The sequence below is a fragment of the Halomarina salina genome, assembly GCF_023074835.1.
In the GTDB taxonomy this organism is placed as follows: Archaea; Halobacteriota; Halobacteria; order Halobacteriales; family Haloarculaceae; genus Halomarina; species Halomarina salina.
Map to the genome: position 1 here is coordinate 165,159 of NZ_JALLGW010000001.1, position 113,163 is coordinate 278,321.

Here is a 113,163-nt window from a genome sequence, read left to right on the forward strand (position 1 = left end):
GACCTGATACGCGAGTTCGCCGCGTCGGGACTCACCGGGGGCGATGTCCGAACCCTCTTCGTAGGCCTGGTCGAGCGAGGACGACCCCATGAGGTCGCCCGTGAACGAGAGGCCGGTGCCGGTCTTGACGCGCATCTGGAGCAGTGTCGAGACAGTGAGCGCCTCGTCCGTCCCGTTAGTGATTTCGATGTCCGGGATGACGTACTCGGAGCCCTCCTCTGCCTCCGCGTAGTCGCCGAGCGAGGACTCGCGGCGGACGCCGTGGAGTGTCACGGTCACGCCCTCGTACGTCGCCTCGGTGCCGGGGTCGTTCACCTCGACGCCGAGGTCCTGGGTTAGGTCCGCCGCGGAACTCGCTTCCGAGGCGAGGTCGATGGTGACGCGGTCGAAGCTGGTGAAGTCGAAGGCGCTGAAGTCGAACTGCATCGTGAGGTCACCGGTGCCCTCCGGAACCTCGAACACCATGTCGCCACGCGAGACTTCGCCCGGAGCGAGGACACTGCTGTCGATGGGGTGGTCCGTCGAGTTGAACGAGGCGTCGTAGACGTGGTTCTCGCCGTCTTTCAGCCGTGCTTGCCAGTAGCTCGAGAACTCGGCGAACGCGTCGCTCGTGTTCTTGACCGCCATGCGGACGACGACGAACTCGTTGCCCGACTCCGCCTCCGAGTACTCGCCGAGCGAGGTCGTCCGTTCGGTCGAACGAGCGACGAGCGAGAGGTTGTCCCCCTCCGCGACCTCGCCGAGCGTTACGTTCGCCTCGGCGGACCCGCCAGTGGTCGATTCTGCGTCGTCCGTCTCGGTAGCGGTCGCCTCCTCGCTGCCCTCGGTACTCTCTGACTCGTCGGTGTTCGACGTTGCATCGCCGCCGTCGCCACCGTTCGTCTCGTTATCCGCTCCGTCCTCGCTCGCACAACCGGCGAGGAGCGTCATTCCGGTGCCGACGCCAGCCAGCACTCGCCGTCGGTTAATGTCGTTCTCCATTAGCATGTTTTAGATACAATACAGATATTTGAAAATTCTTGAGGTGGAGTAACATCCTACAGTGTATCAGTTTGCGAGCAGCACTGTGCGTTCGAACCGTCGGATTCTGGCACCTGATGGCTACTCTGGCGGGGTCCTCGATGCGGGGGCGACCTGACTCGTCCAGACGGTGGGACGGCTCCTCATCGCTCCCGGTGTACACGCCCCTCCGAGTACCATCACTGAGAACCGAGAATCGAGAAGACTCGCCGGGAGTCCCGCGAGGGAGCGAAGCGACCGAGTGGGACTACGGCGAGTCCACTGACCGAAGTGAGCGAAGCGAACGAAGGGAAGTGGACTCGCCGGGATTTGAGACGCCGGGCTTCGCCCGCCGTGGCGATCTTCACCGTGAAGCTCGATTCTGCGGCGGATCACCGATCCCGCCGTGCTGGGTCCCAGGTCGCCGAGTCGTAGCGTCTGTTTCCGCGTTCGCCCAACAGCAGACTATGAACGCAACACCGCCCCACGACGCGAAGAACCGCTACCTAAAGGACAAATCGACTGAGGTGACGGATTCGACACTGGCCAACTACAAGACGACACTCAACATCTTCTGTGACTGGCTCGGTGACCGGGGAATCCTGTTCCTCAACACGCTCACCAGCGACGACATCCAGCAGTTCAAGGAATGGCGGGGGGAGGGCGTGAAGACGATCACGCTGAAAACGGACATGACCTGCATCAAGGGCTTCGTTCGCTTCTGTGAGCACATCAACGCTGTTCCAGATGGGCTCCACATGATGGTTCGCGTTCCGAAGCCAAATCACGAGGACGAGGTGGCGAGTAGCATCCTCTCACGGAACGAAGCCACTGCAATCCTGGCGTATCTCGACAAGCACGAGTATGCGTCGCTCCGGCACGTCATGTTCCTCCTGCTGTGGAAGACAGGGATGCGACGGAGCGCGCTGTATGCCCTTGATGTAGACGATTTCGACGGTGGGCCGAAACCGCACCTCCGATTGCGTCACCGACCTCACGAAGGAACTCCGCTCAAGAACAAGCATCGGGGGGAACGGGACGTGAGAATCAGCAGCGAAACCGCAGCGGTGATTTCGGACTTCCTCAAGTGGAATCACCCTGGGGCCGAAGATGAGTACGGACGGACCGCGCTCATCATGTCGTCTCAAGGGAACCGCTGTGAGCCCTCAACCATCCAGCGGAACATCTACACCGTTACTCGACCGTGCCACTACACCGGGGAGTGCCCACTGGGTCGTGATTTCAGCGAGTGTGAGGCGACTTCGTACAACACCGCGAGCAAGTGTCCCGCTTCAGTTGGCCCGCACGCCCTCCGACGGGGATACGTCACAGAGTCCCTGAACGCCGGGCAGCCGAAAGACGTGACCGCAGATCGGGTAGATATGAGCCTTGAAGTGCTGGACAAGCACTACGACCACGCGACGAAGAGTCAGAAGATGGAGCGTCGCGAGGATTATCTGATAGATATCTAACCCAGCCTACGCAGACTTGCTCTGAGTCAGCTCGATCATCTGAGTAAACATACGACCAATTGCCTTCGGAAGTGAAACTGCCCCCTCTGCCACAGAGGGGACGAATATTTCCTCGACAAATATCGAAAACGCCCGCTCATCGTATTTTTTGATTCCAACTGCCGACACGGTATTGAGCAAGATTCGTCCCTCTTCGACTGCCCCTTGATTCCAACCTCGCGCAGCCATTAACCACTCCACCGAATGTGGTTCGGGTGTTGAGGATATCGCCAGAGATTCAACTGCGGTGATTCGGAGTGATGCGGATAGAGCGATAACAAGGCTTGCCACGAAGGTAATCCAGGGTGACACGAAGAACCCACTGATACCGAAGAGAAGCGCGAGGACGAATTCACCGCTTGAGATAATAGAGCTGGCTCGCCTCCGAGATTCGTCAATTTCCTGTTGCAACTCCTCCGGCGACTCTTCAATCTCAGTCTCGCTCTCTTCCAAAATAGTCGCTGTACGGCTGATGAGTTCGTCCCTGATTTCGGTAGCGGTCTCCTCGCTCCCGATGGCCCAGTTGAAAATCCACCCGTGAAGCTTAGCGGCTGGCAAGCGTTTACCGAGAAATCGTGTGATGGCATTCGCAGTTGAAAACAGAATCAACACGGGAAACAACAACACCTGACGGCGCATTTCTAATCGTCTATATTCAGTAGATTCAGATTATAAAACCATTTCTTCGAGTTAGGCCGCTTCCCTTCACAAGAAGTTCGCACCGTCGATCTCGGGGTGCCGGGGGGAGGGGGCGGAATCGGCCGGAGTAGATGCAACTTCAGACTCTCTTGGTATACATAGGATGATTCCTGATAGGACTTTACAAGCGTTTACAGGCCTCTGTAAACCGGCCCCTGGCTAAGGGCCGACGAGTTCAAGTACCGATACAGCGTCTCTACTCATGATAAGTTATGAATGACCAAGAGTCAGGAGAGATATCTATTGAGTTAACAGATGAGCCGCGATGGGTCTCCTGGGTGAACTGGAGCGAGAATACCGACGAGACAAGTAGGGACCGAACCCATGTTCACACTCAACCTGTAGTTTGGGTCTCAAACGAACACGCAAATGCATCTGGGTCAAAGTCAGGGGCAGCGCCCATTATGTGGGAAGTTTGCCCGTTAGTGCCAAATCAGACGTATCTCAGCATGAAGTCTCATGAGATACGAGAGCGTAACATCCCGACCAGGTGTCTATCACCAGATATCCGGCGTAAAGATCCGGTTCACACGAACTATCGTCGGTTAGAGCTTGTTAATCGAGATCTCTGGAATTGGGAGTGGGAGAAAAAGGAAGTGGTTCATCCAATGGACTACTGGCGAATTGCTCATGCCATCATGAATCAATTAGAAATGACAGATTATCAGAAACAGCGGTTCCACTACCTATTCTGGAAGATCACTCCTCAAGAGAGGCAAAGATTCGGAGGGTCAGTGGAGAAGCTGATCTTCGGAGTATGTATGCTCGTCTGCTGGGAGGACGGTCGGAGAACGTCTCCCCGACAGAGACCATGGGATACCGAGTTCAAACGCCTTGCACTGGATCTGGGTATCCGCAAGCCCCTGTCAGTACTTGAGAAGACCAAACGGCTGATTGCTCCTTGGCTCAAAGATGAGCAGCAGCGCCGATTCCCTCCGAAACCACCTAAATCCCCTCTCCTTTCTGCCGATCTCAGAGACGACCCAAACAGTACGACTCCCGAGGTTGCAGCCTGAGAGTGGTATATAAACCCTCTACCATTAGTATGGGTGAGAACCCCGGTAGCCCGAACTGCACCGTTTTGATTCCCGGGGAATGTGGGGTGTCAGGCAGGTAGTCAGAGATACCTGGCATTCAACGCCGGGACTCGCAGGTATACGTGAGCCAAATTACGACTCGCGCGGTAGTTCCAGGGGGAGTTGAACGATTGTACCAACTGCGACGGCGACGCCAGCCCCCTCCCCCTGAAATAAGTTCGAAGAATTGTGGGGGAGATAATGGAGAGGAACAGACCAAGAGATTGCCCAGCAAACTTGCCATAGTGCCTTAACGAGCTTGGTGAGGGCTTTCCTAATAGAAGACCAAGATTTTGAAAAATTCTGTTAGAGGGACCATGAATCGAGAGAGTCGCTTTACAGTCATGTCACAACTGGATTCTTGCCAGTGCTTCTCCCTCATGTCCGAGGTATGAGCAGCACCCGTTGTCCCCTTCAGTTGGCCAGGGAGGTTAGGTTCTTCCGTAGACTATCCAGTCTGGCGGCCGTTTATTCGGTCATGAGGGGCTTCCACTACCTGTTTTCCAACGCTTCGAGCCGTCGATATGCCCGGAAAACTTCCTCAAAGTCAGTACCACTCCATCGAGAACTTCGCAATCACCCGACTGTATGACTTGCTTCAAGGAATGGCCACCCACCCTTACCCCGATGTTCGCATTCTCAATTAGGTTGCTTGCGATATTGTACCATAACACAGGAACGTTGACCGTATCCCGAAGGCCCGAGATCGGGAGATCTCCACGGGACGAGTCTGTGGCACTCGCTGAGAGAGATAATCGAACGGATCTGGCCAAATCTACCCAGACGACCCTCACGGTCGCCCGCGAGCGATTGTAGCCTTTTTCAGTGGGTGGGTGAGGAATTTTCCCCCAGGGGATAGGGCGCGCTGAGCGACGAATAACAACCACGGGACCACGAGTGATAGATTGCCGCTTTTGATAGACTCAGAGCGTGAGTCTAACGTATCTTCCCGAAAGTATATTCCAACACACAGCAATCACCAACATATGGTCTCGCTCGGTCTCTCACAGGTACAATTCCTCGTCGCCCACGTAGCTATTGCCGGGGTAGTCTACGTGAGCGTGCAGGATTATGGACGGAGTACGGCACTACTGGCCGCTCTCGCGGCGGTTGCACTGCCGTTCGCCCTCGCGTTCTTCGGTGTCGGGCTGGTGAACACATTGGTGATTGAACTGGTGGTGCTATCGGCCTATTTCATTCGCAACCAGTATCGAGACGGTCGCATATCCCACTCACTCAACCACTGACGGGGGCCATTCTACCATTGGCTCGTGATACACTCGCGGCACGTACCTAACAGCTGAGTCATCAAACGTTTCCATGGAATAAAGTTGAGGTAATAGTCGGATGCTCGTCCCCTAATCATCCCCTGAGTAAGTACTGGTGATAACCTAATTTGGCCCCCTTGGGAACAAGCCCGTTGATGAGCCGGGGGCGTTGATTCCGGTGAAACAACCGTGGGTTCTTCTTTCGTCCAGACTCGCGAATAGACCGGACAGGCGATAAATGGGGTTATGCCGAGAGGGTGGTATATAAACCCCCTACCATTAGTATGGGTGTAGAACTCCGGTAGCCCGAACTGCACCGTTCTGGTCCGGGGGGAAGGGAGGAAAGCGTCGGACGGGGCACGGGAAAACGAGTGGTCAATCTTGGCTAATCCCCAATCCACAGGACAATTCGCGAGCCACGCGGTGTTTCCCGGGTGGGGTGGGCGACTGCACCAACTGTGACGGCGACGCCCGCCCCCTCCCCCTGATACCAGTGCGTTTGATTACGGGGGAGAGTACGCATGCAGGAACCGAGGAATAATTAGGCTGATCGGTCAGGTGTCGGAACCAGCCGTTCAAGCGACCTAATAGAAGGTCTGGTGTCGAAAAATTCTGTCTGAGTGACCACGGGTCAAGGAAGTCGCTTTCCAGTCGTGTCACAACCCCCTGTGAATTAGCCAACTTGCTACTTCCAGAACACGATTTTCCGAAGGAGATGGAGCAATACGAGAACGAATTCCCCCGCTGAATCAAGTATACCCTCGATTGCCTTCAATCGATTCTGTTTGCGCTCGTAGCCTTGTTTCTCGATCCGGCCCTCCGCGCGAGCAAAGTTCATCCGTATCTTCGTTGCTTCTGTCTCTATTTTCCGCCGGAACCGCCGTAGTTCCTCGTGTGTCCATGGTTCCAACCCATAGATTTGCGCCAACGTTGGTGTAACGAGGCGGCCTCTGTTATATTCCGCCTTGGTACGGTCTACTTCATTCTCGTAGAGTAGAGCTTTGGAACGCAATTCGCTGGCCGTCAACTCTTCTAACGCTCCGACAGAGTACACCTCCTGCCAGGTGCTGAGTTTCTCTTCAAGTTCAGACGGGAATGCTGACTCACCCATTATCTACTGAAAGTACCCAAGTTATATAATTCAAATGTTTGAATAGTTTGGGGAGGCTGGACAAGCCTTGTATCAATTACCGGGCGGGCAGCTGCCGAAACCATCTACCGGCGACTCCCCTCGGAACGGGTGGACGAAGTGCGCAACAGTGGTCACTATGAGAAATCGTGTGACGGGCAAGCTGGGACTCGCAGGAATCACCAAGACGCAGGCGGCAATCCGCGCCGCATGGCTGTACCAACTCGTCGATTATAGGCAGGTAAAGGGTAAATAGAAGCCGCGCCTCAGTGCGATTACTGAACGCGCGCAGCGCGTATGGACTCGCCGGGATTTGAACCCGGGGCCTCTTCCTTGCGAAGGAAGCGATCTGCCACTGATCTACGAGCCCGCGTGTTTTCGTATCGCCGTCGCGTACTTGTAGCTTCTGTTTCGAAGAGGTGCGTCAGGCCGTGACGCCCCGGTAGCCGCTCGCCTCCGCGGTAGTGCGGCCGCTACCGACGTGATGAAAGAGAGAATCGGGAAGAGTCCGTCAGTCCTCGAGGACGATCTCGATGCTGACGTCGTTGGGCACCTGAACGCGCATCAGCTGGCGCAGCGCCCGCTCGTCCGCATCGATATCGATGAGCCGCTTGTGGACGCGCATCTCCCAGTGCTCCCACGTCGCCGTCCCCTCACCGTCGGGAGACTTGCGGGTGGGTACTTCGAGTCGCTTCGTGGGGAGTGGGACCGGACCCGACAGCGCGACACCCGTCTTGTCCGCGATGTCGCGGACGTCGCCACAGATGTCGTCGAGGTCGTCGGGGCTGGTACCAGCGAGTCGGACGCGTGCTTGCTGCATCTTATCGCTCGTCGACGCTCAGGACCTTGCCTGCGGCGATGGTCTGACCCATGTCGCGGATGGCGAAGCTCCCGAGTTCGGGGATCTCACCGGACGGCTCGATGCTGAGCGGCTTCTGCGGACGGATGGTGACGACGGCAGCGTCGCCCGACTGGATGAAGTCGGGGTTCTCCTCGGCGACCTCACCGGAGGCCGGGTCCAGCTTCTGGTCGATGGACTCGATGGTACACGCGACCTGCGCCGTGTGGGCGTGGAAGACCGGCGTGTAGCCAGCGGTGATGACGCTCGGGTGCTGCATGACGACGACCTGCGCCTGGAACGTCTCGGCGACCGTGGGCGGGTCCTCGGCCGGGCCACAGACGTCGCCGCGGCGGATGTCGTCCTTGCCGATGCCACGCACGTTGAACCCGACGTTGTCACCGGGCTCTGCGCGGGGCACCTCCTCGTGGTGCATCTCGACGGTCTTCACCTCGCCGCCGACGTCCGAGGGCTGGAACGAGACGTTGTTGCCCGTCTCCAGCACACCGGTCTCGACGCGGCCGACCGGGACCGTCCCGATGCCCGAGATGGTGTAGACGTCCTGAATCGGCAGGCGGAGCGGCGCGTCCGTCGGAATCTGGGGCTCCGGCAGGTCGTTGAGCGCTTCGAGGAGCGTCTGGCCGTCGTACCACGGCGTGTTGTCGCTCGCCTCGGAGACGTTGTCGCCCTCGAACGCCGAGGTGGGGACGAACGTCGCGTCGTCGGACGGGAAGCGGACCTGCTTGAGGAGCTGGATGACCTCCTCCTTGACCTCCTCGTAGGACTCCTCCTTGTAGTCGACGAGGTCCATCTTGTTGACCGCGATGATGAGCTCGTCGATGCCCAGCGTGCGGGCGAGGAAGACGTGCTCGCGGGTCTGGGGCGCGACGCCGTCGTCCGCGGCGACGACGAGGACGGCGTTGTCTGCCTGGGACGCGCCCGTGATCATGTTCTTCACGAAGTCGCGGTGACCCGGACAGTCGACGATCGTGAAGTAGTAGGAGTCGGTGTCGAACTCCTGGTGGGCGATGTCGATGGTGACACCACGCTCGCGCTCCTCGGCGAGGTTGTCCATGACGTAGGCGAACTCGAAGCCACCCTTGCCCTTCTCTTCGGCTTCCTCTCGGTGCTGCTCGATGACGTGCTCGGGTACGGACCCTGTCTCGAACAGGAGTCGCCCGACCATCGTACTCTTCCCGTGGTCGACGTGGCCGATGACGGCCAGGTTCTGGTGCGGTTTGTCTGCCATGTATTAGTCCACGCGCAGATGCGCTGTGGCGAAAGCTTTTGCCTGAACCGGATAAAACCATTTCGATAGACGCTGCAGGCCACCCCGCCGCCGTCCGGCGGTTTGGCACAGGCTACCACGATACGAAGGCCCTCGGTTTATATCCGGACCGAGGGGAGAGTCAGGAGTTCCGACCGGTCGGTCGGGACAGTCGGCCCACGTCCGCGAGCACCGCCGTCGCCGTCTCGGGACCGCCCGCACCGCGGCCCGAGATGTTCAGGCGACCCGCGTGGTCGGTCTCTATCTGGACGATGTTGCGCGTCCCGGCGACGGCGAGCGTGCCGTGTTCGGGGATGAGCCGCGGCCCGACCCGGATGTCGCCGTCCTCGACGCTCCCGATGAGGCGGACGGTCATCCCGTCCTCGCCCGCGAGCGAGAGCGCCTCGCTCGGCAGGCCGTCGATGCCCTCCACGTCGGCGTCGGCCAGCGAGTAGCCGCCGCCGTACAGCACGTTCGCGAGGATGACGCACTTCAGCGCCGCGTCGGTCCCCTCCACGTCGAACGAGGGGTCGGCCTCGGCGACGCCGAGGTCCTGCGCTTCCGCGAGGACGTGTTCGTAGTCCAGGCCTTCGGCGGCCATCCGCGTCAGGACGAAGTTCGCCGTCCCGTTGAGCACGCCCCGGACCGCCGTGACGTGGGACGGGCCGAGGTCGTCGATGGTCGTCACCGCGGGAATCGCGCCGCCGACCGTCGCCTCGAACAGCACGCGCCCCTCGCTCTCGCGTTCGGCCGCGCGCAGGTCGTCGTAGCGTTCGGCGACCGGCCCCTTGTTCGCCAGCACGACGTGGCGGTCCCGGTCGAGCGCCGTCTCGACGTGGCCGTAGCCCGGTTCGGCGTCGCCGAGCGTCGTCGGCGTCGCCTCGACGAGCACGTCGTAGTCGGCGTCCAGCGCCGCCTCGGGCGCGTCGTCGCCGACGGTGCCCGCCTCCTCCTTCCGCCCGAGCACCGAGTCGGGGTCGAGCGTCTCGCCCGACGGCGCGACGGCCGCGGACGAGGAGTCGGCGACGGCGACCACCTCGTGGTCGTACGACGCCGCGAGGTCGACGACCGCACGCCCGACCGCACCCGCACCGACGACGGCGAGTCTCACGGCGTCACCTCCACGAGCGGTTCGACGACGGTGAGTCCCTTCTCGTCGGCGACGTCCCGGAGAGCGTCGAGCACCGAACGCGCCGTCCCCGACTCGGCGTCGAGGCGGACGCGGGCGCTCGTCACGCCGTCGTCCACCTCGCCGCGCGCGAGGCGCAGCGAGAAGTCCACGACGGTGGCGCTCGTCGAGCGCTCCAGTTGCGAGAGGGTGTCCGAGAGGTCGGTGTCGACGAGGTGACCGACGAGGACGACGGTCAACTGCTCGCCGTAGCGGTCCGCACCGGCGCGGACGACGTTGACGCCGTTGTCGCGCAGGGCGGTGACGATGCGCTCGAACCGCTCGGGCGTCGCTTCGAGGTCCACCTCGACCGGGATGTGTCCGCGGGGCGTGACGTGGCCGCGCTCGTGGAACACCGAGAGGAGGTTGCCCCCGTTCTCGGCGATGGGGCGCAGCGCGTTCAGCAGTTCGCCCGGTTCGTCCACCAGTTCGAGGCGGACGGTGTACGCCCGCGGCGAGTCGCTCACGGGCCCCTCGGGCGCGCTCCCCGAGTCGTCGCTCATCGGTCGGCCCTCGCACGTCTGGTCATATCTCGTGGGGAGCGCTCCCCCGGAGAAAAGCGTTCAGGCGGTGCCACGTATTACCGGCACATCGGGCGCACGTCGAGCGCCCACCGAGCACCCGACGCGTCGGCGACGCTACTGCCCGCTCCGTGCCGTCGCCTCGGCGAGCCAGTCCGGCTCCGCCACGGTGGTCGAGCCGAGGTCACCGACGACGCGCTCCAGTTCCGCGTCGTAGGTCACCCCGTCCTGCTCGAACGTGAAGCTGAACGACTGGGAGCGGATGACGCCCTCGCCGTCGACGAGGACCGCGGCGGCGGCACTGGAGAACGACGCGTCGGACCCGTCGTCGAGACCCGCGTTGACGATGTCGGTCACCGCCGGACCGCTGGCCTCGTAGCGGGTCACCTGGACGCCGTCGTACGTCTCGGTCCCGACGCGGGTGAACTGGACCTGCCCGAACTCCTCGCTCGACTCGTTGGCTCCGTCGTCGGGACTCCCGACGAGCGATTCGAGGCTCACGGGCTGGATGGTGCCCGCACCGGTGACGGACACGTCGTACTGCGTCTGCGAGAAGTCACCCATGGAGACCACCTCGCGCTGGTAGGTCGTCGCCCCGTCGGTGTAGCGCTCGGACGCCGAGGAGACGCTTCCGAACTCGTCGGACGCGCCGGCCACCTCGCTCGTCGTCTCGGCGAACCCTCGGTCACCCGCGACGTCGACCCGCGACACCGTCTCGAAGGTCGCCTCGGCGAACGACGCGCCCGTGTCGTCCGTCCGTAGCGTCATCCGCTCGGTCGCGGTGAAACTCCCAGCGGACTCCAGGGCGGTGACGAACCGCGTGTACGTCGCCCCGTCGAGCGACTCGCCGCTCTGTCCGCCCGTTCCGGACTGGGTCGTCTCCCCACCGGTCGTCGCCGTGGCCGACCCGCCGTCGGTTCCGGTCGTGTCGGCCACCTCCGTCCCGGCACCCGCGCCGCTCCCGTCGGTGGTCGCGGCACCACTCGACCCGTCGTTCGACGGCCCCGCACCGCAGCCAGCGAGGACGGTCAGTACACAGAGCACCAGTGTGAGAACAGTACGGTTCATCGGCGAGAGAAAGGCGGTCGGTGGAGATAGCCGTCGCGTCGACTCCGGCGACGGCGCTGAACGAAAGAACGTTCCGAAGACGAGAGAATCCGGGAGACGGGAGAATCCGGTGAGCAGCGTCGGGCGCTCGACGGCGAACCGCCTCAGTCGAGGTTGATGTCCGCGGAGGAGTCCGCGCGGAGGAAGGTGACTTCGAGGATGCCGTTGTTGAACGTCGCCGTCGCGGAGTGCTCGTCGACGCGGGTCGGCAGTCGAAGGCGCTCCTCGTACTGGCGGCGGTCGGTCGCGGCCGCGATGGTGAGCGTCCGCCCGTCGCACTTGATGTCGATGCCGTCCTTCTCGACGCCGGGGAGGTCGGCGACGACGTAGACGTGTTCGTCGTCCTCCTCGGTGGTGATGTGGACGTCGTCGCCGAACCCGGCGTCGGCGGCGCTGTGCACGTCGACGCCCATGTCCGCGCCGATCATGTCGTCCATCATCCGACTTAGTTCGCGAAAGATATCGTCGAAGGGGTCGCGGTCGTCCCTGTCACGAGGTCCCATGGTGACTAGCAAGACTCTCCGACACATGAACTTTCTGTGTACGCCCGTAGCGATGGACAGTCCACTCGCGAGCAGTGAATCGGTTTCGAGACGGTTCGAGCGCGCTGAATCTCGGCGTTGCGCGGCTCAGAACCCGAGGCCCATCGCCTCGTCGGTGCGGGCCATCGACTCCTCGCGGTCGGCCTCTCCGAGGACGGCGCGAATCGCGTCGACGTTCTCGGGGACGACGTCGGACTCCTGGTGAATGGCCTGGAACAGGTAGAGGTCGTCGTCCTCGACGGTGATGGACTCGTCCCAGATGCAGTTCTCCCAGATGTCCGCGCGCGGTCGGCCGTGGTCCATCGCGAACTCCTTCAGTTTCCCCGCGCCGTCGATGGCGTACTTCTCGGGGACGAGGAACAGCCGCGATTCCGCGCCGAGCAGGTCGCGGACCTCGTCGGCCGTCGGAACCTCCTCTAGCTGGACGTTGACGGAGTGAGTGTGCATCAGCGTCGCCGGCACCTTCATCCCGAGCGTGTCGATGTTCAGGTCCGGGAAGATGGTGTTCACGTCAGGGCCGTGGTGGCTCGGGAGCGTCACCGGGTTCGGCAGGATGTCGTTGATGGGACCGCGACCGGTCTGGCCGGGGTCGCCGCCGCGACGGACGAGCGTCACGCGCGCCTTCTGTACGCCGTACTCCTCCTGCAGCGGCGCGAGCAGGCGCGAGAGGCCGGTCGTGTTACAAGAGACGACGCGGACGTGGTCCGCGCCCTCCGCCTGCGCGTAGTTGCTCCGCGCGTTGAACGAGGTGTCCACGAGGTCCGCGTCCTCGCCGCCCTGGTAGAGGGCGGGCGTGTCGTACTCCTCGTAGATGGGCTTGTTCTCCGCGCCGATGCCCGACGGGCAGGCGTCGACGACGACGTCACTCGCCTCGACCAGGTCCTCGACGCCGCCGGCGACGTCGATATCCGCCTCGTCGAACAGGTGCCGACGGTCCTCGACGGCCGCGTACAGCGGGTAGCCCTTCGACACCGCGGTCTCGGCCTCGAAGTTCGGGCGCGTCTTGGCGACGCCGACCAGTTCCATGTCGTCCTGGGCGGCGACGGCGTCCGCGACGCGCTTCCCGATGGTACCGTAGCCGTTGATGCCCACGCGTATCATGTCCGCACCTCCCCCGTCGCGGGGCATAATTATTCCGTGGCTACCGTCCACAAACGGTCGGTATTGACTCGTCTTCGAGTGAATTCGTAGGCGCACGGGGACGGGCGACGGCCAGCCTCGGCACCCGATTCGACGCGGGGCGGTGCGCCCGAACCGGACGTCCCCCGTCACACGACGGTACCGAACGGAGCGATGTGGCAAGGGCTAACTCTGGGGGTCGGCAACGCCGAACCATGACGGACCTCTCGGCACCAGCCCTGACCGCCATCGAGCAGTGTCTCGCCCTCGACACGGACGAGTCGTGTCTCGTCGTCACCGACGAGAAGCGCGAACCAATCGGCGAGGCGCTGTACGACGCCGCCCGCGCGGTCACCGACGACGTGAGCATCGTCCGCTACCCGCCGGGCGACCAGCACGGCGAGGAGCCGCCTGCGCCCGTCGCCGCCGCGATGCGCGAGGCCGACGTGTTCCTCGCGCCGACGACGAAGAGCCTGAGTCACACTCGTGCGCGCTCGCAGGCGACCGCGGCCGGCGCACGCGGCGCGACGCTCCCCGGCATCACCGAGGAGGTGTTTACGACCGGCCTGGACACCGACTACGACGCCATCGAGCGTCACACCCGCGAGACGTACGAGCAGGTCGCCGGAGCCGACGAGGTCCGCGTCACCGCCCCGAACGGGACCGACATCACGTTCCGCCCCGGCGAACGCGAGTGGTTGCAGGACACCGGCATCGTCCACGAGGCAGGCGGGTTCTCGAACCTCCCGGCGGGAGAGACGTTCGTCAGCCCCGAGACCGCCGACGGCACGTACGTCGTCGACGGGACGATGATGCCCTACGGCCTGCTCGACGGGCAGGAGCTCCGGTTCGAGGTCGAGGACGGATACGTGACGGACATCTCCGACGACGAGGTGCGCGAGCAGGTCGAGACGGGTGCCGAGGAGGTCGGACAGGACGCGTACAACCTCGCCGAACTCGGCATCGGGACGAACGTCGCCGTCACGGACCTCGTCGGGTCCGTTCTGCTCGACGAGAAGGCCGCGGGCACGGTCCACATCGCCATCGGCGACGACGCCGGAATCGGCGGCGACACCGACGCACCGCTCCACCTCGACGGCATCATCCGGGAACCGACCGTGTATGCAGATGGGGAAGAGGTCAGCCTGCCGTCGCCGAACTGAGTTCGTCGTCTATCGACTGTCAGCGTCTCCCGCGAATCGTCGCGTGACCGCGTCCTTTTACGTCCCGACCGGGAACACGCGAGTATGAGCGAACCAGCACAGCAGGTCGCGGTCCCCTGCCCGGCCTGTTCGCCGGACCTCGAGACCGTCCACGAGGTGCTCGCGCCGGGGGACACGCTGACCGTCCGCTGTACGGAGTGCGACCACACGCACAAGACGTCCATCGAGGAAGAGGAGGAAGTCGAACGCCCGGTCATCGTCTCGCAGGACGGCGAGTCGTTCAAGACCCGCGTGAACGCGCCGCCCGACGAACTGGTCGCGGTCGGCGAGGAGTTCATCGTCGACGCCGAGGAGGCGCTGATGACCGTCCGCATCACGAGCCTCGAGGTCGGCGGCGAGCAGCGCGCCGAGTCCGCGCCAGTCGCCGACGTCGAGACGTTCTGGACCCGCGCCGTCGACAACGTCACCGTCCCCGTCACGCTGAACCCGAAGGACGGCAGCCACGACGGGACGCGGAGCGTCGACTTCCTGCTCCCCGGCGACCACGAGTTCGTCGTCGGCGAGACGGTCGAGCTCGGCGACGAGGAGTTCACCGTCAAGTCCATCCGCATCCGCGAGGACGCGGTCGGCCCCGGCACCGACATGACCCAGTTGCGCTACGACGGCGACGACGCCATCGCGAAGGACATCAAGCGCGTCTACGGCGACGACGAGACCAGCGACGCCTGGTCGGCGTGGTGACCCGACGACCGTGAGCGACGACACGGACGACGCGACCGGCGACGACGCGACCGGTGGCGACGGGACCGACGAGCGGTTCCGCGACGCGCGGAACCGCCTGCTCGACGCCCTGCGCGAGAGCGGCCGGGTCCAGCGCGAGTCGGTCCTCGAAGCGCTGGGCCGCGTCCCGCGTCACGAGTTCCTGCCAGCCGACCAGCGTGACGCCGCCTACGAGGACCGACCGCTCCCCATCGGACAGGGCCAGACGGTGAGCGCGCCGCACATGGTCGCCATCATGGCCGACCACCTCGCGCTCTCGCCGGGCGACCGCGTCCTCGAGGTCGGCACCGGCTGTGGCTACCACGCCGCCGTCACCGCCGAACTCGTCGGCGGCGAGCACGTCTACAGCGTCGAGTACCACGGCGACCTGGCCAACCGCGCCCGCGACACGCTCTCGCGACTCGGCTACGACGTCCACGTCCGCACCGGCGACGGACGAGAGGGCTGGGCCGAGCACGCCCCCTACGACGCGGTGTACGCGACGTGCGCTCCCGCCGACCTCCCCGATTCGCTGGTCGACCAGCTAGCACCCGGCGGAACGCTCGTCGCTCCGGTCGGCGACGACAGCCAGCGACTCGTCGTCGTCGAGAAGGACACCGACGAAGACGTCTCGCGGCGAGCCGAGGGACGCGTGCGGTTCGTCCCGATGCAGGGCTGAGGCGACGGAGACCGTTCGGGAGGACGCTGTGCGGTCACTGTTTTGGCGGTGGGCCGGGAACTCGACGACATGCCCACGCAGGACGCCGGGGACGACGACTACCGCGAACTGCTGCTCTGTCACACCGCGCGTCGAATCGGTGTCCTCGACGCACTGGCGACGACCACCGGGACCGCCGAAGGCGTCGCCGCGGAGACGGGTATCGACCCGCACGCCGCCGACCTGCTGGTCGAGGCGCTGGCCGACCGCGGCTTCCTCGAACTGGTCGGCGGGGAGTACCAGCCGACCAACCGGATGCTGGGGTTCCTGACGAAGACCGACGTCCGCTCTATCGGTCGGCTCTCCCACGACCTCGACCGACTCGACGCGTGGCTCGCCTTCCCCGAGACGGCGCGCGGTGAGGACCCGCCACGCTCGCCGGACTGGACCTCCAACGAACTCGGTGCGCGGGCGGCCCGCCCCGAGACACAGGTCCGAGCGGCCGTGACCGCCGCGCTACGTGAAGCGCCCGACGCAGAGCGCGTCACCGTCGTCGGCGACGCGCCCGGTCCGCACGCGGTGGAGTTCGCCGCCCGAGGGCGGGCGGTAACGCTCGTCGACACCAGCGACCGCGTCGACGCCTCGCGTGCCGGCCTCGAACACGAGTCGGTCACCCTCCTGGCTGGCGACCCGGCGAACCCCGACGACCCGTTCCCCGCGTCGGACCTCGTCGCGGGCGTCGGGGTGCTGCACCGACTCGAACCTGAGGGGGTCGACACGGTGCTCCGCAAGGCCCACGACGCAGCCCCCGCCTGCGTCTTCGTCGAGCCGGTCGCGGGTGTCGAGGGTGACGGTGGTCGCTCGACGCTGGCGGCGCTCGACGCCTACGCCTGCGAGGGGACGGCGAGCGTCCACGGCCGCGAGGAGTTCGTCTCGCGGGTCCGGGCCGCCGGGTTCGACGCGGCCGCCGTCGTGGAGATACCGGGGCTGTCCGACCGGGCCGTCGTCGGTCGATAGCCGCGCGATATTTACCGCTCGAACTCGGAGTTCGGCCATGGACCCGGCCGTCCTTCGGGAGGACATGGTCGACAGCCTCCAGTACGAGGCGAAGGGCGTCGTACGGAGCGACGAGGTCGGCCTCGCGATGCGCGACGTCCCCCGACACGAGTTCCTCGGCGACGACCGTTCCGCGTACGCCGACCGCGCGTTCGAGCGACACGGGACGACCGTCCTCGCGCCGAGCACCGCCGCCCGCCTCCTCGAAGCGCTCGCGCTCCGGGAGGACGACAACGTCCTCGTCGTCGGCGCGGGCATCGGCTACACCACGGGCGTCGCCGCGGAGATCGTCGGCGCGGCGAACGTCCACGCCATCGACATCACGCGACGGCTCGTCTACGAGGCCCGGCGCAACCTCTCGTCGGCGGGCTACGGTGAGGTGCTCGTCGACCGCCGGAACGGGATGGACGGCCTCCCGGAGTATGCACCCTACGACCGCATCCTCCTCGAAGCGGCGGCCATCGAGCCGCCACGGGCCCTGGTGACCCAGCTGGCCGACGACGGCCGGCTCGTGATGCCTCTCGGTGCGGGCAGTCAGTCGCTCGTCTCCGTCGGTCCGACGGGCAGCGTCGAGGAGCGTCACGGCCCGGTGCTGTTCAAGCCGATGCTCGTCGAGGGCGAACAGGCCGACACCGTCGAGCGCAACCGGACCGTCCGCGAGGACCGCGAACACGCCGAACGCGGGTCGTCCCGTCGCAACGGCTGGGAGCACGAGTGGCTCGACTGGGACGAGCGACTCCAGGGAACGCGGTAGGCTCACACGACAGAGGCTCCCGCTCGTTACTCCGACGGCGGGCGTCGGGGTCGACGTCGACGATTCTCGGTCAGTTCTCGGCGACCACCAGCAGCCTCGTGTTCGCCCGTCGGTCGACGAACTCGCCCCCTGCGGGCGGTTTCACGTCGAACGTGACGGTGCCGTCCGCCTGATTCGGTCCGAGCGTCGGAGCGAGGTCGAGCGTCGCCGTCCCGTCCGTGTCGGTCTCCGCGGTGACGACGCCGTCGAGTCGGGCCGTGTCGGCTTTGGCGACCACCGTCGCGCCGGCGACGGGACGACCCTCCGGCGTGACCACCCGGACCTCGACCTGCTGGTCGCCGGGGGTCACCACCTCGGGGGTCGGCTGCGTGTCGAGTTCGGTGACCGCGAGTCCCGAGACGCCCGAGAGCATCTGCATCATCACGCCGAGGCTGGCGACGCCGACGACCAGCGCGATGACGAGTCTGATGGGTAGTCCCTCGATAGCCCGTTCGTCCCCGCGGAGTCGCCGGAGGTCGTCGCGTGGATCGAACCGGGCGAGGCTGTCGAACCTGTCGAACATGGCCCGGCGTGGTCCCGTGCGCCTACTTAAACGCTCGGACGAGAGTTGAAACGCGACGGCGCGACCAGCCCCGCCATGCACGTCCTCGGCAGCACGGCCGAACTCGGTCCGGTCGCCCACCTCGGCGCCTACCGCGCCCGCGACGGGAGCCCCGGCGAGGAGGTCGGTCTCGACGTCGGCGGCCCGCACGCGGCGCTCGTCGTCGGCAAGCGCGGGTCCGGGAAGTCGTACACGCTCGGCGTCCTCGCCGAGGAACTGGCCCGAACCGACGGCGTCGCCCCGATCGTCGTCGACCCGATGGGTGCGTTCCGAACGCTCGCCGAGGCCCCCGACGACGTCCCGGCGAGGGTCGTCGAGCCTCGGGTACGCGCCGACGCACTCGAACCGAAGGCGTGGTGCGCGCTCCTCGGTCTGGACGCCACGGGCGCGGTCGGCGCGCTCGTCTGGCGCGCCGCGAGCGAGGCGACGACGCTCGACGCGATGCGCGCGTTCGTCGACGCGAGCGACGTGGCGCGAGAGGTCCGACTGGCCGCCGAGAACCACCTCGACCTCGCCGACTCGTGGGGGGTGTTCGACGGCGACCCCGCGGACCTCTCGGGCGGCGAGGCGACCGTCGTCGACTGCTCCGGACTGGACGACGCCCCGATGAACGCGGTCTGTCTCGCCGTCGCCAGCGACTGCTACCGGGGCCGACTCGACGGGTCGGTCGAGCGGCTGCCGTGGCTCCTCGTCGACGAGGCGCACGTCTTCTTCGAGGGCGTCGCCGCGAGCGCGCTCCGGCGGGTACTCACGCGGGGGCGTGCGCCCGGCGTCAGTCTCGTCTGTGCTACCCAGCGACCGAGCGCGCTCCCCGGCGTCGCCGTCTCGCAGTCGGACCTCGTGGTGATGCACCGACTGACCGGTCGCGCGGACCTCGCGGCGTTCCGCGACACCCGGCCGACGTACGTCGACGAGGGGTTCGAGCGCCGGATGCCGGAGCGTCCGGGCGACGCGCTGGTGGTCGACGACGCCACGGAGGGCGTCCACGCGATACGAGTGCGCGAACGGCTGACGCCACACGGCGGGTCGAGTCCGCGGGTCGAAACCGACGACGGCGATGCCGGGAGAGAGGGAGAGAACGAGAACGCCGACGGGAGGGGTGACGATTCCGGTGGAGAGGAGTGACGGGTCCGATGTGGAGGGGCGACGATCCCGATGCGGAGGGGGGACGGCCCCGACACGACTGGGTGCCGACCAGTCGAAAGGGTAGTACCGGCTCGTCCACTACTCGTCGCCGATGCAACGGGGTCGGGCGCTCGCGCTGGTCGCTGCGGGCGCGTTCGTGGGTGCGGTCTGTCGCTACCTCCTCGCGGTGTGGCTCCCCGACTCGACGGCCTGGCTGCCCGGGACGCTCCCGTGGGGTACCCTCGCCGCGAACGCGCTCGGAGCGTTCGCGCTCGGGGCGCTCACCGCCCGAGAGCGCGCTCCTGCCGTGTCGCTCGCCGCCGGCACCGGGTTCTGCTCGTCGTTCAGCACCTACAGCACGTTCGCCGTCGAGACGGTCGGCCTCGGCGGCACGGCCGCAGCGCTGTACGTCGTCGGGACGTACGGCGTCGGTCTCCTCGCAGTGGTCCTCGGTCGGTCCCTCGCCCGGTACGAACGCACGGCGACCGGAGGTGCCGGCCGCTGATTCCGCCCGCCGTCGCCGTCGGAGTCGGTGGCGTCGCCGGTGCGGTCGCTCGCCACCTCGTCTCCGAGCGAATCGAACGCGGACTGCTCGACACGTTCGCCGTCAACCTAGTCGGGAGCTTCCTGCTCGGCGTCCTCGTCGCGGCACCGGTCGACGGGACGGTCGTGCTCGTCGGGGGAACGGGGTTCTGCGGCGCGTTCACGACGTTCTCGACCACGGCCGTCGAGACGGTCGAACTCGCGGCAGAGGGGCGGTCGAGCGCCGTCGCTGTCGTCCTCGCGATGCTCAGCGGGGCGCTGGTGGCCGTCGTCGCCGGGAGTGCGGTCGGGGGGCTGTTCTGACTCTCGGCCGAGGCGGAGACTGGGGAACTTTACCGCAGCGCGGAGACTGCTCCAGTCGTGACTTCTGGACAGCCACTTCGAATCGCGTCCATCGGTGCTGGCGGCTGGGGCGTCCACGTCGCCAGTCAGGTGCTCGGCGACGACCGGGCGTCCCTCGTCGCGCTCGCTGACGTGAGCGAGGAGAGTCGAACCCGCGCCGGTGCGGAACTCGGCGTCCCCGCCGAGATGCGGTTCGAGGACCCCGGCGAACTGCTCGAGACGACCGACCTCGATGCCGTCATCGTCACCACACCGCACGCGCTCCACTACGACCACGTCAGTGCCGCGATGGACCGGGGGCTCCACGTCTACTGCGAGAAGCCGTTCACCACCGACGTCGACGACGCGCGCGACCTCGTCCGACGGGCGGAGGCCCGCTCCGAGGTGACGATGGTCGGCTTCCAGCGCCACCACGAACAGCCCTACCTCGCCGCGCGGGAGCGAACCCGCGACGCGGCGCCGAGCCTCATCACGGCCGAGATAACGCAGGACTGGATCGAGAACTTCCGGACGACCTGGCGGGCGAACCCCGACCTCAGCGGCGGCGGCCAGCTGTACGACACCGGGAGCCACCTGGTCGACGTCGTCCTCTGGCTGGCGGACGCGAGGCCGACGTCGGTCAGCGCCGAGATGGTGTTCGACGACGCCGAGCAGCGCGTGGACGTCCAGGCGCTCCTCAGTATCCGGTTCGACTCCGGCGCGGTCGCGAACGTCACCGTCTCGGGCGACTCGGCCACCGTCCGCGAGCACGTCCACGTCTGGACCGAGGAGGGCGCGACCTACGTCGACGGCCGCGGCTGGACCGAGCGCTCGCTGCGCGTGGTCGACCCCGAGAACACGACCAGCCAGCCGCTCGTCACGGAGGCCGAGACGCGCGGGAAGATGGAGGCGTTCGTCGACGCCATCGTCGGCGGCGAGTCGCCGCCGGTCACCGTCCGGCACGGCTTCTACGTCACCGCGGTCCTCGAAGCCGCCTACGAGTCGGCCCGCGACGAGGGCCGACGGGTCGCCATCGACCTCGACGCGTGACCGGGCGCCCGCCGACGGGTCGGTGACGAACCGGCCCGCCGGGGCGAGTCGATGGATTGATTCGGTCGGCACGGGCTATCTCGTGCGTGAATAGAGAGGGCTTCGTGGCGACCGCTGCCGGGTTCCTCCTCGCGGGGGCCGTGTTCGCGGTCATGTTCTGGCTGGTCGACGCTGAGGCCGTCGTCCGGGCGCTGAGTCGCGCGGACGCCGGACTGCTCGCCGTCGTCGCCCTGACCATCGTCTGCTGGAACGCCTCGTGGGGCGTCGCGCTCTGGAACGTCCTGCAGGCACAGGGCGTCACCGTGCAGTGGTACCAGGCACTGCTGGTCAACGCGGCTGGCGCGTTCGCCAACCACGTCACGCCGTTCGGACAGGCGGGCGGCGAACCCGTCACGGCGTGGCTGCTCTCCCGGACGGCGGACACGGACTACGAGGTGGGTCTCGCCTCGGTCGCCAGCCTCGACGCTATCAACGTCGTCCCGTCGCTGTCGTTCGCCGCCCTCGGTGCGACCTACTACGTCGGGGTCGTCGCCGTCGGCGACCGGCTCGGCTATCTGCCGGTCGCCGTCGTGGCACTGGCCCTCGTCGTCCCCGTCGTCGCCGTCCTCGTCTGGCGGCAGCGGCGAACGGTCGAGCGGTACGTCGGGGCGGCGCTCGCCCGCCTGTGGCGTGGCGTCGCCACCCTGGTGCCGCGACTCTCGCCGCCCCGTCCGGGGGCGCTCAGAGAACGGGTCGAGGCGTTCGTCGAGGCGGTCGAGCGCGTCGCCAGCGACCGACCGCGGCTGGCGGCCGCGCTGGCGTTCTCGGCGCTCGGCTGGCTGCTCCAGTCCGTCGGCCTCTGGGTGACGTTCGTCGCGCTCGACGCACCGATACCGGCGTACGTCGCCTTCTTCGTCGTCCCGATGGGAACGTTGGGGAGCGTCTTCCCCACGCCGGGCGGTCTCGGCGGCATCGAGGCCATCAACGTCACGCTCATCACCATCGTGACGGACGTCGCCCCGGCGACCGTGGCGGCCGCCGTCACCATCCACAGCGTCGGCGGCTACCTGCTGACGAACGGTATCGGTGCCCTCGCGACCGGCGCGCTCGGCGTCCGGCCGTGAGCGTCCGCGTGAACGTGGAACGAGCAGCCGAGAGCGTCCAGAGTCGACACTACAGGTAGCCGAGGTCCCGCAGTCGGTCGTCGACGTCGAGGCGTTCGGCCTCGTCGAGCGCCCCGTCGGTGGTCGGGAGGAGTCGCCGGAGTCGCGCGGCGCGGTCCGGGTCCGCCACGGGCGCGAGTTGCCGGGGGTCGGCCGCCAGGTCGTACAGTTCGGGCGACCAGTCGCGGTCCGGGTACTCGACGTAGCACAGCCCCTCCGCCCGAATCGCCCGTGCGTGGTTCTTCTGCCGGTGTAACGAGGTGCCGCAGGCGCGCATGTACGCCGGGCGGTCGTCGACGCCCGCTTCCGGCCTGATGGCGTCGCCGTCGACTTCGACGTCCGCCTCGACACCCAGCGCGTCCAGCAGCGTCGGGAAGACGTCGACTTGACGAACCTGTGCGTCGACCGTGGCTGGGCTGATTCCGGGGCCAGCGAGCACGAACGGGACGTTCGTCGTGAAGTCGTAGACGTTCTCGCCGTGGCCGTTCTCGATGAAGTGGTCCGCGATATCCGGTCCGCGGTCGTCGAGCGCCCTGTTGAGTCGGCCGACGACGTCCCGGGTGTCGACGCCGCCGTAGTAGCGCACCGCGTCGCGGACCGACTTCGCGAGCAGGCGGAGCGGGTTGTGGCGGTGGGTGACGCTCTCGCCGTGGTCGCCGACGACGGCGACGACGGTGTCCTCCGGGACGGCGTCGACCAGTCGGCGCAGGTGTCCGTCGAGCGCCGAGAGCGCCCGCCCGTACGGCGTCTCGCCGTACCGCGGCTCGTCGAACGCGGGCGGGACGTGGACGTCCTCGTGGAGTTCCCAGAGGTGAACGAACGCGAAGAAGGGGTCGGGGAGCGTGCGGAGGCGGCCGAGTGCTCGCTCGCGCCAGTCACCGAACAGCGACGCCGAGCGCTCACGGCAGTCGTACTCGTCGAACCCGCGGTCGAGACCGGTCTCCGGGAGGAGCGGCCCCGTGACGAGCGCCTCGGTGTGGTAGCCCCGGTCGCCGAGCACCTCGGCGAGCGAGCGGACGTCGGGCGACAGCGACCCGCGCTGGAGCGACTGGACGCCGTTGCGCTCGCCGTACGTGCCCGTCAGCAGGCTGGCGATGCAGGGCGTCGTCGTCGTCGCCGTGGCGTAGAGGTTCGGACACGACCGCCCGCGGGCCCGCAGGTCGTCCAGGAAGGGGGTCTCGGTACGGTCCGTCCGGAGGAAGTCCTCGCGGAGGCAGTCGACGCAGACGAGAAGCAGGTTCGGCCCACCGTCCGCGGGTGGGTCCGCTTCCCCAGTCACGGCCGGTAGCCGAGACTCCGCAGTCGGTCGTTGACCAGTTCCTCCTCGCTGGCCGTCGGTCCCTCCGACTCCTCTGGACCGCCGTCGGTTATCGCAGACTCCGCTCTCGTCGCCGTCGCGGACGCCGCGCCCGCCTCGGCGTCCATCAGGCGCGTCCCGCGGTCCGTCGCCGTCGTCTCGCACCACGGCACCTCCCGGAGACACGGGAGGTCGACGCCTGCGGGGTGGCCGTACAGGTACCGCTCGCCGAACGCGTTGCCGTGGTCGGCGGTGATGACCGCCCGGTCGGCGTCGACGTTCGAGCGCAGCGCCTGCACCTCCTCGAGGACGAGTTCGAGGTTCGTCCGGTAGCTCTCGCGGACCGACCCGACGTCGCGTCGGCCGATTCGGATGTCGTTCCAGATGGACATCGGCCGGTCGCCGAACTCCGCTAGCGTCACGCCCTCGTCGTCGGGGACGGTGAGCGAGGGGAAGTGCGGTTGCATGTAGTGGACGATCATTCGCTCGGGCGACCGGCGTCGCCCGACGCGAATCGCCCGGTCGGTGACGGCGCGGGGTGGGACCGTCCCGAGGTCGTCGTCCCAGCCGTCGTACCAGACCTCCTCCAGGTGACCGAAGCGGCTCTCGTCGAGCAGGTCGGCGGTGTAGGGGTTCCCGGTCACGTACGCGAGGGAGTCGAGCGCCTCGTCGTCGGCCTCGCCGAACACCGACGCGAGCCACTCATCGGAGGAACTACCCGGCGACCGCCGGACCTCGCCGACGTCGAGTCCCTCGTAGTCGCCCTCGCCGACGACCGTCTCGAACAGGTCCGCACGGCAGGCGTCGAGTACGATCAGGAGGTCCCAGTCGGCATCGAGCACGGGGTCGCCGTCGTCCGACGGGCGCATGGAGAGACACGTTCGCGACGCAACCTCTCGAACTGCGTCGAGGCCGGAGTGACGGAGAATCCGGCCAGCACTCAACAGGGGAGGCGTCATCTGATTGGCCAGTTCGTATCGAAGGTGGTAATGCATTCCTATCTACGATACGGTCCGGCTCGCCGGTGTTATCGGGGTCGGCACCAGTCAGCCACGCGTCAGACGACCCCGCCCAGTCGGCGATTTTTCCGTACCGGGAGAGCCGGGTCGGCGAGGCGATTCGGTCACCACGATCGTTCGTGACGCCTCGCGGGCGACTGTACGTTCCGAGGAGCGAGGCGGGGTTCGAACCTCGCTCGCACGGTCCCTCGCTTCGCTCGGGCTGCGTGCTCGCTGGTTCGGATTCCTTCGTCGCCGCACACTGATTTCCGTCCAATCGCGCAGAGGCTCGTCTCTGCGCGATTGGAGATCGAAGAAGCGCCCGAGGCGGGATTTGAACTCCAGTCGCTCGTTTCACTCGCTCCCCAGTTCGAATCCCTTCTGTGGTCGTTTCGTTGCTCACGAGAGCCGAGCACACGCTACGCGGTGTTCGGCGAGTAGTTCGCAACAGAAAGCGCCCGAGGCGGGATTTGAACCCGCGTCACGACCGTGACAGGGTCGTATGATGGGCCACTACACCACCCGGGCTCCCTGCACTCATCCGTACCCCGGAGATACATTTAAGCCTTTTCAAACGTTCGCTCCACCACCCGTGGTATCGTCCGACAGAGGGACAGATTGACGGTCCCCTACGGCGTAGGGAGAGTCGACCCCCTGACGGGGCGGGAGTAGCGCCGCTGCCCGCCGATAGTAAGCGTTTTGTCCTCCCAGTGAATAACCCGCTGTAGTATCTCGTGATAGCTTTCTCCACCGTCAGGAACACATGGTAGACGCAAGCCAACACAATCTCGTCCCAGAGCACTCCATCGTCGACGAGGAGGAACTCGAAGGGGTCCTGGACGAGTACAACATCGACCGTACAGACCTGCCGAAGATCAAGCGACGCGACCCGCCGCTCCGCGAGCTGGACGTGGAGGTCGGGGACGTCGTCCGCATCGACCGAGAGTCACGAACAGCAGACCGAGCAGTCATCTACCGACTGGTTATAGAATGAACAGGTCAGACCGACGCACGATCTCGCGAGAGTACTTCTCGCGCGACCGCCTCGCAGAACACCACTTCCGGTCGTTCAACGCGTTCCTCGAACGCGGCATGCAGGAGGTCGTCGACGAGAAGGAGACCATCGACACCGACATCGGCGACAAGGAGGGCCAGGAGCCCGTCTACGTCGAACTCGGTGACGTTCGAATCACCACCCCGCGCGTCCGCGAGGCCGACGGGAGCGAGGAACTGCTCTACCCACAGGAGGCACGCCTCCGGAACATCACGTACGCCGCGCCGGTGTTCATGGAGATGACCATCATCCGCGGTGGGAAGGAGGAGGAGGAGCACGTCGTCGACACGGCCGAGACGAAGGTCGGCCGGATGCCCATCATGGTCGGGTCGTCGAAGTGCAACATCCACGGCTTCTCCGACGAGGAACTCGTCGAGATCGGCGAGGACCCCGCCGACCCCGGCGGGTACTTCATCGTCAACGGCTCCGAGCGCGTGCTGATGACCTCGGAGGACCTGGCACCGAACAAGATCCTGGCCGAACACGACACGAAGTACGGCGACGACATCCAGGTCGCCAAGACGTTCAGCCAGCGCCGCGGCTACCGCGCGCTCGTGCTCTGTGAGCGCAACCGCGAGGGCCTGCTCGAAGTGTCGTTCCCCTCCGTCTCGGGGAGCATCAACTTCGTCACGCTCGTCCGGGCGCTCGGCGTCGAGTCCGACGAGGAGATCGTCCACCGCGTCAGCGACGACCCGGAGATTGTCAAGTTCATGCTGGAGAACCTCGAAGCGGCCGAGGTCCAGTCGACCCCGGAGGCCATCGAGACGCTCGGGAAACGCGTCGCCTCGGGTCAGGGGAAGAACTACCAGCTGAAACGCGCGAACTACGTCATCGACCGCTACCTCCTGCCTCACCTGCACGAGGACGGCATCGACGAGGAGGAGGTCCGACTCAACAAGGCGTTCTACCTCTGCCGGATGGCCGAGGCGTGTTTCGAACTCGCGCTCGGTCGACGCGACGCCGACGACAAGGACCACTACGCCAACAAGCGCCTGAAGGTCAGCGGCGACCTGATGCGCGACCTGTTCCGCACGGCACTGAACAAGCTGGCACGCGACGTGAAGTACCAGCTCGAACGCGCGAACATGCGCAACCGGAACCTCTCCGTCTCGACGGTGGTCCGTTCGGACGTGCTCACCGAGCGCCTCGAACACCCCATCGCGACGGGCAACTGGGTCGGCGGGCGCTCGGGCGTGAGTCAGCTCGTCGACCGGACGGACTTCATGGGGGTCCTCTCCCACCTGCGGCGGCTTCGCTCGCCGCTCTCGCGGTCGCAGCCACACTTCGAGGCGCGCGACCTGCACGCGACCCAGTGGGGTCGCATCTGTCCCTCCGAGACCCCCGAGGGACCGAACTGCGGTCTGGTGAAGAACTTCGCGCAGGCGATGGAGCTGAGCCAGGACGTGGCGGACGAGCGCGGTCTGAAACGGGAGCTGTCGGCGATGGGCGTCGAGGGCATCCCGGGTATCGAGACGTTCGACCAGCAGCCAGCGGACGACTAACATGAGTCAGGGACGAGAAGCCAAAGTCTACGTCAACGGAAGCCTGGTCGGGACGCACCCCGACCCGAACAAACTCGCGGGAGACATCCGACAGGCGCGCCGCCGCGGCGACGTCAGTCAGATGGTGAACGTCTCGGTGCGCGAACGCACCGGCGAGGTCATCGTCAACGCCGACGCGGGGCGCGCCCGACGGCCGCTCATCGTCGTCGAGGACGGCGAACCGCGTGTCGACGAGGAGGACATCGAAGCGCTCGAAGCCGGACAGCTCGACTTCGAGGACTTCGTCGACACCGGTGCCATCGAGTTCATCGACGCCGAGGAGGAGGAGGACATCTACGTCGCGGTCGACGAGGAGGAGGTCAGCGAGGACCACACCCACCTCGAGATCGACCCGCAGCTCATCTTCGGCATCGGTGCCGGGATGATTCCCTACCCCGAACACAACGCGTCGCCGCGTATCACGATGGGGTCGGGGATGGTCAAGCAGTCGCTCGGCCTGCCGAGCGCGAACTACCGCATCCGGCCGGACACGCGCCAGCACCTGCTGCACTACCCGCAGCTCTCGATGGTCAAGACCCAGACCACCGAGCAGATCGGGTACGACGACCGGCCCGCCGCACAGAACTTCACCGTCGCGGTGATGAGCTACGAGGGGTTCAACATCGAGGACGCGCTCGTCATGAACAAGGCGTCCGTCGAGCGCGCGCTCGCCCGGTCGCACTTCTTCCGCACCTACGAGGGCGAGGAGCGACGCTACCCCGGCGGTCAGGAGGACCGCTTCGAGATGCCCTCGGACGAGGTCCGCGGCGCTCGCGGCGAGGAGGCGTACACCCACCTCGACGACGACGGCCTCGTCAACCCCGAGACGACCGTCGACGAGAACGACGTGCTGCTCGGGAAGACCTCTCCCCCGAGATTCCTCGAAGAGCCGGACGACATGGGCGGACTGTCGCCCCAGAAACGCCGCGAGACGAGCGTCACGATGCGCTCGGGCGAGGACGGCGTCGTCGACACCGTGACGCTGATGGAGGGCGAGGACGGCTCGAAGCTCTCGAAGGTCTCGGTGCGCGACCAGCGCATCCCCGAACTCGGGGACAAGTTCGCGTCGCGCCACGGCCAGAAGGGGGTCGTGGGCCACCTCGCACCGCAGGAGGACATGCCGTTCACGCAGGAGGGCATGGTCCCGGACCTCATCCTCAACCCGCACGCGCTGCCGTCGCGGATGACGGTGGGGCACGTCCTGGAGATGCTCGGCGGGAAGGTCGGCGCGCTCGAAGGCCGACGCGTCGACGGCACCGCGTTCCAGGGCGAGGACGAGGAGGAACTCCGCGAGGCGCTGGAGGAGAAGGGCTTCGACTCGGCCGGCAAGGAGGTCATGTACTCCGGCATCACCGGCGAGCGAATCGAGGCCGAGATCTTCATCGGCGTCATCTTCTACCAGAAGCTGTACCACATGGTCTCGAACAAGATTCACGCGCGGTCGCGCGGGCCGGTTCAGGTGCTGACCCGCCAGCCCACCGAGGGGCGTGCGCGTGAAGGTGGCCTGCGCGTCGGGGAGATGGAACGCGACGTGCTCATCGGCCACGGGGCCGCGATGGCGCTCAAGGAACGACTGCTCGACGAGTCCGACCGCGAGTACATCGACATCTGTGGCAACTGCGGGATGACGGCCGTCGAGAACGTCGAGCAACGGCGCATCTACTGTCCGAACTGCGAGGAGGAGACGGACATCCACCGCGTCGAGATGAGCTACGCGTTCAAACTGCTGCTGGACGAGATGAAGGCGCTGGGTATCGCCCCGCGCATCGAACTGGAGGACGCAGTATGAGTGTCAACGCTTCACCCAAGGAGATCGGGTCTCTCAGCTTCGGGCTGATGAACCCCGAGGAGTACCGCGAGATGTCGGCGACGAAGGTCATCACGGCCGACACCTACGACGACGACGGGTTCCCCATCGACATGGGGCTGATGGACCCGCGACTGGGCGTCATCGACCCCGGACTGGAGTGCAAGACCTGCGGGAAGCACAGCGGGTCGTGTAACGGCCACTTCGGCCACATCGAACTGGCCGCACCGGTCATCCACGTCGGGTTCTCGAAGCTCATCCGCCGGCTGCTCCGGGGGACGTGTCGCGAGTGCTCGCGGCTCTGTCTCACCGAGGACGAACGCGACGAGTTCCGCGACAACCTCGAACGCACCCGGCAGCTGGGCGACGACCCCAACGACGTGACGAAGGCCGCCATCCGGCAGGCCAGGAAGAAGAACCGCTGTCCGTTCTGCGGCGAGAAGCAGTACGACATCAACCACGAGAAGCCCACCACGTACTACGAGGTGCAGGACGTGCTGGCGGCGGACTACACCGAGCGCATCGCCGCCGCGATGGAGGGCCGACCGGTGGGCGACGAGGAGGAGGGCGACGTCGACCGAGAGCCGCAGTCACCGGCCGACGTGGCCGACCAGACGGGCATCGACTCCTCGCGTATCGGCGAGATACTCTCCGGGGAGTTCCGGCCGCGACCGGACGACCGCAAGGCGCTCGAGAAGGCGCTGGACGTCGACCTCACCGAGGAGGACATGAACAAGCTGATGCCCTCGGACATCCGCGACTGGTTCGAGAACATCCCGGACGAGGACATCGGCGTGCTCGGCATCAGCGCCGAGAAGTCCCGCCCCGAGTGGATGATCCTGACCGTCCTGCCGGTGCCGCCGGTGACGGCCCGACCGTCCATCACGCTGGACAACGGCCAGCGCTCCGAGGACGACCTCACGCACAAGCTGGTCGACATCATCCGCATCAACCAGCGGTTCATGGAGAACCGCGAGGCGGGTGCTCCCCAGTTGATTATCGAGGACCTGTGGGAGCTGCTCCAGTACCACGTGACGACGTTCATGGACAACGAAATCTCGGGTACGCCGCCCGCCCGGCACCGCTCCGGCCGACCCCTCAAGACGCTCAGTCAGCGTCTGAAGGGGAAGGAGGGCCGGTTCCGTGGCTCGCTGTCCGGGAAGCGCGTCAACTTCTCGGCCCGGACCGTCATCTCGCCGGACCCGACGCTGTCGCTCAACGAGGTCGGCGTCCCCGACCGCGTGGCGAGCGAGATGACCCAGACGATGAACGTCACCGACCGCAACGTCCCCGAGGCACGGCGGTACGTCCAGAACGGACCGGACGCCCACCCCGGCGCGAACTACGTCAAGCGCCCGGACGGTCGCCGCCTGAAGGTGACCGAGAAGAACTGCGAGGAGCTGGCCGAGAAGGTCGAAGCCGGCTGGGAGGTCAACCGCCACCTCGTCGACGGCGACATCGTCATCTTCAATCGACAGCCGTCGCTCCACCGGATGTCCATCATGGCCCACGAGGTCGTGGTGATGCCGTACAAGACGTTCCGACTCAACACCGTCGTCTGTCCGCCGTACAACGCCGACTTCGACGGCGACGAGATGAACATGCACGCCCTCCAGAACGAGGAGGCCCGCGCCGAGGCGCGCGTCCTGATGCGCGTCCAAGAGCAGATCCTCTCGCCGAAGATGGGCGAGAACATCATCGGTGCCATCCAGGACCACATCAGCGGGACGTACCTGCTGAGCCACGAGAACCCGCAGTTCAACGAGACGCAGGCGCTCGACCTGCTCCGTGCGACGCGGGTCGACGAACTGCCCGACCCCGACGGGGAAGACGACGACGACCTGCCGTACTGGACGGGTCGGACCATCTTCTCCGAACTGCTCCCGCCGGGACTGGAACTGGAGTTCACCTCGTCGACCGGCGACACCGTCCTCGTCGAGGACGGCGTGCTGGTCGAGGGGACCATCGACGAGGACGCGGTCGGTGCGTTCGGCGGCGAGGTCGTCGACACCATCTGCAAGCAGTACTCGACGACGCGCGCCCGGATGTTCATCAACGAGGTGGCGACGCTCGCGATGCGCGCCATCATGCACTTCGGGTTCTCGGTCGGTATCGACGACGAGTCCGTCCCGCCGGAGGCCGAAGAGCAGATCGGCGAGGCCATCGACAACGCGTACGAACGCGTCGCCGAACTCATCGAGACCTACGAGAACGGCGACCTGGAGTCGCTGCCGGGCCGGACCGTCGACGAGACGCTGGAGATGAAGATCATGCAGACGCTCGGCAAGGCGCGTGACTCGGCCGGTGACATCGCCGACGAGTTCCTCGAGAGCGACAACCCGGCGGTCATCATGGCCCGGTCGGGGGCGCGTGGCTCGATGCTCAACCTCACGCAGATGGCTGGCTGTGTCGGCCAGCAGGCGGTGCGTGGCGAGCGCATCAACCGCGGCTACGAGGACCGCACGCTGAGCCACTACCCGCGCGACGACCTGTCGGCCGACGCCCACGGGTTCGTCGAGTCGTCGTACCGCTCGGGACTCAGCCCGCGGGAGTTCTTCTTCCACGCGATGGGTGGCCGCGAGGGCCTGGTCGACACGGCGGTCCGGACCTCGAAGTCCGGCTACCTGCAGCGTCGGCTCATCAACGCGCTCTCCGAACTGGAGACGCAGTACGACGGCACGGTGCGCGACACCAGCGACACCATCGTACAGTTCGAGTTCGGCGAAGACGGCACCTCCCCGGTGAAGGTGTCGTCGGACACCGAGAACGAGATCGACGTGGAGGGCATCGCCGACGCGGTCCTCGAATCCGAGTTCGGGGACGACGGCGAGGAGTTCCTCCGCGACACGCAGACCAACCTCTCCGAACAGATGGACAACTTCGTCACGGGTGACGACTGATGGCGGTGAGCAACGACGTCGAGACGGTCGTGGAGGGCTCCGACCTCCCGCGACGACTGAAAGACGAGGTGTACGAGGTCATCGAGGCCAAGGGCATCTCGGACACCGAGACCGCCGTCGAGGTCGCCGAGGCCGTCGAGGAGCGCTACCTCGACACGCGGGTCGACCCGCTCGACCCCGTCGGCACCGTCTCCGCGCAGTCCATCGGGGAGCCGGGGACGCAGATGACGATGAACACGTTCCACTACGCGGGCGTCGCCGAGATCGACGTGACGCAGGGGCTGCCGCGCCTCATCGAACTGGTGGACGCGCGGAAGACGCCGGACACCCCGACGATGAAGGTCCACGTCGACCCCGAGTTCGTCGCCGAGCGGATGGCCGAGGAGGGCGAGGAGTACACCGAACGTGACGCCGCCCACGAGGTCGTCTGGCAGATCGAGGCGACGCGCATCCTCGCGCTGGGCGACGTCTCGACGAACGTCGCGGACATGCTCGTCCGCATCGACCTCAACGAGGAGACGCTCCACGAGCGCTGGCCGACCGCGGAGTCGACGAGCGAGATCACCGCGGAGATAGCCGAGACCATCGAGTCGAAACTCGGCGTCGACACGGTCGACCCCGACGACGCGACCATCGAGTTCGGGCCCGACGAGCCGTCGTACCGCGGGCTGCTCCAGCTGGTCGAGGAGCTCCGCGAGATCGTGTTCAAGGGACTCGGCGACGTCACACGTGTCGTCATCCGCAAGGAGGAGACCGAGGCCGAGGACACCGACGACGAGGAGTTCGTCCTCTACACCGAGGGGTCGGCCTTCGGGAAGGTGCTCGACATCGAGGGCGTCGACGCCTCGCGGACGACGTGCAACAACATCCACGAGATCTACCGGCAACTCGGCGTCGAGGCCGCCCGCGAGACCATCATCAACGAGACGATGAACACGCTCGAAGAGCAGGGGCTTGGCAACGTCAACATCCGCCACCTGATGCTGGTCGCGGACATCATGACCAACCCCGGCACCATCGAGTCCATCGGTCGCCACGGCATCTCCGGCAACAAGGACTCGGTGCTCGCGCGGGCCGCGTTCGAGGTGACGGTCAACCACCTGCTGGACGCCGCCATCCACGGCGAGGTCGACGACCTCGACGGCGTCACGGAGAACGTCATCGTCGGCAAGCCCATCAAACTGGGAACCGGCGACGTGACGCTCCGGATGGGGTCGCGGACGGAGTCGGACCGCGAGAGCGCCGACTGAGATGCGGGTCACGCTGTCGGACGACGCGCTGCGCTACATCACGCTGTTCGAGGACGAGACCGAGGTGTCCGCCCGCGACTGCGTCGTCGAGGACGACCGCCTCGTGTTCGTCGTCCCGCCGGGCGAGATGGGGAAGGCCATCGGCCCGGACGGTCGCCACGTCAAGCGGGTCGAACGGCAGGTCGGTCGTCGCGTCGAACTCGTCGAGGACGCGGACACCCCCGAGGCGTTCGTCGCCAACGCGTTCGCACCGGCAGCGGTGTACCACGTGACCATCAGCGAGAACGACGACCGCGTGGCGTACGTCGAGGTCGCAGACGAGGACCGCGGCGTCGCCATCGGGAAGGAGGGCCGGACCATCGACCGCGCCCGGACGCTCGCCGAACGGCACTACGACGTCGACGACGTCGAACTGACCTGACGGGGGACTGCGAGACCGTTCGGTCGAGCGGGACGCGACGATTTTTCCGAGAAGCAGTGTGGCGAGCGACCGCGCCGTGACTCAGCGGCGGATACGGCGCACGAGGGCGGCCACCCCGACGACCACGCTCAGGAGGATGCCGATGAGGCCGAGGCTCAGGAAGATGGCGATGATGACGTTCATCATCTCGCTGTCGTCGACGACGCCGTTCGACGCGAGCCAGTCGATGAAGAACCCGATGACGAACATCAGGACGATGAAGCCGGCGGCGCGGAGGGCCAGCGACGACCCGAGCGACGACGAACTGTCCTCCTGTGCCAGTCGCTCGCGGTCGGAGGACCGCCGCTTGGACGTTGTGTCTGCCATGTTCCGTCGGTACTGTGTGGAGATACATGAGCGTTCGGAGACGACTCGGTCGTCGAACGCCCTGTCGGTTCGCTCACGCGGCGGACGACCGACCTCGACGAACCGACCCCGGCGGCCGGCGACGACGACGAGAACCGCCGTACGGGGGGCGTGACCGAGTCGCACGCGGTGTCGAAAAGGGAGCCTTAAGTAGCTCGGGTAGGTAGTTCGCTCCACTATGGCGAACGGCAAGTACGCCGCGCGGAAGCTTCAGAAGGACCGCCAGAACCGACGGTGGTCCGACTCGAAGTACGCGCGTCGCGCTCGCGGGCTGGGCAAGAAGTCCGACCCGCTCGAAGGGGCCCCACAGGGCCGCGGTATCGTACTGGAGAAGGTGGGCATCGAGGCGAAACAGCCCAACTCGGCCATCCGGAAGTGCGTCCGAGTGCAGCTCATCAAGAACGGGAAGCAGGTCACCGCGTTCTGTCCCGGCGACGGTGCCATCTCGTTCATCGACGAGCACGACGAGGTCACCATCGCCGGTATCGGCGGTGCGAAGGGTCGTGCGATGGGCGACCTCTCCGGTGTCAACTACAAGGTCGAGAAGGTCAACGGCGTCTCGATGATCGAACTCGTCCGCGGGAACGCGGAGAAGCCGGTGCGATAATGAGCGAGCAGGACGCCCCGGAACCCGACGCACCCGCAGGCACCGACGACGAGGAGTCCTCGGTCGACGCGCTGCTGTTCACGAAGTGGGAGGTCTCCGATATCGTCTACTCGGACCCCTCGACGGAGCGGTACATCACCGTCACCCCCATCGCGCACACGATGGGCCGTCACGCGAACAAGCAGTTCAAGAAGAGCGAGATCAGCGTCGTCGAGCGGCTCATCAACCGCCTGATGCAGACCGACGAGAACACCGGGAGCAAGCAGAAGACGACCCAGATCGTCCGCGACGCGCTCGAGATCGTCCACGAGCGCACGGACGAGAACCCGGTGCAGGTGCTCGTCGAGGCCGTCGAGAACTCCGGGCCGCGCGAGGAGACCGTCCGCCTCAAGTACGGCGGTATCTCGGTCCCGAAGGCCGTCGACGTCGCCCCGCAGCGTCGCGTCGACCAGGCCCTGAAGTTCATCGCACAGGGGACCCAGAGCGGGTCGTACAAGACGAAGACGTCGGCCGCCGAGGCGCTCGCCCGCACGCTCATCGGTGCCGCCGACTACGACGTGCAGGCGTACCCCATCAACCAGAAAGAGGAGAAAGAGCGCGTCGCCGCCGCCGCCCGATAACACGCGGACTCCGTTCTCTCCGTCTCTCTTTCGTTCTTCACCCCGCCAGCGGCTGCACCGGGGGGACCCTCACCGAATCCACCCGGAGGCGGCTGCGTAACTGGCCGCCTGCCGTACGTCTTTCAGTCGCGAACCCCTACCGTGCGGTATGGCCGACCTACGCCGCGAGGTCGTCGACGAGGCGGGAAGCCGGAGCAAGTACCTCACCGCGACGGAGTTCCTCACGCTCGTCGAGCGCGGTCATCCGACCGACGGACCCGGCGTCGAACGCGAGACGTTCGACGCCTACACCGAACGGCTGGGCGAGGAGTCGCCCGCCGTCGACGGCGAGTCCTTCCAGACGAGTCTCGACGACCGGGTGAGCGACAGCGAGGAGTGGGTCGACGACGAGACGGTGTACCGACTCGGCGACGGTCGCGTCAGCCTCTACCCGGCCTCGTGGCACGAGCAGCTGGGAGGCGTGTCCGACCCCAAAGCGTACCTCGAGACGTTCTCCGAGACGGGGGCGTTCGAGCGCGGCGTGCCCGAGTCGACGCTCCTGGAAGCGATGGCCGCCGTCGGCGGTGTCGACCGCGAGACGGCGAAGGGGAACCTGGAGGCGTTGCGTGAACGGGACGAGATAGTGGAGGACGCCGACCAGCACCCCGAGGCGAACGTCTACCTCGCCGAGGAGCGCCCTGACATCGACGAGGCGAAGGACGTGTAGGGGTCGGGAACGTAGACGCGCCGACAACCGACATATAAGTTACATAAACCACCTTCAGCCAGCGCTTTTCTCGGACGCCTCCGACGAGTAGACGATGGCCGACCGCCTCGTCGCCAACTACTACGTCTACCGGGCGACGCTGTCTGTCGGGTTCGTCACCCCGATATTCACGCTGTTCCTGCTGCGGACACTCTCGTTCACCGAGGTCGGTGCCCTCTCGGCGCTCTACTCCGTCGTCGCCGTCCTCGGCGAAGTGCCGACGGGGTACGTCGGCGACCGACTCGGTCGGCGAGCGAGTCTCCTGCTGTCGGTGGTGTTCTCGGTGGCCTCGCTCGCGGGGTTCGTCTTCGCCCAGGCGTTCGCGTGGTACGTCGTCCTCTACGTGCTGTGGGCGCTGGCGCTGACGTTCCGCTCGGGGAGCCTCGACGCGTGGCTCTACGACCTGCTCGACGAACGCCTCGACAGCGACGACTTCACGCGCGTCCGGGGCCGCGGCGACGCCGTCCAGCAGTGGACCAGCGCGGCGACGATGGTCGGCGGTGGACTGCTGTACGGCCTCGACCCGACGTATCCGTTCGTCGCCGCAGTCGCGTTCAACAGTTTCGGGATACTCGCACTCCTCCGCCTCCCGAAGAACGCCCGGTACGCCGCGGAGACGACGGAGCGACCGCCCATGCGCGAGACGCTCGGCGTCGTCCGCGAGCAGTTGACCCGACCGCCGCTCCGCTCGCTCGTCCTCTACGTCGGCCTGCTGTTCGCCGCCATCGGCGTCGCGCGGGGGTACGTCCAGCCGATGGCCGTCGAGACGCTCGGCCCGACCGCGGCCGGACTCGGCGTGGACCTGCCGGAGGGCGGTGCGGTCGCGGCCGCCCGGTCCGGCGAGGCTGGCGCGACGCTCGCGCTGGGGCTGGGCGTGCTCTACGCCGCGTTGTCGGTCGTCTCGTCGGTCGGCGGCTACTACGCCGGACCGCTCGCCGACCGTCTCGGCGTCCGGGGGACGCTGCTCGTCGTCCCGATGGTCGTCGGCGTCGCCGTCCTCGTCCCGGCGTGGCTCTCCCTCCTGGCGCTCCCCGCGTTCGTCGTGATGGGCGTCGGCGTCCCGCTGGTCCGGCCGGTGGCGAACGGCTACCTCAACGACCGCGTCGCGGGCGTCGGACGAGCGACGACGCTGTCCGCCGCGTCGATGTGCTACATGACGCTTCGGACGCCGCTGGCGCTCGGGGCGGGCGCACTCGCCGACGGGACGACGGCGACGACGGCCGTCGCCGCGATGGGCGGGGTCGTGCTGGTCGGTGGCGGAGCGGTGTGGCTGGTCGGACGCGTCGCCCCCGACGCGCGACTGGAACCCACGGGTGGAGGTGGGGAGGACGCCTCCGTCGACGGCTGAGAACTGTCGGGGGCGCTCCGTCAGTCGGCCGCCGTCCCCGACCCGGCACCCTGGCCCGCGTCGATGGCGTACGCGCGAGTCACGTCGACCAGCGCCTTCCGGTACTCGCTCTCGCCGGGGTCGGCGGTGAGCGACTGGAACCGGCGCTTGAACTGCTCGACGCTCACGCCGGGGGCGTCGCTGCCGGCGGCGGCCGCGAGGTCGTAGAGGCGGTGGTCGTCGTCGACGAGGTCGTGGCGCTCGACCAGCGCGAGGGCGAACGCGGCGTTGACCGCCGTGATGTCCGGGTCGGACGCGGGCGTGAGCCGTTGCCAGGCCTGCGGGGCCTGTGCGGGACGCTCCGCGAGCGCCGTGGCGAGGCTGGATTCGAGGAAGTCGACCAGTTTGTCCGCCGGGCCGACGTCGAGCGTGATGTCGTCGGCGTAGATGTCCTTCATGTGGTTCGCGATCTGATAGCAGTGGGTCAGCTTGCGCTGCTCGACGCTCCGGCCCGTCAGCGCGAGGAACAGCGCCTCCTCCGTCGACTGCACGTGTGAGGGGTGAGAGTGCTCGTAGCGGTGCATGTGGGCGTACTCGTGGAGTGCGAGTTCGCGGGCCATCGCGCTGGAGGCGGCCGACGCCGAGATGTTCAGCACGTGGTGGTCAGGGTAGTGACCGGTGTAGGTGCGTTCGTCGGGGTCGGTTCGAACGCGCACCTCGACCGGCAACGAGAGGTCGTACTCGGTCTCGAAGAGGTCGCGGGCGGAGAGAAACGGGTCGGGAGAGCAGCGGCCCAGCACTCGAACATCCATGCTTATTGGTATCACGGTCCGCTGGCGTATCACTCTTGTGCGCTCCTGCAGTGACGGCGGCCGGAAAGTCCGAGAACTGACAGGATGTGGGACGGACGGGACACTTACGTCCTCTGAGCGACGATATCGACCGTGAACAGGTCGTCGGTCGCAATCGCGCTGGCGGGATTCCTCGCGGCGTGTGCCCTGCTCTGTGCGCTCGCGGGGTTCTTCCAGCCCCTGTTCTGGCCCGCCGCCGCGGCCAGCGGTGCGACGAGCTACCTCCTCTGGAGCTACGGGCGTCGCCGCATCCTCGTCGCGGGCTACGGTGGGGCAGGCGTCCACGAGCGAGAGCACACCCGCGACGAGCGCCGACGCGTCACGGCCGAGGACTGGCACCGCGGCGGGTTCGAGTACCGGCCTGGAGACCCGTCACCGAGCGACGACGACTGGGACGACTGGCAGTGGCCCGGCGCGTTCTGGAACGACGAACCGAACGGGGCCAGAAGGGACCGAACTGCGACGGACCGTGCCGGAACCGACCGTACCGCGACCGACGGCGACGGCAGCGGCCGGAGCGCGACCGACGAGGCCACGACCACCGGAGGAGCGACGACCACCGATGGGACCACGGCCGACGACGGCGAACGCGTCGGCCGGGGTGACCGGTGGCGGGACGACGAGGCGTACAACTGGTGGGGCGGGTGGGACGACGAGACGGCGAGCGACCAGGGCCACGGCGGAGCGAACGGCGAACGAGGGCGACCGGGCGAGTCGGGTCGACGGAGCGACCGACGCTCGACTGGCGGAACGACCACTGGAGGCGCACAGGGTGACGAGGGCCGTTCCTCGGGCACTCGACAGCGTCACCTGACCCGGAGTCGGGAGGAGGCCGCCGCGGTTCTCGGCGTCGAACCCGACGCACCGCCGGAGGACATCCGGGCGGCGTACCGGGAGCGGGTCATGGAGACGCACCCCGACCACGGCGGCGACGAGGCGGCGTTCCGCCGGGTCTGTTGGGCGTACGACCGGTTGCGCGAGTGACGATCGGGGCACTCGTCGAGAACGACCGTCCCCACCGTATGCGGTGGATTCGCACGCTGTTCGAGTGCTGCGCCGGAGTTGGAAACACTACCCTTTTCACTACGCTATCGGTAGGACACGCTAATGGGCCGACGTAAGAAAATCGTACAGGAATGTGAGAAGCTGATGGGCAAACCGGACCAGATCCGGAACATCGCCATCGCTGCTCACGTCGACCACGGGAAAACGACGCTTTCGGACAACCTCCTCGCGGGGGCCGGGATGATCTCGGACGAGACCGCTGGCCAGCAGCTCGCGATGGACACCGAAGAGGACGAACAGGAACGCGGTATCACCATCGACGCGGCGAACGTCTCGATGACCCACGAGTACGAGGGGAAGAACCACCTCATCAACCTCATCGACACGCCGGGCCACGTCGACTTCGGTGGCGACGTGACGCGAGCGATGCGTGCCGTCGACGGTGCGCTCGTCGTCGTCGACGCCGTCGAGGGCGCGATGCCCCAGACCGAGACGGTGCTGCGCCAGGCGCTCCGCGAGGGCGTCAAGCCCGCGCTGTTCATCAACAAGGTCGACCGCCTCATCTCCGAACTCCAGGAGGGGCCCCAGGAGATGCAGGAGCGCCTCCTGAAGGTCATCCGCGACGTCAACGACCTCATCCGCGGCATGACCGACGACATGGACGACGTCGGCGACTGGACCGTCAGCGTCGAAGACGGCACCGTCGGCTTCGGCTCCGCGCTGTACAAGTGGGGCGTCTCCATGCCCTCGATGCAGCGCACCGGGCTGGACTTCGGCGACATCATCGACCTGGAGCAGGCCGACAAGCGTCAGGAGCTCCACGACCAGACGCCGCTGTCGAACGTCGTGCTCGACATGGTCTGTGAGCACTTCCCGGACCCGCTCGACGCGCAGCCCCGTCGTATCCCGCGCATCTGGCGCGGTGACGACGAGTCCGACGTCGCCGAGCAGATGCGTCTGGTCGACGACGAGGGCGAGGTCGTCCTGATGGTCACCGACATCGGCATCGACCCGCACGCTGGCGAGATCGCCGCCGGTCGTGTCTTCTCGGGCACCATCGAGAAGGGACAGGAGCTGTACGTCTCCGGGACCGCGGGCAAGAACCGCGTCCAGTCCGTCGGCATCTACATGGGCGGCGAGCGCGAGGAGGTCGAGCACGTCCCCGCCGGGAACATCGCGGCCGTCACCGGCCTGCGCGACGCCATCGCCGGCTCCACGGTCTCCTCTATCGAGATGACGCCGTTCGAGTCCATCGAGCACATCTCGGAGCCGGTCATCACGAAGAGCGTGGAGGCGAAGAACATGGACGACCTCCCGAAGCTCATCGAGACGCTCCGCCAGGTGTCGAAGGAGGACCCGACCATCCAGATCACCATCAACGAGGACACCGGCGAGCACCTCATCTCCGGGCAGGGTGAACTCCACCTGGAGGTCATCACCCAGCGCATCGAGCGCAACCAGGGCATCCCGGTCATCACCGGCGAACCCATCGTCGTCTTCCGCGAGCAGCCGACCGGTGCCTGCGAGACCGTCGAGGGTATCTCGCCGAACCGCCACAACCGGTTCTACATCACCATCGAGCCGCTCAGCGAGGACCTCGTCGAGACCATCCAGCTCGGCGAAGCGTCGATGGACATGCCCGAACTGGAGCGCCGCGAGGCGCTGCAGGAAGCGGGCATGGACAAGGACACGTCCCAGAACGTCGAGCACATCTACGGGACGAACATCCTCATCGACGACACGAAGGGGATTCAGCACCTCAACGAGACGATGGAGCTCGTCATCGAGGGCCTCGAGGAGGCCCTCGACGACGGCCCGCTCGCCGCCGAACCCGTTCAGGGCTGTCTCATTCGACTCCACGACGCTCGACTCCACGAGGACGCCATCCACCGCGGTCCGGCCCAGGTCATCCCTGCGGTCCGCAACGCGGTCCACCGCGGCCTCGTCGCCGCCCACGTGAAGCTCCTCGAACCCATCCAGAACGTCCGCATCGACGTGCCCAACGAGCACATGGGTGCGGCCTCGGGCGAGATCCAGGGTCGACGTGGCCGCGTCGACGACATGTACCAGGAAGGCGACCTGATGATCGTCGAGGGCATCGCGCCCGTCGACGAGATGATCGGGTTCTCCTCGGACATCCGCTCCGCGACCGAGGGTCGCGCCCAGTGGAACACCGAGAACGCTGGCTTCCAGGTCATGTCCGACAGCCTCCAGGGCGAGACCATCATGGAGATTCGCGAGCGCAAGGGTATGAAGACGGAACTGCCCGAAGGCATCGACTACTTCTAAACCCGACCTTCTTCTTCGTCGGGTGCGCTCACTCCGTTCGCGCACCACTCCTCGAAAAACGTCCCCGGAAATCGAAGATTTCCGGTGTGCGCGTCAGAGCGAAGCTCTGACGAACGTCGATGAATAATTCGTCTACTCGCTCGCCTTCGCCTCGCTCGTAGCCGGTGAATCGCGCCGCGGAGCGGCGCGAACGCTCACCTCTGCAGACTCTAGAATCCTCTCTGGTCCGCGAGTTCAAGTACGAGACCACGACCACCCCTCTCCATGCGCTGAGCAGTGCCACGGGACGTAGCGCGGGAGAGCGAAACCGCGTCTCGTGGTCGGGAATCGGTGACGCCTGTTCGCTATCGCATCGGCGAGCGCAGCGTCGAGATGCGGGCGTTCTCCTTCAGCGAGACGCCGGCGGCCGGCACGGTGAGCGGTATCTTCGGCACCTTGCTGACGAACAACGTCGGGTGGGTGACGCCGCGTTCGACCAGTTCGTCGCGTGGCTGGAGGACGAACAGCGACTGCGCCGCGTCCACCGACTCGTTGTACTCGACGAGATACGTCCCGGCGTCGAGGTCCCACCAGCCGTATTCGTCGCCCTCGTCGCGATGCTCCGGTTCGACGGTGGTCGTCTCGGCGTCGGCGAGTTCGTCGCCACCGAAGTCGACCGCGCCGGATTCGTCGACGCGCTCGACCGACGCGAGCGTCAGGTCCACGCTCCCGTCGCCGACCTGCGTCTCCTCGTGAACGAACCCGTCGACGAACGACGTCACGTCATCAGCCATGGACGAACTGTCGCGTGGGACCCCGAAAAGGGTAGGGCAGGCACCGTCAGAGCTTCGGCGGCGGTGTACCGCTGAACGAAGGTTACGGCAACCCGAACCACATCACCGCTCGCTAGCGTTCGCCGTTCGGAAGCACGAGATTCTCGCTACTCCTCGAACGCGTCTTCGCGGGTCGCTGACGCTCCCCGCTCCGATTCGAGGCCTCGTTTCACTGGGCCTCCCTACTCCTCGAACCAGAACGCTCCGTCCCGCTGGACGACCTCGCCGTCGACCTCGATGCGGGAGTCCTCGCTCACGTCGGTGAGCATGTCGACGTGGACGGCCGACTCGTTCGCCTCGTCCTCCCGTCCCTCGGGGAAGTTCGAGTCGTACGAGCGACCCAGCGCGAGGTGGACGGTGTCGCCCATCTTCTCGTCGAAGAGGATGTTATCGGTGAACCGGTCGATACCCCGGTTCATACCGATGCCGAGTTCTCCGAGGCGACGAGCACCGTCGTCGGTCTCCAGAATCTCGGTGAGGACCGACTCGTTCTGGGCGGCGCTGTAGTCGACGACCTCGCCGTCCTCGAACGTGAGGCGCACGTCGCGGACGGGCTTGCCCTGGAGCGTCATCGGTACGTCGAACAGCACCTCGCCCTCGGTCGCTTCCGGCGCGGTGAACACCTCGCCGGAGGGGAGGTTGTGCGAGTCGTAGGCGACGCTCGCCGCGGAGTTGACCGCCGTTCGGCCCTCGATGGACATCGTGAGGTCGGTGTCGCGTGTCACGAGACGGACCTCGCTCCCCTCGTCGAGGACCTCCTTCACCTTCGCCATCCGTCCGGCGAGGTCCTCCCAGTCGCGCAGGATGGCGTCGTAGGCGAACTCCTGGTACTCCTCCAGGGACATCCCGGCCTGCTGGGCGAGCGAGCGGTTCGGGTGAATCGTCGCCACCCAGTCGGTCGCCAGACGGGCGTCGCGGACAGCCTGGTCGGCGCGAGCGGCCCGCTGGCGGGTCTCGCTCGGCACGTCCGCGGTCGCGCTGGTGTTGCGTCCGCCGCGAAGCGAGAGCACGGCGTCGGCGTTCTCGTACAGTGCGCGTTCGTGCCCGGACTCCTCGAACTCGCCGTCGTGGTTCGTGAGGTACGCTCGTGTCAGCTCTCCAGACTGGTACGTGAACGTCGGGTTCGCACCTCTCTCGCCGAGTTGCTCGGCGACGGCCACCGCGAGGTCGTGGGCGTCCATGCCGACGACGACCACGACGTCGTCGCCCGCCTCGATGCGGGCGCTCCACTCGACGAGGACCCGTGCGTGTTCCCTGATGCGCTCGTCCATGACGACACCACGGGAGAACTAGGGTAAACTCCGGCGATTCCGAGTCACTGCGGGGCCGTCCCGACGGCCCGAACCGTCTCCAGCAGTTCCCGTGACACCGTGCTGACGACCCGGTCCAGGGTGACGACGCCGACGAGTCGGTGCGTGTCGTCGACCACGGTCGCCTGGCGGGACGTGGTCCGGTGCATCGCCCGGAGCGCGTCGACGATACCGTCGTCGGCGTGGACGGCCGCGACGTCCTCGTCCATCAGGTCGCCGGCGTCGAGTGCCGTGGCGTCGAACGCGTCGGTGAGCGACAGCGCCAGTTCGCGGTCGGTGACGACGCCGACCGGTCGCGACTGCTCGGTGACGACGACGCACCCGACGTTCTCCTCGAGCATTCGCTCGGCGATGGTCGGAACGGGCGTCGAGGGGTCGACGGAGACGACAGCGTCGCTCGTCAGTTCGCGAACCGGCATCGGTGTCCTCGACCTTGGCAGCCAGCCTTGTGAATGGCGGGGGCCGGTCGGTCCCCGAGTGCTGGCCGGCGAGGGGCTCAGCCCTGGTAGATGAGGACCGTCGTGCCGTCGAGTTCGAGCACGTCCACTTCCTCGCCGCTGGCGGCCTGCTGCTCTTCGAGAATCTCGAACGCGTCGGCGTCGAGGACGACGACCTCACCGCCGACGTCGAGTTCGACCTCGCCGCTCGTCTCCTGCTGGGCCTTCAGCGTGGCCGGGTCGGCCGATTCGAGCGCGCCGATGACCGCGCCCGCCTCGTCGCGGAACTCCGGCCCGATGCTGGCGTGGTCCGGGTCGACGCCGACCGGGACGAGTTCCACGTTCGGTCGCCCGGATTCGAGGTAGACCGGCGCGTTGACCGCACTGGAGAGGTCGTACGTGTCGAGTGCGGACTCGTCGCCGAGGTCCGAAAACACCTCGATGCGGTCGAGCTCCGCGTTGAGCGCCATCCCCTGGTCGGACTTCCACGAGCGGATCTCACCGGCGACGTCGGCGACGATGCTGCCGCGCTCGATGGCGTCCTCGTCGGGAGCCGGGAGGTCCGGCCAGTCGGCGGTGTGGACGCTCCCCTCGATGCCGGGGAGGGCGTCGTACGCCTCCTCTGCGAGGAACGGTGCGAACGGTGCGAGCATCCGGAGCGAGGCGGAGAGCGCGGTCAGCAGCGCGTGCCGTGCGGCGTTGCGCTCGCCGGGACGCCCCTCGTAGAGCCGGCCCTTGACCAGTTCGAGGTAGTCGTCGGCCAGGTCGTGCCAGACGAACTCCCGAATCTCGCGGAGCGCGGTGTCGTAGCGGTACTCCTGCATCGCCTCGTCGATACGGTCGGCGACCTGCGCCGCCCGACCGAGTATCCAGCGGTCGGCGTCTCGATACGCCGGGTCCTGGATGTCGACGGTGCGCTCGTCGAGGTGGCCCGCCGCGAACTTGGTGATGTTCCACACCTTCGTGTTGAACCGCGACGCGGAGGTGGCCTCCTTGGGCTGGAACTGCACGTCGGCACCGGGCTGTCCCCCGAGGGCGAGCGCCTGCCGGACGGCGTCAGCGCCGTACTCGTCGATGGCCTCTGTTGGCGTGACGACGTTGCCCCGCGACTTGGACATCTTGTTGCCGTCGGGACCGAACACCATCCCGTTGATGAGGACGGTGTCCCACGGTCGCTCGCCGGTGAGGTTGCCGGTCCGGAGCAGCGTGTAGAACGCCCACGTCCGGATGATGTCGTGGCCCTGTGGCCGGAGCGCGACCGGTTCGAACTCGTCGACGTCGAGGTCGTCGGGCCACCCCGAGATGTGCAGCGGCGTGATAGAGGAGTCCATCCACGTGTCCATGACGTCCGTCTCCCCCTGCCAGTGCTCGGCGTCGCACTCGGGACACGCACCGACGGCCGGGTCGGACTCGGTCGGGTCGACCGGCACCTCGTCGACGCTGGCGACGTGCCAGTGACCGCAGTCGAGACACTCCCACGCCGGGATGGGCGTGGCGAAGACGCGCTGTCGGGAGATGACCCAGTCCCAGCTCATCCCCTCGGCCCACTCTTCGAGGCGGGCGTACATGTGGTCGGGAATCCAGTCGACCTCTTTGGCCTTCTCGACGATGGCCTCCTGGTCGACGCGGACGAACCACTGCTCGGTCGAGAGGATCTCGATAGGCGTGTCACAGCGCCAGCAGACGCCGACGGCCTGCTCGGTGTGGTGGTGGTCGACGAGGTGGCCCGCGTCGTCCAGCGCCTCGGCGACGTTCTCCTTCGCCTCGTCGATGGTCTGGCCCTCGAACTCCCCGGCGAGGTCGTTGAGGCGGCCGTCCTCGGTGAGGACGGGCCGCAGGTCGAGGTCGTGGCGCGCCCACCAGTCGACGTCCTGCTTGTCCCCGAACGTACAGATCATCACCGCGCCGGTCCCGAACTCGCCGTCGACGTCCTCGTCGGCGATGAGTTCGACCTCCTGCCCGAACAGCGGAACCTCGAACGTGTCGCCCACGCGGTCCTCGTAGCGCTCGTCGTCCGGGTCGACCGCGATGGCGACGCAGGCCGGGAGCAGTTCGGGGCGGGTGGTCGCAATCTCGACGTCGTCGTTCCCGACGCCGTCGAACTGGACCTCGTAGAGCGTCCCGGTCCGGTCTTCCTTCTCGACCTCGGCGTCGGCGATGGCGGTCTCACAGCGCGGACACCAGTTGACCGGGTGTTCGTCGCGGTAGACGTCCTCCTCCATCTCGACGAACGAGCGCTGGGTCTTCGCCCAGTACGACTCGTCCATCGTGCGGAACTCCGCCGACCAGTCGATGGAGAAGCCGAGTTCGTCCATCGTCTCCTTCATCGAGTCGATCTGCTCCTCGGTGTGCTCGATGCACATCTCGCGGAACTCCTCGCGGGGGACGTCGGTCCGGTGGATGCCCTGGTTCTCCTCGACCTTCACCTCGGTCGGCAGGCCGTGGCAGTCCCAGCCCTGGGGGAACAGCACGTCGTCGCCCTTCAGTCGGTGGTAGCGGGCGGCGAAGTCGATGTACGACCACTGGAGACCGTGGCCGATGTGGAGGTTCCCCGTCGGGTACGGGGGCGGCGTGTCGATGATGTAGTCCGGGCGCTCCTCGTGGTCGGTGTACTCGTAGAGGTCGGAGTCGCGCCACTCGTCACGCCACTGCTGTTCGATACGGTCCGGGTCGTAATCGTCCGGTAGGTCTGTCATGGTTCGTCGGGGTCGGTCGCCGGGCTGTGCGTCGTGAGAAGAGGCTTACACACGTACTACGGACGACCGATACATACCAGTGAGAAGCGGAGTGAACGGGATAAATCTTCCCGTGTTGGGGGCGGGGAGGCAGTTCGAGGAGGGCCGACGAGGGGACCGGAGAGGACAGACGCGGTGAACGGCGGGAGCGAGACACGGGCCGCGCCAGCCGTCGGGACCGACCGGAAACGTGTCACCGTTCGTACCGAAAGAGACTCCAGTCGAAACGATTACAGAAATTTCGTCCAGATTACACTTATCGCGTGGGGCGCGTTCGGTCCACCTGTGAGACACCTGAGCCACACCGACCGGCCCGCTGCTCCCGCCGGGAGTCGGTTCGAATCGACCCCCGCCACCGACTGCTCGCTCGTCGTCACCGCGCTGTTCGCGCTGGCCGCACCGCTGGCCATCTGGGCGGTGAGTCACCCGGTGCTGGTCGTACTGCTCGTGACGAGTTTCGTCGGCGGAGTGCTCGCCGTCCGGGGTCACGGACGACTCGTCGAGGGTGGCGTTCGACCACTCGGGGTCACCGTGCGTCGCCCACACCGACGCTGATTGCTCTCCGACACTCCCGTCAGGTCTCTGCGACGCGTCGGCGAGTGCGAGGCGACTTCGACGGCGACCCGTAAGCGCACTGAACTTTCCCCTGCAACCCCCAGGCGTATCGGCGTTCCCGCGGGACTGTCCTCCATGCCCGACATCGGTAATCCCGCGGGGTTCGACATCGCGACTGTGTTGACCGGGTCCGGACTCACGCTGCTCCTCTCGGCCGCTATCATGCTGTACGGCGACCAGTTCCAGTTCTCCTCAGGGGAGCTGTACGCCATCAGCGGCGGCGTCCTCGTCGTGGTGGGCTTCCTCTTCGGTCTCTTCCTCGTCACGACGGGGAATCGGTAGCGGGCAGCCCTGGCACCCGTCGCGGCAGCGACGGGTCGAACCTCCCTCGTGCCGACCGCCTCGCGGAGACCCACTTCATTGAAGCCCTCCCGCCGTGTCCGTGCGAGCCATGGCAACGGAACAGACGCGCTACGACGAGTTCGTCGAGCGGGTCCAACGACTCAGCTACCTGCAGGGAGCCAGCGGTATCCTCTCGTGGGATCAGCAGGTGATGATGCCGGGCGGTGGCACGCCCGCCCGCTCGCGCCAGCTGTCGACGCTCTCGACGATGGGGCACGAACTGCTGACGAGCGACGAGATGGCCGACGACCTCGACGCGCTGGAGGCCGACGACGGCCTCGTCGCCCCGCAGGAGGCCGTCGTCCGTGAGGTTCGCCGAAAACACGACCGGGCGGCCCGCGTCCCCGGCGACCTCGTCGAGCGCACGTCGCGCGCGACGAGCGAGGCGCTGAACGTCTGGGAACAGGCCAAGGCCGAGGACGACTTCGACACGTTCGCACCGAAACTGGAGGAGCTCGTCCAGTTGAAGCGCGACTACGCCGAGTACATCGACCCCGACGCGGACCCGTACGCGGTGCTGTTCGCCGACTACGAACCGTACCTCGACCTCGAGACGGCCGAACGCGTGCTGACGCGACTCCGCGAGGAACTCGTCCCGCTCATCGACCGCATCCGCGAGAGCGACGTGGAACTCGCAGTGGACGCCTTCTCGGGCCAGTTCGACGCCGAGAAGCAGGAGGCGGCCTCCCGCGACGCACTCGACATCCTCGGCTACGACTGGGACCGCGGTCGCCTCGACACCTCCTCCCACCCGTTCACGTCGGGGAACCAGTTCGACGCCCGCGTGACGACCCGGTTCGACGAGTCCGACCCGCTCGGTGCGCTCACCGCCACCATCCACGAGTTCGGCCACGCCCAGTACATGCTCGGCCTCCCCGACGAACACTACGGGACGCCGCTGGGCGACGACCGCGACCTGACCGTCCACGAGTCCCAGTCCCGCCTCTGGGAGAACCACGTCGGTCGGACCGAGGCGTGGTGGGAGCTGTTCCTCCCGACGTTCAAGGACCACTTCCCGGCCGTCGAGGCGTCGCCGCGCGACGCCTACGAGGCCGCCAATCAGGTGTACGAGGACAACCTGATTCGCGTCGAGGCGGACGAACTCACCTACCACATGCACATCGTGCTCCGCTTCGAGATAGAGCGCGACCTCATCGCGGGCGACCTCGACGTGACCGAGGTGCCCCAGGTGTGGAACGACAGGATGGAGGAGTACCTCGGCGTCCGCCCCGAGACGGACGCGGAGGGCTGTCTGCAGGACATCCACTGGAGCCACGCCAACTTCGGCTACTTCCCGACGTACTCGCTGGGGAGCGTGCTCGCCGCGCAACTCGACCACGCCGTCCGGCAGGACCTCGACCTCGACACGCAGGTCCGTGCGGGCCAGTTCGACCCGCTCCGCGAGTGGCTCTACGAGAACGTCCACCAGCACGGCGCGCGCTACACGACGCCCGACCTGGTCCGGGAGGCCACCGGCGAGGACTACACCGCCGACTACTTCCTCGACTACGTCACCGAGAAGTACGAGCGTCTGTACGACTGCTGAAGCGGTCACCCGTCCCGACCCCTCGCACCGGCCGAATAGTTCCCCTCTTATGGACAGTTTCGACGACAAACCGGTCGGTAACGCGGACGGTCGCCGTTCGAGTGGTCGGGGGTGACAGGACTGCTATCGTCGCCAGACGACGGTACGAACAGTTTACTGAGCCAGGCACCGTCGAAACACGACGACGGAGCCGGGATACGGACCCCTATAGAGCCTAACGGATTCATAACAATCCGACCGGGGAGACACTGTGTCGACGATGGTAGTCGACCGCGCCCTCCGTCACCTTCGTCAGGGAGGAGTCGAGCAGCTCCTCTCGAAGACGCGCGACCAGTTACGGTTCACCGGCGAGTACGCGCTGTTCGGTCTCGAACGCGCCCTCCTGACCGACCGCCAGTGGTACGAGTACACCGTCTGGCGGAACCGACGCGGCGTGGACGCCGCCGCCGACCCGCGACAGCTCCGGTCCGTCGACCCCGCGCGCATCCAGCGGACGAGCCCGTTCGAGACGCTGTTCTGCTTCCGGAAGCTCGGGGCCGTCCGCGACGGGGACTGGGACCAGGACTGCGAGCGCCTGGACGACCGCTTCGACTACATCTGGGAGGCGCTGGCGACCCGGTACGAGGAGGGCCGGGCGTGGGAGGACGTCGAACTCGTTCAGGAGGTGCTCGCGGGCGAGCAGCGCTGGCGGTTCGCCACCGGCGAGGAGGTGTGGGACTGGGTCGAGCGCCTCGACGACGTGTACGAGAGCATCCGGTCCGAGGGGTACTACCCGGCCCGAACACTGCTCGACGCGACGTTCGAGGAGGCGAGCGAGCCGACGCACGACTCGCTCGCCGAGCGCTTCACGCCCGTCGCGAACGAGTCGATGCTGTTCGAGGAGTGCGACGACGTGGCGATATTCGACTGGCTCGCCGACATCCAGGTCGACATCGGCCGCGACGGCGAGGTGCTCCAGCACAACGGTCGTCACCGCCTCTGGATCGCCCAGCACCTCGGTCTCGACGAGATACCCGTCTGCGTCTTCGTCCGCCACGAGCAGTGGCAGGACCTGCGCGACGAGGTCGCCGCGGCGACCTCGGTCGACGAGCTGAGTGACCGCGCGCGTCGCCACCTCGACCACCCGGACATGGTCGACGTCCGCGGGTCGCTGGACCCGGCGCCGGACGCTCGCCCGACCGTCCAGCAGGCCCCGATGGCTCACGCGGACGACTGACCACCGAGGGCGGACCGCTCCCAGGGACGGACGCCGCAGGTCCGAATCGCCGGTCCCGCAGAGTTAACACACACCGCGACGCGTCTCGGCTATGGCCTCGCCAGAAGCGGACGTCGCGGACGACGCCCCGGACGCCTACGTCGACCTCCTCGACCACACGACGACGCTCACCTACCTGAACGACGGTGCCGGCATCGTCTACTGGGACCTGCAGGTGATGATGCCAGACGGCGGGATGCCCGCCCGCTCGAAACAGCTCTCGGCGCTCTCGTCGGTCGCCCACGACCTCCAGACCGACGCCGCCGTCGGCGAGGACCTCGACGAACTGACCGACGCCGACCTGACGGACGAACAGGCGGCCGTCGTCCGCGAGATCCGCCGGGGCTACGAACGCGCCGTCGACGTCCCCGGCGACCTCGTCGAGGAACTGTCGGAGACGCAGGCGAACGCCCAGCAGACCTGGCAGCGCGCGAAGGCCGACAGCGACTTCGACGCGTTCGCCCCGACGCTCGAACGACTGCGCGACCTCCACCGCGAGCGTGGCGAGCACGTCGACGGCGACCAGTCGCCGTACGTCACGATGTACGAGGACGGTGCGCCGTACCTCCCCCTCGACACCGTGGAGGACATCTTCGACACCCTGCGCGAGGAGCTCGTCCCCCTCATCGCGGAGATTCGCGAGCAGGGCGACGACCTGCCCGCCCCGTTCGACGGCGAGTACCCCGACGAGGACCAGATGGCACTGTGTCAGGCCGCGCTCGACTTCCTCGGGTACGACCGCTCGCGCGGGCGACTCGACACCGCACCCCACCCGTTCATGTCCGGGACGCAGTTCGACGCCCGCGTGACCACCCGGTTCGAGAACGACCCCATCGACGCGCTGATGTCGACGACCCACGAGTACGGCCACGCCTCCTACCAGCTCGGCCTGCGGCAGGACGAGTACGGCACGCCGCTCGGTCAGTCCCGCTCTTCGGGCGTCCACGAGTCACAGAGTCGCTTTTGGGAGAACCACGTCGGCCGTACGAAGCCGTTCTGGGAGGCGTTCGCGCCGACCGTCAACGAGCACCTCGGGACGGACGTCGACGCGGAGACGATGTACCAGGCGGCCAACCGCATCTACCCCGAGAACCTGATTCGGGTGGAGGCCGACGAACTCACCTACCACTTCCACATCATCCTCCGGTCGGAGATCGACCGCGCGTTCGTCGAGGGCGACGTCGGCGTCGAGGAGATTCCCGGTCTCTGGAACGAGAAGATGGACGAGTACCTCGGCGTCACGCCGCCCGACGACGCCCGTGGCTGTCTGCAGGATATCCACTGGTCCTCCGGGTTCGCGTCGTTCCAGAACTACACCGTCGGGTCGGTGCTGGCCGCACAGCTGAACGCCGCCATCCGCGAGGACCTCGACGTGGACGCGCTCGTGCGCGAGGGCGAGTTCGACCCCATCCGGGAGTGGATGGGCGAGCGGGTCCACGACCCCGGCTGTCGCTACGAGACGCCCGAGTTAATCGAACGCGCGACGGGCGAACCGCTGACGGCCGACTACTTCGTGGAGTACGCGAGGGAGAAGTTCGGGGAGCTGTACGGACTGTAGAGGTCCCCGTCTCTCGTCGTCGGTCGCGCTTCGCGTGGCGGTTCCGTCGTGAGCCCACCGCGAGTCGGCCGTCCGGGCACGGTCGGTGAACCGTGCCCACGGTGTTCGTTCGGGTAGCTAATGGGGCGCTCCCCTCGGCGGTCGGTCCCGAGTCCACGTGGAGACCGGGAGCGTGCGTCTCCTACCGCACCCACCCTTATTTAAAGACCATCGACCACAAAGGGTATCCTCGTTGCCAGTCAACACAGAGGCAACGGGACCACGAACTCGTACTGTGTGTCGTGTCCCTCCGAGAGGGGCAGATGGATGCCGGTCGTCGTGTCACCGTGACATGGTTCATTCGCGTGGCCGCCACGCGGGATGCAACACGGCGTTTCACGCGTCCCACGAGCGGCACCCACGAGACCCATGACCTTCGACAACCTCGTCGCACCCACAGGCGACCCGACCGGTTCGACCGACTCGACCGCCCCGACCGACCCGACCGACGCGGACGACGCCCCCGACGTCGAGGAGGAGGAGACGAGCCTCGTCATCGAGTTCACCGTCGCCGCCGAGGATTTCGTCCTCGCCGAGACGCTCGACGCCGTCCCGGAGAAGACGCTGGAGTTCGAGCAGTTCGTTCCGACCAGCGAGGAACTGCTCCCGTACCTCTGGGCGACCGACAGCGGTATGCGCGAGTTCGAGGTGGCGGCGACGAACGACCCGACCGTCGAGTCGCTTCGTCGCGTCGGGCACTTCGGCGACGGCGCGCTCTACCACGTCACGTGGAGCGACAGTGCCGACCACCTCCTCACGTGGTTGCGGGGCAACGACGCGGTGGTGCTCCAGACGGAGACCACGAACGACGGCTGGCTGGTCAAACTCCGCGTCGGTTCGCGGACGGCACTCGGCGACCTCCAGTCGTTCTGCCGGGACCGCGACATCTCGTTCGAGGTGATTCGGCTCTACGAGTTGACCCAGCCGAAGATGGGTCAGTTCAACGTCTCGGAGAAACAGCGCGACTGTCTGCTCGTCGCGCTGGAGATGGGGTTCTTCGACATCCCTCGCGGAGCGACGCTCGGAGACGTCGCCGACCGCCTCGACATCTCCACGCGGTCGGCGTCCGAACGACTGCGCCGGGGGCAGACGAACCTCCTCAACAACACCCTCACCATCGGCGAGCCGACGGGGGTCGGCGTCGGCGAAGATATATGAAGTAACGAGCTCACCGACCAGAATATTGATATAAAAGGTTCCGCTCACGAGGCCAGAGAGGTATCACCCGCACTCTCCCAGTCCCTGCTATGGCACTTGGTGAGACGATGCAACGCGGGAAGTCGGAGGAGGCCAACCGGAGCGAGGACGTCCTCGTACAGGCACGAGTCACGTGCGAGGACTTCGCCCTGTCGGAGGCGCTCTCACAGCTGCCCGAAGCGGTAGTCAGTAGTGGGGCCATCGCCGGGGCGGGAGCCGGGGTGCTGCCGCTGCTGTGGATACACGCCCCGGACCACGACCGGGTCGAGCGGACACTCCGCGACGACCCGACGACGACGGACGTGACTCGACTCACGGCCCACGGCGAGGAGTGCCTGTATCGTCTCTCGTGGGGGCCGACCGTCGGCTTCGTCGTCAAGCTGCTCACGTCGAGGCAGGCGACGATACTCGACGTCTCGGCGAACCACGACGGCTGGCGACTGCGGACGTTGTACTCGTCCCACCGTGTCCTCAGCGACGCGGTAGAGTGCTGTACGCGCCACGACATCGACGTCGATGTCCTGTCCATTCAGCCGATGACCGGCGATTCGTCCGGACAGTACGGCCTCACGGAACCCCAGTACCAGTCGCTGAAGCTGGCTCACGAACGGGGGTACTTCGAGATTCCCCGTGATACGGACCTCGGGGAGCTCGCGGAGCTACAGGGAATCTCGCATCAGGCGCTCTCCGAGCGCCTGCGACGTGGGACGGAGAAGCTCATGTCACAGGCGCTGTTCTGTAGCAACAAGGGGGCACAGAACCGTCTCTGACCAGCAACGACCACCATGCCCGAACAACTCACCGTCAAATGCGCGCAGTGTGGCACCGTCTACAGCGCTCGAAAGGAGAACGGTCAGTTCGTCCTCACGACAGGAGCCACCAGCTGCTCCTGTGGCAGTCGGTCGTTCGTCGAGTATCCGCGCGGGAAGCGGACGGTCGTCCCGTAACGCCGGTCCCCCGACACTCGTTCCCCGACCGAGAGGTCGCAGGGAGGCTCGTGACGGAGAGACGACGAGAGAGCGCCACAGTGCAACCGGAACGACGATACGTCACGGCGGCAGCAACCGGACCGGAGTTCGTGACGACGCCGACTCGAAGCGCCGTCGCGCAACTCGGCCGGAAGCGCGTGACTCAGTTCACTCGAGGTCGAAGCGGTCGAGGGTCATCACCTTGTGCCAGGCGTCGACGAAGTCCTCGACGAACTTCTCCTCGGCGTCGTCCGCGCCGTACACCTCGCCGATGGCTCGGAGTTCGGAGTTCGACCCGAACACGAGGTCGAAGCGGGTCGCCTCGTAGACGACCTCGCCGGTGTCGCGACTCTTGCCCTCGAAGACCTGGTCGTCGTCGTCGACCGATTCCCACTCCGTGTCCATGTCGTACAGGTTCACGAAGAAGTCGTTGGTCAGCGTCCCCGGTCGGTCGGTGAAGACGCCGCGGTCCGACCCGTCGTAGTTCGCGTCGAGCGCACGCATCCCGCCGACGAGGACCGTCATCTCGGGGGCCGTCAGCGTCAGCAGCTCCGAGCGGTCGATGAGGATCTCCTCGAGCGGTCGGTCGTGTTCGTCGCCCAGGTAGTTGCGGAACCCGTCGGCCTCCGGTTCCAGCGCCTCGAACGAGTCCACGTCGGTCTGCTCCTGCGAGGCGTCGGTCCGGCCCGGTTCGAACGGGACGTCGACGTCGTAGCCCGCGTCCGCCGCCGCCTGCTCGACGGCCACGTTGCCGCCGAGGACGACGAGGTCGGCGAGCGAGACGCGCACGTCGTCGGACCGGGAGTCGTTGAACTCCGATTTGATGCCTTCGAGCGTGTCGAGGACGCTCGATAGCTCCTCGGGGTTGTTCACCTCCCAGTCGCGCTGCGGGCGGAGTCGGAGCCGGCCGCCGTTCGGCCCGCCGCGCTTGTCGCTGTGGCGGAACGTCGACGCTGCCGCCCAGGCGGTCCTGACCAGCTGGGAGACCGAGAGCTCGGAGTCGAGGAGCGCCGTTTCGAGTTCGGCGACCTCCTCCTCGCCGACGAGCTCGTAGTCGGCGTCGGGGATGGGGTCCTGCCAGAGCATCTCCTCGTCGGGCACCTCGGGACCGAGGAACCGGGTCGGCGGGCCCATGTCGCGGTGGATGAGCTTGTACCACGCCTTCGCGAACGCCTGCTGGAACGCCTGTGGGTCGTCCTGGAAGCGCTCGATGACCTCGCGGTAGTCCTCGTCGTGCTTCAGCGCGACGTCGGTCGTGAGCATCATCGGCGACTGCATCTTCGTGCTGTCGTGGGCGTCCGGGACGGTGTCCGTGAGTTCGTCGTCGACCGGCCGCCACTGCCACGCACCGCCGGGGCCCTTGTGGGGCTCCCACTCGTGGTCGAGCAGGTTGTCGAGGTAGCCCATGTCCCACTGGATGGGGGCGTCGGTCCACGGCCCCTCGATGCCGCTGGTGATGGTGTCGGCCCCGCGGCCGGACTCGTGGTCGCTCTCCCAGCCGAAGCCCTGCGCCTGCATGGGAGCTGCCTCCGGCTCGAAGCCGACGTGTGCGTCGGGGTCGTCCGCACCGTGGACCTTCCCGAAGGTGTGGCCGCCGGCGATGAGCGCGACCGTCTCCTCGTCGTTCATCGCCATGTTGCTGAACGTCTCGCGGATGTTGTGCGCCGACCCTTCGAGGTCGGGTTCGCCGTTGGGCCCCTCGGGGTTGACGTAGATGAGCCCCATGACGGAGTTCCCCAGCGGCGCCTTGAGGTTCCCTTCCTCGTCGAACCGCTCGGGAGAGGTCGTCTCCATCTCGTCTTCGGGCCCCCAGAAGGGCGCGTCGTCGGGTTCGTAGGTGTCCTCGCGACCGCCGCCGAAGCCGAACGTCTCGAAGCCCATCGACTCCAGGGCGACGTTACCGCTCAGCACCAGCAGGTCGGCCCACGAGAGGCTGTGACCGTACTTCTTCTTGACCGGCCAGAGCAGCCGGCGGGCCTTGTCCAGGTTCGCGTTGTCCGGCCAGCTGTTGAGCGGGGAGAAGCGCTGGCCGCCACGGGACGCGCCACCGCGGCCGTCGCTGACCCGGTACGTCCCGGCGCTGTGCCACGCCATCCGAATCATCAGCGGCCCGTAGTGGCCGTAGTCGGCCGGCCACCACTCCTGCGACGTCGTCATCACGTCCTCGATGTCCGCCTTCACCTCGTCGAGGTCGAGGGACTCGAACGCCTCGGCGTAGTCGAACTCCTCGTCCATCGGGTTGTTCGCCTCGACGTTCTGCTGCAGGAGGTCGACGTTCAGCTGCTCGGGCCACCAGTCGGGTTCTGACCTGTTCATCACTAGGTCGTTATCGCGTTCGGAAGTTAAAATTGTCTACTTCACGAACGAACCTTCGCTACCAGCCAACTAATTTACCGAGTGCGAAAACAATTCTCAGCGATGCACGCGCGTCGGCTCCGGCGGGTGGTTTCCCGGAGTCGGGCGAGCAGCGCCGAGCAGTCGAGGACCGTGACGTCACGAACCCTCCCCGCCGACCACCGCCTCGACCTCTATCTCGACGCGCATCGCGGGGTCGACGAGCCGCGACACCTCCACCATCGTCGCCGCCGGTCGGACCTCGCCGAAGGCCTCCGCATGGGCCTGTCCGACGGCCTCCCAATCACCCTCGAAGTCCGTGACGAACAGGCGCGTGCGGACGACGTCGTCGAGACCCGCACCCGCCTCGGTCAGCGCGCGGTCGACGTTCCGAATCGCCCGCGTGGTCTGGGCGGCGGCGTCGCCGTCGATCACCCCCGCCTCGTCCGTCGCGGTCGTCCCGGAGACGAGAACCCGGTCACCGACCCGGACCGCCCGCGAGTAGCCGACGCGCTCCTCCCACTCGGTGCCGCTCTGGACTCGCTGTCGTCGCATACGAGGTATTCGACGGTAGCGGACAAGAACGCGCGTACCGGCGGTGGTACCGTGGCGCTCGAACCCGTTCGCACGACCGTTCGTTCGTCCCGAGCGACAGTAATCGTTCCGGATAGCAAGCCCAAGAAACTAGGCCGCCCTCCCCTGATTTCGACCATGGCGTTTCCCACCTCGTGGACCGACCCGCGCTACCTCGTCGCGGTGAGCGGCGTCCTCGCGGTCGGTGCCCTCGCGGTCGTCCTCCGTTCGTCCGGGGAGTTCACGCCGCTCCTGTTCGGTGCGGGTGTCCTCGGCGTGACGGTCATCGCGGCCGCCGCGATGGTCCTCTGGCCACGAATCGACTGACTCGGTTCGGGGGTCGCGGTCGACGACGCGGTTCAGACGACGCGGTTGACCGGCGACTCCTCCCGGTCGAGTCGCCGCGCGTTCGCGACGACCAGGTCGCCGACCGCCTCGTGGTAGTCGTTCGTCATCGCCGCGCAGTGCGGCGTGACGAGCACCTCCGGGAACCCCCACAGCGGCGAGTCTTCCGGCAACGGTTCGGGGTCGAGCGCGTCGAGCGCCGCGCCAGCGACGGTCCCTTCTTCCAGCGCCGCCACGAGCGCGTCCTGGTCGACCACCTCGCCGCGGGCGACGTTGACGAGGTAGGCGTCCTCGCGCATCGCGGCGAGCACCTCGGCGTCGACCAGGCCGGTCGTCGCCTCGGTCAGCGGGACGGTGAGGACGACGAACCGGGCGTCGGTGACGGCCTCGTGGAGCGCGTCCGGAGTGAACACCTCCTCGACGCCGACGACCCCGGCGGGCGTCTGCCGAACGCCGACGATGGTCATCCCGAGGGCGTCGAGTCGGGCGGCGACGCCCCGCCCGAGCGTCCCGAGGCCGACGACGCAGGCGCGCTCGCCGTCGAGCGTGAACGCGGCGTCGTACGGGTCGCGCTCCCACCGGCGGTCGTGCTGGCGGTCCCGGTAGCGGTGGAGTCGCCGCGCGAAGGTGAGGCAGTGCCCCGCGACGCTCTCGCCGACGCTCGTCCCGTGGATGCCCGTCGAGTTCGTGAACGCGACGCCCGCCTCGCGGTAGCGCTCGGCCGGGTAATTGTCGTAGCCCGCGGTGATGGCGTGGACCCACGGCGCGTCGAGCAGTGCGTCGTCGTGGTCGAACGCGACGCACCCGTCACAGGCAGCGGGCGGCCGGTCGGTCGTCGCGTCGAGGCCCTCGCTCCGCAGGTAGTCGACGAGCAGGTCCGGGTCGAACACCGGAGTGACCGAGTCGTGGACGAGGATGCGCATACGCCACGCTCGCGGTGCGAGCACTAAAGCGCGTAGTTCGGTGCGGTCCGGTGAGCGAGAGGTGGCTCAGGTGTATGCCGTCGTCACAAGGGGCTCGGAGGGGGTAACCGTCATCATCGCCACCTGCGAGCGCTTCGTCGCTGTCGCCCAAGAACCCCGCGTTTCCGACCGCAGGTGGTGGCAGGAGTCGACTACCACCCCACGACCCGCCGAGACGGTGACTCGGTCGTCAGCAGCGAACTGTAGATAGCCAACTTTCCGACCGGCAAAACCGACTGTCTGTTCGACTAACCCTCAGCCGAATTAGGTGTATAATGTCTTAACGCATCCCCAGAAGATGCCATACGTCGGTACCAGTCCACGTATAATTTGAACGTGTATATGGAGTAGCCTTATCTACTGATGTCCGGGACGCGCTCGCATGGAACAGAGACACACGGGAACCGACACCGCCAGCGACTGGACGGTCGGTGACTGACGATGCCCCACAAGAAAGAGGCGTGGAAGACGGAGGCGTACGGCGACGAGGTCCGCGAGAAACTGCTGGAGTTCGCCGAGCGCGGCTGGCACTCCATCCCCGAGGACGAGCGAGACGAGTGGTTCTCGCGGTTCAAGTTCTGGGGCGTGTTCCACCAGCGGTCGGGCCAGGAGAGCTACTTCATGCTCCGCCTGACGAACTGCGGCGGCGTGCTGGAGCCGGGGCAACTGCGCGCCATCGGCGAGGTGGCGCGCGAGTACGCGAGCGGTCCCATCGAGAACCCGGAGTTCGGCGACGCCTGGGTCGACTTCACCACCCGGCAGTCGATTCAGCTCCACTGGTTGAAACTGGAGGATATCCCGGAGGTGTGGGAGAAACTCGAGGCGGTCGGCGTCTCCTCGCGGTCGGCGGGCGGGGACACCATGCGCAACATCTCGGGCTGTCCGGTCGCCGGGAAGGACGCCGAGGAGTACGTCGAGACGCGGCCGCTGCTCGACGAACTCCAGGCGGACCTGCGCGGTGACGACGCGCTGGCGAACATGCCCCGGAAGTTCAACATCTCCGTCACGGGCTGTCGGCAGGGCTGTGCGCAGGACTCCATCAACGACGTGGCGCTGGAACCGGCTCGCAAGCTCGTCGCGGGTGAGCGCGTCCGGGGGTTCAACCTCCGGGCCGGCGGGGGACTCGGCGGCCGCGAGCCGCGTCGCGCCCGCTCGCTCGACGTGTTCGTGACGCCCGAGAACGCCTACGAAGTGGTCCGGGCGTTCGTCGAACTGTACCACGAGACCGGCGACCGCGAGAACCGCAACAAGAACCGCGGCCGGTTCTTCGTCGACGAACACGGGACAGAGACCATCCGCGAAGAGCTCGCCGAGCGCGTCGACTTCACGCTCCGTCACTCGGGGACCGACCTCCGCGGCGAGTACACGTACAACGCGGGCCGACCGAGCGAGGACGGCCGCCACGACCACGTCGGCGTCCACGAGCAGGGCGGTGGCCTGCACTACGTCGGGCTGAGCGTCCCCGTGGGGCGCATGGGCGCGGAGGAGACCGTCGAACTGGCGGCCCTGGCCGACGAGTACGGCAGCGGCGAGGTGCGCCTGACCCGGCGACAGAACCCGCTGATAATGGACGTCCCGGAGGACGCCCTCGACGCGCTGCTCGCCGAACCGTTGCTGGAGACGCACTCGCCGGAGCCGTCGACGTTCACCCGCGGCACGATGGCGTGTACCGGCACCGAGTTCTGCTCGCTGGCGCTGACGGAGACGAAGGCGCGGACCGCCGTGATGCTGCGCTGGCTCCGGGCGAACGTCGACCTGCCGGACGACGTGGACCAGTTGAAGATACACTTCTCGGGCTGCACCGCCGACTGCGGGCAGGCGCTGACCGCCGACATCGGCCTGCAGGGGATGCGCGCCCGGAAGGACGGCGAGATGGTCGAGGCGATGGACGTCGGCGTCGGCGGCGGCATCGGCGCGGAGCCGTCGTTCATCGAGTGGGTCCACCAGCGCGTCCCAGCCGACGAGGTGCCGGGGATGCTGCGCAACCTCCTCCACGCGTTCGCCGCGTTGCGCGACGAGGGCCAGACGTTCCGGGAGTGGGTCGACGCCACTGGTCACGAGACCATCGTCGAACTGGCCGACCCGGAGGAGACCGACTACGAGGACCCGTGTCTGTACGACGCCAAACAGTCGTGGTACCCGTTCGCCGACGGGGAGAGCCCCGCGCCGACCGCACCCGACGGTACTCCGCTCGCCAATGACTGAGGGCGTCACCGTCGCGGCCACGGCCGTGGAGGACTGCCCGTGACCGACCCCGTCCCGACGACCTGCATGCGCTGTGCGGTCGGCTGCGGGCACCTCCAGCACACGGCCGACGTCGGGCAGGCCATCGACGTCGTGAGCGGCGACGTGAGCCACCCGGTGAGCCGAGGGCTGGCCTGCCAGCGCGGTATCGACGAGAGCGCCAACCCGAAGGGCGAGTGGCTGTCGCGCCCGCTCGTGCGCGAGGACGGCGAACTCCTCCCGACGACCTGGGATCTGGCGATGAGCCGCGTCGTCGAGCGGTTCTCGGAGGCGCTCGCACGCGACCACGACGCCGTCGCCGTCCTCGGCAGCGGCCAGCAGACCAACGAGGCGGCGTACGCGCTCGGCAAACTCGCCCGCGGCGGCTTCGGCACGCGGTTCTACGACGCCAACACGACGCTCTGCATGGCCAGCGCGGTGACGGCCTACTACGACGCGTTCGGCAGCGACGCGCCGCCGCCGACGTACGACGACATCCCCGACGCGGAGACGCACCTCGTCTGGGGAGCCAACCCCGCGGTCGCCCACCCGGTCATGTTCCGCTGGATCACGGAGAGCGCGGAGGACGGTGCCCTCGTCGTCGTCGACCCGGTCGAGACGCGGACCGCCGAGGTGGCGGACCGCCACGTCGCGCTCGAACCGGGGACGGACCTCGCGCTCGCACGGGCAATCCTCGCCCGCATCGTCGAACGCGACGAGGTCGACGAGGCGTTCGTCGAGCGAGCGACGGTCGGCTTCGACGACCTCCGGGCGACGCTACCCGACGCCGCGAGCGCCGCCGCCACCGCGGGCGTCGACGAGGAGACGCTGGACGCGCTGGCGACCGCGTTCACCCGGAAGACGCTCTGCTACTGGGGAATGGGCGTCAACCAGAGTACGCAGGGGACGGCGACGGCGGGTGCGCTGGTCGACCTGTGTCTCGCCACGGGGAACCTCCGGCCGGGGAGCGGCCCGTTCTCGCTCACCGGCCAGGCGAACTCGATGGGCACCCGCGTCTGCTCCTCGAAGGGCTCCTGGCCCGGCCAGCGTTCGTTCACGGACCCGGACGAGCGCCGGACCGTTGCCGAGGCGTGGGGCGTCCCGGTCGACCGACTCCCGGACGACCCCGGTCCGGGGCCAGTAGAACTCGTCGAGGCCGTCGACGACGGGCCGGTCGAAGCCGTCTGGACCGTGGCGACGAACCCCGTCGCGGGGCTGCCGGACGCGAGCCGCGCCCGCGAGCGACTCGACGACGCGTTCCTCGTCGTGCAGGACGCCTTCCGGACGGAGACGGTCGAACTCGCCGACGTGGTCCTCCCGGCCGCGACGTGGGGCGAGTCCGAGGGGACGACGACGAACATGGAACGTCGCGTCTCGCGCGTGCGGGCCGCCATCGACCCGCCCTCTGGCGTCCGAACCGACCTCGACATCGTCCAGCGCATCGGCGACGCGCTGGTTCCGGGCCTGTTCGGCGACCACGACCCGGAGGCCGTCTTCGAGGAACTGGCGGCGCTCACCGCGGGCACGCCCGCAGACCTCTCGGGGATGAGCTACCCCCGCCTCGACGCGGAGGGCGCGGTCCGGTGGCCGGCACCGGACGCCCGGTCGGCGGGCGGCTACCGGTACTACGAGGGTGAAGCGAGCAGCGAGGACGCAGCGGACGACGCACAGGGTGGCACGGAGCGCTGGTCGTTCGCCACTCCGTCCGGTCGAGCGCGCTTCTCGACCGGCGGTCACGGCGGCCTCGCGGAACCGACCGACGAGTCGTACCCGCTGACGCTGACGACGGGCCGCGAACCGGACGGCTACAACACGGGGGTCCGCTCGCGCGGAGCCGACGCGCCGGAGCGACCGACCGCGCGCGTCCACCCGGCGACGCTGGCGTCGGTCGGTGGCGGCAGTGGTGACGGCGGTGACGCTGGCGACGACGGACTCGCCGTCGAGTCGCGGCGCGCGAGCATCACCGTCGACGTGGACGCCGACGAGGCCGTCCCGGAGGGCCTCGTCTGGCTCCCCATCCACCACCCGAGGACGAACGAACTGACCCTCCCGGCGACCGACCCGCGCTCCGACGAACCGAACTACAAGCAGTGTGCGGTCAGGCTGGTACCGGTCGACGACCCGGTCGCCGCGACCCACCCACAGCGAGCGAGCGGCGACGACTGACGACGAGGGCGGCACGGCCAGCGCACCGACCGACCTGGTCGGCGACGGAGGACGCTCGCGGGGCGAGCGGTGGCCCGAGGAGCGACCGCTAAACACTCGCTAGAGGGCCTGAAATCGCAGATATCCCTAGAATACCTTCAACCGGTACCGACGCATGACCCAGTCTCCGAGGGCCACCCAAGAGTGAATGTTCGCTTCAGGGGAGCGCTTATTACGGAAATACCGCACGGAACCATCGAGGAACGACACATGAGACAGAGCAATCTGACGATACAGGTGACGAAACGTACACTACCGGAGGGTCGGTGAGATGGGACTCGTTCGGATGACCAAGTGGCGGACGCTCGTGCTGGCGACCGTCGGGTTCAACTTCTCCTTCCTCATCTGGTTCTCGTTCGCACCGTTCACGGGGCCGATGGCCGAGGAGTTCGGCCTCTCGCTGGCCGAGATCGGTATCCTGGCGAGCGCGGCCATCTGGCTCGCGCCGTTCGGGCGCATCCTGACGGGGTGGCTCTCCGACAAGTACGGCGCGCCGACGGTGTTCGCCATCGTGCTGGGCTACGTCGGCGTGTTCTCCATCGCGTCGGCGTTCGCACAGTCCTACACCGTGTTCTTCGTCGAGCGGCTCATCGTGGCGACGGCGGGCATCACGTTCGTCATCGGCATCCAGCACGTCTCGGAGTGGTTCGAGGAGGAGGAACTCGGGACCGCGGAGGGCATCTACGCGGGCATCGGGAACGCCGGGGCAGCGGGTGGGGCGCTCATCCTGCCGCGGGTGTTCCCGAGCGACTGGAGCGGACCGCTGTTCTCGACGAACTGGCGGGCCGCGTTCTTCTACACCGGTATCGTCTCCATCCTGCTGGGGGTCGCCTACCTGCTGCTCGGCGAGGCGGCCAAGAGCGAGACGAAGCGCCAGGCGACGAAGGAGAAGGCGAGTTTCGACGAGTGGTTCTACACCGCGACCCGGTACGGGACCGTCGTCCTCGCGCTGGCGTACGTGATGACGTTCGGCCTCGAACTGTCGATGAACGGCTGGCTCGCGACGTACTACCGCGAGGGGTTCGACACGAACGACCTCGTGCTGGCGAGCACGTTCGCCGCGACGTTCTCCGTCGCCGCCGGACTGCTCCGGCCCGTCGGCGGCTACGTCAGCGACCGCCTCGCCCGCGCCGAACGCGACATCCTGCCGGTGTTCCACGGTCGCTACCGCGAGCAGTGGACGTTCGTCTCGCTGTGTTTCGTCGTCCTGACGATGTTCGTCATGACGCTCGCGGGACTCAGCGGGCAGGTGCTGCTGGCCGTCGCCGCGGGCTTCCTCGTCGGGATGGGCTGTGCGTTCGCCGAGGGGGCCATCTTCGCACAGGTGCCCGCGATGTTCCCGGACAGTTCGGGGGCCGTTGCGGGCGTCGTCGGCGGTATCGGCACCGTCGGCGGCATCGTCTACCCGCTGGTGTACGCCGCGCCGATGCTGCCGAACCTCCACACCGGCTACGCCGTCGTCGGGGTGTCGATGGTGCCCATCCTGCTCCTCGCGGCGTGGGTGTTCCGGCCCACGGTCGCCGAGCAGGCCACCACCGCCGGATTCGTCGGGAGCGACGACTGAAGCGGCGCAGCTCCCGCTCACTCCAACGGACTCACTCGTCTGCGTCGATTCGTTCGTCCCATCGTCCCCGTTCTCGCGCTTCCCGAGCGACCGCTCTCACCTCGTCGGGAGCGAGGACGCCGTCCTCCGTCACGAGCGTCGCCACCCCCGCGGGCGTCACGTCGAACGTCGGCGCGAGCACGTCCAGCGAGGCGTCGCCCCCGTACACGTCTTCCGGGTCCTGCGGTTCGAGGTCGGTCTCGTCGTGCGGACTCACCTTGTCTCGGGCGGCGACGACCACCGCAGGAACGCTCTCGCGGTCGGCCAGCAGGAGTGCGGCCCGCGTACCGACCTTGTTGACGACGCGCCCGCCGGGGAGGACCGTGTCCGCGCCGACGAGGACGGCGTCGACGCTCTCGTCGTCTTCGACGTGGTCACCCGACAGCGCGTGAGCGACCGCGCTGTCGGGCAGGAGCGTCACGTCGCACTCCTCGGCCAGCGTCTCCGCGACGCCGACGCCCTCGCCGCCGGGTCGGGACTCGGCGACGGAGACGCGCTCGGGGTCGAGTTCGGCCAGCGTCTCGCGGACGGTCCCCGACCGCGAGAGCGTCAGGACGTGGCTCGCGCCGTCGAGTGCCGCGGCGGCGTGTTCGGCGGCCGCCGAGTCGGCACGCAGCGCGTCGGCGAGGACGGCGCTCGCGCTGTCGGCGACGGTCGCCGGGACTGCAGCGTCGCTCGCGCCGGCCAGCACCCGGTTCACGCGGTTCTCGACGACGACCATGCTCGGTCGGGCGTCGCGCAGGTCGCGGGCGAGTGCGGTCAGTTCGTCCCGGTCGTCGGGCGGTTCGCGGTCGTCACGGTCGTCGCGGTCGACGCCGTGGGCGAGTTCCGCCGCCCGGTCGCGCAGTACCTCGCAGGCACGCACCGAGAGTGACGCCGACCCGTGCTCGCGGTCTTCGCTGATCGACTCGACGCTCGGCGCGACCCGTCGGTAGGAGGTCCAGAGGTCGGGCACCGTCTCGCGGTCGAGGACGGCCGTCGGCGGTACCCACTCGTACTCGGCCGTCTCCTCGTTCGTGATCGCGTCCCGCGAGTCGCAGTCGAACAGGTACGGGTGGACGACCCACTCGCCGTGGTCCGGGTCGTGGACCGAGAACGGGTCGCTCGCCCGGACGAGCGTGCAGGCGTCGAGCAGGCCCGTCTCCTCCCGTATCTCCTCGCGGGCGAGCGCGTCGGGGTCGCCCTCGGCGTGGCCCGCGACGCCGCCCCACCGACCCGCGTACGACCCGACCGCATCGCTCCGGCGGCACAGCAGGACGTCGGTCCCGTTCCGGAGGAAGCAGGTGACGACGTGGGTCGCGTCGTCGTCCCCGTCCATCGATTCGTCGTCGGACACGACCGGTTTCAGGGGGGCCCGACGCAAGAGTCCGTCCCCGACGCTCGCGACCTGTCGAGACGCGTGGGTACACCGGATGCCGACAGGTCGGGACGGGGAGGGCTGTAGCGATTTATGTTCCCTCGTAAACAACAGTTCGGTATGAGCACGCAGTCGCACTCGGGTCCGGACTGGCTTCCGCAGTCTCCACGGCGGGCGTTCTGGTGGGCGGTCGCCGCCCTCGTCGGCCTGCTGTTGCTGTGGGTCGGCTACCGCTACGTCGGGACGTTCGCGCTGGGGCTGTTCGTCTACTACGCGACCCGACCGGTCAACAAGCGCATCGAAGAGCGACTCGGCGGGGCCGGACGGTCGGCGATGGTCTCGCTGTTCGCGGTCGTCCTCCCGTTCATCGTCATCCTGGGACTCGTCCTCGCCACGGTCGTCAGCGCCGTCGTCGGACTCCGCAGCACCATCACCGGACAGTTCGGTGCCTTCGTCGACCCGTACCTGGACAGTCTGGCCGGGATTCAGACGCCCCAGCAGGCCGTCGACTACGTCCAGACGCTGCTGGCTGACGCGACGGTCCAGAGCGGGCTCGACGCGATACTGGGGACCGTCGGGGCACTCGGCGGCGTCGTCTACCAGACGTTCCTCATCGCCGCGTTCGTCTACTTCCTGCTCCGGGACGACAGCCGACTGGTGGCGTGGTTCGAACGCGAGGTGGCCGAGGCGGACAGCCCCGCCAACCGGTACCTCCGCGCGGTCGACCTCGACCTGGGGAGCGTCTACTACGGGCAACTGCTCACCATCTTCGCCGTCATCGTCATCTCCATCGTGCTCTACGTCGGGTTGAACCTCGTCGCCCCGCCCGGCATGGACATCCCCCAGCCGGTGCTGTTCGCCGCGCTGACCGGCGTCGCCACGTTCATCCCGCTCATCGGGCGCGGAATCGTCTACTCCATCATCGCCGCGTACCTCTCGTTCGTCGCGGTCACGACCGACCCGGTGTTGCTGTGGTACCCGCTGGTGTTCCTCTTCCTGACGTTCTGGGGCCTCGACAACGTCGTCCGCTACGTCGTCCGGCCGCGACTCGCCGGCCGGGACGTGCCCGCGTCGCTCCTCCTGTTCACGTACCTGCTCGGCGGCGGCCTGTGGGGCTGGTACGGCATCTTCCTCGCGCCGCTGCTGTTCGTCCTCACGTGGGAGTTCCTCCGGGTCGTCTTCCCGCGACTGGTCCGCGGGGAACCGCTCGACGCCGGGACGCCGCCGACGGCCATGCCGTCGACGCAGGCGACGCTCGACGACGCCGACACCGACGACGTCGGCCCGTCGCCGAAGGGCACCTGAGCGAGCCGGGGCGAACCGGAGCGAGCAGACCAGAGCGAGCGAATCGGCCGAATTCGCCGCGAATCGGGGTCTGGACTTATACGGCCGCCCGACGACCCACCCGCCATGCGCATCGCCGTCTGTTCCGACACGCACGTCCCGTCTCGCGCCGACGCCATCCCGGACTGGGTCCGGGAGGAACTCACCGAGGCGGACCACGTCATCCACGCCGGCGACTTCGACTCGCCGGCGGCGTACGACGACGTCGCCGACCTCGCGGCGGAACTCACCGCCGTCCGGGGGAACATGGACCGCGACGTCACCGACGACGACCTGCCCGAGACGGCCACCGTCGAACTCGACGGCGTACTGTTCGTCGTCACCCACGGGACGGGGAGCGTCGAGGACTACGACGAACGCGTCGCCGCCACCGTCGAGGAGGCGGCCGGCGAGACCGAACTCCCCGTCGTCGGCGTCTCCGGGCACACCCACCAGGTGCGCGACGAGACGGTGCCCGCGACCGGCCCCGACACCGACCGGCAGACGCCGTTCGCCGACGGCATCCGGATGCTCAACCCCGGCAGCGCGACGGGCGCGGACCCGGCGACGCGGACGACGATGATGGTCCTCCACGTCGACGACGGCGAGGTGGAGGTCCACCTCGCGGAACACTGACCTGCCGAGAAGAACCTGCTCACTGCCGTAGACTCCGCGACTCTGCGTCCCGACCTCGCTCCTCAGACCCGGTACTGGCTCGTCGCCGAGCGCTCGCTGGCGGGCGTCGACGGTTCGAGGACGTGGAGTCGCCCGGCCACCAGGCCCACCAGGAGCCCCGCGAAGTGCGCGTAGAGCGCGACGCCCGGCCCACCGGTCAGTACCGTGACGACGACGGCGAGGACGGCGAAGACGACGACCTGCACGCCCCGAGTCAGGCGGAGGCGGGAGAGCGCCACCTCCGAGATGGGGTTGGCGGTGACGATGTACCCGATGAGCGCGAAGATGGCTCCGCTCGCGCCGAGGACGCCGCCACCGCCGTTGAGGACCACCTGCGAGAGACCGGCGAGTATCCCAGTCGCGAGAAAGAACGTGTGGTAGCGGACCGTCGTCGTCGAGCGTTCGAGCAGGAGCCCGGCGAACGCGAGCGTGATGGCGTTCGCGACGAGGTGTCCGACACCGGCGTGCGCGTAGACGCTCGTCACGAGCGTCCACGGCGCCGAGGGGAACCACGGCCCGAGGACGAACAGCGACGCCCCGGTGACGACGGGGAGGAATCCGGCGAGCGTCCGCACGCCCCAGTAGAGGAGACTCACGACGAGCATGAGGGCGAGCGTCTGCACCGTCGGACTACCGGAGAGCCGACCCATACCGTAATTGGTCGCTCCTATTACAAAAGTCCACGCACGCTACCGACGGTACGGTCGGACCGTGTTCGGCCCACGAGACGTTCGCGTTCGACGGAGAGCGCGATTCTGTACGCCGTTCGTACTGTCTAACTATAGGTGCAGTCACCGAGCGTGCCGCTATGGACCCCAACAGCCGCCTCGCGGTCCTCGGCATGGGTGCCGGCATCGTCGCGTTCGGCCTCGTCGTGCTCGTGGGCTACGCCCTCGACAGCAGCGGGACGCTCTCGCTGTCCATCGGGACCCTCGTCCAGGCGGGTGCCATCGCCGACGGTCTCGTGTTCGTTGCCGTCTTCTTCGGCGGACGCGCACGCCTCGACCTCGACGCGGCACAGTGACGCGAAGCCTCTCCGGTACCGCGCCCGTTTAAGCCGCGCGCTCCCGACGCACGGCCATGGAACTGTTCGCGCTCGCCGACGTGCCGGAGATACGCGAGGGCGGCGACCTCGCGGCCGTCGTCGAGGAACGCGTCGACCTGCGGGCCGACGACGTACTCTGCGTGGCGAGCACCGTCGTCTCGAAGGCCGAGGGACGCACCGTCGACCTCGACGACGTGACGGCGAGCGACCGCGCCCGCGCCATCGCCCAGCGACTCGAAGACGTCACGGGCGAGGCGAAGGACCCCCGGTTCGCGCAGGTCGTCCTCGACGAATCGACCGACCTCGTGACGGAGGCACCCTTCCTGCTGACCGAGACGCACTTCGGGCACGTCACGGTCAACGCGGGCATCGACCGCTCGAACGTCCCCGAGGCCGACCTGCTCCTCCTCCCGGAAGACCCGTCGGGGAGCGCCGCGCGACTCCACGAGGAACTGGGCGTCCCCGTCGTCGTCACCGACACCTGCGGGCGGCCGTTCCGCCACGGCCAGCGTGGCGTCACCATCGGGTGGGCCGGGATGTCCGCCTCGCGTGACTGGCGCGGCGAGACCGACCGCGACGGCCGGGAACTCGGCGTCACCGTCGAGTCCGTCGTCGACGAACTCGCCGCAGCGTCGAACCTCCTCACCGGCGAGGGCGACGGCGGGACACCGCTGGTCGTCGTCCGGGGGTTCGAGTTCGGCGACCACGACGGCTCGGACAACCTGTTCCGGGAGTACGACGACGACCTGATTCGACAGGCCCTGCAGGCCTGGGAGTTCCCCGGATGAACGGTATCGAACTCACGCCCGAACACGACGTCGACCGGGTGGCGGGCCTCGCCGCGAGCGCGGAGGACGCGGGCTTCGACACGGTGTTCGCGACGTGCCACTACAACAACCGGGACCCGTTCGCCGCGCTGACGCGAATCGCCGACGCGACGGCGTCGGTCCGTCTGGGACCGGGCGTCGCCAACCCGTTCGAGACCCACCCCGTCCGCCTCGCCGGGCAGGTGGCGACCCTCGACGAGCTGTCGGGCGGGCGCGCCGTGTTCGGCGTCGGGCCGGGCGACCCCTCGACGCTCCGCAACCTCGGCGTCGGCGACGAGCGAGGACTGCGACCGGTGCTGGAGGCGTTCGAGGCCGCCCGCGACCTGTGGGCGGGCGAGCGAATCGACCACGAGGGGAGCTTCGAGGCGTCGTCCGCGGGACTGAACTTCGAACCGCCACAGGGCGCGTCGATACCGGTCTACGTCGGTGGCGAGGGGCCGCAGATGTGCCGGATGGCGGGCAAGTGCGCCGACGGCCTGCTGTTCAACGGCTCGCACCCCGACGACCTCGCGTGGGCACGAGAGCGCGTGGACGAAGGCCTCGACCAGCGCGACGAAGCGCCGAGCGACGGCGACGACGGAGCCGACCGGTTCGACCTCGCCGCGTTCGCCAGCGTCTCGGTGGGCGAGGACGCGGAGGCGGCCCGCGAGGCGGCGCGGCCCCCCGTCGCGTTCATCACGGCGGGCGCGGCACCGCCGGTGCTCGACCGCCACGGTATCGACGCCGACGCCGCAGAGCGCATCGGCGAGCACATCTCGTCGGGCGAGTTCGGCGAGGCGTTCGAGCGGGTGACGCCGGCGATGCTGGACGCGTTCGCGGTCGCTGGCGACCCCGAGACCGTGACCGAGCGCTTCGCCGCCATCCTCGACCACGCCGACAGCGTCGTCGTCGGGTCGCCGCTGGGACCGGACCTCGACCGCGCTATCGAACTGGCCGGGCAGGCGCTGGTCGACGCATCGGGTCGAGACGACTGAGAGGAGAGACCGCGACGGTTCAGTTCCGGTGGCGGTGGACCTGCTCGCGGTACTCCTGGTCGCGCCGGTCGCGGTGGCCGCGGTTCGGCGTCGGGAGGTTACCGAGCGGTCGGACGAGCGCCCCGAACGCGAGGTAGCCGAAGAAGACGACGGCGATGCCGACGAACAGCGCCCCGGACAGCAACAGGGCGAACTGGAACGGGTCGAACCCGCCCGCGCCGAAGGCAACCTCTCCGAACTGTCGGATCATCTCGGGGATGCTCTCGAGCAGTTTGACGACTGCGTTCTGCATACCCCGCGTTCGGAGCGTTACTACTTGGGTGTGTCCGTCCACCACGGCTATCACGCTGGGGGAGCGACTCCCGGTATGGACCGGTCGCTGGACGAGTTCGTCGGTGGGAGCGCCGAATCGGCCGAGAGTGGGGGCGAGACGGACGACGTGGACGACACCCCCGAGCACGCCACGGAGACCGGCGAGAACGGCACCGACTCGAAGCCGTCGCTCACCGTCAACCCCGCCGAGTCGACGATGGACTGGACGCCCGGCGGAGCCGCCTGCGGCGCGTGCGAGTCGACCGTCGAGCGCCGCTGGCGGGACGACGGCCGCCTCGTCTGCATCGACTGTAAGAACTGGTGACCACGGCGACAACGATTGATGAGTATGATTATCACATAGCTCACGAATCCAGCAGAGTTACGGTACTTCGGCACGTTCCAGGCGTGTAAGACATCCTCCCCCACGCTATGAGCCACACAAGAGCTTTACTCCCGTTGCGAACACGTCACACACAATGAGTGATAACCTCGCTGCCGATTCCGGCGGCGCGACGGACGTGGAGACGGCCGGAGCCCTCGCCCGGCGCGTCACGGCGAACGTCGAGGAGGTCATCGTCGGCCACCACGACGTCGTCGAACACCTCGTCACGACGCTGCTGGCCCGTGGACACGTCCTCCTCGAAGACGTCCCCGGCGTCGGGAAGACGATGCTCGCGCGAGCGGTCGCCCGCTCGGTCGACTGCTCGTTCAAGCGCGTCCAGTTCACGCCCGACCTCCTCCCGACGGACGTGACCGGCGTGAACGTGTTCAACGAGAAGGACCGCGAGTTCGAGTTCCACCCCGGCCCCGTGTTCGGCAACGTCGTCCTCGGCGACGAGATAAACCGCGCGCCGCCGAAGACGCAGTCGGCCCTCCTCGAAGCGATGGAGGAGAACCAGGTCACCGTCGACGGGACCACGCGGAGCGTCCCGGACCCCTTCATCGTCATCGCGACGCAGAACTCCGTCGAACGCGACCGGACCTACGAACTCCCCGCCGCCGAACTCGACCGCTTCATGAAGAAACTGCAGATGGGGTACCCCGATAAGAGCGACGAGTCCGAGGTGCTCGCGCGCGTCGTCGGCGAGCACCCCATCGAGACGCTCGGCCCGGTCGCGACCGTCGACGAGGTCGTCGCGGCCCGTCGAACGGTGGCGAACGTCACCGTCGAGGACGCCATCCGGGAGTACGTCACCGGACTCGCCCGGTTCACCCGCGAGCACGCGACGCTCGGCGTCAGTCCCCGCGGTTCCATCGCGCTCCTCCGCGCCGCACAGGCCCGCGCGGTCCTCAACGACCGCGACTACGTCATCCCCGACGACGTCCAGCGGGAGGCGGTCGTCACGTTCGGCCACCGGATTCGACCGGCACCGGACGGCGACCACACGGGTCGAGAGCTCGTCCAGGAGGCCCTGGAGCGCGTCGACGTATGAGACCGACGCGGCGAGGTGTCGTCGTCGGCCTGGCGACCGTCGGCGCGTTCGTCGTCGGCGCGATGTTCGGTGCCCGTGCGCTCAACGCAGTCGCCGCGCCGTCCCTGATAGCCGTCGGCTACGCCCTCGTCGTCGTCTGGCGGGCCGACCGACCGACGGTCGAGCGACTCGTCCCGCCGCCCGGCACCCCCGGCGAGACCCGGTCGATGCGGTTCAACGTCGACGCCAGCGGGACCGTCGACCTCGAAGACCGACTCTCGAACGGACTGCGACCCGACCGGTACACGACCGCGCTGACCGGCGACGGCCACGTCGAGTACGAGGTCGAGTACGCCAGTCGCGGCGCCCACGGCGTCGGGCCGCTCACGATGCGGGTGATGGACCCGCTCGGCCTCGTCGTCCGGACGTTCCGCTACGAGAGCGACAAGGAGGTGCTCGTCTACCCGACGGTCCGGCCCATCACGGACGGGGCACCGCTCGCGGGCCTCCTCGACCGGGCCGGGATGCCCGACCGACAGGCGTTCGACCGCCTGCGCGAGTACGCGCCGGGCGACTCCCTGCGCGACGTGAACTGGAAGACGACCGCGAAGTACGGCGACATCGTCGTCACCGAGTTCGCCGCCGAGGACCAGGGCGCGGTCAGCGTCGTCGGCGAAGCGACCGCCGACGGGTCGGGCAGGAACGCCGACGAGATGGCGAGCGCCGTCGCCAGCATCGTCTCGTTCCTGCTCGACATGGGCATCGAGGTGGAACTGGTCGTCCCGCGCGGCGAACTGGAGGCGGGAATCGGCGACCACCACCGACAGACCGCCCTCGACCTGCTGGCGCGGACGCCGCCGGGTCGGGTCGGTGGTGACGCCGTCGCCGACGCCGACGTCCACGTGTTCGCCGACGGCGAGACGACCGTCGAGGTCCGCGGTGCCGACGTCAGCTACTCCGACCTCGTCGGGAGTGGGGAGGTGGTCGCGTGAGTGAGCGTCAGCGAGCGAGCGCAAGTACACCAGAGCGAAGCTCTGGGGGTGGTCGCGTGAGTCGTATCCTCGACCGGTTCGGTCCGCGCGCCGTCGCGATGGGCGCGATGGTGGTCCTCACGGCGACGTACCTGTCCGTCCTCTACGAGGCGGTGAACGTCGCGGGCGACGTCGAGTTGTTCGCGCTCGTCGTCGCGGGCGCGTTCGCCAGCGGTCTCGTCCTCGGGCGGTTCCTCCCGGACGCGCTCGCCGTCCCGCTGGGCATCGCCATCGCCCTCGGCGGCGCGTTGCTCTACGTCCCGACGATCCCGAACGGCGGGATGCTCCTGTCGCGTATCGACCTCGTGTTCGACGACATCGTGGCGCTCCTGACGGGGCTGAGCATCCTGAAGATCATCAACGCCGGGGTGTGGGCGACCGCGTTCGCCCCGGTCCCGGTGTTCCTCTCGTGGTTCTTCGTCGGCCGTCGCCGGTACTCACTGGCCGCGTTCGTCGGCCTCAGCGCGCTCGTCTTCTTCATCCTGACGACCAACGCGGGCGTGATTCTCGCGCTGTTCGGCGTGCTCGCGGCCGCCACCGCGGTCGGCGTCGGCGACGTCGACCTGCGCGGCGGCCACCTCGCGGACGCCGACGGGGTGGCGATGGTCGTCGCCGCGATGGTGGTGCTGACCGTCTCCGTCTCGCTCGTCCCCGGCGGTGCGAGCCAGCCGCTGCTACGGAGCGGCGTGGGCGGCGCGGACACCATCGAGTCGAGCCTGACGCAGACCAACGGCGAGGTGACCATCCAGGGCTCCATCAGTCTCAGCCCCGAGGTCAGGTTCCGCGTCGACGCCGACGAGAGCCGCTACTGGAAGGTCGCCTCCTACGACCGGTACACGGGCGACGGCTGGGTCCGGACCGCCGCCGTCGGCGAGTTCGACGGCTCCCAGTCGTGGCCACCGGGGCCGACGAACCGACTGGTCCAGACGGTGACCGCCGAGACGGAGCTGTCCGTGCTCCCGGCGGCGTGGAAGCCGGCCACCCTGAACGGCGAGGAGTCGCAGGTGACGGCGTTCGGCGGGTTGCAGACGAACGACCCGCTCGCCAGCGGCGACCGCTACGAGGTCGTCAGTCGCGTCTCGACGGCCACGCCCGACCAGTTGCGCGAGGCGGACACCGACTACGAGGACGTCGACGTCGAGCAGTACACGCGACTGCCGGAGAGCACGCCGCAGGCGCTGACCGAGTACACCACGACCCTCACCTCGAACGCGAACAACAGCTACGACACGGCCCGCGTCGTCGAGAATCACCTCGAAGAGAAGTCCTACTCGCTGGACGTGGAGCGACCGAACGGCGACGTCGCGAGTTCGTTCCTCTTCGACATGGAGTCGGGGTACTGTACGTACTACGCGACGACGATGGTCGCCATGCTGCGCTCACAGGGTATCCCCGCCAGATTCGTCACGGGCTACACGCCGGGGCAGGACGTCGACGGCGAGTACGTCGTCCGGGGACTGAACGCCCACGCGTGGGTCGAGGTGTACTTCCCCGGCTACGGCTGGCAACAGTTCGACCCGACACCGTCCGGCCCGCGCACGGCCGTCGAACGCGACAGCCTGGACCAGGCGCGCTCCAACGGCACCGGTGGGGTCGACGTGCCGGGGTCGACGCCAACACCGACGCCCACGGCGACGCCCACACCCGACACGACGGCGGCCCCCTCGGGCAACGACACCAACGACTCGCAGGGCGGAGTCCCGGACGGCGTGGCCCGGACGGAGACGCCACCCGGCGGGCTCGGGGGTATCGACGGGAGCTTCGGCGGCGGCGGTGCCGTCACGACCAACAACAGTTCGACCGGGGACGGCGGCTTCTCGCTGCCGTCGCCGACCCGCGAGGAGACGGCGCTCGGCGCGGTCGTCCTCCTCGGCGTCGCGGCCGCCGTCCGCCGGAGCGGGGCCGCCGACCGCGCCTACCGCGTCGTCTGGCTCCGTCACCAGCCACGGACGGACGACCCGGTCCACGACATCGAACGCGCCCACGAGCGGATGGAGTACCTCCTGTCCAGGGAGCGTCGACCGCGACACACCGGCGAGACGTCGCGGCGGTACCTCCGGTCGCTCGGCGACCGCGACGCGATGCGCGTCGGTGAGATATACGAACGGGCCGTCTACGCCGGGCAGGCCGACGAGGCGGCCGCAGACGAGGCGGTCGAACGCGTCGACGACCTCGTCGGCAAGTACCGGCGGTTCTGACCGCCGTCCGCCCGGCGGCAGACCTGTCTCCACGTCGTCAGTTTCGGCGTGCCGTCACCTGAGAAGGGTCTCGCCGCCGGTCTCTCCGGTTCGTTTCGTCACGCCTCCCGACAGTCTTTAATAGAGCCATCGAGTACCCCCAACTCGTAATGTCGGAAGTCTGCTCGACGTGTGGATTGCCCCAGGAACTCTGCGTCTGCGAGGACGTCGCCAAGGAGTCCCAGGAGATCAACATCCACATCGACGAGCGCCGATACGGAAAGGAGGTAACGGTCATCACGGGGTTCGACCCGCGTGACGTGGACATGGACAGCCTGTCCTCCGACCTGAAGTCGAAGTTCGCCTGCGGTGGAACCGTCGAGGACGATTCCATCGAACTGCAGGGGAACCACACCGGCCGGGTCGAGGACTTCCTGCGCGAGAAGGGCTTCAACGTGGCCTGACCGACCGTCCGACCTCCACGTTCTCGTCGTCACTCAGAACGCCACCAGCGACGCCACTGCTCAGAACGGTGCGTCCGGCCCCTCGTCCGTCGTGTCTCCAGTCGCTGGGTCACCGGCCGTCGCGCTGGCCCCGTCGTCTCCTTCGCCGCGTCCGTCGCTCCCCGCTTCGAATCCGAACTCCCAGCCGTCGATACCCCCCGCGAGGCTCTCGACGGTGGCTCCGTTCGCCCCCTCGTAGGAACCGACGAGCCTGGCGGCCTGTATCGAGGACTTGCCGACCGGACAGACCGTCACGACACGGTTCGCTCCGTCGAGCGACTCGACGCGCTGCGGGAGTTCTGCGAAGGGGATGTTCTCGCTGCCGGGGATGTGACCCTGTGCGAACGCGCCCGGTGCGCGGATGTCGACGATGCGGACGTCGGCGTCCGACTCGATGAGGTCACGGAGCTCCTCGGCGCGAATCTCGCCGTCCATACCGAGACACGGGACGCCGGCGGCTTAAGCTACAGGAGACCGGCCTCGCGAGCGAGGAACAGCGGCATCGCCAGCCAGGCGACGGCCGACGTCGAGCGGACGTACTCGAACGCCTCCGTCACCGACCGATGGTGGACCTCGATGTCGGACTCGCCGGAGTGGAGTTCCGGGTCGCCCGCTTCGAGGTCGGTGGCGACGACGACGTGCTGACGACTCCGCTCCCAGCCCGAGGGGTAGTACGAGCCGACGTGTTCGAGGGCTCCCGCCCGATAGCCGGTCTCCTCGCGGAGTTCTCGCGCCGCGGCGTCCAGTGGGTCGTCGCCCTCGGTGCTTCCGGCGGGACACTCAAGGAACGTCCCGCGGAGTCGCGGTCGGTACTGCTCGACGAGGACCAGTTCGCCCTCCTCCGTGACCGCCACGACCGTCACGTCGTCGGGTTTGTCGAGGTAGTAGTAGTCGCCGGGCGTCCCGTCGGCCTGCTCGACGCTGTCCCGGCGGACCGCGAAGAACGGGTTCTCGTACTCGACGCTCGTGTCGGTGACGGGCCAGTCGTCCATACGGCGCGTCCGACGACGACCTCGGAGTAGGTTCCGCTTCGCCACGGTCGACCGTCCGGCCCTACACTCGGGCCGCCGTCCCTCGGTCCGGGAGGAAGACGTAGACGACCGTCGCGACCGCCGTGAGGAGGGCCAGCAGGAGGAACGCGACGTCGAACAGCCCCTGGTCGGCCATCGCGCCGACGGCGACGGAGCCGAACGAGCCGACGACGAAGAACGCGGTTCGGAGCAGGCCCCACGCCGTCCCCTGCACCTCCTCGGCCAGCAGGCGGACGATGTAGCCGTTCGAGAGCGGCCCGACGGCGAGGCGGACGCCCAGCGTGATGGCGACGGCCGAGAGCGCGAGGACGCCGTCGACGAACGGGAGCGCGACCAGCGGCAGGACGGAGAACGCCGAGACGGCGAGCATCACGCGGTGGTGACCGAACCGGTCGGCCGCGCTCCCCGCCAGCCACTGCGAGACGCCGCCGCCGAGGAACAACAGCGCGTAGACGCTCGCCGCCGTCGTCTCGGTGAGTCCCTTCTGCTCGTGGAGGTACGTCGGGAAGAACGCGGTCAGCCCCTGCATCGCGAACAGCATCACCGTCATGGCGAGGACGGCGAGCACGACCCCCCGGTTGGCGATGGCCGAGCGGACGGCCCCGACCGAGAACTCGACGGCCGACCCGCCGCCGTCGTCGGGGAGGACGAGCCACGACACGACCCCCAGTGCGAGGAAGACGGGCGCGATGCCGCCGAGCGCCGTCCGCCAGCCGTACTGCTCGGTGAGCCACGTCGTCGCGATGGGGAGCCCCGCCGCGCCGACGGAGCCAGCGGCGAGGACGATACCGAACGCGACGCCGTCGTTCTCGCGGAACGTCCGGGTGAGGATGGTTGCGCGCGGCGGGCCGAACAGCCCCGTCGCGAAGCCGAACAGCGCACACGCGAGCAGGAAGACGCCGACGCCGGGGGCGACGTAGAACACGAGCAGGCTCGCGCCGCCCGTCAGGAGGCTGACGGCGAGCAGCGGGCGTTCGCCGACCCGGTCGGCCATCGTCCCCGCCGGGAACTGCATCAGCGCGTAGGTGACCCAGATGACGGTGACGACGACGCCCGCGAGCGTGCTGGAGAACGCGAACTCCTCGCGGACGTACGGCAGGAGCGCGGGCACGACGTAGCGCGCCCCGAGGACGACGAACCAGCCGGCGGCGACGGTGCCGAGGACGCTCCCCTTGCCGTCGCCGGTCAGGCCAGACACGTCAGAGCAGCCCCTCCGCGCGAGCGAGCAACACGCCTTCGAGGGTCGCGTCGTTCGCCGGCTCCTCGCGGATGCGGTCGAGGACGCCGTCGACGGGCACCCGGCGGACCTCGATGAACTCGTTGGAGTCGAGCGTGCGGTCGGTCTCGGTCAGGTCCGTCGCGAACACGAGCCCCCGGCGATGTCGGAGGACGCCCGTCGAGACCCAGAAGTCCTCCAGTGACACCGTCGTCTCGGGGTGCCAGCCGGTCTCCTCGGCGAGTTCGCGGGCGGCGGCCGACTCGTACGCCGCGGGCGCGATGGTCTCGTCGCCCGCCAGGTCGCCGTCGGGCGAGTCCTCGTCCTCGACGATGCCCGCCGGGAGCTCCAGACAGTGGCGCTCGATGGCCGGGCGGAACTGCTCGACCATCACCAGTTCGTCCCCGTCGCGCGCGACCACGACGACGGCGGGCGGCAGTGCCGCCCAGTAGTAGTTCTTCTCGGTGCCGTCCGGCTGGCGGTAGCGGTCGTAGCCGCCGGTGTACCAGCCGGTCTCGTACTCCGTCACGGACTCGACGAACGTCCAGTCGTCGGGGATCATCGCCCGACCCCGGCGAGTCGGTCGGTCGGGGACCCTCCGGTCGTCCTGCTCGCCATGCTCGTCGCGTTCGTCGCGTTCGCCCGGGGCACCGAACCCGTCGCGTTCGCCGCCTCTTCCCCGCGGACGAGTTCGAGTCGGTAGGTCGCGTTGCCCCGCGTGACGAACCCCGTCCGGTTCTCGACGGCGCTCGCGTTGCGCGCCGCCAGTTCGCTCAACTCGTCGAACGGCGAGTGCGTGAACGCCTCCTTGAGGCCCAGCGGGCCGTCGTAGTACGCGTCGCTCCGCCCCGAGTCGAGTGCGGCCGTCGTGTACGGGAACCGTCGCTCGGAGAGGGCCGTCGCGTTCACCGTCGCGGGCGCGCTCCCGTTCTCGACCGTCTGTGCGGTGAGGTAGTACGGGTCGCCAGACCGGAGGAGGCTCGGGAGCGCCCCGAGCGCCAGCAGGAGGACGAGGACGGCGAGGACGACGAGGACGACGTTGCGGGTGATTCGCCTCATTCGCCGGTCGCCCCGGCACGTTCCAGTTCCGACCGGTACAGTCGCCCGAACGCGATACGCCGGAGCGTCCCGACGGCGGCCTCGCGTTCGTTCTGGTAGGTCGCCGCCACGACGGTCTCCGCGAACGGGACGGCGTGCCAGACGACGTTCTCCACCGTGTCGCTCCCCTCGACGTGGCGGTCGTAGTCGGGGTGGTCGTCGCACCACGTCTCGAACTCCTCGCGCGTGCCGACCTGGACGGTCAGCAGCGACGCGAACAGCGCGTCGTGGGCCGTCGCGTACACGTCGTTCGTCAGGCGCTCGTCTCGTTCGACGCGGTCGAACTCCATCCGCCGGACGGACTCCTTCACGACCGTCGCCGCCGCCGTCGCGAGGTCGGCGTACTGCTCACGTGCGTCGGCGGGACTCTCGGGAGCCAACAACCCCTCCGTTTCCATGCTGCGGGCTACGAGAGCGCGATAGTTAGGTGTCCTGAAAGCGGGACCGACCGCACGGTCACTCGTCGGTCGCGGCGTCGCCTGCCGCGTCCGACTCGTCGCTCGCCTCGGTCTCGTCGGTCTCGTCGGTCTCGTCGGTGCGGTCGCGGTCTCCTGGGTCTTCGTCGTCGGCGGCGTCGTCGCCCAGCATCTCCTCGGTCATCTCGCGGGCCTCCTCGTAGATGGCCTTCGTCTCCTCGTCCAGCTCGGGAGACTCCTGCGAGCGGACCTCGTGGGGGACGCCGTCCCGACCGGGCGTTCGCACCTCGTCCTCGAACAGGCGCCCGGACCGCTCGTGGTCGTGCTGGTGTTCGCCGTCGACGTTGACGGTGTCCTCGAACACCTCCTGGTACTCCGCCTCCTCCGCGTGGTCGGTGACGCGGTCGGCGAGTTCGGCTTCACCCACCTCGTTCCAGTCGGGCAGGTTCTCGTCCAGCCACGCCTCGTGCTCGCCGCCGTGGAGCATCGCGGTGAACGCGAGGTGGTTGGCGAGGTGGCGCGCGTCGGCCTGTGGCGTCTCGCAGACCGGACAGGCGTATCCCATACCTGCGGTTGCGGCCGCGACGGGAAAGCCGTGGCGTCCGCCGAATCCATCGTGGTCGTGCGTGACACGCCACCACGATTCGCGGGACTGTGTTAATATAGCATATATGGATTAATATTATATGTACGTACGGGATAGCGACAGTCATGTACGATGGAAGAACCGCCACCGCGGCGGTTGCCATCCGGACGTCCGTGGACAGCCCTCCGCTCGTGACAGCAGCACTCGCCACCGCACCGTCGGGGGAGGGTCGCTGATGGCGACGACGGAGGACGCTCCGGAGGAGGTCGACCCCGAGTCGGAGTCACCGCTGACGACCGCCCGCCGCCAACTGGAGGCGGCCGCGGCCCACCTCGACATCGACGCGAACGTCGTCGAGCGACTGAAACACCCCCGGAAGGTCGAGCGCGTCGCCGTCCCCGTCGAACGCGACGACGGGAACATCGAGGTGTTCACCGGCTACCGGGCCCAGCACGACTGCGTCCGCGGGCCGTACAAGGGCGGTCTCCGCTACAACCCGCACGTCACCGAGGACGAGTGCATCGGCCTCGCGATGTGGATGACCTGGAAGTGCGCCGTGATGGACATCCCCTTCGGCGGCGCGAAGGGGGGCGTCGTCGTGGACGAGCGCACCCTCTCGAAGGGCGAGAAGGAGCGCCTGACGCGCCGGTTCGCACAGGAACTGCGCGACGCCGTCGGCCCGAAGAAGGACATCCCGGCACCCGACATGGGCACCGACCCCGAGACGATGGGCTGGTTCATGGACGCCTACTCGATGCAGGAGGGGGAGACGACGCCCGGCGTCGTGACCGGGAAACCGCCCGTCATCGGCGGGAGCTACGGCCGCGAGGAGTCGCCCGGCCGCTCGGTGGCCATCGTCACCCGCGAGGCGTGCGACTACTACGACATGGACCTCGACGACACCACCGTCGCAGTGCAGGGCTTCGGCAGCGTCGGCGCGAACGCCGCCCGCCTGCTCGACGACTGGGGCGCGTCGGTCGTCGCCGTCAGCGACGTCGACGGAGCCGTCTACGACCCCGACGGCCTCGACACGCGCGACGTGATGGGCCACGACGAGCGCCCCGGCATGGTGTCGGGCTACGACGCGCCCGAGACGCGCACCAACGAGGAACTGCTCGAACTCGACGTGGACGTACTGATCCCCGCGGCCGTCGGGAACGTCCTCACGGCGAGCAACGCCAACGACGTGCAGGCCGACCTCGTCGTCGAGGGGGCGAACGGCCCGACGACCACCGGTGCGGACGCCATCTTCGAGCGCCGCGGCGTGCAGGTCGTCCCGGACATCCTCGCCAACGCGGGCGGCGTCACCGTCTCGTACTTCGAGTGGCTCCAGGACATCAACCGCCGGTCGTGGACGCTCGAACGGGTCCACGAGGAACTCGAATCCGAGATGCTCGACGCCTGGGAGGACGTGCGGTCGACGTTCGACACGAGCGACGACCTGTCGTGGCGCGACGCCGCCTACGTCGTCGGCCTCCAGCGTGTCGTCGACGCGCACAACGCCCGCGGTCTCTGGCCGTAACGCGCCCGGACGACTCCAGACTGCGGTCCGTGGAGACGACGTGAGTACGAAGAGAAACGTGAACCGACACACGTGCCGTGTCGGCCCACGCGACGGTTGTCAGAGGCTGTCAGAGGCACCGGCGACGCCGTGTTTCGGCGCCGCCTAGCGCGGACCGTTCGTCACGGGGCGTGCCGGAACTCTTCCACCGTTTCCCACGTGCCAGCCGTGACGAACGCGTCCACTACCCACGTTCGCTGGCATTCTAATAAAATTGTGTGTATGTCTAGTATTCAGAGACGTTCTTGGAGATTGTTGATACTCGGGCCGGATAACTATCAAGCAATGAAAAGTGAAAAAATAAACTTGGGACAGTTGTTGAATATCTCGAACTCGGAGGCGAGTTCCAACGCGACGCGTCGAAACGTCCCGGCGCCTCTCGGCCGACGCGCAGACGGACGACGCGAATCGACTGGTCGGTACTCCGAGAGACGGGCGGCGACGGCGTCCGTCGTCCGTCGCACTCCCTTCTCCCGACCGGGGGCCTCCCACGTAGCACAGGGTTCGTGAGTCGGTACCACCGTTCATTACATAGTTATTACAAGTGCCACACTCTGCCACGGTATGCAGTCCGACGAGGACGCACTCGGGACGGCGATGCTCGACTTCCAGCGCGGCGGCCTGCGTGGCGACGCCATCCACCGCGACGGTGGCGAGACGTGGCCCGCGTTCGTCGAGGAGAACTACTTCGGCGACCACGGTAGCTGGCTGGCCGCCCACGACGAGGAGCGTGCCCTGCACGAGTCGCTCTCCGGGCCGCTCCTCGACGTGGGCTGTGGGGCGGGCGGACACAGCGCCTACTACCAGGAGCGCTTCGAGACGGTGGCGTTCGACGTCTCGCCGAACGCGGTCCGGGCGGCCCGCGAACGCGGCGTCGAGGACGTCCGCGTCCTCGACATGTTCGAGGTGGGTGACGCGTTCCCGCGCGGCCGGTTCTCGTCCGCGCTCGTCAACGGGACGCAACTCGGCCTCGCCGGGTCGTTGCCCGGTGTCTCGGCGTTCCTCGCAGACCTCGCGCGGGTCACCACCGACGACGCGGTGGCGCTCGTCGACAGCTACGACCCCACGCACATCGACGGCGAGACGGCCGCCGAGTTCGGCGGCTACCGACCCGACCCCCGCGAGGGCGTCTGCCGACGCACGTTCCACGTCGAGTACCACCGCGAGACGGAGTCAGCGAGTCGAGAACGACTGGTCGGGCCGACGCTCTCGTTCGTGCTGTTCTCACCGGCGCGGCTCCGGGACGCCTGCGTCGGCACGCCGTGGCGAGTCGCCGACGTCGTTCGGCGCGAGGTGTACTACACGGCGAAACTCGTCAGAGAGTGAGGAGTCACGTCGAGGCGCTCGAAGCGCTCACTGCCGTTCGCGGACCATCACGAGCGCGTTCTCGCCGTCGGCGTAGTAGCCGGGGACCGTCCGGCGGTGGACGAACCCGTGGTCGCGGTAGAGTGTCATGGCGGCGTCGTTGCTCGCCCGTACTTCGAGGCGTGTCGCGGTCGCGCCGCGCGCCTCCAGCGACGCCAGGGCGTGTCTGAGCAGGAGTCGGCCGAGCCCCTGGCCCCGGAACGACTCGCGGACGGCGAGGTCCTTCACGTGGCCGATGTCCCGCCCGAAGTTCGGCGTCAGGTCCGCGACGACGTAACCCGCGATGGTGGTGTCCCCGGCGTCGCTCACCGACTCCACGACCATGAACCCTGGTTCGTCGAGGAACCGCTCGAACGCTTCGAACGGCCAGGGCTGGGGAAACACCGACTGCTCGATGCGGTAGACGTCGAGCAGGTCCGCTCGCTCGACCGGTCGGACCGTCGGCCCCGCGTCCGCTGCCTCGGGCGGCGTCGTGGTCACAGGGTGGTTTCGAGCCGAACGGGCATGAGTCATCGGGGTCGGGTGCAGCCGGTGCGCCGCGGTAGTCCACGAACTCCGAGCGTCTCGCTCGGCGAGGCGAAAGAGAGAGAACGTCCGGGTCGCGGGTTGCGGGCAAGTGGCCCGCAACCGCATGCCGTGGCGTTCACGAGACGCGGAGCGACCCGGTTCACCGTGTTCGAGCGCGACGCGCTCGAACACGGCAGTTTTTAGTCCACCGCTGAACTCGCGATGCTCGTTCAGCGAGTTCCCGTTCACTGCGTTCGCGGGAACAGGGTTTTGCGCCGAGGGGTGGCGGCGCAGCCGCCACCTGAGGCGTAAAAACGTGGTTAGTCGTCGGCGGGCGTCGCGCCGGAGCCGCTGTCCTCGTACTGCTGGCGGGTCAGCGACAGCTTGCCGCCGGCCGAGAGGATGCGCCGTTCGCGCTCGGAGGCGTCGAGGTGGCCCGTCGCCTCCCAGTCGTCGTTGACGCGGATGGTGAACTCCTCCTGCCCGGAGTCGACGGCCTCGCTCACGTCGTCGACGATCTCGATGTCGTCACCCTGCTCGATCTTCGAGTAGGTGTCCTCGTCGATGGTGAGCGGGAGCAGGCCGAAGTTGAACAGGTTCGCCTTGTGGATGCGGGCGAAGCTCTGTGCGAGGACGCCCTCGATACCGAGGTACATCGGGCACAGTGCGGCGTGCTCGCGCGAGGAGCCCTGGCCGTAGTTCTCGCCGGCGACGAGGAAGCCGCCGTCGCCCTCCAGTGCGCGCTCGGCGAACGTGTCGTCGACGCGCGAGAGCGTGAACTCCGAGAGCTTCGGGATGTTCGACCGGTACATCAGGATGTCCTGCGTCGCAGGGATGATGTGGTCGGTCGTGATGTTGTCCTCCATCTTGAGGTGGACCTCGCCCTCCAGGTGGGCGTCGAGCGGGTCCTTCAGCGGGACGTCGCCGATGTTCGGCCCCTTGACGAGACCGTCGTCGACGGCCTCGTCGGGCGCGATGAGGTCGGCCTTCGAGCCGTCGTACTGGTCGGGCATCTCGAAGCCGGGGTCCTCCAGGTCGCCGAGTTCGTCCGCGAGGTCACGCGGGTCGATGATCTCGCCCTTGAGCGCCGCCGCGGCGGCGACCTCCGGCGAGCAGAGGTAGACGTTGTCGTCCTCGATGCCGGAACGACCCTCGAAGTTGCGGTTGAACGTCCGCAGCGAGACGGAGTCGGAGGCGGGCACGTGGCCGATGCCGATGCAGGCCCCGCACGTCGCCTCGGAGAAGTTGACGCCGGCGGCCATCATCTCGGCCGTCCAGCCCTCGCGGGCGAGAATCTCGCTGGCCTGTTTCGAACCGGGCGCGACGATCATCTCGGTCTTCTTGTTGATCTGGCGGTCCTCCAGCATCTTCGCGGCCGGGAGGATGTCCTCGTAGCCGCCGTTCGTACAGGAGCCGACGATGACCTGGTCGACCGACTGGCCCGCGACCTCGCGGACCGGGACGACGTTGTCGGGCATCGACGGCTGAGCGATGAGCGGTTCGAGGTCCGACAGGTCGATGACGAGTTCGTCGTCGTACTCCGCGTCGTCGTCGGGCGAGAGTTCGACGTACTCGTCGCCGCGACCCTGTCGGGAGAGGTACTCCTCGGTCTTCTCGTCGGTACCGAACAGCGAGGAGGTCGCGCCGAGCTCCGTCCCCATGTTCGTGATGGTCGTGCGCTCGGGGACCGACAGCGAGTCGGCACCGGGGCCGGTGTACTCGAAGATCTTGCCGACGCCGCCCTTCACGGAGAGGCGACGGAGCATCTCGAGGATGATGTCCTTCGCGGTCGCCCACTCGGGCAGTTCGCCCTCCAGTCGCACGTTGACGACCTCGGGCATCTCGATGTAGTACGGTCCGCCACCCATCGCGACGGCGACGTCGAGGCCACCGGAGCCGATGGCGAGTTCGCCGAGACCGCCCGGCGTCGGCGTGTGGGAGTCCGACCCGAGGAGCGTCTTGCCCGGTGCGGCGAAGTTCTCCTTGTGGACGTTGTGGCAGATACCGTTGCCCGGGCGCGAGAAGTGTGCACCGAACGTCCCCGCGGCCGAGCGGAGGAAGCGGTGGTCGTCCGTGTTCTTGAAGTCGAACTGGTAGGTCTGGTGGTCGCAGTACTGCGCGGCGAGTTCCGTCTGGACCTCGTCCAGACCGAGCGCCTCGAACTGTAGCCAGACGAGCGTCCCGGTCGTGTCCTGTGTGAGCACCTGGTCGATCTCGATCCCGATCTCCTCGCCGGTCTCGAGTTCGCCCTCGACGAGGTGGTCATCGAGGATCTTTTCGGTAAGCGTCTGTCCCATATCACCCGAACGTCGCCATGCCACGAATATAAATTACCCGTGTCCGGCCACGTTTGCGTTAGGACGGCCTAAAACAGCGGAATTCGGCACTTGCGGTACGGTGAGCGTACACAACCCGCACGAACGTTCACGAGAGATGTGTGGGTGTCCATACCGCACGACAGAGCAGGGGCCGCCCGAGTGACCGACAGCGAGAGCGGGAGTTCAGTCATACTGAACGAATCGCCACGCCGGTCGAACCAGTACCGTCTTGTCGCATCCCTCGTCAGGTCGGCCATGTTCCGAAGCGGCGCGTTCGTCGCCGAGCAGTGTGACCCGATCCGCGAGCACCAGGTCCAGCCAAACGGCCTCGACCTGACGCTCGACGCGGTGTTCGAGCAGGTCGGACCGGGCCGCATCGAGAGAGGCGGGAAGCAGGTCGGCGAGCGGACACGGGTCGAGTCGCTGTCGGGACCCGACGACGCGACGTACCGGCTCTCGCCGGGGGCGTACGTCGTCCGCTACGAGCAGACGATTCGCGTTCCCGCGGACCACGTCGGGTTCGTCTACCCCCGGTCGTCGCTCCTGCGCAACTCGGCGATGCTCAACACGGCCGTCTGGGACGCGGGCTACGAGGGCCGCGGCGAGGGACTGCTACAGGTGGGGCACGAACTGGAACTGGAGGAGAGCGCGCGCGTCGCGCAACTCGTCTTCGCCCGCGCGGAGCACGAGGAGACGTACGACGGCGACTACCAGGGCGAGAACGTCGAGTGACGGCGTCCGCTCGTCTGCGTCGGCGAATCAGACGGAGAGAAGCGAATCTGGTCGGGTCAGAACAGCGAGTCGAGGTCGTCGTCCGGTTCGCCGCTCGCCGTCGGCTGTGACGCCTGGTAGTCGCTCCCCGCGTCGTCGGTGGACTCGAACAGCGTTCCGTCCCTGGCGACCGACCCGTCGTCGTCCGCGGTCCACTCCTCGTCGAGGGTGCCGGTGCTCTCGAGCAGGTCCTCGGTCGCGTCGGTGAGGTCGTCGTCGCTCTTGGCCGGTGCGGACTCGGCCCAGAGGTCGTCGAGACTGCCCGTCTCCTCGGGCGTGGTCGTGTCGGCGCTGCTCGCCGTGGCGGTGCCGGTCGTAGCGGTCGTCGTCGTGGTCGACTCGCTGGACTGCCGCTCGCTCGCCGAGAGCTGTTTCTCGACGTCGGCGGCGAGGCCCGCCCCGCGGTCCCGGTCGCTCGCTGCCGAGCGTTCCGTCTCCGTCGTCGACTGCCGTTGCGTGGACGGTTCGGAGTTCGTCCGACTCGTCCGGTCGGTGCTCCCGCGCTGCCGGGACGGAGCGCGCTGTGTGGAGCCCAGTCGGGTCGAGTCGCTCGACCCCCGGATTCGGAGGACGGCGACGGCGACGAGACCGACGAGCACCACCCCGACACCGAGTAGGGCGACTGTAGTCGTTTCCATCTCGTGAGACTGTCACGTTTTCGTGTACAAATACTCGTCGGTGATACACATAGTCACGGTCCCGGTAGTCGAATCCGTCGGCGACGCTTCGCGGTTGTGTCGTGCCTATCGTCGTCACGTCGCCGAATCGTGCCGCCGATTCGCGTCGTCGTGTCTCGGTAGCTGGTTCCAGAGCAGTCTGGAGTCCCGAGTCTCGTCGGCTGGCCGCCCGTAACCGAGGCCGTCAGTTCGGGACGGCCGCGCGGTCGCCGTCCTTGTAGACGGCGGCCACCGACTCGCGTAGCGCCGAGACGTCCGCCAGCGGGTTCGCGTCGAGTGCGAGCAGGTCGCCGCGTGCGCCCACTTCGACGCGCCCGATGTCGTCGTCCGGGACGGTCCGGGCGGCGACGCTCGTCGCGGCCTTCACGGCCTCCATCTCGCTCAGCCCGATCTCCTCGACCAGCAGTTCGGCCTCCAGCGCGTTCTCGCCGTGCGGGACGAGGTCGGGACCGATGAAGTCCGTCCCCAGGGCGATGGGGACGTCCGCCTCGTAGGCCCGCCGGACCGAGTCGACGTGTGCCTCGTACGCCTCGCGGGCCTTCCGCAGGCCCCACTCGGGCATCTCGTGGTCAACGCCGTGCTCGACGATGCGGTGCATGATGGCGAGCGTCGGGACGAACGTCGCGTCGTGCTCGTGGAACAGTTCGATGGCCTCCTCGTCGAGGTAGAAGCCGTGTTCGATGGTATCGACGCCGTTCTCCAGTGCGCTCACGACGCCCGGCGTCCCCTGCGCGTGGGAGGCGACGGGGATGCCGACGCGGTGGGCCTCCTCCGTGAACGCCCGTATCTCGCGGTCGGTGAACTGGCTCTGGTCGGGCGCGTCGAGTTCCGAGAGGACGCCGCCCGTGGTCATTATCTTCAGGCAGTCGACGCCCTCGCGGATTCGTTCTCGGGCGGTCCGGCGACACTCGTCCTCGCCGTCGGCGAGCGTCGAGAGCCCCGAGTCGCTCTTCACCAGGTCCAGCGGGAGCGAGTGACTGTCGCCGTGACCCGCCGTCTGCGAGATGCTCTTGCCGCTGGTGTAGACGCGCGGACCGGGAATCTCCCCTTCGGCGACGGCCTGCTTGAGGCCGAGACCGGTGGCGCTCCCCACGTCGCGGACGCCGGTGAAGCCGGCCGCGAGCAGTTTCCGGCAGTCGGCCGTCGCCCGCGCGGTCAGCGTCGCCACGTCCTCGGTCACCCAGTGCATCGGGTCGAGGACCCGACTCCCGGCGAGGTGGACGTGGGCGTCGATGAGACCCGGCACCACCACCTCGTGGTCGTGGTGTTCGTCGTCGGCGTCGATGTCCTCCGGGTCACCGACGGCGTCGATGCGGCCGTCGGCGAGGCGGATGCGAACGTCGTGTCGTGGCTCGTCGGCGATACCGTCGACGAGCGTCCCGCAGTCGATAGTCGTCACGTGGTACCACGGCGCTCCCGGAGAGCGCATCAACCTACCGGAGTCGGGACGGCGTCCCGCGGTTCCGTCCCATCGGCGTCAGTTCTCGCGGTGGGCGTGGGCGACTGCCTCACGGACGCGTTACGGACCGCGCACCCGCTGGCCACAACCTTACGACTCTCACACGTGTCTCGGGTGCCATGTCGTACGACGCCGAGGTGGTCTCGACGCACCACGTCACGCCGCGCGTGAAGCAGTTCCGCCTCCGGGTACCGGGCCACGAGTTCGACTTCGAACCGGGGCAACACACCACCGTCCAGTTCGAGTTCGACGGCGAGGGACAGGTCGGCGAGGCCGAACCGGGCGACACCGTCGTCAGGCCGTACACCGCGACGAACACGCCCGACGGCGAGCAGATAACCCTCGCCATCAAGGTGTACGACGACGGCCTCGCCTCGGCGTACATGCACCAGCGACGCGTCGGGGACCGCGTCACGCTCGGCGAGTTCGAGGGGAACCTCGCGGTCGAGGACCTCGACGAGGACGTGGCGTTCGTCTCGACGGGCACCGGCATCACGCCGATGGTGGCGATGCTGAAGCAGTACCTCGAGGAGGGGTCGGGGCACGTCCAGTTCCTCTACGGCGAGAAAGACGAGGAGAGCGTCATCTACCGCGAGACGCTCGAACAGCTGGCGAGCGAGCACGAGAACCTCGACTACACGCTCGTCCTCTCGGACTCGGACTACGAGTGGACGGGCCGCGTCGGTCACGTCCAGGAGCACCTCGACGACGTGTTCGACGCGGTCGACGACCGCGACTTCTACGTCTGCGGCGTCCCGCAGATGGTCGTCGAGACGACCGACGAACTGGCCGACCTCGGAGCGCCCGACGACAGGGTGCACACGGAGGGCTGGGAGGACGGTGCGGTCGAAGAGGAGGAGTGACGAGTCGGACGCGCGAAGGGCGGCAGGTCCGCCTCAGGCGCTCTGGTCGGCTGTCGCGAGCAGGTCGCCGTAGCCCTCGTCCTGCGGGAGCTGGCTGACGACGTCCTGAATCAGTCCGGTCCCCGTCGCCTCGACGGCGACGCCGACGACGGAGCGTGCGGTCGCGGTCGGGGCGTCCTCGACATCGTCGGCCTCGGTCTGCTCCGCGACGCGCTCTGCGAACTCGTCCGCGTCGAACTGCTGGGCGTGCTCCTCGACGTCGGTGAGATAGCGGCCGACCTCCATCGGGAGCTGGGCGGCGATGTCCTCGGCCTCGTTCTCGGTGATTCGTTCGCCGAGCGTCGTGAGCGTCGCTCGGGTGGCGCTGTCGGCGGCCCCGCGGGAGGCGAGGTCCGCGCGCTGCTGGACGGTGCCGATGAACGTGTCGTGGTCCATGCGCGTCGCACCGAGTCACGTGAGTCGTATCAGGATTCTACCTGCATCTGCGCGGTGGGCCGGCACGCGGGAGAAAGGGACGGAGAGAGCGTGTGAATCGTCACCAGGGCCGGTAGCTCCCCTCGTACTCGTGGATGCGCTCGCGTTCGCAGTCGGAGAAGACGAGCATGAGGCGCGGAGCGCGGCCCTCGGGGCGGACGAACTCGCAGCCACAGGAGCCCCGCTCCACGTCGAACTGCTGTTCGCGGACCGCCTCGGTCTCCCAGGGGTAGCCGCTGACCATCGGGCTGACGACGAGTTCGTCGCCAGCGGGTTCCATGAAACCGTCGCGGTGGTCGAGGCCGAGCGCGTGCCCGCACTCGTGGAGGAGCACCTGGAGGGCGTAGGCGGGGTTCGACCAGCCGACCACCTCGGGACACTTCTCGACGGGCGGGAGGTCCGCCAGCGCCTTCGCGCCGCCGACGGCGGCGACGTGCGGGATGCCAGCCCCCGTCGGGAACTCGTTCATCGAGCGTGCCGTCACGAGGAGGTTCACGTCGTCGCAGGGCTCGGTCGGACCGCCGACGGCCCCCTGCGCGAGCATCTTCGGCCACTCGCCGCTCTGGACGAGTCCGTACGCGTCCTCGCTCGACGTGTCGACGACGCCACCGTGTTCGACGATGACCCGGTCGCCCGCCGGGTCGAACGCTCGTTCGACGTGCCCCCGGAGCGTCTCCCAGCCGTCGTACTCCATCGCCTCCTCGGTGAACCATATCTTGACGTTCACCGCCGCGTCGGGACTGGAGAGCGTCGCACCGCTGACGCTCGCGGACCCAAGCGCGGCAACCGATAGGAAGAACGAGCGACGGGTCAGTCCCATCGCCGCCCCTCACCCAGTTCGCGTGCCAGTTCGTGTGCCATGATTGTGTGTGTGCCAACGCCCGTTTCCGGGCAAGGCCCGTTTCCGGGCGTATCACACACTCACGACCAGTTTCCCATCCCCTGTTCCACTACATAATCGAACTCCGATACGACCGTCCGGCTATGTATATTACTCGGGACTGTGTCGGGTGTCGATAAGTCCCCACAGAAAGTGCGTCACGGAACGCGTCCGGTCGGGCGATGGGAGTGTTTAACGGAACCGGGCGTGAGCTAGGGTGCGTGAACGCGCCCCCGCTCGTCCAGTCCTCGGTGACGATACCGGAGGTCACGACGGGGATGCTCGTCGTGTTCGGCGTCGTCCTCGTCACACTGGTGCTGTTCGCCACCGAGTTGCTGCCCATCGACGTGACCGCCCTCCTCGTCGCGGTGACGCTGATGGTGCTCGAACCGTTCACCGGCGTCACCGTCGCACAGGGGCTCTCGGGGTTCTCCAACCCGGCGACCATCACCGTGCTGGCGATGCTCATCCTCTCGGCTGGCATCTCGAAGACCGGAGCCGTCCAGATCATCGGCCGTCGGATGGCGCAGTTCGCGGGCACCGACCGCCGGAAACAGCTCGCGGCGACCATCGGCGTCACGAGCGTCTCGTCGGGGTTCATCAACAACACGCCCGTCGTCGCCATCCTCGTCCCCGTCATCTCCGACCTGGCGCACAAGGGGAAGACGTCGCCCTCGAAACTGCTGATGCCCCTCTCGTTCGCCTCGATGCTCGGCGGGATGCTCACCCTCATCGGCACCTCGACGAACATCCTCGCCAGTTCGACCGCGGCGACGCTCGCGACACAGGAGCGCTACCAGGGGCTCGGTCTCCACGCCTTCTCGGTGTTCGAGTTCACCGACATCGGCCTCGTCGTCCTCGTGGTCGGCTCGCTCTACCTGATGACCGTCGGCTACCGGCTGACGCCCGAGCGCATCCCGCCCGAGGAGGGGTACGTCGAGGAGTACGAGATAGAAGGGTTTCTCACCGACGTCGTCGTCGACGAGGACTCCGTGCTGGTCGGGATGCCCGTCTCGCAGGCCGTCGACGAGTCGCTGTTCGACGCCGACATCCTCCAGCTCGAACGCGAGGGCGAGCGGTTCGGCGAGCCGCTGGGCACGAAGGAGATACAGTCCGGCGACACCCTCCGCGTGCGCGCGGACCGCAACACGCTCCGCCGGTTCATGCTCGCCGACGGACTCAGTCTGCTCGGCGGTCCTCGCTCCGACGAGGACCTCACCGAGACCGACGAGGGAGCCGACCCGGAACTCGTCGAGGTGGTCGTCCCGCGCGGGTCGTTCCTCGTCGGCGAGACGCTCGCCAGTTCGACGTTCCGCCAGCGCTACGACGCGAACGTCCTCGCCTTCCGCTCGCGGGGGGAACTCATCCGGAACCGGCTGGAGGACCTCGTCATCCAGGTCGGCGACACGCTGCTCGTCCAGACGACGACCGACAGCCTCGACCGCCTCTCCCAGAACCGCGACTTCATCGTCGCTCACGAACCCGAACGCCCCGCCTACCGGACCGACAAGATACCGCTCGCCGTCGGTATCATCGTCGGCGTCGTCGGCGTCGCCGCCCTCGGCCTGCTCGACATCGTCGTCAGCGCCCTCGCGGGCGTCGTCGCCATGCTCGTCACCGGCGTCATCCGGCCCAACGAGGTGTACGAGTCCGTCGAGTGGAACGTCGTCTTCCTGCTGGCGGGCGTCATCCCGCTCGGCCTCGCGCTCCAGAACACCGGCGGCGCGCAGTTGCTCGGCGCGCTCGTGGCCCTGACCGGCAACTACCTCCCCGCCGTCGGCGTGCTGTGGGTGTTCTACGTCGCGACGAGTCTCATCACGAACGTCATCTCGAACAACGCCAGCGTCGTCCTCATGCTCCCCGTCGCCGTCGACGCCGCCGTCCGGGTCGGCGCGAACCCGTTCGCGTTCGTCCTCGCGGTGACGTTCGCCGCCTCGACGGCCTTCCTCTCGCCCGTCGGCTACCAGACCAACCTGTTCATCTACGGACCCGGCGGCTACCGGTTCAGCGACTACGCCCGCGTCGGCGGCCTGCTCCAGTTGCTCCTCTCGGTCGTGACCGTCGCCGCCATCGTGGCGCTCCGGGGCGTCGGGGTCTGAACCGGCCCAGAGCTTCGCCCGAACACGACCCGAAATCGGAGGCTGATTCGAGGGGAGAGACAGTCACGAGGCCGTGAACGGCACGCTGTGCCGCCATCACGTTTTTCCCTCCGTCGCCACTTCGTCCGGGTATGTCCGACACGGTAGACATCGAAATCGAGAACGACGAGGAGGAGATGGCCGACGACATCGACGCGGAGTCGGTCGACCCAGGCGTCGCCGCCGACAAAGAGACGGACGAGGACGGGACGGAGGAGTCGGCCACCGAGGAACCCTTCGAGGGCGAGCGTGCCGTCGACTTCTCGGAAGCGACGGGGACGCTCGCGGAGACGTTCGACATCGACTCCCGGAAGGGCGAGACCATCACCGACCTCGAGACGGTCGAGTCGGAGGAGGGCCGCCAGCTGGTCGCGACCGTCGAACACCGCCGCCGAACCGCGCTGAAGGCCCGCTTCGACAGCGCACGCCGGACGGGACGCCGTGTCGGTACCGTCGCACTCGTCCTCGGTATCGTCGCACTCGCCGCCTCGGCGCTCCGCCGGTCGCGCACGAGCGAGAGCGACGGACTCAACGTCGACACCGCGAACGAGCTCGACGCGGACGACGACATCTGAGCGCGGCGAGATAGACCTCCTCGTTTTTCTGTGGACGCGGTGCTCTGGACCCGACACCGCGAGCGACGCGTCGGTCAGTGAACCCCCGCTCACGAGTCGGGACTTGCGACTGTCTGGGTTGGGAACTATCCGTCTGGGCGTCGTCGCCAGGATATGGTCGACGTACTCGGTCACCTCGGAATGGCGCTGGTCTGGTTGTCGCCGTGCTGGTTGTTCATCGACGACCAGCGGACGGCAGTCACGTTCCTCGCGGTCGGGTTCTGGTTCGGGATGCTCCCGGACGTGGACCTCGTCCTCTCGAACATCGACGCGCTCGGAATCCACCACCACGGAGTCGTCCACACGATCCTCTTCGTTACGCTCGCTGCAGTGACGGTGGGACCGCTGCTCGGTCTCGCGATGCGACGGGTGTTCGGCGGGACGAAGTGGTTCTCCCGTCGGGCGGCGGCACGCGCCGTCCCACTCGGCGTCATTATCGTCTTCGTGACGGGACTCGCACACCTCTTCGCCGACACCCTCTCGGCACCCGATAAGTCGACACGCCTCGAACTGCTCTGGCCGCTGGTCGAGGGACCGATCGTCTACACGGACGTCCTCTACTACAAGTCGTTCTGGGCGACCATCGCGCTGTTCGCCGCGGGCCTGGCGTTCAACGCCGCGTTCTGGTACCTGACCTTCGGTCGGTCGGGGTCACGGGCGGTGGGCGACGCGACTCGGTGACGAACGGTCCGACTGCTTCTCGTCTTCGTGTGAACTCGACGCGGGAGAAGAGGCGGTCGAGAGGCGTTCGAATCGTGCGCTCACTTGGTTCGCGCTGCTCGTCGATTCAAACCCACCGACGGTCTGGCGATTCCTCTCTCACTTTCGTTCGAGAGAGAATCGACGAGCACGGAGGGATTTGAACCACGGTCGCTCGCTGCCGCTCGCTTCCTGCTTCAAATCCCTCAGAAGGAGTTCACCACGCCTCACGTCCGTTCGGCGGGTTCACGAGCCCGGAGGGATTTGAACCCCCGACAACCAGGTCCGGAACCTGGCACTCTATCCACTGAGCTACGGGCCCTCGTTCCCGGATACCGGACGGGCGGTGTTAACCGTTGTGAGTTTCAGTCCTCGGCGACCGCCGTGGCGGCCGGTTGCTCGTCGACGACCGTCTCCTTCCACGTCCCGCGGAGGAACCAGGCCACCGCGCCGAACGCGCCGACGATGTTGCCGAGGGCCATCCCGGCCCACAGTCCGGTCGGTCCCCACCCGGCGACGAAGACGAGGTACGCGACGGTCGGCACCCGGCCGACCCACAGCGCCATCAGGGAGAACGCCAGCGCGGTCTTCGTGTTGCCAGCACCTCGGTACGCGCCGAGGACGACCTGAAGGACGCCGATGAACGCGAACTCGACGGTGCGGATGCGGAGGTACTCCGTGCCGTGGCGGATGGTCTCGGCGGCCTCGGCGGTGCCGGTCGCCATGAACACCGAGACGATGGGTTCGGCGAACAGGTAGGCGACGACGGCGACGAGGAACATCACGCCCGCGCCGACGCTGGCGGCGAGTTGCACCGCACGCTCCGCTCGCTCCGCTTTCTGGGCACCGAGGTTCTGACCGACCATCGTGTTCGTCGCCCGACCCAGCCCCATCGCGGGGAGGAACACCAGCGAGATGAGCCTGTTGCCCAGCCCGTACGCGGCGACGACCGGGGTGGCGAACGTCACGACCATCGCGGTGAGGGTTATCATCGCCAGGGCGCTGGTCGACTGTTCGAGGGCGCTCGGCACGCCGATGTCGACGATCTTGCGGACAGTCTCGCGGTCGGTCTTCAGGTAGTCGAGTCTGAGGTCCGGCCCGAGGTCCGTCCCGAAGAGGACGTAGACGCCGACGACCGTCGCCGCCGCCCGGGCGATCAGCGTCGCCAGCGCCGCCCCCTCGACGCCCATCCCCGTGAACCCCGTCTGTGCCGCGAGGCTCGACTGGACCCCCTCCGCGCCGAGCATCGCGAACAGCGGGTTCTCGGTGAACCCGAAGATGAGGATAGGGTCGAGGACGACGTTGAGCACGACCGACAGGAGCATCACGAGCATCGGCGTCCGGGTGTCGCCGTAGCCGCGCATCAGCGCGGAGAAGACGAAGAAGCCGAACAGGAACGGCGTGCCGAGGAAGAACACCCGCATGTAGTCGGCCGCCAGCGGCACGACCTCGCGGGCCGTCTCGGGGTCCGTGGGGAGGAGACCGAGCATCGGTCCCGCCGCGACGAAGCCGAGTGCGCCGAGCACGACGGCGAGTTTCGTCACGAACGAGAGCGTCTGTCCGGCGACGAAGTCGGCGTCGCCGTCGCTGCCCGCGCCGGTGTACTGCGCGACCAGCGTGCTCCCGGCGACGGTGAACCCGCCGCCGACCGACAGCAGGAGGAAGATGAGCGGGAAGGCGAGGCTCATCGCGCCGACGGCGGCCGCGGAGTAGCGGCCGAGCCAGATGGTGTCGGCGAGGTTGTACGCCACCTGGAGCAGCTCAGTGACGACGATGGGCCACGCCAGCGTGAACAGCGGCCACGCCAACCCGCCCTCTGTGATAGTTCGGTCTCGACTCACGGGGAACCCACTCTCGTCAGGAGTTCGGTTCCGTCACTATAGGGCTGGCGTGAGATTCAGTGACTATAGCACTCCATCGTCACACACGGTTCGCGTCACGGCGACAGTCGACACTGGAAGTCGGGGGTCGAGAGAACGAAAACGGCAGACGCGGAACGAGAAGCGCTCGGTCGGTGCGTGTCGGCCGATGCGTGTCGGCCGCGTTACGGGCTCTCGCCCGTCTCGATGGAGAAGTCGGACTGCGGGTACGCGACGCAGGTGAGCGTGTAGCCGTCGGACATCTCGGCGTCGCCGAGCATCTCGTTGGTGTGGTGTTTCACGTAGTCCTCGGCGTGTCCGCCGGAGGTGATGTGCCCTCCACAGGAGATACACTGCCCCTCGCGGCAGGCGTAGGGGAGGTCCCAGCCCTGGTCCTCTCCTGCTTCGAGCACGGTCGTGTTCTCCTTGATCTCGATGGTCTCTCCCTCCTTGACGAACTCGATTTCGTACGTCTCGGCCTCGTCGTCGGGAATCGCCGAGGGGTCGTCGTCGCCCGCCGCCTGGCCCTCGCCCTCGCCGTCGTCCAGTTCGCCCTCGGACCCGGCCCCGACGGCACCCGCCGCGACGCCGCCACCGCCGATGGAGCGGTTCATCGGTTCCGGGAAGTCCGTCTCGGGGACCGTCGAGGCACGCCGTTCGAGGATGTCGTTGGAGATGTCCTCGGTGGGCGTCCACTCGGTCCCGCGCGAGAAGTGAAGGACCACGACGAAGAGGACGATAGTCGCCCCCACGCCGATACCCAGTGCGTCTACCATGCTGGCGAGTTGGCGAGGGGGCGTTAACAGCATTGCGATACCACGTTTTGCTGCACTCACGTCGCGGCGACACGCTCGGCGGTGCCTCGCGGTCGCCGCTGGTTCGCTGGCAAAATCTGGACTAAAAACCTGCGTCGCCCCCTTCGGGGGCTCCTTGGCCCGCTCGCTTGTTCGCCGCTCCGCGGCTCACTCGCTCGCGGCACAACAGAAAGCATGACCGCACAGCACCGCGCCCGCTCGGCTCCGCTGACCGCCCGGCATCGTACCGCACCCACACCTCCGACTGTCTCAGTCCGCTCGCACTCGCGCCAACGGGTCGCCGTAGGCGAACACCTCGTTCTCCCCGACGAGGCGTTCGGTGACGGTACCGGTGGTGGGCATCTGGACATCGATGGCGACCTTCTCTATCTGAATCTCGCAGATGACGTCGCCCTCGTCGGCCTGGCTCCCCTCGCGGACGAACCAGTTGCTGACGACGGCCTCCTCGACGTCCATCGCGTCGTCGGGCCAGTAGGCGGCCGAGTCGACGAGCGTCTCGGACTCGCTCATTCGGTGACCGTGCGAATCGCCTCGGCGATGTCCGCGGTGCCCGGGTTGACCGCCTCTTCGAGCGGTCGCGCGTACGGGATGGGCACGTCCGGGATGGCGAGGCGCTGGACCGATTCGAGGTCGTCGAGCGCCTCCTCGGCGACGCGAGCGACCACCTCGCCGGTCAGTCCGAACGACCGGTAGTCCTCGTCGACGACCACGAGTCGTCCCGTCTTCCGCACCGACTCGATGACCGTCTCGGTGTCGAACGGGACGAGCGTCCGCAGGTCGATCACCTCCGCGTCGATGCCGTCGTCGGCCAGTTCGTTCGCGGCCTCCATCGCCCGGTGGACGTGCAGGCCGAGGGTGACGACGGTGGCGTCGCTCCCCTCGCGTCTCACCTCCGCGTCGCCGAAGGGAAGGGTGTACGCCTCCTCGGGGACGTCCGTCTTCGGTCCCTCCGGGGCGGGCATCCAGCCGATACCCATCAGGCGCTTGTGGAACATGTAGACGACCGGGTCGTCGTCGCGGATGGCGGCGTGCATCAGCCCCTTCGCGTCGTAGGCGTTCGAAGGGACGACGACCTTCATCCCCGGCAGGTGGGCGAACGTGCCGTAGAGCGTCTGGGAGTGCTGGCCGGCGTCGTTGTACCCCCCGCCGACCGCGGTGGTGAGCACCATCGGGACGTTGACCGCCCCGCCGCTCATGTACGTGTTCTTCGCCATCTGGTTGTAGATCTGGTCCATGCAGACGCCGAAGAAGTCGACGAACATCAGCTCCGCAATCGGGCGCATCCCGGCCTGTGCGGCCCCGACGGCCGCCCCGATGTACGCCGTCTCGCTGATGGGCACGTCCATGATGCGGTCGTGCCCGAACTCGTCGAGCAGGCCCTGCGTGGAGTCGAAGATGCCGCCGTAGTCGGCGACGTCCTCGCCCATGTAGAACACCTCCTCGTTCTCGCGCATCTCGTGGGCGATGGCCTCGACCATCGCCCGACTCATCGTCAGTTCGCGTCCCTTCGCTACCTGCTGGGTCATCGGTCCGCACCTCCGTTCGCCGCGTCCGTCTCCGGTGGTGTGTCGCCGTCACCGTCGGTGTCACCACCCCCGCCGTCGGTCACCACCTGTGCCCGCGGTGGCGTGACGAACACGTCCTCGTACGCCTCGTCGGGGTCCGGTTCGGGTTGCTCCTTCGCCCACTCGATTGCCTCCTCGACTCGCTCGTGGGCGCGCGCTCGAATCTCGTCGAGTTCGTCGTCCGCGATACCCTCCTCCCGCAGATCGTCGGCCAGTCGCTCGATGGAGTCCAGGCGCTTCGCTCGCTCGACGTCCTCGTCGGGGCGGTACCCCTCCGCGTCGCCCATGAAGTGACCCATCCGCCGGTGGACCTGCACCTCCAGCAGCGTCGGGCCGTTGCCGTTCCGGGCGCGTTCGACCGCATCGTGGGCCGCCTCGTACACCGCGACAGCGTCGTCGTAGTCCACCCGCACGCCCGGCATGTCGAACCCGGCGGCACGCTGTGCGCCGTTCTCGACGTCCGTCACCCGCGACTTCGGCATGCTGATGGCCCAGTCGTTGTCCTCGACGACGAACACCACCGGTAAGTCCTGGACGGCCGCCAGATTCAGCGATTCGAGGAACCCGCCCTGGTCGATGGCTCCCTCGCCGATGAACGAGACGGCGACGTCCGTCGTCCCGCGTTTCTTGGCCGCGAGCGCAGCCCCGACCGCGGGCGGACTCCCCTGCGCGATGATGCCGCTACAGGCGAAGTTGACCTCCGGGTCGAACAGGTGCATGTGCCCGCCTTTCCCCTTGCACAGCCCCGTCCGCCGCCCGAATATCTCGGCGGTCATCCGCTGGAGGTCGACGCCCTTCGCGATGGCGACGTGGTGCGGTCGGTGCGTCGCGGTCACGGTGTCCTCGGGCCGGAGGTGCGCACAGACGCCCGCCGCGGCCGCCTCGTGGCCCGCCGCGAGGTGCAACTCGCCGGGAATCGGCCCCGCCGAGATGTCGAACGCCGGCTGTTTCCCCTCCAGATACTCCTCCTGTAGGCGCTCCTCGTAGTGACGCGCGGCCACCATCGTCTCGTACATCCGCTCTCGAGTGTTGACGCTTATCATGGTTCTCCCCGGCATACTCCTTTTCGAGAAACATAATAAACGTTAGTTACGTACAGCGGCAGAACGGTCCGACACTGGGACGCTCCCGGTTGGCGAGTGTACGACCGGCGTACTCGGCTACGCGTCGTCCAGTCGCTGGACCTCGTGGCGGCCGAACCCGTACCGGAGCCGATTGGCGAGGCGTCGGGAGAACCGTCCCTCGTCGGCCCGCGACCCGAACCGTTCCGAGAGTGCGGCGTAGATGAGGGGCAGCGGGACCTCCTGTGTGAGCGCCTCCTGGACCGTCCAGGTTCCCGTCGACCCGCCCTCGATGCGGTCGGCGACGGTGCCCAGTGCGACGCCTTCCTCCCGGAACGCCTCCTCGCAGAGTTCGAGGAGCCACGACCGGATGACAGCGCCGTTGTTCCAGACGCCCGCGACGGCTTCGAGGTCGAGGTCGTACCGTCCCTCGTGGAGCAGTTCGAACCCCTCGCCGTACGCCTGCATCAGCGCGTACTCGACGCCGTTGTGGACCATCTTCACGTAGTGACCCGACCCCGCCGGCCCCATCCGGGCGTGGCCGTCGGGACCCGTCGCCACGGCGTCGAGCACCGGGACGAGTTCCTCGTACGCCCACGCGGGACCGCCGACCATCAGCGAGAAGCCGAGTTCAGCGCCCGCAGGGCCGCCGGAGGTGCCACAGTCGAGGTACGCCGCGGGCGTCTCCTCGGCGCGGCGCACCGAGTCCTCGAAGTGGGAGTTGCCGCCGTCGACGACCACGTCGTCGTCGCTCAGGTGCGGTTCCAGTTCGGAGAGGGCGGCGTCGACGGCGTCGCCCGCGGGCACCATCAGCCAGATGCGTTTCTCGTCGTCGAGTTCGTCGGCCAGCGCGGCCAGCGAGTCCGCGGGCGTCGCTCCCGCGTCGGCCGCGTCCTCGCGAGCCGCTGCGTCGATGTCGAACGCCACCACGTCGTGGCCCGCGTCGAGCGTCCGGTCGACGACGATGCGGCCCATCCGTCCCAGACCGACGACTCCCAGTTGCATGGACGGGGCTTCGAAGGCGACAAGGTAGCAGTTGTGGTTCCGTCGCTCGGGTCGCCGACCGCGCGGTCAGAAGAGTGGCGGTCCGAAGAGTGGCGGTCCGTCGAACGCTATCGGTCCGCCGACCGGTTGCCGAGTTCCCCGACCCGCGTGGCGAGGTCCCGGACGAGTTCCTCCTGTTCGTGGGTGGTGTCCTCGATGTCGTCGAGGTCCTCGCTGACGGTCCGACTGCTGTCCGCGACGTCCTCGACCAGCGCGGTCACCTCGTTGACGCTCTGGGCCTGCTCGTCGTTCGCCTCGGCGACCTCGCGGATGCCGTTGGCTGCCTCGTCGACGCCGTCCGCGACCTCGTCCAGCGCCGAGAGCACGTCGTCGATCTCGTCGTCGGTGCCCTCTATCTGGTCGGTCGACGCCTCGACGGCCTCGATGGTCTCGGCCATCTCGTCCTGAACGGTCTCTATCTCGTCTCCGATGAGTTCGGTGTGTTCGCGGGTCTCCTCGGCGAGGCTCTTGACCTCGTCGGCGACGACGGCGAAGCCGGACCCGGCCTCCCCGGCGCGGGCGGCCTCGATGGACGCGTTGAGCGCCAGCAGGTTCGTCTGGTCCGCGATGTCGTCGACGACGTCCACCACGTCCACGACCGAGGCGATGCGGTCTTCGAGCGACCGGACCTGCGCGGCGAGCGAGTCGCCCGTCTCGACCATCTCCGTCATGGCCTCGCTGGCGGCCTCGCCCGACTGCTGGCCGACCGTCGCGGCCTCCTGTGCGCGGTCGGCCGCGGCCGCGACCTGCTGGGAACTGGCGGCGACCTCCTGCATCCCCGCGCTGAAGTTCTCCATCTCGCCGACGACGGCGTCCAGGTCGTCGCGCTGGTCGTCGACCTCGCCGGCGATGTCGCTCGTCCGCTCGACGGTCTCGTCGATGCGCGTCACGAGCGCCTCCGTCCGGCCTTCGACCTTCGCGACCGTCTCCTCGATGCTCTCGGCGGTCGCGTTGACGTGGTCGACGACGGCGACGAGGTCGTCGTCCAGCACGCCGTTGCCGTCGTACTGCGCGCGCGCCGAGAGGTCGCCCCCGCCGAGCGCGGACAGCGTCCCGTTGACCTCGGTGACGAGGTCCTCCATCGCGCTCTCGGTGGACATGTCCTGCACCAGTTCGACGACGCCGGTGAACTCCCCGTCGCGGTACGTCGGCGTGGCGGTGAACCAGATGTCGACCTCTTCGCCGTTCGCGTTCAGCATCGTCGACGTGTCCTCGTAGCGCGTGTACGACACGTCAGTCGAGCGGTTCACCTGGAACTCGGGGTGGCGGTGGGCGGACTCCGGCGCTTCGACCACCTTGTCCGCGAGGGTCTTCGCGCGGCGGCCGTCCTGGTAGAACGCCACGCTCACGTCCTGCGTCCCCAGTACCTCCTCGCGTGGCGTCCCGGTGAACCGCTCGGCCTCGCGGTTCCAGGCGCGGACCGTCCCGTCGACGTCGAGGACGAACACGACCGCCGGAACGGCGTCGAGGATGGTCTGTGCGTCGAGCGGGTTCGCTGGCGTGTCGTCGGACTCCTCGGGTGCGCCGGACGGACCCGACGACTGCGGCGAATCCGATACGTCGGCCCCCGCTCCTCGGGGACGGCCCCGTTCGGCCGCTGCGGCCCCGTCGCTCCGTGCGCGGTCGTGGCTTTCGGACCGCTCCGTCCCGTTCGTTCCGACTGACTCGTCCGTCCCTTCCCGGCCGTCTCTGCCGTCCGCACCGTCCGCACGTCCGTCGTGGTCTCGTTCGGTCACATCACCTGTGCTCATGACCAGACCTGTCGGATAGGACTAAAAGAATCTGCTGTAACCATTATCGACTGTGATATTTAGCGTCGTAATCACGACCGTCCGACAGTTAGGTGTGAAGGTAGTCACAGCGATGGCTTCGACCGAGTTCGTACTCCCGAGTGAGCCACTAGTACGCGCTCGACAGCACACGACGCACCGCGTCTGCCGTATCGGGTCGGCTAGCGTCCCGACGTGAGGACTCACACATCTGTCAGACCACAATCATGACTGGAGACTCCTGTCAGTCTAGAAATGTGCGAAATCTTAATAGATATCCCCCGGTTGTAGAGGATGGACGCGCTCTCCGCCCCCTGGTATCACAGTGGCGAAGAAGGTGGAAGAGTTTCGTCATGCTCCGTGGCGAGCGCGTCTGCCCACACGACGGTCGAGAACGACCGTTTCGAGTGCCTCTGACAGCCTCAAACGTCGTCGCGTGGGCTGCCAGCACCGTTCTCGTGCTGGCTTCTTTCGACGACATCCCTTACACAGGAGCACCCGCTCTCCGCCCGCAGCGCAGTGACCGCCTCGGGCCGGGTCGGGACCGCGGTCCGCCGTGTCGAGTAGCGGTCGCTGGTCGAGTCCGCTCGCCGGTCACGCCGTCGTCGCCGCATCGTTCCCGAGCGCCGACGGTAGCGGTGGCCGGGTGTCCGACGGTCAAAAAGCAGGCAGCGTGAACGTCTCGGTAGACGGCCGCCCGACGCTACCGAGCGGGGCATTCATCGGCTGCTGTCGCGCGTTCGACCGCTAGTCTGCACTCCTCACGGTCGACTTCTGGTCGAGGTCGCGTTCCACCGCTTCGAGTTCCATCGCCGACTCGGTGAGCGTGTAGCGCTCACCGTCGACGCTCTCGACGAGTCCCGCCGCCTCCAGACGAGGCAGGTGGACCTCGGCGAGGTCCTCGCGGAGGTCCTCGAACCGTGCCGACTCGACGTCCTCGACCCCGTGCTCGACTCCCCAGGCGAGCATGCGGTCGGTCAGGTCGTACACCGGTACCGGGTGGATGTGCGTCAGTAGGTCGTTCAGTACGAACCGACGGCGCACGTCGGCCAACACGGTTTTGTATTCTTGACTTTGTCTGTCCTCGGACAATCCGAGTTTGGTTGTTTTTCCATTTGTTCGTCCCCAGAATCATAAGTCACGTCAGATTGGTTAATACTAACGGCTGGCACACCAAGGCCTCAGTCTAGCAGCGCCGTCCGACGGACCGCGTTCGCGTAGATTCTCGCACAGCGCTCGACGACCGGAATCGAGACGCTCTCGGTCGCCGTGTGGGCCTCTCCCGGCTCCGACGCACCACACACCACGCACGTCGTCCCCGCCTGTGCGAGCCACCCCGCGTCGGTCGCGTGCGGTTTGCTCACCTGCCGAGGTGTCCGCTCCTGTTCCTCGTCGGCCGCGGCCAGCACCGCGTCGGCGAACCGTTCGTCGTCGCAGGCCATCGGCGGGAGGTCCTGGTCGACGGTCCACGAGACGCCCGGAACGTCCTCGACGCGTTCCAGCGGCGCGCGCTCGCCCGCGACGGTGCGTTCGTCGACGGTGAACGAACACGTCTCGGGAACCACGTTCCAGCCGCTTCCGCCCTCTATCTCCGTGACGGCGACGCTCCCGGACTGGGAGACGCCGAGCACCTCGGCCGACGGCACCTCGACTGCTCGGACGAGGTCGACCGCCTCTGCGGCCCGGTAGATGGCGTTCTCGCCGCGTTCGGGTTCGCTGGCGTGACAGGCTCGCCCGCGTGCGGTGACGGTACTCCCACGGCGACCCTTGTGAGCGATCACGACGTCTGTGACGCCCGGCGTGGCGTAGCTCGTCGACCCCTCGCCCACGATGGCGTAGTCGGGCGCGAATCCCTCGTCGATGGCGTGGCGCGCGCCCACGCCACCGACCTCCTCTCCGCGGAAGGAGGCGAACGTACACGGCACGTCGACGTCGCGGAAGGCGACCATCGCGGCCGCCACGGAGCCTTTCATGTCGGCGCTCCCCCGGCCGAACAGTCGTGACTCCTCGTCGCCCGCTCCGTCGCTCCTCTCGACCGTTCGCTCCTCGACGACGTACCCTCCCGACTCGTCGACCTGCGACGGGTCCGGTGCGACCACGTCGTGGTGCCCGACGAGCGCGACTCTGTCGGCGGCGTCCGCGTCGCCCCGACGCGCCACGACGCCCGCCCCCTCGGGGTCGTGGCTGACGGTCGCGTCGGTGTTGTCGCGCAACCAGTCGGCGACGACCTCGCCGACGGCCGACTCGTCGTCGTGACTCGGCGTGGCGACGAGTCGGCGGGTGAGCGCGACGGCGTCTGCTCCCGTGTTCGCGTCCGTGTCCATGTCCGTCGCTCGCGCTCGGGCGTCGAAAGCGCTCCGACCCGCGACGCACCCCGACTCGCACAGTCCCGCCCCTGTACTCACGCAGTCCCGCCCGTGGAGAGAGCCAACGAATACCACGGAGTACGGCCGCCGACACGTCGCGTTACGTACCCTTATCAGGCCCGCCGTCCGAACGGACTGTATGAACGTCGTTCCGGACACGAGCGTGGTCGTCGACGGCCGCGTGTCCGAGCGTGTCGAAAGCGGTGCCTTCGCCGACGCGACGGTGTACGTCCCCGAAGCCGTCGTCGGCGAACTCGAAGCGCAGGCGAACTCCGACCGCGACATCGGCTGGCAGGGCCTCCAAGAGCTCCAGCGCCTGGCCGACCTCGCGGACGACGGACGAATCGACGTCGAGTTCGTGGGTCGACGAGCGAACACCGAGGAGATAGAGCGCGCCCGAGCGGGCGCCATCGACGCCCTCATCCGCGACGTGGCCGCCGACTACGACGCCACGTTCGTCACCAGCGACATCGTGCAGGGCGAGGTGGCGAAGGCCCAGGGCCTCGACGTCGAGTACCTCGAACCGTACGACGAGGAGATCGGCGAGCTCGCCCTCGAGTCGTACTTCGACGACGAGACGATGTCGGTCCACCTGAAGACCGGCGTGCGCCCGATGGCCAAACGCGGGGACGTCGGCGCGGTGCGCTACGAACCCATCGCCGAGGAGGCACTCGACGAGGAGACGATGCGCGACTACGTCCACGACGTCCGCAACGCGGCGGACGCCGACGACGAGGGGTTCACCGAACTCTCCGAACCGGGGATGACCATCGTCCAGTTCCGCAACTACCGCATCGCCATCGCCGAACCGCCGTTCTCCGACGGCGTCGAGATAACCGCCGTCAGGCCGGTCGTCAAGACGACGATGGCCGACTACGACTACAGCGAGGAGATCGAAGAACGCCTGCTGGACCGCCAGCGCGGCGTCCTCATCGCCGGGGCACCGGGTGCCGGGAAGTCGACGTACGCGCAGGCCGTCGCCGGGTTCCTCTCCGAGGCGGACTACTCCGTGAAGACGATGGAGAAACCCCGCGACCTGCAGGTCGACGCGGGCATCACCCAGTACACGGAACTCGACGGGGACATGGACAAGACCGCCGACGCCCTGCTGATGGTGCGCCCGGACTACACCGTCTACGACGAGGTCCGCAAGACCGACGACTTCCGGACGTTCGCCGACATGCGCCTCGCGGGCGTCGGGATGGTCGGCGTCGTCCACGCGACCCGCGCCATCGACGCGCTCCAGCGACTCATCGGCCGGGTCGAACTCGGGATGATTCCCCAGGTCGTCGACACGGTGGCGTACATCGAGGCCGGTGACGTCGAGACCATCTACGACGTCGCGACGGAGGTGAAGGTCCCCCACGGCCTGATGGAGGAGGACCTCGCCCGCCCGGTCATCGTCGTCTCCGACCACGAGACCCAGCGCCCGGCGTACGAGATATACACCTTCAACCGGCAGGTCGTCACCGTCCCCCTCGACGACGCCGACGGCGAGGACGAGACGGGCGTCGACCGCCTCGCCCGCAACGAGATCGAGCGAGAAGTCCGCTCGGTCGCCCGCGGTCACGTGCAGGTCGAACTCCAGAGCCAGAACCGCGCCGTCGTCTACGTCGAGGAGGACGACATCTCCTACGTCATCGGGAAGGGCGGCGGCCGCATCGACCAGATAGAGGACTCGCTGGGCATCGACATCGACGTGCGGACGCTCGACGAGCGACCCGACCACCACCGGAGCACCGGCGGCGCTGGCGGGGCCGGTGGTTCGGGGGGAAACGACAGTAGGGTGAGCGAGGGGCCGGGCCACGCCGGCGAGGTCGTCACACCCGAGATAACCTCCCGACACATCATCGTCCCCGTGGAGGGCCGAGGCGGCGAGACCGTCGAGGTCCGCGCCGACGGCGAGTACCTGTTCACCGCGACCGTCTCGCGAGGCGGCGAGATTCAGGTCTCCCGTGGCAGCGCCATCGCCGAGGAGATGGAGCAGGCCATCGACCGCGGCCAGCAGGTGACGGTCGTCCCGTCCTGAGACGACGGGCACTCCTCTTTCCGCCCGCTTCACTCCCCGAACAGCGACGCGAACGTCGTCACCTCGACGCCGCGGTCGCGGGCCGCGTCGACGACCCACCCGACGCGCTCGGGCGGGACCGACTCCCACGCGCTGTGGCCAGCCAGCACGCCGACACCGCCCGTCTCGGCCACCGCGTCGAGGTACTCGCCGAGTTCGACCCTCGTGAGGTGCGTCGTCTCCAGGTAGTACCGTCGGAGGTTCGTCGGGTCGGTCCCCGGCGGGTTCGGTAGCGAGCGGACCGCGGCGTTGGCGAGCACGTCGTACGCCTCGCGGACGGCCCGCCACGCCCGCACGTCGGCCGCGCCGTACGGGAGGACTAACGTCGTCGGGTCGTGACCGAGGTCGGCGAGTCCTTCGCGCGCGCCGCGGACTTCGTCGTCAACGACCGACGCTTCGGGCCTGACGACCGCCTCCCCCGCATCGAACGACCGAGAGAGCGGCGTCTCGACCGCAATCGTGCCCCCCTCGTCGGTGGCGGTCACGCTTGCGACCTCGACGGTCTCGCTCGTCTCGCCGTCGGTCACCTCGTAGCGGTCGCCGGCGAGCGTCCCGTGGCCGTCGGCGTGCACCTCCCCCGAGACGTGGAGTCGGTCGTCGCCGGACGCGGCGTCACGACGGAGGTGGTGGGCCTGCAGGTGGCGGTGTCGTCGGCCGTGGGCGGCGAGTTCGTGGCCCGCGTCGGCGAGTTCGTCGAGTCGTTCGGCGTCGAGGTGGCCCGGTTCGCCGACCCACGTCGGGACGATGGCGAACACCGCGGGGACGTCCCGGTCGGCCAGCACCGGGCGTATCTGGTCGAAATCCTCCGCGTAGCCGTCGTCGAACGTCAGCACGAGGCGACCGCCGGAGTCACGCTGTCCGGTGCTCATGCGTGGCCCACCGAGCGAACCCACATTATCGTGCGGTGTCGGAGACTGGCTCTCGAACCCGCCGGTGGGCTCGGGTCGTCGGCTTCTCCGCGACCACGATCTCCGCGGCGTGTTCGTGGGGCGTGTCGTCCGAGTCGTCCTCGAACACCAGTTCTCGCTCGTCGAGTATCTTCCACCCGTCGTAGTACGACCGGAGTTCGCCTGGCTGGTAGAACCGCTCCTCGTCGGTCCAGTCGGGCGGCGTCGGCACGTCGGGGTGGTCGACGAACGCGAAGACCACGTGGACGCCACCGGGCCTCGTCGCGTCTCTGAAGTGCGCGAACTGCTCGGTGCGGTTCTCTGGACGAACGTACTGCACCGCGCCACAGGAGTACAGCAGGTCCACCGGCTCCGGGAGGGTCAGGTCGTTCGCGTCGGCTTCGAGCGTCCGTATCGAGACGCCTCGCTCCTCGGCGAGTCGGTCGGCCTTCGCGAGGCCGTTCGGCGAGACGTCGGTCGCGTACACCTCGAACCCCTGTTCGGCGAAGAACACCGCGTCGCGACCCTCGCCCGCACCGACGTCGACCACGGTCGGCGCGGGGGAGCGGTCGGGGACGTACCCGGCGGCCTCGTGCGCGAGGTCGTTCGGCGTCGTCCCCCAGTAGTACTCCTCGCGGCCGTAGCGTCGTTCGCGCTCGTCGAACTCCATCGCCGCGCCGCTACTCGGCGTCCACTGTTGAACAGTCCGGTCCGATGGAGGGCGAGCGACGAAGCGCAGAGAACTGTCGGAGAGGTGAGTCGCTCGACTACGCCGACGACGAGGGGCGACCGGCGCGTTCGATGACGGACGGCGACACCTCGATGGGGCAGTCGAGGCGGAGGGCGAGTGCGATAGCGTCGCTCGGGCGAGCGTCGAACGAGAGGTTCCGGCGCTCGCCGTCGCGGTACTGCTCGGTCTCGATCTTCGCGAAGAAGGTGACCTCGGAGAGGTCGTCGATGCGGACGCGGTCGACGGCAGCGCCGAACTCGGTGGTCATCTCCAGCAGCAGGTCGTGGGTGAGCGGGCGCTCGAACGACCCACCTTCGAGTGCGAGGCGGATGGACTGCGCCTGGTCGTCGCTGACGAAGATGGGAACCACGGACTCGCCGACGTCGAGCATCACGACGGGGGTCCGGTCGCCACCGTCGTCGACGCTCACGCCGACGCCGCGGACCGTGGCATCTGGTGACATAGTAGCGTATTCACCAACCGGGTATGTAAGGTTAGCCCCTGTACAGTATACCGTGGATTCACGTCCTCAAACGGGGGTCAGTATCGGTTCGGCGACGCTCTCCGAATCGGTTTCGTTCTACGTGGTCCGACAGGAATATATCCACGTCGTCGGTGACTCGCCGAACCGGGCGGCGAGTGTGTCCGTTGTGAACAGTTGTAAAACCGAAACGGGCGGCATCCCTTTACGCCCGCCCCGAGTTTCCGAGCCTATGGGCACGTACATGGCGTTGGTCGACGTGGTCGAGTCGCGCGTGCAGAACGCCCAGGAACTCGCGAGCGTCTGGGGCGACCTCCGCAACGACATCGCGGACGTGGGTGGCGAGATGAAGGACGCCTACGCCATCCTCGGGGACCACGACTTCCTCATCCTCTTCGAGGCCCCGGACCACGAGACGGCGCTCCAGATATCCATCGTCATCGAACGCCGCGGCCTCGACATGCAGACGCACGAACTGCTCCCGGTCGACGAGTTCGGGTCGCTCGTTCAGGACGTCTGAACCGCACCGCTACGGCCGTCTACGCGCCGTGCGAACGGCCGAGGCGCGTCGTTTTTCCCGTTGCGGACCCGACGGCCGATATGGCCACGGAGTTCACCGTCTCGCGCAAACTGGCGAGTCTCTACATCGCCCCGTTCGTCCTCCTCGGCCTGGCCGACATCGCGCTGTTGCTCTTCTGGGGGCTCGACCCGCTCTGGGGGTTCATGATCCTCCCCCCGATCCTCTTCATCAGCGTCATCGGCTGGATAGCCATCCGAACCGGGTTCGCCCGCGACCGGGTCGACGACGAGGAGGAGACCGGCGTCGACGAGGAACTCGCCTGAGCGACGAAGAGCAACCACATCAGTTCGACTGCTGGTGTCCGATCTCTCCACCACCCTGAAAGCCGAGGGAGAGATACCAACAGCCACACGGCCTCAGCCTTGCGGCACGACTCTTGGTCCGTGAGACTTGTCCGTGAACTCGGCTTCGAACCCGTCTGGGTAGGCGGTGAATCCGCCGTTCGGCGTCACTGTTCCGGACTTCAGGGCGAGTTGGCCGTCGCCCGTCCGCCGAGACGACTGTTGGCCTCGACGGACGTACCGCAGTCCGATGTTCTTCGCCGCGTTGTAGTCGGCGTTCGCTTCAGACCCACAGTTCTGACACAGGAATTCGTCGCGCGTTGGTCGGTTCTCGTCACCGATGAACTGGCACTCCGAACACTGCTTCGACGTGTACGATGCGTCGACCTTGCGCACCGCGATGCCGGCTGATTCGGCCTTGTACTCGACGAATTCGCACAGTGTTCGAAACGCCCACCTGTGCCCCCACGTTGCAGACGTTCGTTCCCGGATGTGGGTCAAGTCTTCGAACACGATGACGTCACAGTCGTACCGTCGAGCTTCAGCGACGATGACGTTCGATGCACTGTGGACGACATCACGAACGTGCCGAAGTTCACGGCCACTCGACCGTTCGAGCGTCCGACGTGCGCTTCGGGAACCGGTTTGCTGGAGCCCCGACCGAACGTTCTCGAATTCGTGGATATAGTGAGCCAGTTCTCGCCCGCTGAAGAAGGACGCTGTGCTGGTGACAGCGAGGTTCTCTACACCGAGGTCGACCCCGAGGACCGTTCCGTCCTCGGTGGTATCACGCTCGGTATCGGTCTTGTGACGACGGAATCCGATGTGCAAGAAGAACTCGCCGTCACGAATCGTCAGCGTACTCTCGGTGACTCGCCAGCAGTCGGAATCGAGGTACTGTCGCTGATAGCCATCGTCGTCCTCTGGGAGGGCCAACTGGCATTGAACGCGACTCTCCGTCGTCGAGAGCGACACCGTTTCGTCGTCGAAGAAGGTCATCGTCCGACTGTCGTATCTGGCAGTCGGTGCGGTGAACCGGGGTTTGCTCGCCTGTCGGCCGTTCGAGCGACGCTCGACGCAACTGGAGATGGCCTGAGCGGCGTGATGAGTCGCGAGAACCGCGTGTTGACTACCCAGCCCCGTCTGCTCGCGGATTGTGTCGTAAGCGAGTGGTTGTACGTCGCTCTTCGTGTGGTAGTTCCCCCATGCCATGTCCGTGGCGAGTTGGCAACCGTGCTTCCACTCCGAAATAGTGGCTTCGAGCAGTTCGCGTTGCTGAGCAGAGACAGAGAGGCGGGTTATCGCGGTTCGACGCACGTACTCGTCGGCCACAGAGACGATAAAAGCTCGATTCGGTATAAAATCGCGGACAGTAGCGAGATTCACGAATCACTACGCTACCGTTCGAGACCTTCCGAGGATGAGAGTTGGACTACGCCCGAACGTGCTCGCTTCGCTGCGCGCGTCCGGTCTCGTTCAAATCTCACGTGAGCGTCTCGCTGCACGGACGACTCGCTACGCTCACGGCTCCGCCGTCGCGTCCGAGGCCGCACGCGGCCTCGCTATCGCTCGTCAGGTTGTGTCGCGAAGAGCGCCGAGGATGAGATTTGAACTCATGTGTCCGTGAGGACAGCAGATTTCGAATCTGCCGCCTTGGCCAGGCTAGGCTACCTCGGCTCACCCGACAGTTCAGCGTCGTCCACTTAGTCCGTTTCGGTTCACCGTGAGGGCGTGACGGGGTGCCATGCGGTAGGTTCAAACCGGGCGACACTAACGCCCCTGCATGGACATCGAGACGGCCGCCGCGGAGTGTGCGTCGGTCACCGATTCCGTGCTGTCGGGCGTCATCGCCGACGAGACGTTCGTCGAGCGCATCCTCCTCGGCGTGCTCGGCCGGGGGCACGTCCTGCTGGAGGACGTCCCCGGCACCGGCAAGACGCTCACCGCTCGCAGCGTGGCGACCGCCCTGGGACTGTCGTTCTCCCGCGTGCAGTTCACCCCCGACCTCCTCCCCTCCGACGTCACCGGGACGCACGTGTTCAACGAGAAGGACCGGGAGTTCGAGTTCCAGCCCGGCCCGATCTTCGCGAACGTCGTCCTGGCCGACGAGATCAACCGCGCGCCGCCGAAGACGCAGGCCGCGTTGCTGGAAGCGATGGAGGAACACCAGGTCACCGTCGACGGCGAGACGCGCCCGCTCCCGGACCCGTTCTTCGTCATCGCGACGCAGAACCCCGTCGAGCAGGAGGGGACGTTCCCGCTGCCCGAGGCGCAGATAGACCGCTTCACCGTCAAGACCTCCATCGGCTACCCCGACCACGGCGGCGAGGTCGAACTCCTCCTGCGCCGGATGGGCCGCGAGACGCGGAGTCCGAACGTCGAGACGGTGCTCGACGAGGCGTCGGTGACGGAACTGCGGACCGTCCCCGAGTCGGTCCGCGTCGAGGACGACCTGCTCGACTACATGGTCGACATCGCCCACGGGACCCGAACCGACCGGCGCGTCGAAATCGGCGTCTCGCCGCGCGGGACCCAGCGCCTCTTCGAGACGGCACGGGCACAGGCCGTCCTCGACGGCCGGGACTTCGTCACCCCCGACGACATCAAGGATATCGCACAGCCCATCCTCGCGCACCGACTCGTCCTCACGCCGGACGCGAAGGTCGAGAACGTGAACAAGCGCGACATCGTCGCGGACGTGCTGAACTCGGTCGAAGTGCCGACCATCTGAGCGGGGCAGCGCCGCACCGACC

The 113,163-nt window shown here is 67.6% G+C and carries 109 protein-coding genes and 4 tRNA genes (1 of these 113 cut by a window edge); 58 read left to right on the forward strand and 55 right to left on the reverse strand.

Annotated features, from left to right (window positions below):
- On the reverse strand, window positions 1-981 hold the 5' portion of the coding sequence (locus MX571_RS00880; protein ID WP_247413711.1) for a DUF4352 domain-containing protein. 84 nt of this gene lie to the left of the window's left edge; 981 of the gene's 1,065 nt are visible here — the first part of the coding sequence; the start codon lies at window positions 979-981; its stop codon lies off the left edge, out of view.
- 485 nt (window positions 982-1,466) lie between these two features.
- Between MX571_RS00880 and MX571_RS00885 the strand changes: the two genes are divergently transcribed.
- A complete protein-coding gene (locus MX571_RS00885; protein ID WP_247413712.1) occupies window positions 1,467-2,471 on the forward strand; it encodes a tyrosine-type recombinase/integrase in 1,005 nt (334 codons plus the stop codon).
- Window positions 2,472-2,477: 6 nt separating this feature from the next.
- Here the strand turns inward: MX571_RS00885 and MX571_RS00890 are convergent, their stop codons facing one another.
- Complete coding sequence (locus tag MX571_RS00890) at window positions 2,478-3,122, reverse strand: hypothetical protein (RefSeq protein ID WP_247413713.1); 645 nt, start codon at window positions 3,120-3,122, stop codon at window positions 2,478-2,480.
- Between the two features lie 299 nt (window positions 3,123-3,421).
- Here MX571_RS00890 and MX571_RS00895 point away from each other — a divergent pair, with 299 nt between their 5' ends.
- Together MX571_RS00895 and MX571_RS00900 are read left to right on the forward strand one after the other, a co-directional pair.
- Complete coding sequence (locus MX571_RS00895) at window positions 3,422-4,225, forward strand: hypothetical protein (protein WP_247413714.1); 804 nt, start codon at window positions 3,422-3,424, stop codon at window positions 4,223-4,225.
- A 1,046-nt stretch (window positions 4,226-5,271) separates the two neighbouring features.
- A complete protein-coding gene (locus MX571_RS00900) occupies window positions 5,272-5,532 on the forward strand; it encodes a hypothetical protein (RefSeq protein WP_247413715.1) in 261 nt (86 codons plus the stop codon).
- A 706-nt stretch (window positions 5,533-6,238) separates the two neighbouring features.
- Here MX571_RS00900 and MX571_RS00905 read toward each other — a convergent pair.
- The 9 genes from MX571_RS00905 to MX571_RS00945 all read right to left on the reverse strand — a co-directional run bounded on the left by MX571_RS00905 (window position 6,239) and on the right by MX571_RS00945 (window position 13,226).
- Window positions 6,239-6,664, reverse strand: coding sequence for a hypothetical protein (locus tag MX571_RS00905; RefSeq protein WP_247413716.1), 426 nt, complete (start codon window positions 6,662-6,664; stop codon window positions 6,239-6,241).
- A gap of 316 nt (window positions 6,665-6,980) precedes the next feature.
- Window positions 6,981-7,052 (reverse strand) — tRNA-Ala (locus tag MX571_RS00910).
- Between the two features lie 141 nt (window positions 7,053-7,193).
- On the reverse strand, window positions 7,194-7,502 hold the full coding sequence (gene rpsJ, locus MX571_RS00915) for a 30S ribosomal protein S10 (protein WP_247413717.1): 309 nt from the start codon (window positions 7,500-7,502) through the stop codon (window positions 7,194-7,196).
- Window position 7,503: 1 nt separating this feature from the next.
- Window positions 7,504-8,769, reverse strand: coding sequence for a translation elongation factor EF-1 subunit alpha (tuf, locus tag MX571_RS00920; RefSeq protein ID WP_247413718.1), 1,266 nt, complete (start codon window positions 8,767-8,769; stop codon window positions 7,504-7,506).
- 160 nt (window positions 8,770-8,929) lie between these two features.
- Window positions 8,930-9,898, reverse strand: a complete 969-nt coding sequence (locus MX571_RS00925) for a homoserine dehydrogenase (protein WP_247413719.1) — start codon at window positions 9,896-9,898, stop codon at window positions 8,930-8,932.
- Window positions 9,895-10,458, reverse strand: a complete 564-nt coding sequence (locus MX571_RS00930) for an amino acid-binding protein (protein WP_247413720.1) — start codon at window positions 10,456-10,458, stop codon at window positions 9,895-9,897. The genes MX571_RS00925 and MX571_RS00930 overlap by 4 nt, the downstream gene beginning before the upstream one ends.
- A gap of 135 nt (window positions 10,459-10,593) precedes the next feature.
- Window positions 10,594-11,544, reverse strand: coding sequence for a DUF7537 family lipoprotein (locus tag MX571_RS00935; RefSeq protein WP_247413721.1), 951 nt, complete (start codon window positions 11,542-11,544; stop codon window positions 10,594-10,596).
- 143 nt (window positions 11,545-11,687) lie between these two features.
- Window positions 11,688-12,086, reverse strand: coding sequence for an Hsp20/alpha crystallin family protein (locus tag MX571_RS00940; protein ID WP_247413722.1), 399 nt, complete (start codon window positions 12,084-12,086; stop codon window positions 11,688-11,690).
- 126 nt (window positions 12,087-12,212) lie between these two features.
- The gene (locus MX571_RS00945) at window positions 12,213-13,226 is read right to left on the reverse strand and encodes a type II glyceraldehyde-3-phosphate dehydrogenase (RefSeq protein ID WP_247413723.1); all 1,014 of its coding nucleotides are present in this window, start codon (window positions 13,224-13,226) and stop codon (window positions 12,213-12,215) included.
- A gap of 233 nt (window positions 13,227-13,459) precedes the next feature.
- Between MX571_RS00945 and MX571_RS00950 the strand changes: the two genes are divergently transcribed.
- The 5 genes from MX571_RS00950 to MX571_RS00970 all read left to right on the forward strand — a co-directional run bounded on the left by MX571_RS00950 (window position 13,460) and on the right by MX571_RS00970 (window position 17,634).
- Window positions 13,460-14,407, forward strand: a complete 948-nt coding sequence (locus MX571_RS00950) for an aminopeptidase (protein WP_247413724.1) — start codon at window positions 13,460-13,462, stop codon at window positions 14,405-14,407.
- An 84-nt stretch (window positions 14,408-14,491) separates the two neighbouring features.
- Window positions 14,492-15,148, forward strand: a complete 657-nt coding sequence (locus tag MX571_RS00955; protein WP_247413725.1) for an HVO_0476 family zinc finger protein — start codon at window positions 14,492-14,494, stop codon at window positions 15,146-15,148.
- A gap of 10 nt (window positions 15,149-15,158) precedes the next feature.
- A complete protein-coding gene (locus MX571_RS00960) occupies window positions 15,159-15,845 on the forward strand; it encodes a protein-L-isoaspartate(D-aspartate) O-methyltransferase (RefSeq protein WP_368408964.1) in 687 nt (228 codons plus the stop codon).
- 69 nt (window positions 15,846-15,914) lie between these two features.
- A complete protein-coding gene (locus MX571_RS00965) occupies window positions 15,915-16,841 on the forward strand; it encodes a class I SAM-dependent methyltransferase (protein WP_247413726.1) in 927 nt (308 codons plus the stop codon).
- Between the two features lie 37 nt (window positions 16,842-16,878).
- Complete coding sequence (locus tag MX571_RS00970; RefSeq protein WP_247413727.1) at window positions 16,879-17,634, forward strand: protein-L-isoaspartate O-methyltransferase family protein; 756 nt, start codon at window positions 16,879-16,881, stop codon at window positions 17,632-17,634.
- A 70-nt stretch (window positions 17,635-17,704) separates the two neighbouring features.
- Here the strand turns inward: MX571_RS00970 and MX571_RS00975 are convergent, their stop codons facing one another.
- The gene (locus MX571_RS00975; protein WP_247413728.1) at window positions 17,705-18,196 is read right to left on the reverse strand and encodes a DUF7382 domain-containing protein; all 492 of its coding nucleotides are present in this window, start codon (window positions 18,194-18,196) and stop codon (window positions 17,705-17,707) included.
- A gap of 75 nt (window positions 18,197-18,271) precedes the next feature.
- Between MX571_RS00975 and MX571_RS00980 the strand changes: the two genes are divergently transcribed.
- From MX571_RS00980 to MX571_RS01000, 5 genes are all read left to right on the forward strand, one after another.
- Complete coding sequence (locus tag MX571_RS00980; protein ID WP_247413729.1) at window positions 18,272-19,360, forward strand: ATP-binding protein; 1,089 nt, start codon at window positions 18,272-18,274, stop codon at window positions 19,358-19,360.
- A gap of 112 nt (window positions 19,361-19,472) precedes the next feature.
- Window positions 19,473-19,865: a fluoride efflux transporter FluC gene (locus tag MX571_RS00985; protein ID WP_247413730.1), complete on the forward strand. Its 393-nt coding sequence runs from the start codon at window positions 19,473-19,475 to the stop codon at window positions 19,863-19,865.
- Window positions 19,865-20,206: a fluoride efflux transporter FluC gene (locus tag MX571_RS00990; RefSeq protein WP_368409033.1), complete on the forward strand. Its 342-nt coding sequence runs from the start codon at window positions 19,865-19,867 to the stop codon at window positions 20,204-20,206. Before MX571_RS00985 ends, MX571_RS00990 begins: the two co-directional genes overlap by 1 nt.
- A gap of 57 nt (window positions 20,207-20,263) precedes the next feature.
- Entirely contained in the window at window positions 20,264-21,274 is a 1,011-nt protein-coding gene (locus tag MX571_RS22620; protein ID WP_247413731.1) for a Gfo/Idh/MocA family protein, read from the forward strand.
- A gap of 104 nt (window positions 21,275-21,378) precedes the next feature.
- Entirely contained in the window at window positions 21,379-22,377 is a 999-nt protein-coding gene (locus MX571_RS01000) for a lysylphosphatidylglycerol synthase transmembrane domain-containing protein (protein WP_247413732.1), read from the forward strand.
- 49 nt (window positions 22,378-22,426) lie between these two features.
- On the opposite strand, the gene MX571_RS01005 is transcribed toward MX571_RS01000, so the two are convergent.
- The 3 genes from MX571_RS01005 to MX571_RS01015 form a co-directional block, all read right to left on the reverse strand.
- The gene (locus tag MX571_RS01005) at window positions 22,427-23,695 is read right to left on the reverse strand and encodes a sulfatase-like hydrolase/transferase (RefSeq protein WP_247413733.1); all 1,269 of its coding nucleotides are present in this window, start codon (window positions 23,693-23,695) and stop codon (window positions 22,427-22,429) included.
- The gene (locus MX571_RS01010) at window positions 23,692-24,582 is read right to left on the reverse strand and encodes a hypothetical protein (RefSeq protein ID WP_247413734.1); all 891 of its coding nucleotides are present in this window, start codon (window positions 24,580-24,582) and stop codon (window positions 23,692-23,694) included. The genes MX571_RS01005 and MX571_RS01010 overlap by 4 nt, the downstream gene beginning before the upstream one ends.
- Window positions 24,583-25,166: 584 nt before the next feature.
- Window positions 25,167-25,239 (reverse strand) — tRNA-Asp (locus MX571_RS01015).
- A 235-nt stretch (window positions 25,240-25,474) separates the two neighbouring features.
- Here MX571_RS01015 and MX571_RS01020 point away from each other — a divergent pair.
- Genes MX571_RS01020 through MX571_RS01045 form a run of 6 tightly spaced genes read left to right on the forward strand, consistent with a single transcriptional unit; the run spans window position 25,475 to window position 33,684 of the window.
- Window positions 25,475-25,705 (forward strand): DNA-directed RNA polymerase subunit H, encoded by a 231-nt coding sequence (locus MX571_RS01020; protein WP_247413735.1) that lies wholly within the window; start codon window positions 25,475-25,477, stop codon window positions 25,703-25,705.
- Entirely contained in the window at window positions 25,702-27,267 is a 1,566-nt protein-coding gene (locus MX571_RS01025; RefSeq protein ID WP_247413736.1) for a DNA-directed RNA polymerase subunit B'', read from the forward strand. The genes MX571_RS01020 and MX571_RS01025 overlap by 4 nt, the downstream gene beginning before the upstream one ends.
- A gap of 1 nt (window position 27,268) precedes the next feature.
- A complete protein-coding gene (rpoB, locus tag MX571_RS01030) occupies window positions 27,269-29,095 on the forward strand; it encodes a DNA-directed RNA polymerase subunit B (RefSeq protein WP_247413737.1) in 1,827 nt (608 codons plus the stop codon).
- Window positions 29,092-32,013: a DNA-directed RNA polymerase subunit A' gene (locus tag MX571_RS01035; RefSeq protein ID WP_247413738.1), complete on the forward strand. Its 2,922-nt coding sequence runs from the start codon at window positions 29,092-29,094 to the stop codon at window positions 32,011-32,013. The genes rpoB and MX571_RS01035 overlap by 4 nt, the downstream gene beginning before the upstream one ends.
- Window positions 32,013-33,263, forward strand: coding sequence for a DNA-directed RNA polymerase subunit A'' (gene rpoA2 / locus MX571_RS01040; protein ID WP_247413739.1), 1,251 nt, complete (start codon window positions 32,013-32,015; stop codon window positions 33,261-33,263). Before MX571_RS01035 ends, rpoA2 begins: the two co-directional genes overlap by 1 nt.
- Before the next feature lies 1 nt (window position 33,264).
- Window positions 33,265-33,684 (forward strand): NusA-like transcription termination signal-binding factor, encoded by a 420-nt coding sequence (locus tag MX571_RS01045; RefSeq protein ID WP_247413740.1) that lies wholly within the window; start codon window positions 33,265-33,267, stop codon window positions 33,682-33,684.
- An 81-nt stretch (window positions 33,685-33,765) separates the two neighbouring features.
- Here the strand turns inward: MX571_RS01045 and MX571_RS01050 are convergent, their stop codons facing one another.
- Window positions 33,766-34,050 (reverse strand): hypothetical protein, encoded by a 285-nt coding sequence (locus MX571_RS01050; RefSeq protein WP_247413741.1) that lies wholly within the window; start codon window positions 34,048-34,050, stop codon window positions 33,766-33,768.
- Between the two features lie 217 nt (window positions 34,051-34,267).
- On the opposite strand from MX571_RS01050, the gene MX571_RS01055 reads away from it, so the two are divergent.
- The 4 genes from MX571_RS01055 (at window position 34,268) to MX571_RS01070 (ending at window position 37,409) form a co-directional block, all read left to right on the forward strand.
- Complete coding sequence (locus tag MX571_RS01055) at window positions 34,268-34,696, forward strand: 30S ribosomal protein S12 (protein WP_158205265.1); 429 nt, start codon at window positions 34,268-34,270, stop codon at window positions 34,694-34,696.
- Window positions 34,696-35,316: a 30S ribosomal protein S7 gene (locus MX571_RS01060; RefSeq protein WP_247413742.1), complete on the forward strand. Its 621-nt coding sequence runs from the start codon at window positions 34,696-34,698 to the stop codon at window positions 35,314-35,316. The genes MX571_RS01055 and MX571_RS01060 overlap by 1 nt, the downstream gene beginning before the upstream one ends.
- A gap of 148 nt (window positions 35,317-35,464) precedes the next feature.
- Entirely contained in the window at window positions 35,465-36,022 is a 558-nt protein-coding gene (locus tag MX571_RS01065; RefSeq protein ID WP_247413743.1) for a hypothetical protein, read from the forward strand.
- Between the two features lie 94 nt (window positions 36,023-36,116).
- Window positions 36,117-37,409: an MFS transporter gene (locus MX571_RS01070; RefSeq protein ID WP_247413744.1), complete on the forward strand. Its 1,293-nt coding sequence runs from the start codon at window positions 36,117-36,119 to the stop codon at window positions 37,407-37,409.
- Between the two features lie 20 nt (window positions 37,410-37,429).
- Here MX571_RS01070 and MX571_RS01075 read toward each other — a convergent pair whose 3' ends face one another.
- Window positions 37,430-38,200 (reverse strand): DUF5781 family protein, encoded by a 771-nt coding sequence (locus tag MX571_RS01075; protein ID WP_247413745.1) that lies wholly within the window; start codon window positions 38,198-38,200, stop codon window positions 37,430-37,432.
- A gap of 132 nt (window positions 38,201-38,332) precedes the next feature.
- Here MX571_RS01075 and MX571_RS22625 point away from each other — a divergent pair, with 132 nt between their 5' ends.
- Both MX571_RS22625 and MX571_RS01085 read left to right on the forward strand, forming a co-directional pair.
- The gene (locus MX571_RS22625) at window positions 38,333-39,223 is read left to right on the forward strand and encodes a DnaJ domain-containing protein (RefSeq protein WP_247413746.1); all 891 of its coding nucleotides are present in this window, start codon (window positions 38,333-38,335) and stop codon (window positions 39,221-39,223) included.
- A gap of 123 nt (window positions 39,224-39,346) precedes the next feature.
- Window positions 39,347-41,533, forward strand: a complete 2,187-nt coding sequence (locus MX571_RS01085) for an elongation factor EF-2 (protein WP_247413747.1) — start codon at window positions 39,347-39,349, stop codon at window positions 41,531-41,533.
- A 344-nt stretch (window positions 41,534-41,877) separates the two neighbouring features.
- On the opposite strand, the gene MX571_RS01090 is transcribed toward MX571_RS01085, so the two are convergent.
- The 4 genes from MX571_RS01090 to MX571_RS01105 all read right to left on the reverse strand — a co-directional run bounded on the left by MX571_RS01090 (window position 41,878) and on the right by MX571_RS01105 (window position 46,788).
- Window positions 41,878-42,306 (reverse strand): dCTP deaminase/dUTPase family protein, encoded by a 429-nt coding sequence (locus tag MX571_RS01090; RefSeq protein WP_247413748.1) that lies wholly within the window; start codon window positions 42,304-42,306, stop codon window positions 41,878-41,880.
- Between the two features lie 221 nt (window positions 42,307-42,527).
- Entirely contained in the window at window positions 42,528-43,616 is a 1,089-nt protein-coding gene (locus MX571_RS01095) for an aminopeptidase (RefSeq protein ID WP_247413749.1), read from the reverse strand.
- A gap of 44 nt (window positions 43,617-43,660) precedes the next feature.
- Window positions 43,661-44,074, reverse strand: a complete 414-nt coding sequence (locus MX571_RS01100) for a CBS domain-containing protein (RefSeq protein ID WP_247413750.1) — start codon at window positions 44,072-44,074, stop codon at window positions 43,661-43,663.
- 77 nt (window positions 44,075-44,151) lie between these two features.
- Window positions 44,152-46,788, reverse strand: coding sequence for a valine--tRNA ligase (locus tag MX571_RS01105; protein WP_247413751.1), 2,637 nt, complete (start codon window positions 46,786-46,788; stop codon window positions 44,152-44,154).
- 324 nt (window positions 46,789-47,112) lie between these two features.
- Between MX571_RS01105 and MX571_RS01110 the strand changes: the two genes are divergently transcribed.
- From MX571_RS01110 to MX571_RS01145, 8 genes are all read left to right on the forward strand, one after another.
- Window positions 47,113-47,382, forward strand: coding sequence for a hypothetical protein (locus MX571_RS01110; protein WP_247413752.1), 270 nt, complete (start codon window positions 47,113-47,115; stop codon window positions 47,380-47,382).
- Window positions 47,383-47,517: 135 nt separating this feature from the next.
- On the forward strand, window positions 47,518-47,724 hold the full coding sequence (locus tag MX571_RS01115; protein ID WP_247413753.1) for a hypothetical protein: 207 nt from the start codon (window positions 47,518-47,520) through the stop codon (window positions 47,722-47,724).
- Window positions 47,725-47,833: 109 nt separating this feature from the next.
- The gene (locus tag MX571_RS01120; RefSeq protein ID WP_247413754.1) at window positions 47,834-49,330 is read left to right on the forward strand and encodes a carboxypeptidase M32; all 1,497 of its coding nucleotides are present in this window, start codon (window positions 47,834-47,836) and stop codon (window positions 49,328-49,330) included.
- A 259-nt stretch (window positions 49,331-49,589) separates the two neighbouring features.
- A complete protein-coding gene (locus tag MX571_RS01125; protein WP_247413755.1) occupies window positions 49,590-50,546 on the forward strand; it encodes a hypothetical protein in 957 nt (318 codons plus the stop codon).
- Window positions 50,547-50,637: 91 nt separating this feature from the next.
- Window positions 50,638-52,143: a carboxypeptidase M32 gene (locus MX571_RS01130; RefSeq protein ID WP_247413756.1), complete on the forward strand. Its 1,506-nt coding sequence runs from the start codon at window positions 50,638-50,640 to the stop codon at window positions 52,141-52,143.
- Between the two features lie 408 nt (window positions 52,144-52,551).
- Entirely contained in the window at window positions 52,552-53,340 is a 789-nt protein-coding gene (locus tag MX571_RS01135) for a helix-turn-helix domain-containing protein (protein ID WP_247413757.1), read from the forward strand.
- Window positions 53,341-53,429: 89 nt separating this feature from the next.
- On the forward strand, window positions 53,430-54,149 hold the full coding sequence (locus tag MX571_RS01140; protein ID WP_247413758.1) for a helix-turn-helix domain-containing protein: 720 nt from the start codon (window positions 53,430-53,432) through the stop codon (window positions 54,147-54,149).
- A gap of 15 nt (window positions 54,150-54,164) precedes the next feature.
- On the forward strand, window positions 54,165-54,326 hold the full coding sequence (locus MX571_RS01145) for a hypothetical protein (protein ID WP_247413759.1): 162 nt from the start codon (window positions 54,165-54,167) through the stop codon (window positions 54,324-54,326).
- Between the two features lie 189 nt (window positions 54,327-54,515).
- Here the strand turns inward: MX571_RS01145 and katG are convergent, their stop codons facing one another.
- Both katG and MX571_RS01155 read right to left on the reverse strand, forming a co-directional pair.
- Window positions 54,516-56,663: a catalase/peroxidase HPI gene (gene katG / locus MX571_RS01150; RefSeq protein WP_247413760.1), complete on the reverse strand. Its 2,148-nt coding sequence runs from the start codon at window positions 56,661-56,663 to the stop codon at window positions 54,516-54,518.
- Between the two features lie 177 nt (window positions 56,664-56,840).
- A complete protein-coding gene (locus MX571_RS01155; RefSeq protein WP_247413761.1) occupies window positions 56,841-57,236 on the reverse strand; it encodes a RidA family protein in 396 nt (131 codons plus the stop codon).
- Between the two features lie 156 nt (window positions 57,237-57,392).
- Between MX571_RS01155 and MX571_RS01160 the strand changes: the two genes are divergently transcribed.
- Window positions 57,393-57,581, forward strand: a complete 189-nt coding sequence (locus MX571_RS01160; protein ID WP_247413762.1) for a hypothetical protein — start codon at window positions 57,393-57,395, stop codon at window positions 57,579-57,581.
- 32 nt (window positions 57,582-57,613) lie between these two features.
- Here MX571_RS01160 and ddh read toward each other — a convergent pair whose 3' ends face one another.
- Window positions 57,614-58,522 (reverse strand): D-2-hydroxyacid dehydrogenase, encoded by a 909-nt coding sequence (gene ddh / locus MX571_RS01165; RefSeq protein ID WP_247413763.1) that lies wholly within the window; start codon window positions 58,520-58,522, stop codon window positions 57,614-57,616.
- 480 nt (window positions 58,523-59,002) lie between these two features.
- Here ddh and MX571_RS01170 point away from each other — a divergent pair, with 480 nt between their 5' ends.
- From MX571_RS01170 to MX571_RS01180, 3 genes are all read left to right on the forward strand, one after another.
- The gene (locus MX571_RS01170) at window positions 59,003-60,766 is read left to right on the forward strand and encodes a nitrite/sulfite reductase (RefSeq protein ID WP_247413764.1); all 1,764 of its coding nucleotides are present in this window, start codon (window positions 59,003-59,005) and stop codon (window positions 60,764-60,766) included.
- Window positions 60,767-60,805: 39 nt separating this feature from the next.
- Window positions 60,806-62,950 carry an assimilatory nitrate reductase NasA gene (gene nasA, locus MX571_RS01175; RefSeq protein WP_368408966.1) on the forward strand — a complete coding sequence of 715 codons (2,145 nt, stop codon included), beginning with the start codon at window positions 60,806-60,808 and terminating at the stop codon, window positions 62,948-62,950.
- 310 nt (window positions 62,951-63,260) lie between these two features.
- Complete coding sequence (locus MX571_RS01180) at window positions 63,261-64,553, forward strand: MFS transporter (RefSeq protein ID WP_247413765.1); 1,293 nt, start codon at window positions 63,261-63,263, stop codon at window positions 64,551-64,553.
- A 31-nt stretch (window positions 64,554-64,584) separates the two neighbouring features.
- Here the strand turns inward: MX571_RS01180 and MX571_RS01185 are convergent, their stop codons facing one another.
- The gene (locus tag MX571_RS01185) at window positions 64,585-65,910 is read right to left on the reverse strand and encodes an eIF2B alpha/beta/delta subunit family protein (RefSeq protein ID WP_247418406.1); all 1,326 of its coding nucleotides are present in this window, start codon (window positions 65,908-65,910) and stop codon (window positions 64,585-64,587) included.
- 159 nt (window positions 65,911-66,069) lie between these two features.
- Between MX571_RS01185 and MX571_RS01190 the strand changes: the two genes are divergently transcribed.
- Together MX571_RS01190 and MX571_RS01195 are read left to right on the forward strand one after the other, a co-directional pair.
- A complete protein-coding gene (locus MX571_RS01190) occupies window positions 66,070-67,254 on the forward strand; it encodes an AI-2E family transporter (RefSeq protein WP_247413766.1) in 1,185 nt (394 codons plus the stop codon).
- 105 nt (window positions 67,255-67,359) lie between these two features.
- Window positions 67,360-67,908, forward strand: a complete 549-nt coding sequence (locus MX571_RS01195; RefSeq protein ID WP_247413767.1) for a metallophosphoesterase family protein — start codon at window positions 67,360-67,362, stop codon at window positions 67,906-67,908.
- A gap of 62 nt (window positions 67,909-67,970) precedes the next feature.
- On the opposite strand, the gene MX571_RS01200 is transcribed toward MX571_RS01195, so the two are convergent.
- Window positions 67,971-68,597 (reverse strand): rhomboid family intramembrane serine protease, encoded by a 627-nt coding sequence (locus MX571_RS01200; protein ID WP_247413768.1) that lies wholly within the window; start codon window positions 68,595-68,597, stop codon window positions 67,971-67,973.
- Window positions 68,598-68,755: 158 nt separating this feature from the next.
- On the opposite strand from MX571_RS01200, the gene MX571_RS01205 reads away from it, so the two are divergent.
- Genes MX571_RS01205 through MX571_RS01215 form a run of 3 tightly spaced genes read left to right on the forward strand, consistent with a single transcriptional unit; the run spans window position 68,756 to window position 70,793 of the window.
- Window positions 68,756-68,971 carry a hypothetical protein gene (locus tag MX571_RS01205; RefSeq protein ID WP_247413769.1) on the forward strand — a complete coding sequence of 72 codons (216 nt, stop codon included), beginning with the start codon at window positions 68,756-68,758 and terminating at the stop codon, window positions 68,969-68,971.
- 56 nt (window positions 68,972-69,027) lie between these two features.
- A complete protein-coding gene (locus MX571_RS01210; RefSeq protein WP_247413770.1) occupies window positions 69,028-69,780 on the forward strand; it encodes a coenzyme F420-0:L-glutamate ligase in 753 nt (250 codons plus the stop codon).
- Window positions 69,777-70,793, forward strand: a complete 1,017-nt coding sequence (locus tag MX571_RS01215; protein WP_247413771.1) for a 5,10-methylenetetrahydromethanopterin reductase — start codon at window positions 69,777-69,779, stop codon at window positions 70,791-70,793. The genes MX571_RS01210 and MX571_RS01215 overlap by 4 nt, the downstream gene beginning before the upstream one ends.
- Window positions 70,794-70,812: 19 nt before the next feature.
- Here MX571_RS01215 and MX571_RS01220 read toward each other — a convergent pair whose 3' ends face one another.
- Window positions 70,813-71,085 carry a DUF8024 family protein gene (locus tag MX571_RS01220; protein WP_247413772.1) on the reverse strand — a complete coding sequence of 91 codons (273 nt, stop codon included), beginning with the start codon at window positions 71,083-71,085 and terminating at the stop codon, window positions 70,813-70,815.
- A 75-nt stretch (window positions 71,086-71,160) separates the two neighbouring features.
- Between MX571_RS01220 and MX571_RS01225 the strand changes: the two genes are divergently transcribed.
- The 5 genes from MX571_RS01225 (at window position 71,161) to yciH (ending at window position 76,192) form a co-directional block, all read left to right on the forward strand.
- Window positions 71,161-71,430 (forward strand): DUF7573 domain-containing protein, encoded by a 270-nt coding sequence (locus MX571_RS01225; RefSeq protein WP_247413773.1) that lies wholly within the window; start codon window positions 71,161-71,163, stop codon window positions 71,428-71,430.
- 154 nt (window positions 71,431-71,584) lie between these two features.
- Window positions 71,585-72,541 carry an AAA family ATPase gene (locus MX571_RS01230; RefSeq protein ID WP_247413774.1) on the forward strand — a complete coding sequence of 319 codons (957 nt, stop codon included), beginning with the start codon at window positions 71,585-71,587 and terminating at the stop codon, window positions 72,539-72,541.
- Window positions 72,538-73,512 carry a DUF58 domain-containing protein gene (locus MX571_RS01235; RefSeq protein WP_247413775.1) on the forward strand — a complete coding sequence of 325 codons (975 nt, stop codon included), beginning with the start codon at window positions 72,538-72,540 and terminating at the stop codon, window positions 73,510-73,512. The genes MX571_RS01230 and MX571_RS01235 overlap by 4 nt, the downstream gene beginning before the upstream one ends.
- Window positions 73,513-73,568: 56 nt before the next feature.
- Window positions 73,569-75,749 carry a transglutaminase TgpA family protein gene (locus MX571_RS01240; protein ID WP_247413776.1) on the forward strand — a complete coding sequence of 727 codons (2,181 nt, stop codon included), beginning with the start codon at window positions 73,569-73,571 and terminating at the stop codon, window positions 75,747-75,749.
- 149 nt (window positions 75,750-75,898) lie between these two features.
- On the forward strand, window positions 75,899-76,192 hold the full coding sequence (gene yciH, locus MX571_RS01245) for a stress response translation initiation inhibitor YciH (RefSeq protein ID WP_158206300.1): 294 nt from the start codon (window positions 75,899-75,901) through the stop codon (window positions 76,190-76,192).
- A gap of 60 nt (window positions 76,193-76,252) precedes the next feature.
- Here the strand turns inward: yciH and MX571_RS01250 are convergent, their stop codons facing one another.
- The 7 genes from MX571_RS01250 to MX571_RS01280 form a co-directional block, all read right to left on the reverse strand.
- Window positions 76,253-76,666, reverse strand: a complete 414-nt coding sequence (locus tag MX571_RS01250; protein ID WP_247413777.1) for a rhodanese-like domain-containing protein — start codon at window positions 76,664-76,666, stop codon at window positions 76,253-76,255.
- A 29-nt stretch (window positions 76,667-76,695) separates the two neighbouring features.
- A complete protein-coding gene (locus MX571_RS01255) occupies window positions 76,696-77,223 on the reverse strand; it encodes an NUDIX domain-containing protein (RefSeq protein ID WP_247413778.1) in 528 nt (175 codons plus the stop codon).
- Between the two features lie 61 nt (window positions 77,224-77,284).
- Window positions 77,285-78,460, reverse strand: a complete 1,176-nt coding sequence (locus tag MX571_RS01260) for an MFS transporter (RefSeq protein WP_247413779.1) — start codon at window positions 78,458-78,460, stop codon at window positions 77,285-77,287.
- Between the two features lies 1 nt (window position 78,461).
- Complete coding sequence (locus tag MX571_RS01265; protein WP_247413780.1) at window positions 78,462-79,040, reverse strand: NUDIX hydrolase; 579 nt, start codon at window positions 79,038-79,040, stop codon at window positions 78,462-78,464.
- The gene (locus MX571_RS01270; RefSeq protein WP_247413781.1) at window positions 79,037-79,537 is read right to left on the reverse strand and encodes a hypothetical protein; all 501 of its coding nucleotides are present in this window, start codon (window positions 79,535-79,537) and stop codon (window positions 79,037-79,039) included. Before MX571_RS01270 ends, MX571_RS01265 begins: the two co-directional genes overlap by 4 nt.
- The gene (locus MX571_RS01275; RefSeq protein ID WP_247413782.1) at window positions 79,534-79,974 is read right to left on the reverse strand and encodes a DUF5809 family protein; all 441 of its coding nucleotides are present in this window, start codon (window positions 79,972-79,974) and stop codon (window positions 79,534-79,536) included. The genes MX571_RS01270 and MX571_RS01275 overlap by 4 nt, the downstream gene beginning before the upstream one ends.
- Before the next feature lie 58 nt (window positions 79,975-80,032).
- Window positions 80,033-80,557, reverse strand: a complete 525-nt coding sequence (locus MX571_RS01280; protein WP_247413783.1) for a DUF5810 domain-containing protein — start codon at window positions 80,555-80,557, stop codon at window positions 80,033-80,035.
- 256 nt (window positions 80,558-80,813) lie between these two features.
- Between MX571_RS01280 and gdhB the strand changes: the two genes are divergently transcribed.
- Window positions 80,814-82,100 (forward strand): glutamate dehydrogenase GdhB, encoded by a 1,287-nt coding sequence (gene gdhB, locus MX571_RS01285; RefSeq protein WP_247413784.1) that lies wholly within the window; start codon window positions 80,814-80,816, stop codon window positions 82,098-82,100.
- 603 nt (window positions 82,101-82,703) lie between these two features.
- Complete coding sequence (locus MX571_RS01290) at window positions 82,704-83,465, forward strand: class I SAM-dependent methyltransferase (protein ID WP_247413785.1); 762 nt, start codon at window positions 82,704-82,706, stop codon at window positions 83,463-83,465.
- 27 nt (window positions 83,466-83,492) lie between these two features.
- Here MX571_RS01290 and rimI read toward each other — a convergent pair whose 3' ends face one another.
- Window positions 83,493-83,984: a ribosomal protein S18-alanine N-acetyltransferase gene (rimI, locus tag MX571_RS01295; protein ID WP_247413786.1), complete on the reverse strand. Its 492-nt coding sequence runs from the start codon at window positions 83,982-83,984 to the stop codon at window positions 83,493-83,495.
- Window positions 83,985-84,331: 347 nt separating this feature from the next.
- Window positions 84,332-86,308, reverse strand: coding sequence for an aconitate hydratase (locus MX571_RS01300; RefSeq protein ID WP_247413787.1), 1,977 nt, complete (start codon window positions 86,306-86,308; stop codon window positions 84,332-84,334).
- Between the two features lie 276 nt (window positions 86,309-86,584).
- Here MX571_RS01300 and MX571_RS01305 point away from each other — a divergent pair, with 276 nt between their 5' ends.
- A complete protein-coding gene (locus MX571_RS01305; protein WP_247413788.1) occupies window positions 86,585-87,061 on the forward strand; it encodes a deoxyuridine 5'-triphosphate nucleotidohydrolase in 477 nt (158 codons plus the stop codon).
- Between the two features lie 56 nt (window positions 87,062-87,117).
- Here the strand turns inward: MX571_RS01305 and MX571_RS01310 are convergent, their stop codons facing one another.
- Both MX571_RS01310 and MX571_RS01315 read right to left on the reverse strand, forming a co-directional pair.
- Complete coding sequence (locus MX571_RS01310) at window positions 87,118-87,738, reverse strand: hypothetical protein (RefSeq protein WP_247413789.1); 621 nt, start codon at window positions 87,736-87,738, stop codon at window positions 87,118-87,120.
- Window positions 87,739-87,961: 223 nt separating this feature from the next.
- The gene (locus MX571_RS01315; RefSeq protein ID WP_247413790.1) at window positions 87,962-89,176 is read right to left on the reverse strand and encodes a metal-dependent hydrolase family protein; all 1,215 of its coding nucleotides are present in this window, start codon (window positions 89,174-89,176) and stop codon (window positions 87,962-87,964) included.
- A gap of 179 nt (window positions 89,177-89,355) precedes the next feature.
- Between MX571_RS01315 and MX571_RS01320 the strand changes: the two genes are divergently transcribed.
- The gene (locus tag MX571_RS01320; protein ID WP_247413791.1) at window positions 89,356-90,099 is read left to right on the forward strand and encodes a ferredoxin--NADP reductase; all 744 of its coding nucleotides are present in this window, start codon (window positions 89,356-89,358) and stop codon (window positions 90,097-90,099) included.
- Between the two features lie 33 nt (window positions 90,100-90,132).
- Here MX571_RS01320 and MX571_RS01325 read toward each other — a convergent pair whose 3' ends face one another.
- Together MX571_RS01325 and MX571_RS01330 are read right to left on the reverse strand one after the other, a co-directional pair.
- Window positions 90,133-90,534 carry a DUF2267 domain-containing protein gene (locus MX571_RS01325; RefSeq protein ID WP_247413792.1) on the reverse strand — a complete coding sequence of 134 codons (402 nt, stop codon included), beginning with the start codon at window positions 90,532-90,534 and terminating at the stop codon, window positions 90,133-90,135.
- A gap of 100 nt (window positions 90,535-90,634) precedes the next feature.
- Window positions 90,635-91,393 carry a hypothetical protein gene (locus tag MX571_RS01330; RefSeq protein WP_247413793.1) on the reverse strand — a complete coding sequence of 253 codons (759 nt, stop codon included), beginning with the start codon at window positions 91,391-91,393 and terminating at the stop codon, window positions 90,635-90,637.
- A 338-nt stretch (window positions 91,394-91,731) separates the two neighbouring features.
- On the opposite strand from MX571_RS01330, the gene MX571_RS01335 reads away from it, so the two are divergent.
- The 3 genes from MX571_RS01335 to MX571_RS01345 all read left to right on the forward strand — a co-directional run bounded on the left by MX571_RS01335 (window position 91,732) and on the right by MX571_RS01345 (window position 94,886).
- Entirely contained in the window at window positions 91,732-93,552 is a 1,821-nt protein-coding gene (locus MX571_RS01335) for an SLC13 family permease (protein WP_247418407.1), read from the forward strand.
- 131 nt (window positions 93,553-93,683) lie between these two features.
- A complete protein-coding gene (locus MX571_RS01340; protein ID WP_247413794.1) occupies window positions 93,684-94,166 on the forward strand; it encodes a hypothetical protein in 483 nt (160 codons plus the stop codon).
- A gap of 153 nt (window positions 94,167-94,319) precedes the next feature.
- Window positions 94,320-94,886 carry a metal-dependent hydrolase gene (locus MX571_RS01345; RefSeq protein WP_247413795.1) on the forward strand — a complete coding sequence of 189 codons (567 nt, stop codon included), beginning with the start codon at window positions 94,320-94,322 and terminating at the stop codon, window positions 94,884-94,886.
- Window positions 94,887-95,153: 267 nt separating this feature from the next.
- Here MX571_RS01345 and MX571_RS01350 read toward each other — a convergent pair.
- The 10 genes from MX571_RS01350 to MX571_RS01395 form a co-directional block, all read right to left on the reverse strand.
- A tRNA-Arg gene (locus MX571_RS01350) sits at window positions 95,154-95,226 on the reverse strand.
- 43 nt (window positions 95,227-95,269) lie between these two features.
- Window positions 95,270-96,745 carry an MATE family efflux transporter gene (locus MX571_RS01355; protein ID WP_247413796.1) on the reverse strand — a complete coding sequence of 492 codons (1,476 nt, stop codon included), beginning with the start codon at window positions 96,743-96,745 and terminating at the stop codon, window positions 95,270-95,272.
- A 203-nt stretch (window positions 96,746-96,948) separates the two neighbouring features.
- Complete coding sequence (locus tag MX571_RS01360; protein ID WP_247413797.1) at window positions 96,949-97,539, reverse strand: 2Fe-2S iron-sulfur cluster-binding protein; 591 nt, start codon at window positions 97,537-97,539, stop codon at window positions 96,949-96,951.
- A 288-nt stretch (window positions 97,540-97,827) separates the two neighbouring features.
- Window positions 97,828-98,088, reverse strand: a complete 261-nt coding sequence (locus tag MX571_RS01365) for a lipoyl domain-containing protein (protein ID WP_247413798.1) — start codon at window positions 98,086-98,088, stop codon at window positions 97,828-97,830.
- Window positions 98,085-99,104, reverse strand: coding sequence for an alpha-ketoacid dehydrogenase subunit beta (locus MX571_RS01370; protein ID WP_247413799.1), 1,020 nt, complete (start codon window positions 99,102-99,104; stop codon window positions 98,085-98,087). Before MX571_RS01370 ends, MX571_RS01365 begins: the two co-directional genes overlap by 4 nt.
- Window positions 99,101-100,159 carry a thiamine pyrophosphate-dependent dehydrogenase E1 component subunit alpha gene (locus MX571_RS01375; RefSeq protein WP_368409034.1) on the reverse strand — a complete coding sequence of 353 codons (1,059 nt, stop codon included), beginning with the start codon at window positions 100,157-100,159 and terminating at the stop codon, window positions 99,101-99,103. Before MX571_RS01375 ends, MX571_RS01370 begins: the two co-directional genes overlap by 4 nt.
- A gap of 144 nt (window positions 100,160-100,303) precedes the next feature.
- On the reverse strand, window positions 100,304-101,209 hold the full coding sequence (locus tag MX571_RS01380; protein ID WP_247413801.1) for a decarboxylating 6-phosphogluconate dehydrogenase: 906 nt from the start codon (window positions 101,207-101,209) through the stop codon (window positions 100,304-100,306).
- Between the two features lie 107 nt (window positions 101,210-101,316).
- Window positions 101,317-102,999: a methyl-accepting chemotaxis protein gene (locus MX571_RS01385; RefSeq protein ID WP_247413802.1), complete on the reverse strand. Its 1,683-nt coding sequence runs from the start codon at window positions 102,997-102,999 to the stop codon at window positions 101,317-101,319.
- Window positions 103,000-103,764: 765 nt separating this feature from the next.
- Window positions 103,765-104,073 (reverse strand): DUF7344 domain-containing protein, encoded by a 309-nt coding sequence (locus MX571_RS01390; RefSeq protein ID WP_438267221.1) that lies wholly within the window; start codon window positions 104,071-104,073, stop codon window positions 103,765-103,767.
- A gap of 125 nt (window positions 104,074-104,198) precedes the next feature.
- Window positions 104,199-105,341: a M20 family metallopeptidase gene (locus MX571_RS01395; protein ID WP_247413804.1), complete on the reverse strand. Its 1,143-nt coding sequence runs from the start codon at window positions 105,339-105,341 to the stop codon at window positions 104,199-104,201.
- 181 nt (window positions 105,342-105,522) lie between these two features.
- Between MX571_RS01395 and MX571_RS01400 the strand changes: the two genes are divergently transcribed.
- Window positions 105,523-107,412, forward strand: coding sequence for a PINc/VapC family ATPase (locus MX571_RS01400; protein WP_247413805.1), 1,890 nt, complete (start codon window positions 105,523-105,525; stop codon window positions 107,410-107,412).
- A gap of 29 nt (window positions 107,413-107,441) precedes the next feature.
- Here MX571_RS01400 and MX571_RS01405 read toward each other — a convergent pair whose 3' ends face one another.
- The 3 genes from MX571_RS01405 to MX571_RS01415 form a co-directional block, all read right to left on the reverse strand.
- Entirely contained in the window at window positions 107,442-108,320 is an 879-nt protein-coding gene (locus MX571_RS01405; protein ID WP_247413806.1) for a polysaccharide deacetylase family protein, read from the reverse strand.
- A 25-nt stretch (window positions 108,321-108,345) separates the two neighbouring features.
- Complete coding sequence (locus tag MX571_RS01410; protein ID WP_247413807.1) at window positions 108,346-109,008, reverse strand: SAM-dependent methyltransferase; 663 nt, start codon at window positions 109,006-109,008, stop codon at window positions 108,346-108,348.
- A 97-nt stretch (window positions 109,009-109,105) separates the two neighbouring features.
- Complete coding sequence (locus MX571_RS01415; RefSeq protein ID WP_247413808.1) at window positions 109,106-109,531, reverse strand: bifunctional nuclease family protein; 426 nt, start codon at window positions 109,529-109,531, stop codon at window positions 109,106-109,108.
- 250 nt (window positions 109,532-109,781) lie between these two features.
- Between MX571_RS01415 and MX571_RS01420 the strand changes: the two genes are divergently transcribed.
- Together MX571_RS01420 and MX571_RS01425 are read left to right on the forward strand one after the other, a co-directional pair.
- Complete coding sequence (locus MX571_RS01420; RefSeq protein WP_247413809.1) at window positions 109,782-110,069, forward strand: GYD domain-containing protein; 288 nt, start codon at window positions 109,782-109,784, stop codon at window positions 110,067-110,069.
- Between the two features lie 80 nt (window positions 110,070-110,149).
- The gene (locus tag MX571_RS01425; protein ID WP_247413810.1) at window positions 110,150-110,392 is read left to right on the forward strand and encodes a DUF8142 family protein; all 243 of its coding nucleotides are present in this window, start codon (window positions 110,150-110,152) and stop codon (window positions 110,390-110,392) included.
- Window positions 110,393-110,485: 93 nt separating this feature from the next.
- Here MX571_RS01425 and MX571_RS01430 read toward each other — a convergent pair whose 3' ends face one another.
- The gene (locus MX571_RS01430) at window positions 110,486-111,742 is read right to left on the reverse strand and encodes an RNA-guided endonuclease InsQ/TnpB family protein (protein WP_247413811.1); all 1,257 of its coding nucleotides are present in this window, start codon (window positions 111,740-111,742) and stop codon (window positions 110,486-110,488) included.
- Between the two features lie 260 nt (window positions 111,743-112,002).
- Window positions 112,003-112,087 (reverse strand) — tRNA-Ser (locus MX571_RS01435).
- Between the two features lie 106 nt (window positions 112,088-112,193).
- Here MX571_RS01435 and MX571_RS01440 point away from each other — a divergent pair.
- Window positions 112,194-113,141 (forward strand): AAA family ATPase, encoded by a 948-nt coding sequence (locus MX571_RS01440; RefSeq protein WP_247413812.1) that lies wholly within the window; start codon window positions 112,194-112,196, stop codon window positions 113,139-113,141.
- Window positions 113,142-113,163: the final 22 nt, after the last annotated feature.

Coding starts and splice junctions, on each gene's coding strand:
- MX571_RS01320 (WP_247413791.1), top strand. CDS start 89,356: ATGTCGTACGACGCCGAGGTGGTCTCGACGCACCACGTCACGCCGCGC.
- MX571_RS01180 (WP_247413765.1), top strand. CDS start 63,261: ATGGGACTCGTTCGGATGACCAAGTGGCGGACGCTCGTGCTGGCGACC.
- rpsJ (WP_247413717.1), bottom strand. CDS start 7,502: ATGCAGCAAGCACGCGTCCGACTCGCTGGTACCAGCCCCGACGACCTC.
- MX571_RS01160 (WP_247413762.1), top strand. CDS start 57,393: ATGGCGTTTCCCACCTCGTGGACCGACCCGCGCTACCTCGTCGCGGTG.
- MX571_RS00935 (WP_247413721.1), bottom strand. CDS start 11,544: ATGAACCGTACTGTTCTCACACTGGTGCTCTGTGTACTGACCGTCCTC.
- MX571_RS01410 (WP_247413807.1), bottom strand. CDS start 109,008: ATGGAGTTCGACGAGCGCGAACGACGCTACGGCCGCGAGGAGTACTAC.
- MX571_RS01280 (WP_247413783.1), bottom strand. CDS start 80,557: ATGGGATACGCCTGTCCGGTCTGCGAGACGCCACAGGCCGACGCGCGC.
- MX571_RS00985 (WP_247413730.1), top strand. CDS start 19,473: ATGCAACGGGGTCGGGCGCTCGCGCTGGTCGCTGCGGGCGCGTTCGTG.
- katG (WP_247413760.1), bottom strand. CDS start 56,663: ATGAACAGGTCAGAACCCGACTGGTGGCCCGAGCAGCTGAACGTCGAC.
- rpoA2 (WP_247413739.1), top strand. CDS start 32,013: ATGGCGGTGAGCAACGACGTCGAGACGGTCGTGGAGGGCTCCGACCTC.
- MX571_RS01420 (WP_247413809.1), top strand. CDS start 109,782: ATGGGCACGTACATGGCGTTGGTCGACGTGGTCGAGTCGCGCGTGCAG.
- MX571_RS00965 (WP_247413726.1), top strand. CDS start 15,915: ATGCCCACGCAGGACGCCGGGGACGACGACTACCGCGAACTGCTGCTC.
- MX571_RS00895 (WP_247413714.1), top strand. CDS start 3,422: ATGAATGACCAAGAGTCAGGAGAGATATCTATTGAGTTAACAGATGAG.
- MX571_RS01130 (WP_247413756.1), top strand. CDS start 50,638: ATGGCCTCGCCAGAAGCGGACGTCGCGGACGACGCCCCGGACGCCTAC.
- MX571_RS01380 (WP_247413801.1), bottom strand. CDS start 101,209: ATGCAACTGGGAGTCGTCGGTCTGGGACGGATGGGCCGCATCGTCGTC.
- MX571_RS01220 (WP_247413772.1), bottom strand. CDS start 71,085: ATGCAGAACGCAGTCGTCAAACTGCTCGAGAGCATCCCCGAGATGATC.
- MX571_RS01135 (WP_247413757.1), top strand. CDS start 52,552: ATGACCTTCGACAACCTCGTCGCACCCACAGGCGACCCGACCGGTTCG.
- MX571_RS01215 (WP_247413771.1), top strand. CDS start 69,777: ATGAACGGTATCGAACTCACGCCCGAACACGACGTCGACCGGGTGGCG.
- MX571_RS01270 (WP_247413781.1), bottom strand. CDS start 79,537: ATGAGGCGAATCACCCGCAACGTCGTCCTCGTCGTCCTCGCCGTCCTC.
- MX571_RS01225 (WP_247413773.1), top strand. CDS start 71,161: ATGGACCGGTCGCTGGACGAGTTCGTCGGTGGGAGCGCCGAATCGGCC.
- MX571_RS00955 (WP_247413725.1), top strand. CDS start 14,492: ATGAGCGAACCAGCACAGCAGGTCGCGGTCCCCTGCCCGGCCTGTTCG.
- MX571_RS01120 (WP_247413754.1), top strand. CDS start 47,834: ATGGCAACGGAACAGACGCGCTACGACGAGTTCGTCGAGCGGGTCCAA.
- MX571_RS01360 (WP_247413797.1), bottom strand. CDS start 97,539: ATGGTAGACGCACTGGGTATCGGCGTGGGGGCGACTATCGTCCTCTTC.
- MX571_RS00885 (WP_247413712.1), top strand. CDS start 1,467: ATGAACGCAACACCGCCCCACGACGCGAAGAACCGCTACCTAAAGGAC.
- MX571_RS01070 (WP_247413744.1), top strand. CDS start 36,117: ATGGCCGACCGCCTCGTCGCCAACTACTACGTCTACCGGGCGACGCTG.
- ddh (WP_247413763.1), bottom strand. CDS start 58,522: ATGCGCATCCTCGTCCACGACTCGGTCACTCCGGTGTTCGACCCGGAC.
- MX571_RS01200 (WP_247413768.1), bottom strand. CDS start 68,597: ATGGGTCGGCTCTCCGGTAGTCCGACGGTGCAGACGCTCGCCCTCATG.
- MX571_RS01195 (WP_247413767.1), top strand. CDS start 67,360: ATGCGCATCGCCGTCTGTTCCGACACGCACGTCCCGTCTCGCGCCGAC.
- MX571_RS01370 (WP_247413799.1), bottom strand. CDS start 99,104: ATGACCCAGCAGGTAGCGAAGGGACGCGAACTGACGATGAGTCGGGCG.
- MX571_RS01190 (WP_247413766.1), top strand. CDS start 66,070: ATGAGCACGCAGTCGCACTCGGGTCCGGACTGGCTTCCGCAGTCTCCA.
- MX571_RS00905 (WP_247413716.1), bottom strand. CDS start 6,664: ATGGGTGAGTCAGCATTCCCGTCTGAACTTGAAGAGAAACTCAGCACC.
- MX571_RS01250 (WP_247413777.1), bottom strand. CDS start 76,666: ATGGACGGCGAGATTCGCGCCGAGGAGCTCCGTGACCTCATCGAGTCG.
- MX571_RS01405 (WP_247413806.1), bottom strand. CDS start 108,320: ATGAGCACCGGACAGCGTGACTCCGGCGGTCGCCTCGTGCTGACGTTC.
- MX571_RS01330 (WP_247413793.1), bottom strand. CDS start 91,393: ATGGGACTGACCCGTCGCTCGTTCTTCCTATCGGTTGCCGCGCTTGGG.
- MX571_RS00980 (WP_247413729.1), top strand. CDS start 18,272: ATGCACGTCCTCGGCAGCACGGCCGAACTCGGTCCGGTCGCCCACCTC.
- MX571_RS01155 (WP_247413761.1), bottom strand. CDS start 57,236: ATGCGACGACAGCGAGTCCAGAGCGGCACCGAGTGGGAGGAGCGCGTC.
- MX571_RS01395 (WP_247413804.1), bottom strand. CDS start 105,341: ATGGACACGGACGCGAACACGGGAGCAGACGCCGTCGCGCTCACCCGC.
- MX571_RS01290 (WP_247413785.1), top strand. CDS start 82,704: ATGCAGTCCGACGAGGACGCACTCGGGACGGCGATGCTCGACTTCCAG.
- MX571_RS01055 (WP_158205265.1), top strand. CDS start 34,268: ATGGCGAACGGCAAGTACGCCGCGCGGAAGCTTCAGAAGGACCGCCAG.
- MX571_RS00970 (WP_247413727.1), top strand. CDS start 16,879: ATGGACCCGGCCGTCCTTCGGGAGGACATGGTCGACAGCCTCCAGTAC.
- MX571_RS01255 (WP_247413778.1), bottom strand. CDS start 77,223: ATGGACGACTGGCCCGTCACCGACACGAGCGTCGAGTACGAGAACCCG.
- MX571_RS01325 (WP_247413792.1), bottom strand. CDS start 90,534: ATGGACCACGACACGTTCATCGGCACCGTCCAGCAGCGCGCGGACCTC.
- MX571_RS01100 (WP_247413750.1), bottom strand. CDS start 44,074: ATGCCGGTTCGCGAACTGACGAGCGACGCTGTCGTCTCCGTCGACCCC.
- MX571_RS01365 (WP_247413798.1), bottom strand. CDS start 98,088: ATGAGCGAGTCCGAGACGCTCGTCGACTCGGCCGCCTACTGGCCCGAC.
- MX571_RS01275 (WP_247413782.1), bottom strand. CDS start 79,974: ATGGAAACGGAGGGGTTGTTGGCTCCCGAGAGTCCCGCCGACGCACGT.
- MX571_RS01115 (WP_247413753.1), top strand. CDS start 47,518: ATGCCCGACATCGGTAATCCCGCGGGGTTCGACATCGCGACTGTGTTG.
- MX571_RS01415 (WP_247413808.1), bottom strand. CDS start 109,531: ATGTCACCAGATGCCACGGTCCGCGGCGTCGGCGTGAGCGTCGACGAC.
- MX571_RS01310 (WP_247413789.1), bottom strand. CDS start 87,738: ATGGAAACGACTACAGTCGCCCTACTCGGTGTCGGGGTGGTGCTCGTC.
- MX571_RS01375 (WP_368409034.1), bottom strand. CDS start 100,159: ATGTACGAGACGATGGTGGCCGCGCGTCACTACGAGGAGCGCCTACAG.
- yciH (WP_158206300.1), top strand. CDS start 75,899: ATGTCGGAAGTCTGCTCGACGTGTGGATTGCCCCAGGAACTCTGCGTC.
- MX571_RS01440 (WP_247413812.1), top strand. CDS start 112,194: ATGGACATCGAGACGGCCGCCGCGGAGTGTGCGTCGGTCACCGATTCC.
- MX571_RS01095 (WP_247413749.1), bottom strand. CDS start 43,616: ATGGACGAGCGCATCAGGGAACACGCACGGGTCCTCGTCGAGTGGAGC.
- MX571_RS01025 (WP_247413736.1), top strand. CDS start 25,702: ATGAACAGGTCAGACCGACGCACGATCTCGCGAGAGTACTTCTCGCGC.
- MX571_RS01340 (WP_247413794.1), top strand. CDS start 93,684: ATGTCCGACACGGTAGACATCGAAATCGAGAACGACGAGGAGGAGATG.
- rpoB (WP_247413737.1), top strand. CDS start 27,269: ATGAGTCAGGGACGAGAAGCCAAAGTCTACGTCAACGGAAGCCTGGTC.
- MX571_RS01050 (WP_247413741.1), bottom strand. CDS start 34,050: ATGGCAGACACAACGTCCAAGCGGCGGTCCTCCGACCGCGAGCGACTG.
- MX571_RS00900 (WP_247413715.1), top strand. CDS start 5,272: ATGGTCTCGCTCGGTCTCTCACAGGTACAATTCCTCGTCGCCCACGTA.
- MX571_RS01385 (WP_247413802.1), bottom strand. CDS start 102,999: ATGAGCACAGGTGATGTGACCGAACGAGACCACGACGGACGTGCGGAC.
- MX571_RS01300 (WP_247413787.1), bottom strand. CDS start 86,308: ATGGGACAGACGCTTACCGAAAAGATCCTCGATGACCACCTCGTCGAG.
- MX571_RS01010 (WP_247413734.1), bottom strand. CDS start 24,582: ATGCGCCCGTCGGACGACGGCGACCCCGTGCTCGATGCCGACTGGGAC.
- MX571_RS00950 (WP_247413724.1), top strand. CDS start 13,460: ATGACGGACCTCTCGGCACCAGCCCTGACCGCCATCGAGCAGTGTCTC.
- MX571_RS00940 (WP_247413722.1), bottom strand. CDS start 12,086: ATGGGACCTCGTGACAGGGACGACCGCGACCCCTTCGACGATATCTTT.
- MX571_RS01045 (WP_247413740.1), top strand. CDS start 33,265: ATGCGGGTCACGCTGTCGGACGACGCGCTGCGCTACATCACGCTGTTC.
- MX571_RS01335 (WP_247418407.1), top strand. CDS start 91,732: ATGCTCGTCGTGTTCGGCGTCGTCCTCGTCACACTGGTGCTGTTCGCC.
- MX571_RS01020 (WP_247413735.1), top strand. CDS start 25,475: ATGGTAGACGCAAGCCAACACAATCTCGTCCCAGAGCACTCCATCGTC.
- gdhB (WP_247413784.1), top strand. CDS start 80,814: ATGGCGACGACGGAGGACGCTCCGGAGGAGGTCGACCCCGAGTCGGAG.
- MX571_RS01235 (WP_247413775.1), top strand. CDS start 72,538: ATGAGACCGACGCGGCGAGGTGTCGTCGTCGGCCTGGCGACCGTCGGC.
- MX571_RS01425 (WP_247413810.1), top strand. CDS start 110,150: ATGGCCACGGAGTTCACCGTCTCGCGCAAACTGGCGAGTCTCTACATC.
- MX571_RS01265 (WP_247413780.1), bottom strand. CDS start 79,040: ATGATCCCCGACGACTGGACGTTCGTCGAGTCCGTGACGGAGTACGAG.
- MX571_RS01210 (WP_247413770.1), top strand. CDS start 69,028: ATGGAACTGTTCGCGCTCGCCGACGTGCCGGAGATACGCGAGGGCGGC.
- MX571_RS01345 (WP_247413795.1), top strand. CDS start 94,320: ATGGTCGACGTACTCGGTCACCTCGGAATGGCGCTGGTCTGGTTGTCG.
- MX571_RS01085 (WP_247413747.1), top strand. CDS start 39,347: ATGGGCCGACGTAAGAAAATCGTACAGGAATGTGAGAAGCTGATGGGC.
- MX571_RS01140 (WP_247413758.1), top strand. CDS start 53,430: ATGGCACTTGGTGAGACGATGCAACGCGGGAAGTCGGAGGAGGCCAAC.
- MX571_RS01170 (WP_247413764.1), top strand. CDS start 59,003: ATGCCCCACAAGAAAGAGGCGTGGAAGACGGAGGCGTACGGCGACGAG.
- MX571_RS01125 (WP_247413755.1), top strand. CDS start 49,590: ATGGTAGTCGACCGCGCCCTCCGTCACCTTCGTCAGGGAGGAGTCGAG.
- MX571_RS01065 (WP_247413743.1), top strand. CDS start 35,465: ATGGCCGACCTACGCCGCGAGGTCGTCGACGAGGCGGGAAGCCGGAGC.
- MX571_RS00930 (WP_247413720.1), bottom strand. CDS start 10,458: ATGAGCGACGACTCGGGGAGCGCGCCCGAGGGGCCCGTGAGCGACTCG.
- MX571_RS01035 (WP_247413738.1), top strand. CDS start 29,092: ATGAGTGTCAACGCTTCACCCAAGGAGATCGGGTCTCTCAGCTTCGGG.
- MX571_RS01090 (WP_247413748.1), bottom strand. CDS start 42,306: ATGGCTGATGACGTGACGTCGTTCGTCGACGGGTTCGTTCACGAGGAG.
- MX571_RS01145 (WP_247413759.1), top strand. CDS start 54,165: ATGCCCGAACAACTCACCGTCAAATGCGCGCAGTGTGGCACCGTCTAC.
- tuf (WP_247413718.1), bottom strand. CDS start 8,769: ATGGCAGACAAACCGCACCAGAACCTGGCCGTCATCGGCCACGTCGAC.
- MX571_RS01060 (WP_247413742.1), top strand. CDS start 34,696: ATGAGCGAGCAGGACGCCCCGGAACCCGACGCACCCGCAGGCACCGAC.
- MX571_RS01205 (WP_247413769.1), top strand. CDS start 68,756: ATGGACCCCAACAGCCGCCTCGCGGTCCTCGGCATGGGTGCCGGCATC.
- MX571_RS01105 (WP_247413751.1), bottom strand. CDS start 46,788: ATGACAGACCTACCGGACGATTACGACCCGGACCGTATCGAACAGCAG.
- MX571_RS00945 (WP_247413723.1), bottom strand. CDS start 13,226: ATGATACGCGTGGGCATCAACGGCTACGGTACCATCGGGAAGCGCGTC.
- MX571_RS01230 (WP_247413774.1), top strand. CDS start 71,585: ATGAGTGATAACCTCGCTGCCGATTCCGGCGGCGCGACGGACGTGGAG.
- MX571_RS01185 (WP_247418406.1), bottom strand. CDS start 65,910: ATGGACGGGGACGACGACGCGACCCACGTCGTCACCTGCTTCCTCCGG.
- MX571_RS01400 (WP_247413805.1), top strand. CDS start 105,523: ATGAACGTCGTTCCGGACACGAGCGTGGTCGTCGACGGCCGCGTGTCC.
- MX571_RS01075 (WP_247413745.1), bottom strand. CDS start 38,200: ATGGATGTTCGAGTGCTGGGCCGCTGCTCTCCCGACCCGTTTCTCTCC.
- MX571_RS00975 (WP_247413728.1), bottom strand. CDS start 18,196: ATGTTCGACAGGTTCGACAGCCTCGCCCGGTTCGATCCACGCGACGAC.
- MX571_RS01305 (WP_247413788.1), top strand. CDS start 86,585: ATGTTCCGAAGCGGCGCGTTCGTCGCCGAGCAGTGTGACCCGATCCGC.